Below are 103,816 nucleotides of genomic sequence, written 5' to 3'. Positions count from 1 at the left end.
CACATGGTGCTCGCGGTCGAGGGCCCGGTGGTGGCCCCCACCCCCGCGGACCCGCCCCCGAACTTGGCCGGACGGCGGGCCGCCCGCCGGCGGGGCCCCCCCACGACCTGCACGAAGAACTCATCGATCTGCCTGATCGCGGCGATGAACTGATCGAGATCCACCGGCTTGGTGACGTAGGCGTTCGCGTGCAGTTTGTAGCTGCGCAGAATGTCTTCCTCGGCCGCCGATGTGGTGAGCACGACCACGGGGATGTGGGACAGCTCCGGATCGGCCTTGATCTTCTCCAGCACCTGCCTGCCGTCGTACTTGGGCAGATTCAGATCCAGCAGGATCAGATCCGGCCGTGGCGCGTCGACGTGCGCGCCGGTGCGATAGATGAAGTCCAGCGCCTCCTGGCCGTCCCTGACCACGTGCAGAGTGTTGCCGATCTTGTTGTCCTCGAAGGCTTCCCGCGTCATCAGTTCGTCGCCGGGGTCGTCTTCGACGAGCAGGATGTCGACCGGCTGGCCGGGATCGGTCATGCGAATACCTCGTTCTCGATGGAGACAGCGGCGGTCGCGGGCGCGGCCGCCCGCAGGGTGAAGCACAGGCGGGTGCCGTCACGATAGTCGGTGTCGAGCCAGATCCGGCCGCCGTGGAATTCCACGATCTTCTTGCACACGGCCAGTCCGATCCCGGTGCCGCCGTAGGCATCTCGCGGATGCAGGCGCTGGAAGATGACGAAGACCTTCTCCGCGAATTCGGCCTCGACGCCGATTCCGTTGTCCGACACCGAGAACTCCCACTCCTGCGCGTCCTCGGTATCGGGCGCGCACGCCACCCGGACCACCGGGGTCAGGCCGGGCGTGCGGAATTTGATCGCGTTGCCGATGAGGTTCTGCCACAGCATGATCAGCAGCGTCGGTTCCCCGACGAGCTCCGGCAACGCCGCCGGGCGCTCGATCACGGCCCCGGATTCCTCGATGGTCGCCGACAAGGCGGCCACCGCCTCGTCCAGGGTCTGATCGAGACCCACCGGCTCGGTGCCCTCCGACATCCGGCCGACGCGGGAGAAGGTGAGCAGGTCGTTGATCAGCACCTGCATGCGTTTGGCGCCGTCGACGGCGAAATCGATGTACTGCTTGCCGCGATCGTCGAGTTGGTCGCCGTAGCGCTTCTCGAGCAGCTGACAGAACGAGGCCACCTTGCGCAGCGGCTCCTGCAGATCGTGGGACGCGACGTAGGCGAACTGCTCCAATTCGGTGTTGGATCGGCGCAGTTCCTCGGCCTGGATGTCGAGATCCTGTTTCTGCCGCAGCAGTGCCGCCTCCTGGACGCGCGCGGAGTCGAGCTCGGCGACGATGTGGTGGCGCATGTTCTCCACCGCTTCGCAGACCAACGCGATATCGGAAGGACCGACAGCATCGATATGCGCGTCGAACTCCCCCGCGGCCACCCGCCGTGACGACTCGGTGAGATAGCCCAGCGGCCGAACCACCAGTCGCCGCACCAGAACCGTGAGCAGCACCCCGGTCAGCAGGAAGACGGCGACGATGCCCGTCAGCACGACGTTGCGCGTGGTGCGTGCGCTCGCCAGCTCATCGGAATCGCTGTCGACGACCGCGAGGAGATGGTCGTTCTGCACCGCGAAGGTATCGCGGACGGCGTCGAAGAGCGCCTTTCTGCGCACCGCTCCGGTGGCGGCGTCGATACCGATGCCCGCGCGAGACGACACCGACCCGGTCGCCGGATCGGTGAAGTCGGCCTGCCACCGCTGCGCGGCGAGGTCGACCGCGGCGAGGTCGGCGAGCAAACCCGGATGGCCGACGAGCAGCTCCCGCAAGCGGTCCGCGGCGCGGGTCTGCTCCTGCCGCCCTCGGTCGTAGGGCTCGAGGAACTGCGGGTCGCCGGTGATGGCGTAGCCGCGGATGCCGGTCTCCTGATTCAGCAGCGCACCCTGCAGCCGATGGGCTTCGGTGGCGGCGGGCAGGGTTTCGGTGAGCAGACGATCGGTGACCCGGCTGGTGTGGGCGATCACCTGCGCGCCCGCCGCCGCACCGACGACCACCACCAGGATCATCAGCACGAACACGAGCTGGAACCAACCCTGGGCTGTCATTCTGCGGATCGGCCCCAACCGGGTCGATGTACTGCTCGTCACGTCGTCCGCCTCATCGCATCACTCCACCGCAAATACAGGATGGCCACGTCGTCATCCAATCCGCCCGACGCCGCCGACAGTTCCGCGACCTGCCCGATCAGCGCGTCGACGAAGGACTGGGGCTGCTCGGTGGGCAGTGTCTGTGCCAGTTCGAACAATCCGTCCTCGCCGAGCCGGGTGCTGCCGTCGCCGACGCGCCCTTCGAACAGTCCATCGGTGAACAGCATCAGTCCCGCGTCGTCTGCCAGCGCCACCTCGTGCGCGGGCCACTGCGCGTAGCCCGGGACGAAACCGAGGGCCGGTCCGCCCGGCACCTCGACCCAACTCGGTCCGGCACCGGTGCACCGCAGCATGCCGGGATGACCCGCACGGCGTACCGACACCTGTCGGGTCGCCGGGTCGAGTACCAGGCTGGTCGCGGTGGCGAAGGTTTGCTGGTCGGCGCGTTCGGCGAGCAGCACTTCCTCGAGCAGGTTCAGTTGTCTGGCGCCGGTGACACCGCTGAGCACCAGCGTGCGCCACGCCAGCCGTAACGCGACCCCGGTCGCCGCGGCATCGGGACCGTGGCCGGAGACGTCACCGATGATGGCGTGCACGATGCCGGTCGGGTCCTGGACCACGTCGTAGAAGTCGCCGCCGAGCAGTGAATGGTCACGACCGGGGCGATATCGCGACACCACCTCGACCATCGGGTCGGTACCCAACAGTGGGGTCGGCAGCAATCCGCGTTCCAGTCGGGAGTTCTCCTGTGCCCGCATCTGACTGGCCTGCAGGGCCGCGCTGGTGAGTTCGGCCTGTTTGCGCTGAATCGCGTAACGCACTGCGCGCCCGAACAATTCCGCGTCCACCCGGCCCTTGACCAGGTAGTCCTGCGCGCCGGAGGCCAACGCGAACAGCCCGGTGCGCTCTTGGTCGAGCCCGGTCATCACCACGACCGGGACCTGGTCGTTGCGATCGCGGATCCCGGCCAGCGCCTCGAGTCCGTCCGCATCAGGGAGATGCAGATCGAGCAGCACACAATCGGGTACACCGGTGCGCAAGCGCTCGCCGGCCTCGGTCAGGGTGCGAACCCAGTCCAGGTGCGGGCGCGGAGACAGGTCGGCGACCATCTCCTCCACCAGCAAGGCGTCGCCGGGGTCGTCCTCGACCAGCAGTATGTGGAGTTGACGTCGCGAACCGGGCCCGGCCGCGTAGAGATCGGCGCTCAACGCGTCACTGCGCACCACGACCACCGCCGGCGCGGCCGAGAGTTGTCCGCTCGCACCGCAGCAGACCTACCCCTCCCCACCTGGACAGCACAAAACCCAGGGTGTGCACGAAAGCCTCCGATCACAGGCGCCCACTGCGCGAACTGACTCCGCCGGCCGGTTGCTGGACCGAAAGGTAGTACCGAGGATGCTATCCGATTGCGCCGACACCCATGCCCACGCGAGATTTCCGCGACCGGGTGGGCGTGAGTGAGTTCATAGAGCACGCGCCACATTCGCCAGTAGGTTCTTGACTATGGAGAAGGACGGACCCAGCAGGACAGCGCTCATCACCGCGTACGCCCGCGCCTGTCACCAGATCGCTGACCGACCGCAGATCTTCAGCGATCCCTTGGCCGCACGTCTGCTCGGCGTCACCGCGGAGGAACTGGCCGATCCGGGCACGCTCACCACCGATCACCTCGGTGACGTGGCCGGTGATCGGCCCCGCCGCCTGTTCTTCGCCGCCCGCGCCCGCTTCGCCGAGGACGCCGTGGCCGCGGCCGTCACCGCTGGTGTGCGGCAGGTCGTGATCCTCGGCGCGGGCCTGGACACCTTCGCCTACCGCAATACGTGCCCGGACTCGCGTATCTTCGAGGTCGACCACCCCGCCACCCAAGCGTGGAAACGCGAACGCCTCGCGACCGCCGGAATCGACTGCCCCGAGACGTTGACCTTCGTGCCGGTCGATTTCGAAACCCAGACGCTGGCAGCGGGATTGGAGTCCGCCGGATTCACACGGACGGACCCGGCCGTCTTCGTGTGGCTCGGCGTCGTCTTCTATCTGACTCCGAACGCCGCCCATGCCACCCTCGAATACATTGCCGCTCAGGCCCAGCCGGTCGAGGTGGTCTTCGACTACCTCCAGCCCGCGAACACCGAGGAGGAGCGTGCGCACCACCGAGTACGCGCCGATCGGCTGGCCGGCGTCGGCGAACCGGTGTTCAGCTACTTCACGCCCGACGACATCGCCGCACAGCTGCGCGCCCTCGGCTTCACCGCCATCGAAGACCATTCCGCCCCCGACCTCGTCGCCGGATACCTCGACGGATCCGAAGAATTCAGGGGCGAATCACCCCACGCACTGCGCGCGATCCGCATCCTGCGCGCGAGCCGCTGAGGATGATCCGTGATTTCGGGTTCCGGGGAGATGCGACGCAGCACCGACGAAAGCGACGCCGACAACTGATTCAGGACGCGAGCAGATAGGCGCCGGCCGCGAGCGCCGCTCCCACGATGGAGCCGACGACGACCTGTCCGCGCGTGTGATCACCCAGCCACACTCGCGACCATCCGTTGACGACAGTCAGTGGCAGCGCGGCAAGAAACCACGGCGAGGCGATCAACGCCAGCAGGACCGTCGTTCCCGCACTCACGGCGGTATGGACACTCACCTTCCATTTGCCGATCACGGTCACGATTCCGATGCCGAACAGGACTACCAGCCCTGCCACCGTCCACGCGATCAGAGCGCGCGGAGCGCCCTGCACGATCTCGACGATCAGGCCGACACCCACGATGCCCAGGATCGCCGGAATCACCCAGCGCCGACCGTCGATATCGGTCACATGGTGATCGCTGGCGATACCGCGCCGGACGCCGGCCAGGATGATGATCATCGGGATCCCGCCCGTGATCGCGGCGACGAAAAGCCCCCCATTCTGGAGCACCCACAGCGAACCCGGCGATCGCCCCGGTCACGATATTGATCACCCAGGGCGCCCCGAGCTCAGTGATCACCCGAGCCGCCCGCGCTTGCGGCACCATCGTTTCCGTCACGCCGAAACCTCTCGCTCTTCATCCTGATACTTCGTGCCGAAGTCGACGCCCACGTGCGGTCGAATTCTGCCTCGAGGACGAATTTCACTGTGCAAGAGCATGTTCCCTGGGCTACCGCCCCGAATTGTGGGGATGACGGAACAGTAGCGACTCAGCTGTGTACCAGCGGACTCAGGGCCTTACCTGCCAGTTCGAGGATGCCCGGCTCGTGACCGTTGGCGACCATGTTCACGATGATGCCGTCCACCCCGTGATCCAGGATGCGGCGCTGGACCTGCTCCGCCACATCGTCGGGGGTGCCGGCGAACACACTGTCCTCCGAGATCACCACCACGACATCGCGCTGCATGAACTCCTGGGCCAGCTTGCGCGCCCGGTCGCCGTCCTCGTCGACGACGACGACGGCGCGGAAGCTGGTCTCCAGGGTCTGTGGGTCGCGCCCGGCCTCCTCGCAGCGCTGCCGCAAGGTGGTCAATTTCTGCGGCAGTTCGGTGGTGTGGCAGAGGATGTTCAGGTGGTCGGCGTACCGCGCGGCCAGGCCGAAGGTCTTCTTCTCACCGCCGCCACCGAGCAGGATCGGCAGGTCGTCGCGCACCTGCGGCTCGTTGATCGCGTTCTCGGCGCGGTACCACTTGCCCTGGAAGGTCGGCCGCTGCCCGCGCAGCATCGGCGAGATGATCTGCAGGGCCTCGTCCAGCCGCTCGAACCGCTCGGTGAAGCTGCCGTATTCGTAGCCGTAGCCGATGTGCTCCTGCTCGAACCAGCCCGCGCCGATGCCGAGGGCCGCGCGGCCGCCGCTGATCACGTCCAGTGTCGTGACGATCTTGGCCAGCAGCGCCGGATTGCGGTAGGTGTTGCAGGTCATCAGGGTGGCCAGCTGGATTCGCTCGGTGACGGTGGCCAGCCCGGCCAGGGCCGTGTAGGCCTCCAGCATCCAGTCGTCGGGCTGCCCATAGACCTGATAGAAGTGGTCCATGAAGAGCACGGCATCGAATCCGGCCGCCTCCGCCTCCCGCGCCTGCGCAATGACCTGAGGGAACAGTTCGCGCGGCGAGGCCGCGTAGCCGAAGTAGGGCATCTGGTATCCGAGACGAATGCTCATGCTCACCGACGCTACGGTCGTTTCCCGCGTCGACACGGAGCGATAGTTCATGGCAATCAACCGGACGTCACACGGCAATGACCCGGCAGCTCACCACACGCTCCTCCGCCGCTACTGAACTCGAGACTTGTCGACACGGAAGACGAAGTCGTTCATGTAGAAGGGATCCCAGCGGCGGCCGACCTGAACTAGGCCGAGTTGTCCAGACCACCGTCTGATCTCGCGCGGAGTGTGGAACGACGCACGTGGCGTCCAGAATTGGTCAGCGAGAACGTTGACCAACTGCCGGTCGTCCAAGCGTTGCCTGATCTGGAACGTGACGAACGCTCTGGTCAGCGCCATGACCCAGCGCGGTGCGTTGTGGAGACGCTCACCCGGTACGCGTGCCCGCAGTCGACCGGTCGCCAGGTACACGAAGTGGTAGGGAGTCCACTTGCTGTACAGGCCGATGATGATCGTCCCGGTGTCCCGTGTCACGCGAACCATCTCGGCCAGCCCGGCGCGGCAATCCGGCGTGTGATGCAGAACGCCCAGTGCCAGTGAATGATCGAATGCGTCATCACGAAACGGCAAGGCCAGGGCGTCGCATTGGACCGAACGAACATCGCCTGACGCCTGGGCCCGCTGCACTGCCAGCCGGGTGAGATCGACCGCTACTACGCTGGCGCCTCGCTCTGCCAGGGACCGGGCGACATCGCCGGACCCACATCCGACATCGAGCACCTTCGAATACCGAATCGCGGAGTTGGGCAATACCGTGCCCAACCGCCGGTGCCAGAGGGCTACTCGCTCGTCGCCGCCCGCGATGAACGGAAATTGCTCGTAGTGGGCCTTGGTCAACGAGCGGAGTTCGTTCTGGTCAACGCCGGCGGAAGCCGTAGTCGGCGCCTTCGCGCGAACCAGTGAGCCAGCACGGACAAGGAAATGCTCCAAGCGTACGTTGCGACGCATATACCGAAAATCTCCCAACGGGGGCAGAGTGAGACCGCTGTCGCCAGGGTGGCGACATTCATCGGAAACAGGACACGGCGGACGAACCGCCGGAGGGTGACCGTTTCGCTACGCAGACTGATGTACAGCTCCGCGGTGGCCGCGAGGGTGAATCCTGCCGCAACCGCGGCCAGGACGATGCGCACAGTGAACTGTTGTGGATGGCTCACCGCCGCAATCCCGGCACATATCAGCAAGACCGCCGCCGCGGCGAACACGAGCGCACAGTAGTGCCTGAAGGCTCTGGTGAGGAGGATTTCTCCGTTGGGCCCGATCGGCTCGACGCCCAGCGACAATGCAGCCGTATGGGCCTTCACCGTTCGGTCGTGCTGGAGATCCTTCAGATTTCCACGCATCATGTTCAGCGTCGGCCCCTGCGCAACCAGGCTCGCGACGAGCAGGAGAACCGAAACAGTTGGCCGACCACCGCAGATCAGGATCCCGAGCCATACCGGTGCGCCGATGAAGATTCCGAACAGCCAGTCCACGAAAAATGGATGTAGGCCACCGAACTTCTTCTGACAGGCGTTCCCGTACACGCCGATGGCGAGCAACGCCAGCAAAGGAACGATGGCACCGACCATCTCCCGCGAAAGCCATACCGCCACGACTCCGGCGCATGCCGTGGCGGCGCAGGTGAATGCGAGGGCCTCACGACGATCGCAGTCACCGTTGACCAACGGCGCGCCCGAACGCAACGGATCGAGTCCATCTGTGCGCGAGTCGACGATGTCGTTCACGGCGCACCCGACACAGTGCGTCAGGATCCCGAATACGTAGAAGCACACCACTTGTCCGACGGGCGCGTTCGGCACCATCAGAGCTCCCATACCGTAGGGAAAGGCTCCCACGGGTGCCACGTTGATCCGGCCCAGCGCGTAGAACGCGCGCACCAATCGCATCGTCTTGTCCAACTGTCGCTCAGTCGCCGCGTCGAACCGATGCACTCCGGTACCGGCGGATACCGAACAGCAACTCCCAGGACAGGAGCACCACCATGGAGTACAGGAATGTCGACAGGTCGGCGTTGAGCGCGATGACGATGGTCATGAGGATGAAACCGGCCGCGAAGTAGCCTTCCCGACCGCGACGGGAAGGCCGCCGCGAGCCGACCAGGAGCGTATACAGGTCCCTGCTGCCCACCACGCTCACCGTGACGCAGATCGCCACCACGACGAAGTCGGTCCAGGCGAAACCCCGCAACGAGACAGCGACACCCGACAATCCGACGGCGACGGTGATTCCGTGCAACGCCACGCAATACCGTCGGTAGCGAGGCCCCGGTTCCAGATGACCGTCTGGCGTCGTCTTGGCCCCGAGCATGACCGCGACTGTACGAAATCCCGTAACCAAGTCCGAGGAAAGGTCTTTGAGGTTGCCCGCGATGCTGTTGAGTTCCAGCGCGAGGAGAAACATGAAGACTGTCGCGATCCAGACAACCGCTGGTATGCGGTCGGTGTAGGCCACCGCGGCGACAGGGATCGGCGCGGCCATCGTGACGGCGAACAGCGAGTCCATGAGAATCGGTCTGTCGGTGGCCTTCTGATACACGTTCACGACCGCGCCGAGTATCAGAAAGAACGCGAACGCGACTACCGCGGTGGGCGGCCAACCGACAGCGACAATCACCGCCACAGCGATCAGCGGAAACGAAATCGACAAGATCAGGGCTATCGCGGGGGAGATTTTGCCGGAAACCAGTGGACTCGCGGCCCGCGCGGGATTGTTCCGGTCCCGCGGCAGATCGATGAAATCGTTCAGTGCGAAGATGTACCCGTTGATCAATATCCCTAGCAGCCAGAACAGGCTCAGCTCGATGATCGACAGTTCGACCCCGGTCAGCAGCGGTCCGATGGCGAACGAGAACCCTTCGAATCCCACGGCTTGAATACGGATCAGCCGAGCGAAGTCGCCGACCCCTGGCCGAATCGGCCTGTCGCCCGGCCCCACCCAGTCGGCCGCTACTTCTGTGGTTGCCATGGGACGCCCTTTCCCGCCGAGCCTCTCCGATGATCACCGGTCGTCCGAACTATCACATCGGTGGCGAACTGTCCGAGTGCGCGAACGGTTCGATTGGGGCGCAACGCTTTCAAGAAGGCGGCGCGCTGATCTTCGTCCCATTCGCCGATGGCCGCCGCATCCACCGACGCGCACGGTCGACGCCGTCTGCGGATCACTCGCCCTCGGCGGACTGTCACCCCGGGGATACCCGCGATCCGGCGCAGTCGGGCACCCGAGGCCCACAGTGGATGCAGCAACAGCACGCCGGTCGGCCGCAACACCCTGGCGATCTCTCGCACGCACACATCGACATCGTCGACATGCAGCAGCACCCACACGGCCACTACCATGTCGAAGGTCTCGTCAGGGAAGGGAAGCGCGGCGCAATCACCCGCCACCGCGATCTGATCGTTGACGGGTCGAACGCGCGCATAGTCCCGATCCAGTGTCACGGTGCGCCAACCGAGTTGCTGTAGGTCGTGAGCGAGTGAAGAGTCCCCGGCTCCCAGATCCAACAGCAGGCTCCCCGGTCGCTCCCAGTCCGGGCCGAAGACGAACCGAGCGAAGGCGCGATCTGTCCGACCGGTCCGGAGCACGTTCCGCCGGGGAGTGATTCGACTCGCCGGTTGTGGGAGCCGCCTCATCTCGACGGTCATGACCGAACTCTTCTTCTGCCGAACCGGCGCCACTTCGACACGAACGAAACCATGTCGGGCATACGCGCGTTCAAGCCTTTGGTCATCGGTCCGGGCCGCCGTGAGCAGGGTGATCCGGTGAGCATCGGCGACAGAGAGCAACAGGCGCGACAGGGCGACCGCGGTACCCGCTCCCCCTCGACCACCGCCCGGATCGGCGGCGAAGTTGATGACGCGCCACTCCGGGCAAACCGGCAGGACTCCCCGTGGAAACCGCGTCCTGTCGAACGGGCGACCTTGCCCGAACAGCGGCCACATCACCGCCCACCAGAACCGGACGAGTTTGCGCTCCGGTACCAACCCGATGACGGCGGTCGATCCGATCGCCAAGTGCGGAGTGAGGACAAGTTTCACCGAGTAACGCCATCGCGCGAGGCGGTCGGTCCGTCCGAACTGCGTGACCAGAAGCTGTGACAGCGCGCGACTGTCACCTATCCCGACCCACCGATGCGGCAAAGTAGACATCCCGGCGATCAGACCGATTCGTCGATGAGCTCGATACGCCGCACCGCCCGAACGGTCCACGCATCACACAGCTCGGCGAGCGGTGTGGCTTCCACCCGGTCGGCGAACTCTTTCGCGACCGAGAACATACGAAGTGCCATCTGGCAGGACACCAGGCTGACGCCGGACATTTCGGCAGCGAACAAGATATCGTCGGCATCGGCAGAACGATGTTCCAATCCCGCATCCTTCAAGTGCAGCAACGTATGTGAGAGCGCCATCGTCATATTGCCGTCGGCATGATCCACGGCAAGGTCGCTCAGATCATCCATGAGCTGCAGTCCTGCGCAGAAATACTTCACCGCCTCGAGGAGGTCGGGGACGGACTCCTGCCTCCCGGATCGCGCGGCAACGACTTCGAATGGCGTATTACAGGGGGCAGCTTTCCATCCCAGGTTGGCTATCTCCAGTGAGGTGTAGCGATTCAGAACACTTCGATGGCGCAAATCGTTGGCGATGGCCGCCGAATACAAAAGGTAGTTTCGTCGATGCGATTCGATCGCATGGGCCGATCCGACCGCAGGCGAAGCGCTGGGCCATCCGATCGCGGCGATTCTCGGCAAATATTCGAACAGGGCATCGTGCGCGATCACGCAGAGTTCGGGAGACGCGGCGCCGCCGTCGACGATGGAGTCCTGAAAGGCAAAGAACACGTGACCAACAGCCAATGCCACCAAGAAGTCTTCTATCGGAACAGGTGCGGCCCACTCCAACGCCAGAGCGGCGGGTAGATAGAAGAATCCGCTGTTCAGACCGAAGACCGACAGTGGGAGGTTGTCGATCTCGGACCGGAACGCCGGCGCCGCCGTGGAGAGAACGGACTTCGCCGATCTCTCCACGCTGAGCCACGGATAACTCTCCTGCACCAACAAAATGCTTTCCGGCAGAACAAGTTTGTCAGCGGAACAAAAGGGGATTTCTACCATCCGTCGCCGGCGTCGTTCGCCTTCGGCTGGCGCTCGACGAATTTCCTACGGGTGTCCGGACTATCGAACGCTTCCGCGAGACCACTCGCTGAAGTGCTTGCCATCAGCACATCGATATCGCGGTCCAGTTCAGCAAGCGAACCGACTTGTGTTGCCATGCGTTTTCCTTTCTAGAGCCGACTGCGAGCATACACCGACCTATGGGCGCGCGCATTCCCAATCACCAAGCAGCACAGCTTGTTTCGAGAAGGTCGTTTGCGTGTCGACTCTTGGCGCGTCCGCTGGAAAATGCTATGCAATAGCCAAATAGAACTGGTCGTTTGATTATTAATCCACAAAGCACCGCAGAGGTCCCCGAATCGATGAACCTGGAAAGCATCGCGAAGGCAGCACACAGGCCGTTCGGTCCGTTCACCGTGGAAGTGGGCACAACCAAGCCGTTGGAGGCTACGGGCCTACCGACCTGCCGGGCCGCCCACCGGCGGGAGAACCAAGTGGTGGGTGGCCCGGTCCAGGCGCGATCAGGGGGCGAGCACGATGGTCTTGCCGGTCAGGCGGCCGGCGCCCGCGTCCGCATGCACCTCGGCCAGTTCGGCTACCGGGCGACGGTCGGCGATGTGGATGTGGAGCTTGCCGGCGTCCACCTTGGTGACCAACTCGCTCAACTGGGCTCCGTCGCTGCGGACCCACAGGCTCTCGCTGCGGACGCCGCGGGCAGCGTCCTCGGGAATCGGGCCTACCGAGCTGACAGCGATCCCGCCGTCGGCGACATAGTTCGTCAACTGTGCGAGTTCCTCGGGGGAAACGCGCACATGGTTCACCACGACCTGGAACGGGCCGCTTACCGCGTCCGGACCGTCGGCAAGATCGAGGGGGCCTTCGACCCGGACCGCGCCGTAGCCACTGAGTCGGTCTGCGTGCTCCGGCGCGTCCACCGCGGTCACCTGCGCTCCGGCATCGACAGCGAGCTGTACCACCAGGCTGCCCACCGCACCCGCAGCTCCGTTGACCAGGACCGTCTGGCCCGGCTTCAGCTCGGCGAGCTCGAACGCCAACTGCCAGGCAGCGAGGCCGGTCAGCGGCAGCGCCGCGGCGTCGGCCAACTCGATCGTCCGCGGTGCCGCGGCGAGGGACTCGGCGGGGACCAGCGCGAATTCGGCTGCGCCGCCTGCGGAGTCGAGGGGCAGCATCGCCACGACCCGGTCGCCGATCGCCAGGTCTGTCACGTCCGCGCCGAGCTCGATGACGATGCCGGCCAGGTCGATGCCCGGCACATACGGCAGCACGATCGGGAGCATCTGCGCCAGATGGCCGGCGCGGATGTGATCGTCGACCGGGTTGAACGAGGTGGCGACGACCTGCACGAGCACCTGCCCGGGCGCGGGGACCGGGCGGTCGATGTCTTCGTAGCGCAGGACTTCACTGGCACCGAACTCGTGAAAACGGATTGCCTTCATGGAATTGTCCTCCAAGGTGTTTCGATGTCGTCGCCACGGGACGAGGCGATCGAGCGGGAAGGGAAAGTCGAACCGGCTCAGGTCAGTTGGACCGAGCGGATGGAGTTGCCCATGACCAGGCGGTCGATGGCGCTCACCGCGCTGGCGGGGTCCGTAGCCGCACCGACGGTGAGCAGCAGCGGGACGAAATGTTCGGCCGTCGGGTGCGCGACCGCGGCGCCGGGCGCCTTCGCGCGGTAGTCGGTGAGCGCATCGACGTCGCCGCGGGCGAGAGCATCGACTGCCCATTCATCGAAAGCTGTTGTCTCGCCGGCGAGCTCCGGGCGACCGAAGACGGCGAAGCTGTGTGTCATGAAGCCCGAGCCGAGCACGAGGATGCCTTCTTCGCGCAGTGGCCGCAGGCGTGCGCCGAGTTCGAGGAGCGCGCGGGGGTCGAGGGTGGGCATCGACAGCTGCACGACCGGGACATCGGCGGCGGGGTACATGGCCATGAGCGGGATGAAGGCACCGTGGTCCAGGCCCCGGTCGGCGAACTCGTGCACGGGCGCGGGGCCCAGCAGCCCGGTGAGTCGGCGAGCGAGGTCGGTGGCGCCCGGGGTCGCGTAGGGAAGGGTCTTGTAGTGGGGGTCGAAGCCGCTGAAATCGTAGTACAACGGAGTGCCTGCCACGGCCGCGGTGACCGCGGCCGGTGCTTGTTCCCAGTGAGCCGAAACAACAACGATGGCACGGGGTTTGGGCATCGACTGAGCCCAGGCGAAGAGGTCGCCGAGCCACTGCGGATCGTCGAGGGTGAACGGGGCGCCGTGGCTGACGAACAGGCTCGGCAGCGGCCCGTCGGCCGGACTCCACAGAAGTTGTTCGCGCGCCTGTGGCAGAACGCGGGCAAGGAGATCCGCATAGGCGGCAGCAGGCTTGCCCGAAGCTCGGCCGTTCACGGAGGGGCGGCGGCTGGTTGTCATCAATATCAGCTCCTTAAGTTGCCCTGGAAAGTATTTTCACTTGCCTGGGCAAGTAACAACGTAGCGCACAATGACTTGCCCAGGCAAGTGCATGTTTCCTGGGCAAGTACGATGGGCGCATGAACACCCCGTCACCCTGGCTCGATGAGGACCAACAGGAGCTGTGGCAGGCGCTCCTCACGGTCGTCACCGCCCTCCCCGCAGCCCTCGACCGTCAGCTACAACGCGACGCGGGCATCTCCAACTTCGAGTACGGGGTGCTGGCCAGGCTGTCGATGGCCGACGACGACACCATGCGGCTGAGCGAGCTCGCCCGGGTCTGCGACAGCACCCAGCCCCGCCTGTCGAAAGCGATGGACCGCTTCGAATCCCGCGACTGGGTCACCCGCCGACCCGACCCCAGCGACGGCCGATACACCTTCGCCACCCTCACCGACGACGGCCGCCGCAAGCTCGCCGACAGTGCCCCGGAACACGTGGCACAGGTGAAGCGGCTCGTGTTCGATCCACTGACCGCCGCTCAACGCCGCAATCTCGGGACCGCGCTCACCCGCATCGCCGCCACCGTGCGCGAGGAACTCGAACAGGGCTGAACCGGGTGCTGTCCGCGATCTTCGTGAACACTCGATGCCATGGAATCCCTCGTGCCCGATGCGACCGACACCGAACCGATGCTGGTGACCACTCTCGATGCGTGGCGGTCGGGAGGTGATCAGCTGCCCGTCGACGACGACCGGACCGCCTGGGCCGCCGACGACGAATCCGCGCTTCTGGTTGCCGATGCACTGCCCACGACCGCACAGGTCCTCGTCGTCACCCCGCGCGAGGCATCGCCGACCGCGGGGCACCTGCCCGTCGGGAAGGTGCGGTGGGCCCGGCGCGGTCCCGCGGGCCGCCATGTCGAACTGTTGGACCGGCCATCGACCGCGGAGACCCTCGATCTCCTGCCGCATCCCGAAGGCGGCTGGTTTCGCGAAACTTGGCGCAGTCCGCATACTTTCGCACCCACGGACTATCCGGGTCAGCGCGCCGCCGCCACGGGGATCCTGTTCCTGCTTCCCGAGCACGAACAGTCGATCTGGCACGCGGTGCGCTCCGACGAACTCTGGATGTGGCACCGGGGCGGACCACTGGAACTCACGCTGGGCGGCGACGGCGACACACCCACCACCACCGAGACCGTGATCCTCGGCCCAGCCATCGAGTCGGGGCACCGTGTGCAGCAACTCGTCCCGGCGGGCAATTGGCAGGCGGCCCGGCCCTGCGGGGGTGAGGAGGTCTTGGTGAGCTGTGTAGTCGCGCCGGGCTTCGACTTCGAGGATTTCCGGAGCTGAACCCACACTCGATGTCCTGAGATGGCAAGCTCGCGGCGCGCCGTTCCACTGTTACCGGGTTGCTGATTGATTCCTCGGCGTGCAGGGAGCAGAGTTGCGTTACACAGTGCGGCATCACCCCTCCTGAGCACACGCTGATCGGAGAATCATGGGACACCGGACGAGTTTCGCAGTGTTTGTCGCGACCGCGAGTTTGTTCATTGCCACGGGCTGCGGGACGTCGTCGGATTCCGGCGGCGATGCCACCAGCACGTCGGCCGACTCGCAGGCCGAGCCCGCCTACGCCGCCACCCTCAGGCCGGTGATCACCCAGCTCATGAAAGACAATGTCATTCCCGGTGCGGTCGTGGTCGTCAGATCGCCGAAGGAGGGCGATTGGACCGAGACGTTCGGCACCCGCGTCATCGGTGCCGACGACCCCATGTCGGTGGACGACTACTTCCGCATCGCCAGCAACACCAAAACCATGACGTCGACGGTCATTCTGCAGTTGGTGCAGGAGGGCAAACTCGCACTCGAGGACCCGATCGCCAAATATTGGCCGGATGTGCCGAACGGGGATGAGATCACCATCGCCCAGCTCTCCGAAATGCGAAGCGGGCTTTACAGTTACACGTTCGACCCACAATTCAACGCCATGCTGGACAGTGACCCGAACAAGGTATGGACGCCGGAGGAGTTGCTCGCTATCGCCTTCTCCCACCCGGTCAATTTCGCACCGGGGGAGAAATTCGATTACAGCAATACCAACATCATCCTGCTCGGCCTCGTCATCGAGAAGGTCACGAAGATGTCGGCCGCCGAGAATTTCCAGCAGCGGATCTTCGAACCGCTCGGCTTGAAGCACACCTCGTTGCCCGCGGCGGCGGACCACTCGATCCCCGATCCGCACCCGCAGGGGTACGCGTTCGGCACCAATGTCTCCACGATCGACACGTTCGCCCTGCCGCCCGAAGAACAGGCCGCGGCTCTCGCGGGCACACTGCAACCCAGCAACGCGACCGACGAGAGCCCGTCGTGGACGTGGACCGCGGGTGCCGCGATATCGACGGTCGGTGATGTGGCCACGTACGTGCGGGCACTCGTCGAGGGCGACCTGCTGGACGAGAAGATGCAGCGAGTGCGGATGGACAGCATCCAGCCGATCGATCCGGCCGCCCCCGATGTCGCCGGATACGGTCTCGGCATCGTCCGATTCGGGTTGCATCTGTTCGGGCACGACGGTCAGATACCGGGGTACATGACCTTCATGGGCCATGACCCGGAGTCCGACCTCACGATCGTGGTCGCCACGAACCTCGCGACGGTGCCGTCGGGCGAGGGGTCGGCACTGGTGCTGGTCAAGGGCATGCTGCCGGTCTTCTACGGTAACGAGGCGGTGCCGGGCAGCCCGGCCGCGCCGAACACCGGCGCGACGACCGCGCCCACCAGCCCTGCCCCACCGACCACCACCACCGGCCGGTAACGAAGCCTCGGGCCGACCACCCGAACGGATATCCGCTGCACACGATGACGCCCCGCTGATCCGATGTTCGTATGTGGTGAGGTGATCCTTGCTTTACTGCTCGAAGGAGATATCGGAGTCTACGGAGGTGTCATCGACGGTGCCCGCTCGACGATTCGCCCGACAATGGGCCGCAGATCTGGCGGCGGTGACCACCCCGGAACGCGGAGAAGACGAGCTCGTCGACGTCCTCGAAGACCTTCTGGCCCGGGTGCTGATCTCGCTGGCCAACCCCGCATGGGATCCGGCCGTCGGCGAGAACCTCGGGATCGCCGTCGCCGATCTCGGTTTCCGCTCCCCCGCTGTCATCGACGCCTCGCTACCGACCCTGCGTGAGGTCTGCCGACACGCCGGAACGACGCCCGAGGTGATGACGAGCCTGGCCGCACGATTCGGCCTCGGCGTCGGGCGCAGTCTCACCTCAGAGTCGGTGACACCACACGCCGCCGACGGCTTCGAGATCGCGTTCCGCCACGCGTCGGTGGCCATGTCCATCGGTGACGCCCGAGGCCGCATCATCGACGCCAATCCAGCCTTCGAACGTCTGATGGGGTACCCGCTCGACCAGCTCCGGGGACTCGACGGCTTCGACCTGGCCGGTGACACCGCCGACATCGAGCGTCAGCGCATCTTCGCCGAACTCGCCGGCAACGATTCGGGCGCCGTGCGGTTCGAAAGCGAACAGCCTCGCCCCGACGGGACCACGAGGTGGGTCGGCTGGACGATCACCCAGTGCGTCTCGGCCGACGGCGAACGGGCGTACATGCTCGGCTTCGGCCAGGACCTCACCGAACAGCACACGGCCGCGCAACGGCTGCACTGGCAGGCTCACCACGACCCGCTCACCGGCCTGACCAACCGGCGTGGCCTGCACACCGAGCTGCACTCGCTCGTCGGCGACGCCCACCCCGGGCAGTGTGCGGCGGTGTGCGCACTCGACGTCGACGGGTTCAAAGCGGTCAACGACACCTACGGACATGCCGTGGGCGATCAGATCCTCGTCGAGCTCGCCGAACGCCTGCGGCGATGCTTGAGCACCGATCAGGAGTTGATCGCTCGCCTCGGCGGGGACGAGTTCATCGTGGTACTCCCTCCGTGCGCGGTCGACCGAGCGCGCAAGACCATCGATCTGCTCCACGCCGCGGTCGTCGATCCGTTCGCCCTGCCCGACGGACCGATATCGATATCGGTCAGTATCGGCGCGGTGGTGACGCCCCTGACCGGCAGACGCGTTCCCGAACTGCTCGCCGAGGCCGACGACTGCCTCTACCAGGCCAAAGCGCTGGGCAAGAACCGGTGGATCCTGCGCACCGACGCGCAATCCGGGACCGACTCGACCGATTCGTGGGGCAGGCCCGAGATACCTCGCTGAGATTTCATCAGCCCCCGCGCGGCTCGGTGAGTCAGAGGGCGATTCCGTCGAACATCAGCCGCTGTATCGCGCCGCTGAGCTGTCGTTGCTGTTCGGGCGGCCCGCTCCCGTCCGTGATGGCCCGGTCCGCGGCATCCCTGGCGCAGGCGATGACCCCGGCCAGGAGCATGCCCATCACAGCCTGCGCCGTGTGGTCGACGTCGAGATCGGCGCGCAGGTACCCGCGTTCGATCCCGTGTTCGAGATAACCGGCCGTGAGCGCGTTGGCGGAGTCGAGCACGCTGAACATTCGTTTGTTCAGTTCGGCGTCGACACCGACCGTCCCGGTGAACAGGAATCGGGGAATGCGCGGGTCGGAGTACAGGATGTCGGTCAGTCCGTCGGCGATGCGGCCGACCTGGGCACGGTAGTCGTCGAGGGTTTCCGCGGCGGCGGGGGCGTTGTCGGTCGACAAGGCTTCCAGCACGCGACCGAACAGGTCGTCCACGACGTGGTCGATGATGTCGCGCTTGTTCTGGAAGTACCGGTAGAAGGTGCCGTGGCCGATACCCAGTCGCGCGGCGATATCGGCGATCGAGGTGTCGTGGTAGCCGCTCGTCGCGAAGCAATCGAAGGCGGCGTCGATGATGTCGCGGCGTGTTTCCTCGCGCATGCGTTCCGCTCGCTGAGCGCGTCTGTCTCCGAGTGCCTCTGGTCCGACCACGCCTGTGATGATAGCCTCCGTCAAAGTTGAGTGACACTTCATTCCGTAAGTAGAATGATGTGTCAGTCCAGGCATGTGGAGAGAACAAGGGAGTTCGTCATGCGTGACCCGAAGATCGTCATCATCGGCGCCGGCGTCGCCGGAATCACCGCCGGTGTGATCTTCAAGCAGGCCGGCTTCGAGAACTTCGTGATCGTGGAGAAGGGCGCCGATGTCGGCGGAGTCTGCCTCACCCCCGACATCCCGGGAATCGGTCGGTTCACCGGTGCGGTCGTGCACACCGCCCGCTGGGACGACGCGATCGAGACCGCCGGCAAGCGCATCGCGGTGATCGGCAGCGGGTCCACCGGCGTACAGGTGGTCTCCGCACTGCAACCGCACGCCGCGACGTTGACCCAGTTCGCCCGCACCCCCCAATGGGTGCTCTGGGCTCCGATGGGTCTGCCCCAGCCACGACTGTTGGCCAAGGTGCTCGCCGCCGCGCCCGCCGCGCACCAGCGCCTCTACTCCGCGCTGCTGTGGAGCTCGGGCATCCTCGCCGATATCGCGCTGAAACCGACATGGCGACGCCGAGCCGCGCAACAGCTCGCCCGGTGGTCGCTGACCACCCAGGTGCGCGATCGACAGCTGCGCGCCGCCCTGACTCCCGACTACGAACCCTTCTGCAAACGGCAGGTCCTCTCCGGCACCTATCACCGCGCGATCGGCGCCGGCAACGCGGCGTTGGTGACCGAAGCGATCAGCGAGATCACCGAAACCGGGATCCGCACCGCGGACGGCACCCACCACGACCTCGACGTGATCGTCTTCGCCACCGGCTTCCACCCGCACAACTACATGCGCCCGATGAACCTGCGCGGCCGCGACGGACTGAGCATCGACGAAGCCTGGGCGAAGGGGCCACGCGCCTACCGGATGACCGCGATCCCCGGTTTCCCGAACTTGTTCACCGTGCTCGGCCCGAACTCACCCACCGGGTCGATCTCGCTGCAGTATTCCGCCGAGCTGACTGCCCGCTACATCACGCAGTGGCTGCAACGCTTCCGCGACGACGAGTTCGACACCGTGGAGGTGACCGAGGAGGCAACCGTCCGGTTCAACGACTCCGTCGCCGACGCCATGGGCCCGACCGTGTGGAACACCGGTTGCAACTCCTGGTACTTCACCGAGGAAAACACCATCGACCTGTGGCCGTTCGACCGCAAGACGATGACCACCCTGCTCACCGAACCCGACGACCGCGACTACCTGATCTCTCACCAGGATGGAACTCTGTCATGACGACACGACACGTCGACGTACTGATCATCGGCGCGGGCCTCTCCGGCATCGGTACTGCCTGCCAGCTCGTTCGCGAGCAGACCGGCCGCAGCTTCGCGATCATCGAACGCCGCGACAACGTCGGCGGCACCTGGGATCTGTTCAAGTATCCGGGCATCCGGTCCGACTCGGACATGCTGACCTTCGGTTTCGGATTCCGCCCGTGGATCGGCACGAAAATCCTGGCCGACGGGCCGAGCATCCGGAACTACATCGAAGACACCGCCCGCGAATACGGCATCCTGGAACACATCCACTTCGGCCGCCGGGGAATTCGCGCCTCCTTCGACAGCACCACCGGGCTGTGGACGGGCGAAGTCCTGCACGAGCGCACCGGCGAGGTCGAGACCTGGTCGGCGAATTTCCTGGTCGGCGCCACCGGCTACTACGACTACGACAAGGGCTATCAGCCGACATTCCCCGGCGCCGCGGACTTCACCGGCCAGATCGTGCACCCACAGCATTGGCCAGAGGACCTCGACTACCGGGGCAAGAAGGTCGTGGTCATCGGTTCCGGTGCCACCGCGATCACCCTGATCCCCGCGATGGCCGACGACGTCGAGCACATCACGATGCTGCAGCGCTCACCCACCTACATCCAGACGCTGCCCTCGAACGACCCGGCCGCGATCACGATGCGCAAGGCTCGCGTGCCCGAAAAGATCGCTTATCGGATCGGCCGTGCCCGCAATATCGCCTTGCAGCGCGCCAGCTTCCAGCTCTCGCGCACCAATCCGGAGCTGGCCAAGAAGGTGTTCTTGAACCAGGTCAAACTACAACTGGGCAACAAGATCGATATGCGGCACTTCACGCCCGCCTACAACCCGTGGGATCAGCGCTTGTGCGTGGTGCCCAACGGTGACCTGTTCAAGGTGCTCAAGAGCGGCAAGGCCGACATCGTCACCGACCGCATCGCGAAGTTCACCGAGAAGGGCATCCTGACCGAGTCGGGCCAGGAGCTCGAGGCCGACCTCATCGTCACCGCCACCGGCCTGAACGTACAGATCGTCGGCGGCGCCGAACTCGTCGTGGACGGCGTACCGGTGGACCCCCGCGGTTCGGTGCTCTACAAGGGCGTCCTCATCTCCGGGGTCCCCAACGCCATGATCATCCTCGGCTACACCAACGCGTCATGGACGCTCAAGGCCGACCTCGCCGCCCACTATTTCTGCCGGATCCTCAACGCGATGCGCGACAGCGGATACTCACAATTCTCGGTGCACGCGGGCGCCGACGACATCGCCGAAGAGTCCGTGATGGGTGATGACCTGACCTCCGGATACATCAAGCGCGGTGACGGTGTCATGCCACGACAGGGGCGGCGCACTCCCTGGAAGGTGGTCAACAACTATTACCGCGATCGCGCCTTGCTCGGCACAGGCGAACTTCTCGACGGCGTACTGACGTTCGACCCGGATCGCCACGCCCACGTCGCGGCGTTGATCTGACATCCCGACTTCGATCCCGAAAGGCGACACTGATGTCGCGCCAGCGAACAAAGTTCTATCAACCCCTCCCGGAATCGACCGTCAGCAGCGCGGCCGCCGGGGAAATCCTGCGAATCAGATCGATGACCGCACGGATCGCCCCAGGAATCACGGTGCGGGCCGACGCATATCGCGTGTTGTACCGTTCGACCGATCTTGCCGGAAAGCCGATCACGGTCTCGGGAGCGATTCTGATTCCCCACGAGATCTCGGGACCACTGCCGCTGGTCGGGTTCGCTCCGGGCACTCAGGGCATGGCACGTTCGGCATCGGTGTCGCGGCTACTCGAACGAGGAATGGAATATGAAGGCGTGTTCATCGCCTCCGCGTTGGCCCGCGGCTGGGCGGTGGCGGTCACGGACTACCCCGGGCTGGGAACCGCGGGAACCCACCCCTATGTCATCGGTCCGGCCAACAGCCGCGCATTGCTCGATGTCATGCGTGCCGCGCGGCACCTGCTCACCACCCGATCCGAGCAGATCAGCCAGTACGGGATCTATGGCTACTCCGAGGGCGGGAACACCGCCGCCTGGGCCGCGCAGATCCAGTCCTTCTACGCTCCCGATCTGCCGTTGGCCGGTGTCGCCGTCGGCGCGCCACCGGCCGACCTCGCCGAAATGGGTACGAGCCTCGATCGCACCGCGGGCTTGTTCTTGCTGATGTACTCGGCGATGGGGCTCGAAGCCAGTTTCGATAATCTGGATCTGCGCCGAAATCTCAACGCCGCGGGCAAGTTCACGATGCCGATGATTCGCCGACTGCATCCGCTGGCGCTCGCCGCGGTCGGGTTCGTCATACCGAAGTCACGCTCCTTCTATCTCAGCACCGACCCGTTCGAGGATCCGGTGTGGATCGAGCGGATGCGTGAGGTCAGCCTCGGCTACCTGCCCCCGACAGCGCCGGTGCTCGTCGGGCACGGCCCCCGCGACCGGGTGGTCCCCTACCGACAGACCGAACTGCTCACACAGCGTTGGCGCGAACTCGGCGTCGAGGTCAGTGAACATCGGATCCGATTCGGTGGCCACTTCATCTCGGCACCGCTATTCGCCCGGGCTGGATTCGCTTTCCTCGCCGACTGCTTCGCCGAACAGGACCGGAGAGTGACCCCGACCGCCTCCTGAGCGGTTCCGCTCGCGAAGCATCGTCCTAAGGGAAGGTTAGGAACCGCCCGTGTCGCTTCCTTTCGGCATGTGAGCGCCGACACAGTGGTCTCCGACGGCGCACTGCCGCGCCGATAGAGGAGGGTCCAAGGTGACAACGACACAGGCCGGTGGTGAACGGCGAGTCGTGGCGAACGTGCTGCGCGGCTCGATCGGCAACCTCGTCGAGTGGTACGACTGGTACGTCTACGCCGCGTTCAGCGTGTATTTCGCGAAGGCGTTCTTCCCGGACGGCGACCCCACGGCGCAACTGTTGTCGACGGCGGCAGTGTTCGCGGTCGGGTTCATCATGCGCCCGATCGGTGGCTGGGCGCTCGGGCGCTACGCCGACCGGTTCGGCCGCCGCGCGGCCCTCACGCTCTCGGTGACGGTGATGGCCGCGGGTTCGCTGATGATCGCGGTGACGCCCGGATTCCAGACCATCGGAATCGCGGCGCCGGTGTTGCTACTCATGGCGCGGCTGCTGCAGGGACTGTCGGTCGGCGGCGAATACGCCACCAGCGCTACGTATCTGTCCGAGGTCGCGTCCCCGGGACGACGCGGGTTCTACTCGAGCTTCCAGTACGTGACGCTGGTCGCGGGCCAGCTCGTCGCGCTGGGCGTGCAGATCATCCTGCAGCAGATGCTCACGTCGGAGCAGATGTACAGCTGGGGCTGGCGCATCCCGTTCCTGATCGGTTCCGGTGGCGCGATCGTGGTGATGCTGCTGCGACGCGGCATGGACGAGTCGGACTCGTTCAAGGCCATGGAGAAGACGTCCGAGACCGGTGAGGCGGCCGCGAGCAGCTCACGCGGTTCGCTGCGGGTCCTGCTGCAGTACCCCCGGGAATGCCTGCTGGTGGTCGGCCTGACGCTGGGCGGCACCGTGGCGTTCTACACCTACACGACCTATATGCAGAAGTTCATGATCAATACCTCGGGCATCTCCAAGGACACCGTGGCCTGGATCAACTTCGTCGCGCTGCTGGTCTTCGTGGTGCTCCAGCCGATCGCGGGCGGTCTGTCGGACCGGATCGGCCGCCGCAAACTGCTCATCTTCTTCGGTGTCGCCGGCACGGTGCTGACGGTGCCGATCATGACGGCGCTCGCGCACACTTCCAATGCGCTCGCGGCGTTCGGCCTGATGATGACCGCGCTGGTGATCGTCACCGGTTACACCTCGATCAACTCGATCGTGAAGGCCGAGCTGTTTCCCACCAAGATCCGCGCGCTCGGTGTCGGCCTGCCGTACGCGCTGACGGTCGCCATCTTCGGTGGTACCGCCGAGATGATCGCCCTGGCGCTGAAGAAGGCCGGGCTCGAGTCGCTCTACTTCTTCTATGTCGCCGGATGTATCGCGATCTCGCTGATCACCTACTACTTCATGCGGGAGACGTCGGCCGAGTCGACCATCGACGCCGACGACGTCGTCGATGCCGATGCGGTCGAGCCGGAACGGGCGATGGCCGCCGTGCGTGGCTGACCGTCCGGAACACGCGCCGGTCCTGCCGCTATGGGAGGATCGGCGCGTGCGGCTTGCGGTGGTCGAGGACGACGACGGAGTGGGCGACGCCCTGGTAGAGGCGCTCACCGCGCGCGGCTACCGGGCCGAGCGCATGCGCCGTGGCGCCGATCTGCTCATCGCCCACCGCGACTTCGACGCCGTGCTCCTCGACCTCGGTCTGCCCGATGCGGACGGGTTGCAGGTCCTACGTCAGCTGCGTGAGGTCAGCACGATCCCGGTGTTGATCCTGACCGCCCGCAGCGACGAACGCTCCATCGTGCGTGGCTTGCGTGGCGGAGCGGACGACTATGTGGTCAAGCCGCCGCGGATCGCCGAGCTGATGGCGCGGCTCGAGACCGTGCTGCGCCGGGCCGCGGCCGTCGCCACGCAGGCCAGGACCGAAGTCGTCACCGGTGATGTCCGGGTGGATCTGCGGGCCAGGATCGTCGAGGTGGCCGGTGCTCCGATCGCGCTCACCCAGAAGGAATTCGAGCTCGTCGAGGTCCTGGTGGAACGGCCGGGCGCCGCGGTGAGCAGGCAGCAGCTGATGGACCGTATCTGGGGCGATGCGTTCGTCGCGGTCTCGCGCTCGCTCGATGTCCACATGACCGGGCTGCGCGCCAAACTGAACCGGCCCGGACTGATCACCACCATTCGCGGCTACGGGTATCGGTGGGGCGAGTGAGTGCGCGAGGACCGGCATGCGTCGCAGACTGCTGATCGCGCTCACCGTCTTCGCGGCGCTCGCGGTGCTGGCCTTCGCGATTCCGCTGTCGCTGACCGCCGCCACCAGCCGCACCCAGGAGTTGGTACTCGGCCGGTCCGGTGACGCCGATCGCTTCGCGACCCTCGCCGACGCGGCGGGGTCGGCGGGCGGGGTGCAGGCACTCGCCGACGAGGTCGGGCGCTATCACGAGCTGTACGGCGAGAACGTCCTGGTCGTGGATGCTCGCGGGGCGCCGATCGTCAACGCCGGGGTCGAGGTGAGCGATCCGCGCATCCGGGCCGCGGTGGCCGCGGCTCGCCGCAACCAGCGCCCGCAGCAGGTGGATCGGCTGACGCCGTGGAGCGCTCCGGTGATGCTCATCGCGCGCCCGGTCGGCACCGGCGTGCAGGTCAACGGCGCCGTCGTGATCGAGTCGTCGACCGCCGCGGCGCGCGCGACGATCGCCCGGGTGTGGGCGGTGATCGCGGTGGGCGCGCTCGGCGCGATGGTGGTCTTCGTGCTGTTGGCACTGGTCCTGAGCCGATGGGTGCTGCGCCCGCTGGCCGCGATGTCGGACGCGGTCGCCGAACTCACCGCGACACTGCCGAAACCGCGTGGCCGCGCCCCGATCACCAGAAATTACGGTGGCCCACCGGAGGTCCGCGACCTCGCCGAATCCGTCGACGCCATGGCCACCGCCGTCGCCGACTCCGCCGACGCGCAGCACCAGCTCGTCGCCGATACCGCGCATGCGATGCGAAACCCACTCGCCGCCTTGATGATTCGTCTCGACTCGCTGGAATACGCGGTCCCCGGCCAGGCGTCGGCGACCTTCCGCGGTGCGACCGCGGAAGTGGAACGGCTGACCGCGCTCCTCGACGATCTGCTGGAGCTGGCGGTGGCGCAAACGCCCGCCTCCTTCGGCACCGCGGCATCCGCCGAGGAGCGGTGTGACCCGGCGCAGGTCGTGGCCGACCGAATCGACGCGTGGGCGTCGGCGTTCGACGACGCGGGGATCCGGTTGACCACGGCACGCCGTCCCGATGGGTCCGTCTCGGCGACGCCGGTCAGCGCTGCGCCGCCGGACAGCGGTGAGGGCTCCGGCAACCACAGCTCGGCGGCGATCAGCTCGGCGGCGCTCGCCCAGATTCTCGATGTGGCACTGAGCAATTCGTGCCGATATGCGGGATCCGGCGCGCACACGATGGTCGGGGTGAGCGACGAACCGGGCTGGGTGACGGTCCGGGTAGCCGACGACGGGACGGGCGTCGCGCCGGACGAACTCGACAAACTCACGGCGCGGTTCTTCCGCGGTTCCGCCGCGGCCGCGGGCGGAACGGGGCTGGGTCTGTCGATCGCGCAGGCACTGGCCAAGGCATGGGGCGCGACATTGACGGTCGAGGCGGTGCGCCCGCACGGACTCGCCGTGACAGTTCGGCTACCCGCGGTGGCGCGATGAGTGGCGGATCGCCGATGTCACGTCGCCGGATGCTGGCCTTGGCCGCACTCGTATCGGCGGGCATGGTCGGGTGCGGCACGAACGACCGAACGACGGTGCGACTGGCCTCGGGTGAGGACGGGGGCTTCTACTACGCCTTCGCTCGACTGCTGGCTGCCGCAGCCGCTGACGACACCGACACTCTCCGCATCGAACCGGTGGAAACCGCTGGGTCGCAACAGAATCTGCGGATGGTCGCCGACGGCGATGTCGACACCGCACTGGCACTGGCGGATTCGGCGAGCGATTTCGGCGGGCGCGTGGTGGCGCTCGGTCGGGTCTACGAGAACTATCTCCAGTTGGCGGTGCGCACCGACGGTCCGATCAACGAGGTCGCCGACCTGCGCGGACGCCGCGTCAATCTCGGCGCCGCGGGCTCGGGCGCCGCGGTCACCGGCCAGCGACTGCTGACAACGGCCGGGCTGGATCCGGCCGTCGACGTCGTGGTCGAACATCGCCCGCTGCGCGAGGCCGCGCAACGGCTGACCGCCGGCGCCATCGACGCGTTGCTGTGGGCCGGTGGCGTGCCGACCGCCGCACTCACCGTGCCCGATCCCCTGCGACTGATCGACCTCGGCGCCCTCGCCGCACCGATGCGAGAGCGATACGGCCCCGCCTACGACCGAGTCGCCATTCCCGCCGACGCCTATCCGGGCAGCCCAGCGGTGCACACGATCGGCGTCGCCAACCTGCTCCTCGCCGCCGCGACCCTGCCCGACGAGACGGCGGCCGCCATCGTCGACCTGCTCGTCCGGCACGCGGACGCGCTCGTCCCCGCCGAGGCCGCGGGCACACAGTTCCTGGACGGCCGATTCCTGATCGGCACCGGAACCGTCCCGCTGCACCCTGGCGCTGCCGAGGTCTACCGCCGCTGGCACGGCTGAACTAGGTGCCATCAGTAAGGTTTGCCTTACCTTATTGGATGTGGTCTAGTGATCGCGGACCGATAGCCACGTGCGGAGGAGAACCGTGATCGCGAACCAGGATCGACAGGACCACACTCTCTCCCGACGCCGGTTCTTCGCGGTGGCGGGGGCAGTCGGGGTGAGTGCGAGTCTCGCGGCGTGCGGGGGCGGCACCGACGATAGCCGCGACGACACCGGGAGCTGGGAGTTTCCCGACGGTCGTGGCGGCACCGTGCGCACGGAGGGGACGCCGCGCCGGGTGGTCGCCTTCACCGGATCGGCGGGCGCGCTGGTCGATTACGGGGTACGCGAGCCCATCGTGGGCATTTTCGGCGAAGCGCATGCCCGCGACATGTTGGGCGACCTCGATCCGGACTCGGTGACCGTCGTCGGTGACGCCTGGGGTCAGTTCGACATCGAGAAGTACGCGACGCTCGAGCCGGACCTGCTCGTCACCGATTCCTATGTGCCGGGCCGACTCTGGTACGTCCCCGACGACAACCTGTCCAAGATCGAGTCGGCGAACCCGAATGTGATCGCCGTGCAGATCGCCGGTCAGCGACTCCCCGACATCATCGCGCGCTACCGCGCCCTGGCCGCGGCACTCGGCGCCGAGACCGCCACCCCGGCGGTCGCGGCCGCGGAGCAGCGCTTCGCCGCCGCGTCCCAGGCGGTGCGAGACGCCGTGGCGGCGCGTCCCGGCCTGCGCGTGCTCGCCGCCTCGGCAACCCCCGAACTCTTCTACGCCTCCGACCCGCGCGCCTCGGCCGATCTGAGCTACTTCACCGAACTCGGGGTCGAATTCGTCATTCCCGACAAGGTCGATCCGGGCGGCTACTTCCAATCACTGAGCTGGGAGACGGCCGACCGCTATCCGGCCGACCTGATCCTGCTCGATGACCGGACCTCCGGCCTGCAGCAGGCCGCGCTCGCCGACCGGCCGGTTTGGCGCAGCCTGCCCGCGGTCACGGCCGGGCAGGTCGCGCCCTGGTCGCCGATCTTCCGGTTCTCCCACGCCGCCACCGCTCCCCTGCTGGAACGGCTGGCGACCACGATCCGCGACGCGAAGAAGGTCCGCTGACCTCGACCCCTTGACGCTGCTATCACCGAGCCTGTCGCCTCGATATGCCATCATGAACTGTAACGAGTTCTAGAAATGCCCGAGGAGGCCCGCGTGGGATCTGTGCGATCGGTGCGGACGGGGCCGTTCGTCGTGCCCGCCGTGGACGAGATCCCCGGTGGGCGGATGCTCGAACTTCCCGGACGTGGACAGACCTATGTCGTCGACATCCCCGGACCACCCGGCGCGCCGGTGCTGATCCTGCTGCACGGCACCGCCTGCACGGCGGCACTGAACTGGTTTCCGGCGCTGGAGTCGCTGAGCGCCCGGTATCGCGTGGTGCTGTTCGATCAGCGCTGGCACGGGCGCGGAATCCAGTCGGCACGGTTCCGGCTCGACGACTGCGCCGACGACGTGGTCGCGGTCGCCGACGCGCTGGGCCTGGATCGCTTCGTCTGCGTTGGCTATTCGCTCGGCGGGATCGTGTCGCTGCTCACGGCCCACCGGTTCCCCGAGCGGGTCGCGGGACTGGTCCTGTGCGCGACTCCGTATCGCTTCCAGGAGAAGTGGCGCGAGCGGGCGTTCCATCGCGGTTTCGCGTCCGTCGCCGAGGCGCTGGGTGACTATCCGTATCGCCGCGCCCGGCGGTTGACGCGGACCCTGCCGGATCTGCCGCCCGCCCTGGTGCCGGGGCAGCTCCGCCGCTGGGCGGTGGGCGAATTCCGCAGTACGAGTGGATGGGCGCTGGCGCCGGTGCTCGCCGAGATCGGGACGTTCGACGCCACCGCGTGGCTCTCGGAGCTGCGGATGCCGACCGCGGTGGTCATCACGACCAGGGATCGGGCGATCCCGGTGTACCGGCAGATCGAACTCGCGGCCGCCGTGCCGGGGGCGAGTATTCATCCGCTCGCGGCGGGTCATGCGGCGTGCGCTGTCGCGCCGGACCGGTTCGTCGCGGCGCTGGCCGACGCGTGTCGAGCAGTGGCGGCGCGGCTGTAGGTGACGACCCTGTTCGACGCCGGTGGCGAACAGGGCGATCGGCCGGGGCGGGTGGTCAGCCCCTGGCCCGCGCCGCGGCGAGCAGGTCATCTACCACGGCGGGTACGGCGTCGGCCAGTGCTTCGACATCGGGAACCAGGTCGCGGCAGGCGATGAAGCCGAAATCCAGGTCGCCGCAGTTCGACAGCACAGTGACGGTGAGCCCGGCCCCGTGGAAGACCGGACCGAACGGAAACATCCCGTCCACCCGGACGCCGAGGAAGTACAGCGGCATCGGCGGACCCGGCACATTCGAGACCACCAGGTTGTGCACGACCGGATGCCGTTCGGCCAGCTTCAGTGACGAGTACACGCGCGAGGCGAGCCGAAACGTGTTGGGCGGGGCGTACTTCGACCAGTCCTGCAGGAAGTCGGCGCCGATCATGTCGTGCTCGGCCTTGGCTTCGCGGTTGGCGACGGCCAGCACCTCCAGCCGCTCGGCCGGATCGGCGACATCGGTGCCGAGGCGGCAGAACAGCGTCGAGACCTTGTTGATTCCCTCGGTGTGCCGGGTGGATTCGTGCACCGACACCGGCACCGAGGCGATCAGGGAGCGATCGGGCAGCTCGCCCCGGTCGGCCAGATAGCGGCGCAGCACTCCGCCGACGACGGCCAGCACCACATCGTTGACCTTCACCCCGAACGCGGCCTTGATCTCCTTGATCGCGCCGAGGTCGGTCTTGGTGAACGAGACCGACCGCGCCGCGGTGACGGCCTGATTGAACGGGGTGCGTGGTGCGGAGAACGGGAGTTCCATCCCCGCCTCATTGTTGCGCCGCCGCTGCGCGAAGCCCGCGACCATTCCGAGGGTCTTGGGCACCATGCCGAGCATCCCGACCCTGGCGGGCAAGCGGACCGCGGCTCGCGCGGCCAGTTCCAGATCGCCGGGCACCGGTTCCGGTTGCCACGGTTCGGGCTCGGGGCGACTGGTCCCCGGCTCCGGATCGCACAGGTGCATCATCATGTTCGTGCCGGTGATGCCGTCGACGGCCGAATGGTGGTACTTGCAGACGACGGCCACCTTGCCGTCGTCGAGCCCCTCCACCACCGACATCTCCCACAGCGGCCGACTCCGATCCATCGGGTGGCTGGCGATGGCACCGATCAGCGCGGCCAGACCGCCCGACTCCGGCAGGTCGACGCGCCGGATGTGGTTGTCGATGTCGAACTCGGCATCGTCGACCCACAGCGGATGATCGAGGTTGAACGGCACCGGGTGGATTCGGCGGCGCATGTGCGGGATGAGGGGCAACCGCTTGCGGAGCTCGTCGCGGAGGTTGTCGAAGGAGTAGTGGCCGTCGGCCGGGTCGAGGATCAGCAGTGCGCAGACGTGGAGATGCTGGGTGTCGGTCTCCAGATAGAGGAAACTGGCATCCAATCCGGTGAGTTGTTCCATAGCAGAAGCCTACTAGAACACGTTCTAGTTTTGCTGTAGCACGGACCGAACTTTGACGACGATCACAAGTGGTACGCCGGTGCCGTCCACGCCTTCGGCCGGGCCAAGTGCCCGGCCGAAGGCGTTGTCGCACAGATCAACTCAGCGCGGCGCCATCCGGATGGCGCCGTCGAGGCGAATGGTCTCGCCGTTGAGCATCGGGTTCTCCACGATGTGGCGGGCCAGCGCGGCGAACTCGGTGGGCCGGCCCAGACGCGAGGGATGGGGCACCTGCGCGCCGAGGGACTGCAGCGCCTCCTCGGGCAGCGTCTCGAACAGCGGCGTGCGGAACAGGCCGGGCGCGATCGTGACGACGCGGATCTTGAAGCTCGCCAGGTCACGCGCGATCGGCAGGGTCAGGCCGACGATCCCGCCCTTGGACGCGGCGTAGGCGGCCTGGCCGATCTGGCCGTCGTAGGCGGCGACGGAGGCGGTGTTGATGATGACGCCGCGCTCCTCGCCGACCGGGTCGGTACCCGACATGCGTTCGGCGGCCAGCCGGATCACGTTGAACGTGCCGACGAGGTTGACGTTGATCACCTTGGTGAAATCGGCGAGCGGGAACGCACCCTTCTTGCCGACCGTCTTGATCGCGTTGCCGATGCCGGCGCAGTTCACGGCGATCCGCAGCGGTGCCAGCGATTCGGCGACATCGAGGGCCGCGGCCACCGCCGATTCATCGGTCACGTCCGCGGCCGCGAAAGCCGCGCCCTCGCCCAGTTCCTTGGCGATGGCCGCACCGTTGGACGAGGGGAGGTCGATGATCACGACCTTGGCGCCCTTGGCGTGCAGCTCCTGCACGGTCGCCAAGCCGAGACCCGACGCACCGCCGGTGACGATCGCGGACGAGTTGACGAAATCCATACTGTTTCTCCTGTTTTCGGTGAGGTCTCACTGAATATTGACACACTTCGCCAAAACTGTTTGGCTTTCGCGGTGACCCAGCCAGCTCCCCGCCGCCCCGGCCGTCCCTCCGTGCTGGACACCCGGGCCGTGTCGGTCGGCGCGCTGCGCCTGTGGACCGACCGCGGCTTCGCCACCACCAGCTGGAACGATCTCGCCGAGGCGACGGGGATCAGCACGCGAACCCTGTTGCGGCACTACTCGTCCCGATCCGAGATCGCCTGGATCGGCGTCGCGCCCGCGACGGAGCGGCTACGAGACGCGCTCGCCGGCGCTGCCCCCGAGGAGCCGCCCGCGGTGGTCGTGCGGTCCGCGATCGTCGAATCGGTGTCGCGCGATCCGCAGATCCAGGAGCTGGCGCCGGACTGGCTGCGGCTGATCTCCTCCGAACCCGAACTGGCCGCGACCGCTCCCCGGATCTACCGCCCGTGGATCGACACGCTGTCGGGCTACCTCGCCGGTCGACTGCACGGCTCCCCCGCTCCCATCTGCCGGGCCATCGCCACCGCCTACCAGTCCGCCACCTTCGCCGCGCTGATCGAGTGGGCCGAGTCCGGCGCGCAGGGCGACTGCGCGGATTCGGTCGACCGGATGCTGCGCTGGATGGATCCGCACCTGCCGGGCTCCGTGCCGGACTGAGCCCGACTCGCACGTGGCTACGCTCGCACGCGCCGCCGCGATCGGGCCTCGCCGATCTCCGGCGCGAACGAGGTGAGGCCGACCTCCCGGTATCGCCCGACCAGGCGTTCGTACTTGCGCCGATTGCGGGCCATCGGGGAGTCGGTGACCGCGGCCGGGAGCCGGGTGTAGGCGACGCGCAGGGCGGCCGTGAGAACTCGGAAGTGCCGGTCGTGGCGTGCGGTCCAGGTGATCGGCATCTTGGCGCGCACCTCGGGGTGCATGATGCCGCAGCCGAGAACCATCGCGACATAGCCGAAACCGGGCGCGCTCACCCACCAGAGCGGGGCGGCGAGGGCGGGCAGGAAGTCCGGGCGTGGTGCGCGGCGGACCGTCGTGGTGGCCGCTTCCAGCGCCGGGGTCGCGCGCAGTTCGGTGATCATCTGGTCGTAGTGGACGGCCAGGTCCGCGTAGTTCGCGATCGGCTGCGAGTTGCCCGGGAGGTGCAGGCCGCGCGTCTTGGTGCGGTAGTGGTCCCAGATGGCCTGGTCGGCGGCCGGCGACGGGGTGTCGCCGGTCAGTGCCAGGTAGGCGCCGCGCTGGACGAAGAAGGTCGAGTAGAGGATCCAGTTCCAGGCGTGCGGATTGAGCGCCGAATAGCGTTCGCCGTCCGGGCCGACGCCTTTGACGTCGCGATGCAGGAGCATGAGCCGCTGGGACTCGGCGTCCCGGTCGGCGTCTTCGCCGTGGTAGATCAGCTGGTCGGCCGCCGCGGTGCGCACCGCCCGCGCCCACGGCTGGTTTCGCGAACGTCCGGTGGCCTCGAGCGCGGCCGACACGGGAGGCAGCATCGGCTGGTCGAACAGGCCGACCCCGAACAAACCGAACAGGACCGATCCGCCGACACGTTCGAATCGTGCGACGGCGCTGTGGGATTCGCGCGAGGACGCCGGGGCGACGTCGACCGAGCGGGTTTCCTGATGTGGCACAGGACAGGTCATCGGTGAACTCCTTTGTTCCGCCGACAGTTCTGGTGCAGGACGGCACCACAAACTAGTCTGGTGTCAGAGTGCACCAGAATTGAGAGAGGGTCAAGAGTTCCGGGTGGACTATTCTGGCGCCCTGGGACGAGGAAGGGCGGCCATGCGCAACGACTCCGACGACGCGACGACGACGACGCGCGTCTACGGCGGTGTGGCCGCGGACGATCGCCGATCCCGCCGTCGTGGCGCGCTGTTCGACGCCGCGCTCGACCTGCTCGCCGAGGGCGGAGCGCCCGCGGTCACCAAACGGGCGGTCTGTGTCCGAGCCCGGCTCAACGATCGCTACTTCTACGAGCAGTTCACCGACCGCGACGCCTTGCTCACCGCGCTGGTCGAGGAGCACACCGCCCTCGGCATCGCCGCGGTGGTCACCGCCACCCACGACGCCGAGCCCGACGTCCACAGCCAGGTGCGCGCGGCGGCGGACGCCGCACTGGGCTTTCTGCTCGCCGACCCGCGCCGATCGACCCTGCTGCTCAACACGCAGAGCACCGAGGCACTGCAGGCCGCGCGGCTGACCACCCAGCACGCGATCGCCCGCGCGATGTCGGCGGTGGGCCGCGAGATCCTCGCCCAACCCGCCGATCCGCTCGACGCCGATATGACCGCCTACAGCGTGGTCAGCGGTGCGCTGGAGCTGGTCGCGGCCTGGATGCGCGGCGAATTCGACACCACCCGAGAACATCTCACCGACCTCATCGCCCGGCTGCTGCTGAGCTCCGACAGCGCGCACCACGTCACCGCGACGAAGTCGGCGAAATAGCGCGAGCGCCACGAACCTTCCCACTCCCCGGTCATCCAGTGGTGTCACCGGAGGTCGGCGTGGGACTCTCGGAGATCGAGAACTGTCGATCGAGGAGGCCACCGCCAGATGCGGGGAATCAACCACATCGTTCTGTTCGTCGCGGATCTGCCGCGCAGCATCGCGTTCTACGAGGACGTGCTCGGATTCGAGCGGCTCGCCGAAGGCTTCCCCGGCGGCGCGTTCCTGCGCTACCCCGGCTCGGCCAACGATCACGACCTCGGGCTCTTCCAGGCCAGGACACCCGCGGCAGGCCCGGCGGGCTCGGTCGGGCTCTATCACGTCGCCTGGGAAGTGGACACCTTGTCCGAGCTCGTCGCCGTCCGCGACCGCTTGACGGCGGCTCGCGCACTGACCGGGGCAAGCGATCACGGGTCGACCAAGGCGCTCTACGCCCGCGACCCCGACGGCATCGAGTTCGAGGTGTGCTGGCTGGTACCCGATGAGCACGTGGAGGACGCGCTCGCTCCCGGTACCTCGCTGACCGCGCCACTCGACATCGACGCCCAGATCCAGCGGTACGGCGCGACCACCGCGGGCGGCCCACGCACCGATCCACAGGTATGGGCGCGCGTGGCGGCACGTCGGGCGGCGACTTCCTGACCGTCACCGGTGTCCGGTGGCGAATTACCAGCTGATGTCGGCCGTCGACTCCAGCGGGCTGCGCTGGTCCACCGACTCCTGGGTCACGAAAGTGTCGGCGATATGGAGCGCGGCCGGGAATCGGCAGTGCGCTCGCTGTTCGATCTCGGCCACGGCGACCTGGAATACGCGGAACTCGTCGAGGGCGAGCGCTTCGAGTTCGTCGAGGTGCTGGGTCAGCAGGAACGCCTTGCACCGCAGTCGGTTTCCCTCGACGAAGCAGATCACCTTCCAGTACTCCCGCGGCAGGGCCACGCCGCGATGCACTTGATCGTCAGCACGGAAGGCGGGCCCGCCGAGCACGCTCACCTTCAGGTTGTCGACGTCGACGTCGGCGAACACCGCGTCTTCGAGTTGGCCCCACACCCCGGCGCGGCTGCTCTGGTTGAAGTCGTCCATCTGCGGGGTGATGTTCGTGTAGAAGAACGAGTCGACATTGGCCTGCTCGGCTTCGGCCTCACTGCCCCACAGCAGATCCGCCCGCCGCGCCAGGTGCCCGCGATCGAGCCGATTCCGTCGGTAGAGTTCGTTTCCCACCTGCGCCTCGGCGGGGACGCGTGGGTCTTTGACGAAGTCGATGCCGGTGCGGGGAAGTTTGCGCATCGCGGCGCCGTCGATGTTCCAGGCCACCCAGAACGCGAATCGCCGTGGCCTGCTCAGCGCCAACGAGAAGTGGGTGTAGCTGATGACGTCGGAGCCGTCGAGGCGAACCGCATCGCCGCGCACGTCCGCGTCCAGTTCCGGAACCTCGACCCTGGACCCGAGAAAATCCGGGTCGTACCCGGTCCGCGGCGCGTCGCTCTCGATACCGGTTATCGACGGAGAATCCACGTGGACGGTCATCGCAGGCCCCTTCCCGAAGGGTAGACAAGGTGTGTCGGCGGTTGCGTACACACGATCGTCGTCGCCACCGGAGACATCCTCACGAGTAGTCGACTACTTGTCCGCGCCTGCGGGCCGCAGGAGAAGTCCGCGCCTCTATCGGGGGTCCGGTGTCCCGTCGCCGGTCACGGCGAAGGTAGCCCACGCGCGCACGACGACGGTGCCCGCGGCATCGGCGCCGCACAGGCTGACATCGACACGGGATTCGCCGTCCTGCACATAGCTCTGCGTGACACGCCCCGAGCACGACATGACATCGCCGGGCGGCAGGGGTCGCACCGACCTGGTGCGGAAGCGGCGGATCGCCTCGGCCCCGAGCCAGTCGGTGGCGTAGGTCGCCAGCAGCGCCGCCGCCTGCGGCGACGCCTGCTCGCCCGCGAAGGCTTCCGCCGCTGCCCACGACTCGGCGACGAGACCGCCCGTGCGGTCGAAGTATCGGGTGAGCGACTCGGCGGCGCCGACGGCGGGCTGGCCGGGGGAACCCGCGCGGATCGCGGTCAGCTGGTCACCCGCGCGCGGGGGCGGACCGAAGAACCGGTGATCGGTCTCGACCCGCTCCCCCGCCACTGATCCGTCGGCGGGCAGGAAGGTCGGCGGCACCACCGGTCGATCGGCGAGCTGGTAGGCCGGATTGTCCGAGCGCGCCGCTTGTGCGAACAGCCGGATGGCATCGGTGTCCAGTACCACCGCGACGTTACCCATGATTCACTCCTGCTCGTCGAAACCGATGCCGTCACGGTAGGGCGGTCCGCCGGCTGTGATCGGTTCCTCTCCCGGTCATCGGGACAGCGGCCGATCGGGACGAAAACATGTCCGCTGACCGGGAACACCACGACCCGCCGACCCTCGCGCGGCGCGACCATCGGCGCAGCTCATCCCACTCCGTCCGAACATGGAGGTTTCGATGCCGGAGAACTCGCCGAACGGCCGATCGCAGGACACCACCGCCGACTACCGGCAGATCGAGGCCGCCGCGGCGCCGACTCGGTTCGCCCGCGGCTGGCACTGCCTCGGCCTGCTCTCGTCGTTCCGCGACGGCAACCCGCACGAGGTGAAGGCCTTCGGCACCATGCTCGTGGTGTTCCAGTCCGAATCCGACGGCGCGCTGCACGTGCTCGACGGCTACTGCCGCCACATGGGCGGCAACCTCGCGCGCGGCACCATCAAGGGCGACTCGATCGCCTGCCCGTTCCACGACTGGCGCTGGGGCGGTAACGGCAAGTGCACGGCCATTCCGTACGCGCGCAGGGTGCCGCCGCTGGCCAAGACCCGCACCTGGCCGACGCTGGAGCGCAACGGCCAGCTCTACGTCTGGCACGACCCGCAGGGCAGCAAGCCCACCGATGACGTGACCATTCCCGAGATCGAGGGTTACGGCACGCCGGAGTGGACCGACCTGACCTGGAATTCGATTCTGATCGAGGGCTCGCACTGTCGCGAGATCGTCGACAACGTCGTCGACATGGCGCACTTCTTCTACGTGCACTACTCGTTCCCGCGCTACTTCAAGAACGTCTTCGAGGGCCACGTCGCCACCCAGTACATGCGCTCGACCCCGCGCCACGACGTCACCGTCGGCACCAGCTACGACGACCCGGATTCCGCATTGCGTTCGGACGCCTCGTATTTCGGTCCGTCGTACATGCTCGATTGGCTGTGGAGCGAATCGAACGGGATGACAATCGAGACGGTGCTCGTCAACTGCCACTACCCGGTCGACGAGAACTCGTTCGTGCTGCAGTACGGCGCGATGGTCAAGAAGCCGGAGGGCATGTCCGACGAGGACGCCAACGCGATGGCGGCGCAGTTCGCGCAGGGCGTCGAGTACGGATTCGAGCAGGACGTCGAGATCTGGAAGAACAAGGCGCCCATCGACAATCCGCTGCTGTCGGAGGAAGACGGCCCGGTGTATCAGCTGCGCCGTTGGTACAAACAGTTCTACGTCGACGTCGACGACGTCACCGAGGACATGACCAAGCGGTTCGAGTTCGAGATCGATACCGATCGCGCGGTGACGAGCTGGGAAGCCGAGGTGGCCGACAACATCGCCCGCGGCGCCGTCATCGACACCATGTCCTGATCCCTCACCCCACCACGAACAGAAAGCATCATCGGAGATGACCAGAGTTCTCGACAATATCGCCGCCATCGCGGACCAACTGCGCGAGCAGGCACCGGAGGCGGAGCGTCTCGGGCAGCTGCCCGATGCCACGGCCCAGCTGCTGAAGACGGCGGGGCCGATCCGCCTGCTGCAGCCCAAGAAGTACAGCGGCTACGAGGCGCATCCACGCGAGTTCGCCGAGACGGTGATGGCCACCGCCGCGCTCGACCCGGCCAGCGGCTGGATCGCCGGCATCGTCGGCGTGCACCCGTGGCAGCTGGCCTTCGCCGATCCGAAGGTGCAGGACGAGGTGTGGGCCGACGACCACGACACCTGGATGGCCTCGCCCTACGCGCCGACCGGCATCGCCCGTCCGGTCGACGGCGGCTACATCTTCAACGGCCGCTGGCAGTTCAGCTCCGGCACCGACCACTGTGACTGGATCTTCCTGGGCGCCATGCTCGGTGACGCCGAGGGCAAGATGGCGCTGCCGCCGACGATGCTGCACATGATCCTGCCGCGTCAGGACTACCAGATCGTCGAGGACTCCTGGAATGTGGTGGGCCTCAAGGGCACCGGGTCCAAGGACATCATCGTCAAGGACGCGTTCGTGCCCGACTACCGGGTGATGAACGGCGACCACGTCATCGACGGCACCGCGCAGAAGGAGTACGGGGTCACCGAGACGCTGTACAAGATGCCCTGGTCGACGATGTTCCCGCTGGGCATCAGCTCCGCGGTGGTCGGCATCGCCGAGGGCGCGCTGGCCGCGCACCTGGACTACCAGCGCGACCGGGTCGGCGCCCAGGGCACCGCGGTCAAGGACGATCCGTACGTGCTGTTCGCCATCGGCGAGGCCGCCGCCGACATCAACGCCGCGCGCCAGGAACTGCTCGCCAACGCCGACAAGATCTTCGACGCGGTCGACGCGGGCAAGGAGATCGGCTTCGCCGAGCGGGCCGCGGTCCGGCGCACCCAGGTCCGCGCGGCCTGGCGCGCGGTCACCGCCGTGGACCAGATCTTCGCCCGCTCCGGCGGCAACGCCATGCGGATCGACAAGCCGCTGCAGCGCTACTGGCGCGACGCGCACGTCGGCCTCGCCCACGCCATCCACGTGCCGAGCACGGTGTACCACGCCTCGGCCGTCAGCTCCCTCGGTCTCGAGCCCGCGGACAACCTGCGCTCGATGATCTGACCCGAACACCACGAAGGACAACGGAAATGACAGACATCAAAGGCCTCGGCTACGTCAAGATCCAGACCGCCGACATGGACCGGTGGCGCAAGTTCGCGTTCGAGGTGCTCGGCTTCGCCCAGGGCAGCGGGCCCGACGAGAACGCCCTGTACCTGCGGATGGACGAGCGCGCGGCACGGATCACGATCGTGCCGGGTGACAGCGACGCCATCGTCACGATCGGCTGGGAAGTCCGCGACCACGCGGCACTGCTCCGCGTGCAGGAAGCCGTGACGGCGGCGGGGATCGCGGTGAAACCGCTGTCGGTCGAAGAGGCCGACGCGCGCCGGGTCGAGGAGGTCATCACCTTCCAGGACCCCACCGGCGCCACCCTCGAGATCTTCCACGGCGCGGTGCTCGATCACAGCCCGGTGATCACCCCGTTCGGCGCGAAGTTCGTCACCGGCGCACAGGGTCTGGGCCATGTCGTGCTGCCGACCATGGACCCCAACGGCGCGTTCGGCTTCTACACCGATGTACTCGGGTTCCTGCCGCGCGGTGCGTTCCGGATCCCGGCGCCGCCGGAGTACGGCCCGATGCGGGTGCGGTTCCTCGGTGTCAACGAACGCCATCACAGCCTGGCGCTGTGCCCGGCTCCGCACGGTGGCGCGCCGGGCCTGGTGCACATCATGGTGGAGGTCGACTCCCTCGACGCGGTCGGCCAGGCTCTCGATCGGGTGACCAAGGACGGCTTCTCGGTGTCCTCGACGCTGGGCAGGCACACCAACGACAAGATGGTGTCGTTCTACGTCCGCGCGCCCGGCGGCTGGGATATCGAGTTCGGCACCGAAGGCATGCGGGTCGACGAGACGTACTACAGCGCCGAGGAGATCACCGCGGACAGCTACTGGGGCCACGACTGGTCCGGTAGCGAGCCGCTCGCGGCGATGTAATTCCGCAGGTAGCCCACGACGGCCCCTGGCCCGAGCTTCTCGCTCGGGCCAGGGGCCGTCGTTTTTCATATTGGCCCGCCGATTCATGTGACAACGACCACAACGGATGGTATGAATAGGTATATGCCTAATCGAAATATGCGAGTGGGCATCAGCTCGTAGATCCGAATGGAGAGCTCATGGTCATCCAGGCCGAGGCCACCACCCCGAGCGCGATCCTCGATCGCGCGTCCCTGCTGCTCGACGCCTTCGACGGCCCGGGCAGGCTCACGCTCGCCCAGATCGTCCGGCGCACCGGCCTACCCCGGTCCTCGGCGCATCGCATGCTCGATCGGCTGGTGCAGTTGCGCTGGCTACGTCGTGAGGGGCGCGACTACGAACTCGGCATCCGGCTGATGGAGCTCGGCTCGCTGGCGGTGCACCAGGACCGGCTGCACCGTGCGGCGATGCCGTTCCTGCACGAACTGCACCGGGTCACCGGGTTCGTGGTGCACCTGGCGGTGCTGGACGGTCCCGACGTCGTGTACCTCGACAAAGTCGGTGGCGAGCTGTCGGCCGTGGTGCCCACCCGCGTCGGCGGCAGACGGCCCGCTGCCTGTACCGCGGTCGGCAAGGCGATCCTGGCCTACTCCGACGAGCGCCGCGTCGCCGACGCCCTCGCAGGCCAGGCCGGCGCGCGCACCCGCTACTCGATCACCACCAAGGCCCAGCTCGACACCGAGCTGGACAAGGTGCGCGCGCACGGGATCGCCGTCGAGCGCGAGGAGTCGCTGCCCGGCTTCGGCTGTATCGCGGCGCCCATCGGCGATCTCGGCGAGGCCGCCGTGGCGGCGGTGTCGGTGTGCGGACCGGTGGATCGGATGCTGTTCGATCACCGGCTCAGCGCGCCGGTGCGCACGACCGCGCTCAATATCTGGCGCCACGTCGACGACGGCCGGGTCCGGGTACACCCGACCTTGCAGCAGCATCCTCGTCCGCTGGGCGTCGGCCGTTCGTATGCCGACCACCGCGGGCCGCGTACGGCCTGATCCCGCGTCGCGCCGTATGCCGCCAGCCCGAACGCGGGCGGCGCACGGCGCGACTGATCAGACCCGGTCGTTCACGCAGCATCAGGTCAGATCCGGTCGCGGACGATGACTTCCGTCAGAGCGCGCGGTTCACGCAAAAGCTGTGGCAGATCCGGTCGCGGACGATCATGTCCGGATATTCGGGGTCGAACCAGCGGTCGACGTGCGCCCAGTGGACCGGATGCATCAGATAGGGGCCTGCGAGAGCGTCGAGGTCGGCGAACTCCTGCTCCCAGACATGCGTCCATGCCGAGAGTCCGGTGCCACGGGTGACCCGGCTCAACTGCCAGGACCGGATGCCCGGCAGGTAGCGGGGCATCCGCAGCAGGTCTGCCTCGAAGCGCTCGACCGTCGCGCACGGGGTGTCCTGCTCGACTCGCAGCAGCAATACCCGGTATACCGACCCGGTGGCGTCCGGCTCGGCGATACCCGCTGTGCCGCCTTGATATTCAGCGCCGTCGACGTGGGCGACCGGACGCTCGCTCAGCAGGGTATCCACCTCAGTGGTGGTCCCTGTCCAGTCTGCGGACTCGTCGAAGCGCAAGTGCACCAGGACATCACCACCGTTGCGCACTCCCGGCAACGTGGGCTCGACCAGCACGCGGCGTGCGGTCGGGGCGGCGATGTCACGCACCCGGGTCATCAGCCGGTCGCGCACCCCGGCATCGGCGCCGGGCGAGAGATGCACCAGCCGAGTCACTTCAAACATTGCCGAGCCTGTCGATGTCGGTGGCGAGCGCGCCGGTCGAGCGGGTCCGTTCGACGATCAGCTCCTGCGCCGAGGCCCACCACTGCCGCACCGACTCGTCCGCACGCCCCTTCCAGGTCATCTCCCACCAGCCCTGGGCGCCGTCGAGGAACCAGCTCGCGATGATCGTGTTCGACTCGTCGGGGAACCACACGGGCGGACTCACCACGATCCTTTCCAGCACCATCCCGCGTTCCCGCGCGCCCGGCGCGTAGTCGCGGAGATAGGCGTCGACGAATTCCCTTGCCCGTCCAGGCTTGGTCACTACGGTGTCGATCACATAGACCTTCGTGGCTTCCATCCGCCGACAGTAGGCAGCGGCCGACGGGCATCGACCTGGTGTTTCCGCCCAGCGGGAGAACACGGGCCCTGGTCGAGTCGCTCGAAACCAACGCTCACGGGAACGTGATCGCGGCCCACCGAATGACATCAACAGCCATCTTGACAGTCACTCTCATATCGGGTGATACTTTCACCACGGACGTGGTGGGTCATCCGCCGGACAGTTCTCGAAGGTGGTGGTGGGCAATGTCATTGCGCGATCGGCAGCGTCGTCGGGTTCGCGACGACATTCAGCGGGCGGCTTACGGGTTGTTCGCACGGTCCGGATTCGAGGCGGTGACAACCGAACAGATCGCGGCGGAGGCGGGGGTTTCGCCGAGTACCTATTTCCGGCATGTGCGCAGCAAGGAGGACCTGCTGCTGGAGCCGGTGCGAGAGGGAGGGACCGGCGTCGCCGGCCTTCTGGAGACTCGCCCCGGAGACGAGCCGGCCGACATCGCGTTGGCGGGGGCGATCCTGGCACGCTCGACGTCGTTGCCGGTCGAGGAGCTCGAGCAGTGGCGGGCGGCGTTCATGACCGCACCGCATCTGCTGGAGCGGGTCACCTTCATCCCGCCCGATCACCGAGTCCGGTTGGTCGAACTCGTGGCCCACCGGATGTCACGCGATCCCGAGGCCGATCCCACGCCGGGGCTGTTGGTGCATCTGATGCTCGCGGCCGCGGAGTTCGGTCTCCTGCAATGGCTGCGCGATGCACGGAACCCGGCGACCTCGCTGCCGGTCTGTATGGAAGCCGCCCTGGCCGCGGTCCAGGACCCCCGCTGGCGTCAGGTCAGGGCCTGAGCTCCCTGACGACACGGCTCTCTTTCACAGATAGGAATCTGCACCAGCCATGCAACCAGAACACAGTGATACCGACTCCGTCGACGTGCTGGTAGTCGGGTCCGGCGCCGCCGGGATGACCGCCGCGATCACCGCTGCCCACCACGGGCTTTCGGTGCTCGTCATCGAAAAGGCCACCCATTGGGGCGGATCGACAGCCAGATCCGGAGGGGGAATATGGATTCCGGGCAACGCCGTGCTGCGCCGAGAAGCACCCGCCGACGATGTCGAGGCCGCGCGCACCTACCTGACCACCATCATCGGCCCCGCGGTCGACAAGGACATGATCGACACCTACATCGACCATGGGCCGCCGGTGTTCGACTTCCTCACTGCCCACAGCCCGCTGCGGATGCACTGGGTCCCCGGATACAGCGACTACTACCCCGAGGCCGCGGGTGGGCGCGGCCACGGCCGCTCGGTCGAACCCGCCCCCTTCGACGGGCGAGTGCTCGGCGCGGAGTTGGCCACCCTCGAACCCGACTATTCCAAGGCCCCCCGCAACTTCGTGCTCACCCAAGCCGACTTCCGTCAGATTCACCTCGGATTGCGCAACCTCCGGGCGCCCTGGCGTGCGATCCGAATCGCCACGCGCTGGCTGACCGCCCGAATCCGGGGCCGCCATCTGCTCGCTCGTGGCCAGGCGTTGAGCGCCATGTTGCGCAAAGGGATGCTCGACGCCGGGATCCCGCTGCTGCTCGACTCCCCGCTTCTCGAGCTGATCCGCACCGGCGACCGGGTCACCGGCGCCATCGTGCGCCGCGGCGACGGCGAACACCGCATCACCGCGCGAGCCGGGGTCATCCTGGCGTGCGGCGGCTTCGAACGCAATCCCGCCCTACGACAACTGCATCAGCGCGCACCCATCGGCGCGGACTGGACGGTCGGCGCCGCCGCCAATACCGGCGACGGCATCACGACCGGTGCGGCCGTGGGCGCGGCGACCGGTTTCATGGACGACGCCTGGTGGGGGCCATCCATCCCACTACCTCGTCAACCGTGGTTCTGTCTGGCGGAACGCAACCTGCCCGGCAGTCTCATCGTCAACGACCGCGGGCTTCGGTTCATGAACGAATCCTTGCCCTACGTCGAAGCCGTGCACCGCATGTACGGCGGCGAGTACGGCCAGGGCGACGGCCCCGCGGAAAACCTGCCTGCCTGGCTGATCTTCGACCAGCGCTACCGTAACCGCTACCTGTTCGCCGGACTTCCCCCACGTCAACCCCTGCCCCGACGCTGGTTCGACACCGGCGTGCTCACCCGCGCCGCCACCATCGGTGAACTCGCCGACAAGATCGGCGTGCCCGCCGAGCGCCTCACCGGCACGGTGAACCGGTTCAACACCTTCGCCCGCACCGGCGTCGACGAGGACTTCGGTCGTGGTGAGAGCGCCTACGACCGCTATTACGGCGACCCCCGTCAACGCCCCAATCCCAACCTCGGAGCCTTGGCAACCGGCCCCTATTACGCGGCCCGCTTGGTGCCCGGCGACCTCGGTACCAAAGGCGGCCTGGTCACCGACACACACAGCCGAGTCCTGCGCGCCGACGACACCGTCATCGAAGGTCTCTACGCCGCGGGCAACACCGCGACACCTGTCATGGGCCACACCTATGCCGGGCCCGGCGCCACCATCGGACCGGCGATCGTCTTCGCCTACCTGGCCGCCCACCACATCGCCACCACAGATCAGAACAACTTGTGACCATCCGCCGCAGGCGACAACCGGTCGACCAACCCAGCTGATCGACGACCTGGTGTTTCCGCCCAGTGGGAGAACACGGTTCGGATCGCCCCGGGCCGGTCCTACGGTGAGGCCGGCGACGTGCTCGACCGCCGATTCCGTCGCCGAAACCAGGAGGACCAGTGACTGTGCGAACTTTCCCGACCACCGGGCCCGGTGCGGTTCCCGATCCGGAAGTCGCGGCAGTGCTCGCCACGCTCGACGCCGGATTCCCCGATGTCGCCACGATGGCCGCGACCGAGGCGCGTGCCGCGATCCGCGCCAGACGCGCACCGCTGCAACGACTTCCCGATATGCGCGAGGCACGTGACCTCACGATCGACGGACCCGGCGGCCCGCTGCCGCTGCGGGTGTTCCGGCCCCATCACGACCGCGCACCGCTGCCGGTGATCGTGTTCGCGCACGGCGGCGGCTTCGTGTTCTGCGATCTCGACAGTCACGACGAGTTCTGCCGCTCGATGGCGGCGGGTGTCGGTGCGGTGGTGGTCTCGGTCGACTACCGGCTCGCGCCCGAGCACGCCGGCCCCGCGGCCCATGACGACATGTTCGCGGCGCTGCGGTGGGCCGCCGCGAATGCCGGCGCCCACGGCGGCGACCCGTCGAGGATCGCGGTGGCCGGTGACAGCGCGGGCGGCAATCTCGCCGCCACCGTGGCCATCGCGGCCAGAGACGGCGGTGGGCCGCAGATCGCGGCCCAGATTCTGATCTATCCGGTGATCGACGACGATTTCGAGACCGAGTCCTACCGCCGATTCGGCACGGGCCACTACAACACGACCAGCGCCATGCGGTGGTACTGGGCGAACTACGCACCGCACGGCACCGACGACGTGCGGCTCGTGCCGACCAGGGCGGACTCGCTGGCCGGTCTACCGCCCGCGGTGGTGATCACCGCCGAACTGGACCCGCCGTGTTCGGCCGGGGACGCCTACGCCCAGCGCCTGGCAGCCGACGGTGTCGCGATCCGCTATCGGCGCTACACCGGGCTGTTCCACGGATTCCTCAGCATCCCGTCCCTCGCCGCCACCGTCGCCGCGCGCACCGAGATCTGGGCTATGGTGCGCGAGATGCTCGACCTCCCTCGGGACCCGCGGTGATCGGCACCGGTAGCGCCCCTCCCGAGATCTTTCCTGCCCGCGTTCCGAGTAGGCGGTTCAGGTTCAGACCGCGGTGAAGTACTCGATCTTCGGCGCGGCCGCCAGCAAGGGAGCCATCAACTTGCCTGCCGCGCGGAAATGATCCGACCGGCCGTGGGCTTCGACCGCGGCGTCGTCGGAATACAGTTCGAAGAACCGGTAGTGATCGGCATCGGTCCTCGAACGCACCAGCTGGTAGGTCAGATTGCCCGGCTCATTGGCCTTGATCTGTTCGACGAGATCGGCGACGACGGATTCGAACTCCGCACCCGCACCGGCTTTGACGGTCACCTCGGCGATGACTGCGATCATGATTTCTCTCCTTTTCCGTGCGACAGTACCGGCGATCGGTAGCGGGCTGGGCCGCATCGACCCCCAGATCCGCGAACCGCGGGAATCATCACCAGCGCGGGCCTTCCGTTGCGAGCCTTCGCGGGACGCTGCAAGATCTGAACCAGCACAGTGGCTTCACCCACTGTAGAAGAACAGGGCCTAGTCTGTTGCCGGGCCGTGTTGCTCGAGCTCCTCTGCGCGCACGCGCTGCTCGATCTCGCGCCAGCGACCCGGCGTCGGATGGGGGTAGTCGGCGCGTTCGTCGTGTTCGGCGCCCGACAGGACAGTGGCCGCGTTGTCGATGTCATCGATCAACTGCTGCGCGAGGTCGCGTTCGGTCGCGTAGTGGCGCTGCGCCCATTGCAGCACGAGCTGCGAATAGGCCCAGCCCGGTTCGGATTTCGCGGCTTCGGCGTCGATCGCGGCGCGTTGGGCGAGTTTGTCGACGTCGGCGATGTGGTCGTGCAGGATCTGCTTGAGCCGATCCGGGGACCCGAGATGGCCGAACATGACGCGCAGCAGCACGTGGTGTTTGAGCACCGACGGGTCGACCGGCGCCTTGTTCCACCACGTGGTCACCGCGGCCCGGCCCTCCGCGGTGATCTGGTACAGCCGCCTGGCGCGCATGGTGTTGTCGGGATCGAGTCGCGAACTCGCGAAGCCGTGCTGTTCGAGCTTCTTCAGTTCGGCGTAGATCTGGCTGTAGGACGGGGTCCAGTAGACGTAGCGCAGACTCCAGTCCGCCCACTTCTTCAGGTCGTAGCCGGAGATCTCCTCCTCGTACGAAAGCATGGCGAGCACCGCCCAGCTGGTCGGCGGCAGGTTGGGCACGCCGGAGTCGGGGTCAGGGGTAGCCATGGCTGAATGCTAGCAACCGGTCTTCTCGGAATTCACCCATCAGCAACCGCTGACCGGGAGGGCGTCTTGAGCCGCCGCCCGATCTTCCCGGATTCTGAGAAGTATCGAATTCCGTTCGGAAGGACCTCTATGAATGCGGACAACGTCGTCGTCGACGCAGGTATCCCGGCCCCCGCTGACCTGCGCAGAGTGCTCGGTCACTTCGCGACGGGCGTCGCGGTGATCGCCGCCCACGACGGGACGCGACCGCTCGGCTTCACCTGTCAGTCGGTGGTCTCGGTGTCGCTGGACCCGCCGTATGTGTCGTTCTGCCCGGCCAAGAGTTCCACCAGCTGGCCGCTGCTGCGTGCGGCGGGCGCGCTGTGCATCAACATCCTGGCGCAGGAGCAGAGCGCGCTGTGCCGCCAGTTCGCGGTGAGCGGGGCCGACAAGTTCGCCGGCGTCGAGTGGGACAGGGCGGGCAACGGCGCGCCCGCGCTGGCCGGGGCGCTGGCCCAGATCGAGGTGACGGTGGAGCTCGAGCACGATGCGGGCGACCACACCGTGGTGCTCGCCCGCATCGGCGACCTGCGGGCTACCGAGGGCGGCGAGCCGCTGCTGTTCTACAAGGGTGGGTTCGGCGGCTTCACGGCCTGACACGACGACGGGGTGGTCCGATGCGGACCACCCCGTCGTCGCCGTTCACGCCTCGATGACGTCGAAGCCCTTGTAGCCGGCGGCCGCGACCTCGGCGATGATCGCGCCGTAGACGCCGAAACCGCCGACGAAGGGCATGAACACCCGTGGCCTGCCTTCGATGTTCGCGCCCAGGTACCACGAATTCGCCTGTGTCATCAGCGTTCCCGCGGCCCGGTTCACGCATTCGAGCACCCACTCCGACACCGCGTCCTGGCGTGCCTCCAGCGCCACGGCCCCCCTGTCATCGAGGAAGCCGATCGCCTCGGCCACCCAGTCGACGTGCAGTTCCGAATGCAGCACCATGTTGGCCAGCACCGACGGACTGCCGGGACCGGTGAGGTTGAACAGGTTCGGAAACCCTGCCATCCCCAGTCCCAGATAGGTTTTCGGCCCTTCGCGCCAGGCGTGGTTGAGCGTCTCGCCGCCCCGGCCGACGATGTTCATCCGCGACACCGAGCCGGTCATCGCGTCGAAGCCGGTCGCGAGCACGAGGGTGTCGAGGGGGTAGTGCGTGTCGGTGGTGTGCACGCCCGCGGCGTCGATCCGGGTGATCGGTGTCGCCTTGAGGTCGACCAGCTCGACATTGGCACGGTTGAAGGTCTGGTAGTAGTTCGTGTCGGTGCAGATCCGCTTGGTGCCGATGGGGTGGTCGTGCGGGACGAGCAGATCGGCGACGCGCGGGTCCTCGATCACGGCCCGCACCTTCTCCTCCCAGAATTCGCGGGCGGTGTCGTTGGCGGCGAGGGTGGTGAGCTGGTCGGGGAAGGTCTTGCTGAACAGCACACCGCCCAGCGCCCAGCGCTTCTCGTAGGCCTCGCGCCGCTCCCGCGCGCTCACCGCGACCGCGGATTCCGGGTGCGCCTGGTGCGGCGAACCGCCGCCGCTGGCCATCGACAGCCGCCTGCGCTCGGGATAGTCCGCCTTCTGCGCGGCCCGGTCCTGTTCGGTCAGCGGCGTATTACCGGCGGGCACACTGTAATTGGCGGTGCGCTGGAACACGTGCAACCGCTCGGCCTGCTCGGCCACGCACGGGATCGTCTGGATACCGGAGGAGCCGGTGCCGATCACGCCGACCCGGCGGCCGGTGAGATCGACTCCTTCGTGCGGCCAGTGCGAGGTGTGCAAAATCTGCCCGGCGAAGGTGTCGAGTCCGTCGATGGCCGGGGTGTTGGCATTGGACAGCGGGCCGGTGGCCAGCACGACGAACCGCGCCGAGACCGCACGGCCGGTGTCGGTGTCGACCTGCCAGCGCAGGGTCTGTTCGTCGAGCACGATATCGGTGACGCGCGTGGCGAATTCGATGTCGCGGCGCAGGTCGTAGCGGTCGGCGACGTGCTCGAGGTAGGCCAGGATCTCGGGCTGGGTGGCGTACTTCTCGCTCCAGTTCCACTCCTGCTGCAACGCGTCGTCGAAGGAGTACGAGTAGTCGACGCTCTCGACATCGCAGCGCGCGCCCGGGTAGCGGTTCCAGTACCAGACGCCGCCCACGCCGTCGCCGGCTTCGAACACCCGCACAGTGAGGCCACTGCCGCGGAAGCGGTGCAGCGCGTAGAGGCCGGCGATGCCCGCACCGACGACGACCACGTCGACGTCGGCCGGGCCTTTCGCTGGTGCCGATGGGGTCTCGGGGTTCACAGTGCCTACCTTTCGATGGAGACCGGTTTCTCTGCGGGCGACGCTAAGGACGCGCACCGCGTTCGAGCAGGTCCCCTTCCCGCTGACCGGCACATTCGCGCATCGATGCTCTCCCGGTGATCGGGAGAGTCGCCCCACGACCACCGGCGCCGGGCCTACCGTCGAGCGCAATTCGAGGTGGTACCAGGAGGAAACAGTGGTGGACTGGAACGACGAGGTGGATGTGCTGGTCGCGGGGTCGGGCGGTGGCCTGGCCGGCGCTTACACCGCCGCCCGCGAGGGACTCAGCGTCGCGGTGGTCGAGGCGACCGACAAGTTCGGCGGCACGACGGCGTATTCGGGCGGCGGCGGGGTGTGGTTCCCCTGCAACCCGGTGCTGGAGCGGGCGGGCACCGACGACACCATCGACGACGCATTGACCTATTACCGCGCCGTGGTCGGTGACCGCACCCCCGACGAGCTGCAGCAGACCTACGTGCGCCGGGGCCGCGATCTCATCGAATACCTCGAAGCCGACGACCATTTCGCGTTCATGGTGCTGCCGTGGCCGGACTACTTCGGGAAGGCGCCCAAGGCCCGGCTCGACGGTCAGCGCCACATCATGCCGACGCCGCTGCCTGCCGCGGAGATGGGTCCGCTGCGCGAATCGTTGCGTGGCACGCTCGACACCGACCGGCTCGGCGCTCCCCCGCAGGACCTGCTGATCGGCGGTCAGGCGCTGATCGGGCGGATGCTGCGCGCGATCTCCAGTTACCCGCACGCACAGCTGCATCTGAATTCGCCGCTGGTGGAACTGGTGGTCGAGGACGGTGTGGTGACCGGCGCGATCGTCGAACGCGACGGCGCCCGGGTCGCGATCCGCGCGCGCCGCGGCGTGATCCTCGCGGCAGGCGGTTTCGAGCAGAACACCGAGCTGCGCAAGCACTACGGTGTGCCCGGCGAGGCGCGAGACACCATGGGGCCCTGGGGAAATCAGGGTTGGGCGCATCAGGCGGGCATCGCGGCGGGCGCCGACACCGATCTGATGGATCAGGCGTGGTGGTCGCCCGGACTGACCCATCCGGACGGCCGCTCGGCGTTCGCGCTGTGGTTCACCGGCGGCATCTTCGTCGATCAGGACGGCAAGCGGTTCGTCAACGAATCGGCGCCCTACGACCGGCTCGGCCGCGAGGTGATCCGCCAGATGAACGACCGCGGGCTCACCCTGCCGTTCTGGATGATCTACGACGACAAAGAGGGCGAGGTGCCGCCGATCAAGGCCACCAATGTCGCCATGGTCGAGACCGAGAAGTACGTCGAGGCCGGTCTGTGGCACACCGCCGACACCCTCGCCGAGCTGGCCGCGAAGATCGGCGTGCCCGCGGCGAACCTGGAGGCCACCGTCGAGCGGTTCAACGCGACGGTCGCCACCGGTGTCGACCCCGATTTCGGGCGCGGCGACGAGGCCTACGACCGGGCCTTCTCCAACGGCGAACCGCCGCTGGTGACCATCGACAAGGGGCCGTACCACGCGGCGGCGTTCGGCATCTCCGATCTGGGCACCAAGGGCGGGCTGCGCACCGACAGCGCGGCACGGGTTCTCGGCCGCGACGGCGAGCCGATCCAGGGCCTCTACGCCGCGGGCAACACCATGGCTGCGGTGAGCGGCGAGGTCTACCCCGGCGGCGGCAATCCGATCGGCGCGTCGATGCTGTTCAGCCACCTCGCCGTCCGCCACATCCTCGGCGAATGACCCACCCCCGGTCTTTCCCGCTGGCCGGGAGAGACCGGGGCACCCGAGCCACCGGATGTGGTTCGGTTCACATACTCATCCCTTTCGACATTTCAGGAGCGACACGATGGCTTCAGCGGACGACATTCGCGCAACGGTGCGCAAATATGTGGAGGCCGTCGGCAGCGGTACGGCCGCCGACGTCGTCGCCCTCTACCGTGAGGACGCGACGGTCGAGGACCCGGTCGGCACCGAACCGCATGTCGGGCACGCGGCGATCACGAAGTTCTACGAGAACATCGAGCCGCTGGAGCGTTCGACCGAACTGTTCTCCGTCCGCGTCGCGGGTAACAGCGCCGCGTTCAGCTTCCGGGTGGTCACCAAGTTCGGCGAGCAGACCTTCACCCTCGATCCGATCGATGTCATGACCTTCGACGAGGACGCCCGCATCGTGAGCATGCGCGCGTTCTGGTCCCAGGACGACATGGTCGTCGGCTGAGCGAGGCGGAGATGACTGCGACCGAACAACACTGGGATCACGAGGTCGGCTTTCTCGTCGTCGGCAGCGGCGCGGGCGGACTCACCGCCGCGCTCGCCGCCGCCGATCGCGGCCTGGACACCCTGGTCATCGAGAAGGCCTCGGTCTACGGCGGCAGCACCGCGCTCTCGGGCGGCGGCATCTGGGTGCCCAACAACCCGACGCTGCTGCGCGAGGGCCTCGGCGATTCCCGCGCCGACGTGCGCGCCTACCTCGACGCCGTGGTCGGCGATCGGGTGCCCTCGACCAACCTCGACGCGTTCATCGACGAGGGCCCGCGCATGCTGGCCTTCCTCGAGACCAGCCCGCACCTGCGTTTCCAGTGGTGCGCCGGCTATTCCGACTATCACCCCGAAGCACCGGGCGGACGGCCCGCGGGCCGCTCCATCGAGCCGCTGCCGGTCGATCTCAAACAGCTCGGCGCCGACGAGGATCTGCTGCGTCCCGCCGCGCTCGCGACACCGCCGGGGCTGTTCATCACCTCCAAGGACTTCGTCCAGCTCAACATGGTGACCCGCACCTGGAAGGCACGCTGGACCGCGCTGCTGACCGGCCTGCGGGCGATCAAGGCGATTGTGTTGCGCAGGCACATGGACACCCTCGGCCGGGCACTGATCGCCCGGCTGCGCCTGGCCGTGCGCGATGCGGGAGTGCCGCTGTGGCTCGACACTCCGTTGTGCTCGCTGATCACCGACGACGCGGGCGCGGTGCTCGGCGTGCTCGCCGAGCGCGACGGCCGCGAGATCCGGATCAGGGCGCGTGACGGTGTGCTGCTGGCCACCGGCGGGTTCGAATACAACCAGGCCATGCGCAAGGACCACCTGCCCGAGGGCGGGCGCGACAACTTCAGCGCGGCGTCAGCGGACAACACCGGCGACGGCATCATCGCGGGCGAAAAGATCGGCGCGGCAGTCGATCTCATGGACGACGCGTGGTGGATGCCGTCGTTCCAGCGCCCGGACGGCATCAACCAGGTGCTGGTGTCGGAGCGCTCGATCCCGCGCTCGATCATCGTCGACAGCACGGGCAAGCGGTTCACCAACGAGGCATCGCCGTATGTGACGTTCGTGCACGCCCAGCTGAAGGGCAGCCACGATCCGGCCTGGCTGGTCTTCGACGCGAAAGCCAAGAGCCGCTACCCGATCGGCGGCATCCTGCCCGGCCAGAAGTTCCCGGCCTCGTGGTCGGGGACCGGCCTGATCCAGTCCGCGCCCGACATCGAAGGGCTGGCCGCCGCGATCGGCGTGCCCGCCGATGCGTTGCGCGACACCGTCGGACGTTTCAACGGTTTCGCTCGCGACGGGCACGACGCGGACTTCGGCCGCGGTGTCAGCGCCTACGACAACTACTACGGTGATCCGACGCTGGCCACGCCCGCCCTCGATGTGCTGGACAAGGGACCGTTCTACGCGCTGCGGGTGCGGATCGGCGACCTCGGCACCAAGGGCGGCCTGGTCTACAACGCCGACGCCCAGGTGCTGCGCGCCGACGGGTCCCCTGTCCCCGGCCTCTACGCCGTGGGCAACACCTCCGCCGCGGTGATGGGCAACGACTACGCGGGTGCGGGCGCGACGATCGGTCCGGCGATGGTGTTCGGCTACATCGGCGCGCGCCATGCCGCCGGCGAGCGATGAGGCGGGCGAGAATGCAACCCGTCGAATGCGCTTCCTGCGGCAACAAGGTGCTGGCGGAGAAATTCAGTCCGAGCCACACCAGCATCCAGTGGCTCGACGACGCCGAGTCCGCGTGCCCCGAGTTCGCTCGGCGCGCGGCACTCGGTGAGCACAGCAGTTGGATCCCCACCTGCCCCGCCCTGCGCGATTCCATCGAGGACGCCGTCCGCGCAGGCGCGTTGGCGACCGATCAGCTCCGCCACGAACCGGTTCCCGGCCGACTCGGCTGACACCCAAGACCAGGAGAGAACCCCATGAACAGACTCGACAACCACCGGACGCTGGTCACCGGCGCCGCCTCGGGCATCGGCCAGGCCACCGCGCTCCGGCTGCTCGACGAGGGCGCCACGGTGGTCGCCGCCGATGTCTCGGCCGACGGCCTCGCCGCGACCAGCGCCCAGGCCGCCGAGCGCGGCACCGCCGACCGGCTCACCACCCTGACCCTCGACATCGGCGACGAACAGTCGGTGATCGCGGGCGTCCGGTCCTCGATCGAGACCCTCGGCGGCCTGGACTCGCTGGTGAACGCGGCGGGCATCCTGCGCGCCTCGCACACCGAGCAGACCTCCCTCGACCTGTGGGACCTCATCATCCGGGTGAACCTCACCGGCACGTTCCTGGTGGTGCGCGAGGCGCTGCCCGCGCTGCTGGCCAACCCGCGCGCGACCGTGGTGAACTTCAGCTCGACGTCGGCGGCGTTCGCGCACCCGTACATGGCGGCCTACGCGGCGAGCAAGGGTGGCATCCAGTCCTTCACCCACGCCATCGCCCTCGAGTACGGCGGCAAGGGCCTGCGCGCGGTCTGCGTCGCGCCCGGCAGCATCAAGTCCGGAATCACCGACGCCACACCGGGATACGTGCCCGCCGACTCCGACTGGGCACTGTTCTCCAAGCTGTCTCCCGTACTGCCGACCGACCGTGAATCCGGCGGCGCGGGCATGGGTGACCCGACCGCGGTGGCGGGTGTGATCGCGATGCTCGTCTCCGAGGACGGCGCCTTCATCACCGGCACCGAGATCCGCATCGACGGCGGTACCCACGCATGACCGACCTGAGCTACGAGGGCACGCTGCGCGAGGTCACCACCGACGCGGGTGTGTTGCGCTACCACGAAGCGGGCGAGGGACCGCCGCTGCTACTGCTGCACGGATCAGGTCCCGGCGTCACCGGGTGGCGCAACTTCCGCGGCAATCTCGCGGTCTTCGCACAACGCTTCCGTTGTCTCGTCCTGGAATTCCCCGGCTTCGGGGTGAGCGACGATTTCGGCGGACACCCGATGGTCACCGCACTCGACGCGGTGGTCCGTTTCGTCGACGCGCTCGGCCTGGACAGCGTCGACATCATCGGCAACTCGATGGGTGGCGGCGTGGCCCTCAACTACGCCATCGCCCACCCGGAGCGGGTCGGCAAGCTGGTGACGATCGGCGGCATCGGCCGCAACCTGTTCAGCCCCGGCCCCGGCGAGGGCATCAAACTGCTGCAGGAGTTCACCGAGGAACCCACCCGCGAGCGGTTGATCCAGTGGCTGCATTCGATGGTCTACGACCCGGCGATGGTCACCGAGGAACTGATCGAGGAGCGCTGGACCCAGGCCACCGATCCCGCGACGCTGGACAGCGCTCGCCGGATGTACAGCAAGGCCGCGTTCGCGATGATGGTGCGGGCCATGGAGGCCTCCGACGCACCGCCACCGTGGGCAATGTTGCACAAGGTGGCCGCACCCACGCTGATCACCTGGGGCCGCGACGACCGGGTGAGCCCCCTCGATATGGCACTGATCCCGATGCGCACGATCCCGCGCGCCGAACTGCACGTGTTCCCCCACTGTGGGCACTGGGCGATGATCGAACGCAAGGACGAATTCGAGTCGGCCGTACTGGCTTTCCTCACCCGCAAGGACACCGCACACTGAACCAGCACAGTGCGCGGGCTGCCATGGGGCAGCCCGCGCATTTCAGTTCTCGCGGCTGACCCCGTGCTGGCAGGATGAACTGCTATGCGCTTCACCGTGCCGACCATCGTGTCGATGATGGCGGCAGTCCTGCTCACCGGATGTTCGCTCTTTCCGCAAGGGCCCGATCAGGCCGAGCGTAACCGCTGGTCGCGGGTGATCGAGACGGCCATCGAGGCCCTTCCCGGAGTGGTCGACGCGTCACATGCGTTCCAGTACCACCCGTACGGCCCCAACTCCTACTACACATCCCGACTCGAGGTGCAGCTCGAGGACGGCGTCACACCCGCCGAGACCGCGTCGGTCGTGCGTGTCATGGGCGCTCAGCAGCTGCCGCCGCACTATCGAGGCGACTCGACCTCGGTCAAGATCCGCCGGATGACGGACTCCTATTCCGGGAGCTGGAGGTTCGGGCGAGACGTGGACGCGGAAGCGAACGCGGCAGACACCTGGACCCGAGTGTCATCGGCCGATACCGGTGCGGAGATACACTGGGCCAGCCACGGCGTCAAGACCACCGGAGACCCGGACGGACACGCCGAATCCATCAGTGTCCGAGCCGGCTCCGAGGCCGAACCCCAGCGTGCCACCGCGGCGATGCGCCGAATCATCCAGGACTTCCCGGACCTGGCATCCAACGACTGGACAGTGTCGCCCGTGCACGGGGAGGGCATGTCCGAGCAGTACTCGAGACTGGAACCCAGTCTGACCCACTCGGACCGCCGCCCCCGTTTCCCCTCCGACGGCGAACTCGAATTGTGGGAGTGGTTCCTGACCGATCAACCCACTCCGTTCCTCGCCGAGGTGTCGGTGCTCGACCCGCCCGACGCAGCGGGCCGCACCCTGGACGTCACGGTATTCCCGCCCGTCGGAGAGAAATTGAGCACCGCGCAAGCGACGCAACTCGCCGACCGGCACCTTCGTTACCTGGCCCGGCCGGGTGCTGTCGTCGACTACACGATCGTGACGCGCGACGGCCCCAGGGTCGCGGTCCTTGTCGGTGGCTGCCCCGCATCCGAGCGCGAGGTCGCACCGGAGTGGGAGTCCTTCGCGCGTCGGTACGAACGTTGCTAGCGCACTAGCGCTGGGTGCTGCCCGCGTCGATGGGCAATGTCACCGCGGTGATGTAGCGGCCTTCGTCCGAGGCGAGGAACAGGGCGGCATTGGCGATGTCGACCGGGTCGACCCACGGGATGGGCAGCATGTTCATCGTCACGGCCGCCTCGGCGAATTCCTCGCGGGTGGGGTTGTCCCGGTCGGGCCGGAACACCTTGCGCACCATGTCGTTCTGGATCATCGGGGTGTCGACATTGGTCGGATGCACCGAATTCACCCGGACATGGTGTGGGGCCAGCTCTTTCGCCAGCGACCGCATCAGCCCCACCACCCCGTGTTTGGCGGCGGTGTAGTGCGCGACGCCGACCAGGCCGCGTAGTCCGGCGATCGAGCTGGTCAGGATCATCGCACCGCCGCCGCGCGCGATCAGGTGCGGGGTGGCGGCCTTGCACGTCTGCCACACGCCGGTCAGGTTGACGTCGATCATCGTCTGCCACTGCTGCTCGGTCAGTTCCAGTGCGCCGCCGCTGGAACTGATTCCGGCGGTGGCGCAGACGATGTCGAGGCCGCCCAGCTGCTCGACCGCGGCGTCGACCGCGGCCCGCAGCGCCGCGCCGTCGCGGACGTCGACGGTCGCGGCGACGATCCGCGCGCCGGTCGCCTCGACCGCGCGCACGGTCTCGGCGAGGTCGTCGTGGGTCGCTCCCGGCGACACCACGGTCTCGACCGGCCCGCAGATGTCGACGGCGACGATGTCGGCGCCCTCCTCGGCCAGCCGGATCGCCTGTGCGCGGCCGATACCGCGCGCGGCGCCGGTGATCAGCGCGATCTTGCCCGAAACCCGTCCCATGTCACACCTTCTGAGTAAGTCCGGCATCGACCACGAGTTGGATTCCCGTCACGTAACGGGACTCGTCGGATGCGAGGAAGAGCACGGCATTGCTGATGTCGACCGGATCCACCCACGGAACGGGCAGAATCGTGCGCCGGGCCAGCGCCTGCGCGGCGTCCTGCTGCGTCGGATTCGGCAGGTCGGGGCGCAGTTTGGCGTACACCGCGTCGTTGAGGATCATCGGCGTGGCGACCGAGCCGGGATGCACCGTGTTCACCCGGATCCCCCGCGGGCCGAGCTCGTTGGCCAAGGTGCGGGCGAGCCCGACCACGGCGTGCTTGCTCGCCGAGTAATGCGCGGCGGCGGCCGCGCCGACGATGCCGTTGGTGGAGCTCACGATCACGACCGAGCCGCCGTCGGACAGAGCGGGAACGGCCGCGCGCACGGTGTGCCACATGCCGGTGAGATTGATGTCGATGGTGCGCTGCCAGGCCTGGTCCGACAGTTCCCAGGACAGGCCGAGGTCGGTGTAGATGCCGGCGTTGGCCACGATCACGTCGAGGCGGCCCAGTGCGGCGACGCCGTCGGCGACCGCCACGTCCAGGGATGCCTGATCGCGCACGTCGGCGATACCGGTGACGCACTGGCGACCCGTTGCCTCGACTTCTCGTGCCGTCTCGGCCAGATCGGGCGCGGCGGCCTCGATGTCGAGTGCGATGATGTCGGCGCCTTCCTCGGCCAGCCGACGGCAATGGGCGCGGCCCATTCCCCCGGCCGCGCCGGTCACCAGCGCGACGGTGTGCTGCATGCGGTTCATCGGGTGCCCCCGGAGAATCTGGTGTCCACGAGCCCGACGCTAGGGTCGCCGCCCACCGCATCCGCCCTGGTCTTCCCGGTGAGCGGGCAGTGCACCGCGATCTCCCGGCCACCGGGAGCCACGGGCTCCGCAATGCCGGCGAGCCTGCGACGGTTGCTCCGCAAGACCGGTTCCGAGATCGAGGAGAACACCAGTGACGAGGGCGACTGTCGACGTTCCACGTAGCTCGCGGGTGGTGACGCTGCGCGTATCGGCGGTGATCGAGGAAACCGCGGACGCGCGAACGCTGGTGTTCGAGGTGCCCGAAGCGGTCGCCGACCGCTTCGCCTTCCGGCCGGGCCAGTTCCTCACGCTGCGCATCCCGAGCGAGCGGCCCGAACCGGTGGCGCGCTGCTATTCGCTGGCGAGTTCGCCGTTCACGGGCGATCCGCCGCAGGTCACCGTCAAGCGCACGCCCGGCGGCTACGGCTCGAACTGGTTGTGCGACAACATCGCGGTCGGCGACACCCTCGACGTGCTGCCGCCGCAGGGCGCCTTCACTCCGGCCTCGCTCGACACCGATCTGCTGTTGTGGGCGGCCGGCAGCGGCATCACACCGGTGATGTCGATCCTGCGTTCGGCCCTGGCCCGCGGCACGGGCCGGGTGGTGCTGTTCTACGCCAATCGCGAGCAGGAATCGGTGATCTTCGCCGACGCCCTGCGCGATCTCGTGGCGCGGTACCCGGGCCGGATCACCGTGGCGCACTGGCTCGAATCGCTGCAGGGCCTACCCACCGCGGCCCAGCTGGCCGAATTCGCCGCGCCGTATCCGTCCTTCGCGTCGTTCGTGTGCGGGCCCGGCCCGTTCATGTCGGCGGTGACCGAGGCACTCTCGGGCGCCGGATGGCCGCGCGAACGCATCACCACCGAGGTGTTCGTCTCGCTGTCGGGTGATCCGTTCGCCGAGCCCGAGCCGCTCGACCCCGTCGACGACGCGGATGCCGCGCGCGTGGAGGTGGAGCTCGACGGGACGGTGCACGCGCTGAGCTGGCCGCGCTCGCGCACCCTCGTCGACGTCATGCTCGCCGACGGGCTCGATGTCCCCTACTCCTGCCGCGAGGGCGAGTGCGGTTCGTGTGCGTGCACCGTCGTCGACGGCGAGGTCACCATGACCAACTCGGCGATTCTCGATCAGGACGACATCGACGCCGGGTACACCCTGGCCTGCCAGGCCCGCCCGCGCACCGACCGAGTCCGTATCCGCTTCTGAGCGAGAGGTGTTCTGTGGCAACCGATACCGCGCGGCCCGATGTCGGATTCGGCTCGGACCGTGGGCCGGTCCTCGCGTCGCTGATGCTGGCCACCGGACTCGTCGCGCTCGATTCGACGATCCTGGCGACCGCGGTGCTGTCGATCACCGACAGCCTCGGCGATTTCACGCTGTTCCCGTGGCTGTTCACGAGCTATCTGCTCGCCCAGGCCGTCACCGTGCCGATCTACGGCGCGCTCGCCGACACCTTCGGGCGCAAGCCGGTGATGCTGTTCGGCATCGTGGTGTTCGCGCTGGGCTCGCTGCTGTGTGGGCTGGCGAGCAGCATGCTCGCCCTGATCGTGTTCCGCGCCGTCCAGGGCATCGGCGCCGGCGCTGTCCAACCGACGACCATGGTCATCGCGGGTGATCTGTACACGTTGGCCGAACGTGCCACCGTCCAGGGCTATCTGGCCGGGGTGTGGGCGGTGGCGTCGGTGACGGGCCCGCTGCTCGGTGGCATCTGCGCCGACTATCTCGGGTGGCGGTGGATCTTCCTGGTCAACCTGCCGCTGGCCGCGCTCGCCGCCTGGATCCTGATCCGTAACTTCCACGAGGCCGTACCGCGGCGTCGGCGCAGCATCGACTACGCCGGGGCGGTGCTGTTGACGCTCGGTGCGGGGGCACTGGTGCTCGGACTGCTCGAGGGCGGTCACGCGTGGGCGTGGGGATCGCCGGTCGGTATCGCGGTCTTCGGGTGCGCCGGACTGTCGCTCACGCTGTTCGTCGTCGTCGAAGCGCGTGCCACGCAACCGATTCTGCCGCTGTGGGTGTTCACCCGGCGGGTGGTGATCGCCGGCAGTGTCGCCGCCATGCTGGGCGGGGCGCTGCTGTTCGGGTTCACCACGTATGTGCCGATGTTCAATCAAGGTGTGCTCGGGTCGAGCGCCTTGGTCGCGGGGCTCGTCACCGGAGCGCTCACCCTCGGCTGGCCGTTGGCCGCGGCCAGAGCCGGAAAGGTGTATCTGCGCTTCGGGTTTCGCACGTGCGCGGTGCTCGGCAGTACCGTCGCGGCGCTCGGCGTGGTGACGACCCTGCTGCTCGACGAGGATTCGGCGCTGTGGCAGGTCGCCGCGTCGTGTTTCGTGGTGGGCGCGGGCATGGGCTTGGTGGCCACACCCACGCTCATCGCGGCGCAGACGAGCGCGCGGTGGGCCGAGCGCGGGGTCGTCACCTCTGCCACCATGTTCGCGCGGTCGCTGGGCAGCGCGGTGGGAGTCGCGGTCTTCGGTGCGATCGTCAACGCGCGCCTCGCTGGGGCCGGTGCACCGACCCCACAATCACTGTCCGCCGCAATACATCTCGTGTTCGTGTCCATCGCGGTCATGACCGTTGTGCTGGTGGCCGCGTGCGCGGCGATCCCTCGCCGGGCCCCGGAATTTCCTGTCCATCCAGCGGGAGAGCCCGGCCCGGTGAGCCGTCTCGACCACGAGCATGGGGTGGCATCACCAGACGAGAAGAGGGAGCCAGGATGCTGACAACCGGCATGCGCACCGAGCTCGCCGCCGAACTGGCGCGGGCGGAGCTGGATCGGGTGGCCGTGTCCCCCATCGTCGACCGGTATCCGGGCATCGATGTGGTGGACGCGTACGAGGTCCAGCTGCTCAATATCCGGCGCAGGCTGGGCGACGGCGGGAAGGTCGTCGGGCACAAGGTGGGGCTGTCGTCGAAGGCGATGCAGCAGATGATGGGGGTCGACGAGCCCGATTACGGTCATCTGCTCGCCGACATGGAGGTCTTCGAGGACGTCCCCGTCGACACCACCAAGTTCCTGCTGCCCCGGGTGGAGGTCGAGGTCGGGTTCGTGCTCGGCGCCGATCTGCCCGGCGAGGACTGCACCGAAGCCGATGTCCTCGCCGCGACTGTCGCCTACGCCCCGTCGATCGAGTTGATCGACTCGCGGATCACCGATTGGAAGATCGGGCTGGCCGACACGATTTCCGACAATGCGTCCTCGGCCGGGTTCGTCCTCGGCAAGGAGCGAGTCGCCCCGGGCGATATCGACATCACCGCCATCGACGCCGTACTCACCCGCAACGGTGAGATCGTCGCCGAAGGCCGCAGCGACGCGGTCCTCGGCGATCCGACGATCGCGGTCGCCTGGCTGGCCCGCAAGGTCGCGACCTTCGGGGTGCGGCTCACAGCGGGCGACATCGTGTTGCCCGGCTCCTGCACCCGCGCCATCGACGCCCGACCCGGCGACGATTTCCGCGCCGACTTCACCGGACTCGGCTCCGTCCGCTTGTCGTTCACCTGAGCCGATCCCACCCGCGGCCTGTCCGGGCCGCCATTCCTCGAGGAGGCCAACCGTGTCCCACGGTTCCGTCACCGCCGCGATCGTCGGATCCGGCAACATCAGCACCGACCTGCTCTACAAACTGCTGCGCTCGCAATCCATCGAGCCCCGCTGGATGATCGGCATCGACCCCGACAGTGAGGGGCTCAAACGCGCCCGCGGGCTCGGCCTGGAAACCTCCGCCGAAGGCGTGGACTGGCTGCTCGCCCAGGACGAGAAGCCCGACATCGTCTTCGAAGCGACCTCCGCGTATGTGCACCGCGCCGCCGCGCCGCATTACGCGGCCCACGGTATCCGTGCGATCGATCTGACTCCGGCTGCCGTCGGGCCCGCGGTGGTGCCGCCGGTGAACCTCGAGGTGAACCTGCACGCGCCGAATGTCAACATGATCACCTGCGGTGGTCAGGCCACCATTCCCATCGTCGCCGCGGTTTCGCGCGTCGTGCCGGTCCCCTATGCCGAGATCGTCGCATCGGTCTCGTCCAATTCGGCGGGCCCGGGTACTCGCGCGAATATCGACGAGTTCACCAAGACCACCAGCCGTGGCGTCGAAACCATCGGCGGCGCTCAGCGCGGCAAGGCGATCATCATCTTGAACCCCGCCGAACCGCCGATGATCATGCGCGACACCATCTTCTGCGCCATCCCCGAAGACGCCGACCACGACGCGATCACCGCCTCCATCCACCAGATGGTCGCCGACATCCAGCAATACGTGCCCGGCTACCGTCTGCTCAACGAACCCCAGTTCGACGAACCGTCCGTCGTTTCCGGTGGGCTGGCGAAGGTCTCGGTGTTCGTCGAGGTCGAAGGCGCCGGCGATTTCCTGCCCCCGTACGCGGGCAACCTCGACATCATGACCGCCGCGGCGACCCGTGTCGGTGAGGTCATGGCCGATCAGATCCTGTCGACGCGGGTGTGATCATGACCGATTCATCAGCCCTCGACACCATCACCCCCGAGGCCCTGCGTCCGCCGCAGCCGAGCCGGGCGTAAGGAGACTCGACCATGCCATTCTCCGCAGAACTCGACATTCGGATCACCGACACCTCCCTGCGTGACGGCTCCCACCACAAACGCCACCAATTCACCGCCACCGAAGTCCGCGACATCGTCGCCGCCCTCGACGGCGCCGGTGTACCCGTCATCGAAGTCACCCACGGCGACGGCCTCGGCGGCTCCTCCTTCAACTACGGATTCTCCAAAACCCCCGAACAAGAACTCATCACCATCGCCGCCCAAACAGCCAAGAACGCCAAAATCGCGTTCCTCATGCTGCCCGGCGTCGGTGTCAAAGAAGACATCAAGATCTCCCAGGACAACGGCGCCTCCATCTGCCGCATCGCCACCCACTGCACCGAAGCCGACGTCTCCATCCAACACTTCGGCTACGCCCGCGACCTCGGCCTGGAAACCGTCGGCTTCCTCATGATGTCGCACACCCAACCCCCCGAAGCCCTCGCCGAACAAGCCCGCATCATGGCCGACGCCGGCTGCCAATGCGTCTACATCGTCGACTCCGCCGGCGCGCTGGTCCTCGAACAAGTCTCCGACCGCGTCGCCGCCGTCGTCGCCGAACTCGGCACCGACGCCCAAGTCGGCTTCCACGGCCACGAGAACCTCGGCCTGGCCGTCGCGAACTCCGTCTACGCCGTCCGCGCCGGAGCCACCCAGATCGACGGCTCCACCCGCCGCTTCGGCGCCGGCGCGGGCAACACCCCCGTCGAAGCCTTCGTCGGCGTCTCCGACAAACTCGGCATCACAACCGGCGTCGATTTCTTCGCCATCGCCGACGCCGCCGAAGACGTCGTCCGCCCCGCCATGCCCCAGGAATGCCTACTCGACCGGCAATCGCTGATGATGGGCTACGCGGGCGTGTACTCCAGCTTCCTCAAGCACGCCGAACGCCAAGCCGAACGCTACGGCGTCTCCGCCGCCGAAATGCTCGTCCGCGCGGGCAAACGCAAACTCGTCGGCGGCCAGGAAGACCAGCTCATCGACATCGCCCTGGAACTCCAGCGCGAAGCCTCCGTCACGGTCTGAAGCACCCGATTCGGTCACCATCGCCCCACGTGGACCGCGCGTGGGGCGATGGTGACTTTCCACGAAGAACACGGTGCGGAAATGGTCTCGCTGGCGAAATCGACTGTCCGAATGGACATTTCGAGTGCGTCGGCTATCGTCTGTCGCACGCCGTTCGGGACCGGTCGACGTGCGACCACCGCACGCCGGGTCCCGATGAAGTGGGGGATCATGGCCCAGCGGAGTCATCGCAGGCAGACCGGTCAGCTGATCACGCCTGACGGCGCGCCCGGCGACGGCGTGGACCAGGTGCACGTCAGCGGTGCGATCTCCCTGCCCGTCCCCCCGGATGTGCTGTGGGACCTGCTGTCCGAGCCGGACAGTATCGCCGCGTGGATGTCCGAACTCCACGCCTGGACCGGATCTGCGCCGGATCGAATCGGTGCCGATCTCGAACTCGCCGCACAGGTCCAGATGTTCGACATGCTCCACGACGTGCGGCTGGTCGTCACCGAATACAGCCCGACCCGGAGCTGGACGATGACGTGCTGCGCGGTAACCGGTATCGCGGTCACCTTCGCGGTCGAACTCGATCACCCGCGCGAGCTCTCGCGCGCCACTCTTCGAACCGGCCTGCACGGCCAGGTGCTACGAGACGCCGACGCGGTCGTGCTTCGTCAGGCCCTGCAACTCGGCCTGGACTCGAGCCTTCGGCAGCTGACCGACATCGCGGCCCCCGACGGAATCACTGTCCCGCCCCCGGTAGCCGTCGTGCACCACCCGGGATAGGGCCGCCGGGTTCACCGGACGTTCAGGCGACCCGCGCGTGTTCCTCGACCGCCGCGGGCTCCTGCGCCGGCTGCGCCGGTCGGCGTCCGGTGACGAGGAACAACACAACCAGCCCGACCGCCAGCCACACATACGTGTCGCCGATGATGTGCTGATCCCACGTCCATGAGGTCTCGCGGTGTTCGCCGTCGGGCAGGAAACTGTGCGGCGCGATCACGAAGACCGCGGCGACGACGACGGTCGTGGCATACCAGCCGCGAGCGCTGCTGACCGGCAGGGTGCGGGCGTGGCAGACCATCGCCAGCAACGCGGGCGCGATCCAGACCCAGTGGTGCGACCAGGAGATCGGCGACAGCAGCAGCGTGAAGACCGCGTTGAGCGACAGGGCGATCGCGGGGGCGTCGGCGGCCTTGCGCATCGCGGCGACGACCAGCACCAGCAGCAGGGCGCCCAGCACGAGCCACAGCGCGTCGAACGGGAGGCCGGTGATGTGCAGGCGGGCCATGACGGCCTGGATCGACTGATTGGTGTGGAAGGCCGAGCCGCTCAGGCCCGAGACGTTGCCGAGGCCGCCGAACCAGTAGCGGGTGGATTCGGTGGGCAGGAACGCGAAGGACGCGATGGTGGCGATCGCACCGGTGCCCGCGGCGGTCGCGGCGGCCTTGTAGTCCTTGCGGACCAGGAAGTAGAGAACGAAAGCAGCGGGCGTGAGTTTGATGGCGGCGGCCAGGCCGATCAGCATGCCGCGCGGGTAGCGGGTCTTCGGCAGCAGGCAGTCGGTGGCGACCAGCACCATCAGCAGGAGATTGACCTGACCGAAGTCGATGGTCGAACGAACCGGTTCCAGCAGCATCGCCAGCGGGACCGCGCAGGCGGTGACGAGCAGCGCGACCTGCTTGCGGTCGGGGTGGTAGCGGCGGGCCACCAGATACAGCGTCCAGGCGACCGCGGCGATCGACACCACGACGTAGAGGATCTTCGCCGTGCCCCACGGCAGCAGCGCGAACGGCGCGAGTGCGATGGCCGCGAACGGCGGGTAGATGAAGGGCAGACCGATGCCGATCGTGGTCTTGGGCAGCTGACCGTACATATCGGCGCCGTCGCGCATCGCCTCGATGCCGAGGCGGTAGACCTGGAGATCGATGAACCCGTCGGAATAGCGTTCGAAGGGCCAGATCGGCGTCCTGACACAGACCACCGACACAATGGTGAGCAACACCGGCACCAGCCACCATGCTCGATTGATCGGGCGTGGGGAACGCTCTTGCTCGGGGTGGGTGGTGTCACTACTCATCCGCGGCGACTATACCGACTCGCGCGCGCTGCCGGGGCACCGCCCATCGGCGGGGGTGACTCGCGCAATAGCCAGGCGGATGCCCGCCCACGGACCGAACGCGCTGAATACGGGGCTGGTCAGTCGCCGCGGTTGTAGCGGGTCAGGTAACCGGCCATGGCCGCGACATCCGCGTCCGTCCAGTCGGCGAAACGCGCCTGAAAAGCCTCCCGGCGCCGGCGTTCGGCCTCTCCGGCGACGGCTCGGCCCTCGGGGGTGGCGTGCAGGACGTGATTGCGCCGATTGCCGGGGTCGACCGCGCGTTCGAGGTAGCCGAGCTTCTCGAGCGCGCCGACCTGCCTGCTGACGGTCGATTTGTCGAGCCGGAACTGTTCGGCCAGGTCGGTGGCCAGGCAACCGCCACGTTCGAGGATCAGGTCGAGAATGCTGTAGGCGACCAGGCTCAGCTCGGGGTGCAGTTCGGCGGCCCGGCCGCGGGCACGGCGGGCGAAGGCGGTGAGTTCCCGCTGGATGGTGTCGACAGCCTGGGTTCTTGTGCTCCGCGCGTCCATAGTTGTATCATACAACCATATATAGTTGCATTTACCAACTGTTTGGAGATCTTCCCCGATGACTCGCACCCAGTTCCGGCACCTCGCCGGACATCTGCTGACGCCGCTGCTGATGTGCCTCGGCATGGCCTTCGCCTACCTCGGCGCGTTCCATCAGCCCGAGCCGAACAATCTCGCGCTCGCCGTCGTCGGCGACTCCCCGCAGACGATGGTGCTGGCGCAGACGATGAAGGACAAGGGCGGCGCCGGGCTCGACATGGTCACCGTGCCCGATCGCGACGCGGCCATCGACGCGCTGCGCAACCGCGAACTCGTCGGCGCCTATGTGCCCGACGGCACCAGGCCGGAGCTGCTGGTCGCCACCGCGAGCTCCGATACCGGCGCGATGGCCGCGGAGGTGGCGTTCCGGTCGGTGGCCGATCATCAGGGCGTGCCGCTGGTGGTCACCGATGTGACGACCAAGGCAGGCGGTGACCCGACGGGGCAGGGCATCTTCTTCCTGCTGGTCGCGTTGAGCGTGGGCGCCTACGGCAGCGTCGCGGTGATCGGCGCGGCGGGCGCGCTGCTGCGGATGCGGGTGCGCGCCGCGGTCGGCGTGGTGACCGCGCTCATCGTGAGCCTCATCGGCGTGCTGGTGGCGGGTCCGGTGTTCGGCGTGATCGACAGCGACGTCGCGAGCGTGTTCGCCATCGCCTGGGTCTACACCTCGGGCATCATCCTGATCGGCATCGGTCTGCACACGTTCTTGAAGCGCTGGACCACCCTCGCCCTGATCACCCTGTTCGTGATGCTGAACTTCACCACCTCCGGCGGCGTCTACGGGCCCGAACTCCAGAACGGGTTCTTCGGTGCGCTGCACTCGTTCTGGAACGGTGCCGACTTCGTCGAAGGGCTGCGCAGTCTGCTCTACTTCGACGGTGGCGCCGGGTTCGGCTCCCGCCTGTTCGGGTTGTTCGCCTGGCTGGTCGCGGGTGTGGTGCTGGTCGGGGTGGCCGGCCGGTACGAGGCACGCCACGCGCCCCAGCCGGTCGCGCCTGCCGCGGTCGAAGAGGAGATCGGCGAATCGGTCGCCGTCTGAACCGTCGACGCCGCGCCCGATCAGTCAGGTCAGGCCCCCGGTGAATCCCGTTGCCCGACATCCGGACACACTGTTACGGACCAGGTCGGCCCGGGTCGCCGGAGCCCCGTCGATTTCAGCGGCCGTCTTGTCATGAATCGACCACGACTCCACGTAGACACGAGTACGGTGTAGCGCGCAACCGCGGACAGTCTGGCGCCGCGAGGGGGTGTAACAGCGGAAAGGGCGGGTGCCACCGATGAATGATCCCGACGCGCAACGCCCTGGCGACCCACTCCCCCTCGATCAGCGCTACGACGGCGCCGATCCGATCGAATGGTGCGGTGCGGCGGTCTATCCGATGTACACCGAGGCGCTGCCCGCCGGAACGACGGCGGTGCATCTGCGCGCGCTGTCGGTGATGGCACCCGAGGATGTGACGGGCCTGGGCCTCGGGCTCTCCGTCCACGACGGGCACGTGAACCTGAACGGGAAATCGCTGGCGGGCGTCGACATCTGGTACGAAGCCCTCGCCGACGGCATCGACATCTCGGTGACCGCGGACGCACCCGACGCGCTGTTCACCCTCACACCCGTCTGGGTGGCCGAATCGGGCACACACCAATCCTGGACCGGCAACTACGGCATGGTCGTCGACCTGCTCCCCGACGGTGCCTCGACCCTGTGGTGCAGCACCGGCCCCGGCACACCCGATTTCAACGAACTGGTCGTCGAACTCAGCACCGGTCCAGCCGAACCGGTTCGCCCCGCACCACCCCTCGATACGGTCGACCCGGCGACGACACCGCTCGGCCCGGCCCCTTCGACTCCCCCCGTCGAACCGAGTCCCCCAGCCGCTTCCACCGAACCGACACCATCGGCTCCCCTACCGAAAATCTCGATCGCACCGGCCGACCCACCCGAGCCCCCACGAACCAGCCAGGGTGTCGGCGGCGCCCTCCACGAACTGGGAACCGCCATGCACGAACGCGGAGAACACGACTCGGCCCGCGCCCTCTGGACCCAAGCCGCACAGGCAGGCCACAGCGGCGCCGCCTACGACCTGGGCACCCTGCTGCTCCAACAAGGCGAACGCGACGCCGCCGAACAATGGTGGAAGGCCGCCGCCCACGACGACCCACGAGCAGCGGCCTCCCTTTCCGCCCTGTCCGAACTGCCCTAGGACGGAGAAAGCCGCCACCCGCGATGATCCGCGGGCGGCGGCTTCGTGTCCGACCTGCCTAGGGCGCCTGATCCGCCAGGACCGCACCGGCTTCCGTGACCTCACGCAAGGGCGTGAAATCGCGGGCGGCGATGTATTGCGGGCGGCGCTGGGGAGCCGCGAAGGGCTCCACCAGGGCGTTTTCCACGCTGTTGAACACCATGAAGATGTTCGAGCGCGGGAACGGGGTGATGTTGTTCGACGAGCCGTGCATCATGTTGGAGTCGAACAACAGCGCCGAACCGGCCCGCCCGGTGAACTGGGTGATGCCGTAGCGGGCGGCCAGGAACGTGACGTCGTCCGTCGTCGGGACCCCGATTCGCTGCTCGCGCAACGACTCCCGATAGTGACCGCTCGGCGTTTCGCCCAGGCACGGTACGAAGGTGCGGTGCGAACCGGGCATCAGCATCAGGCTGCCGTTGAACGGGTAGTTGTCGGTCAACGCGATCGACAGACTCACCGCGCGGGGGGCAGGCATGCCGTCCTCGGCGTGCCAGGTCTCGAAATCGGAATGCCAGCCGAAACCGCTACCACCGAAACCGGGCATGTAGTTCACCCGGGTCTGATGCAGGTACACCGGCGAACCGAGGATCTGCTCGGCGAGGCCGGCGATCCGCGTTTGCGCGACCAGCTCCGCGATCGGTTTGCTGAGCTGATGTACCTGGAACACCGAACGGACCTGCCCCGCAACGGGTTCCACGATCACCCGTTCATCGCCGTAGAGCACGGGGTCGGCCGCGAGGTGGCCGACCTCGGCACCGAAGGCGGCCACCTCGTCGGGGGTGAGCAGGTCGGGGATCGTCGCGAAACCGTTCGCGTCGAATCCGATCAGCTCCGGCGAGGTGACCTGGCCCCACACCGCGGGATCGGTGCGTTCGATATGCGGGGCCGGCTCGGACAACCGGGTCGGGTAGCGGTCGAGCTGATCAGACACTGGCGCCATCCTCCTCGATAATCAGCGGATACACCCCGTTCTCATCGTGTACCTCGCGGCCGGTGACCGGCGGATTGAAAACGCACAACATCCGCAGCTGGGTGCGGGCGGTGACCTGATGACGTTCGTGGCCGTTGAGCAAGTACATCGAACCCGGGCCCAGCTCGTACGTGGTCTGGTTGTCGAGATCGAGCAGGTTGCCCTCGCCCTCGACCAGCCACACCGCCTCGACGTGGTTCTGGTAGTGGAACTCGTGGACGGTGCCTGCCTCGATTGTAGTCTCGTGGAAGGAGAAGCCGACCTTGTCGCCGCCGAGCACGATGCGCTTGCTGCGCCAACCCGGCCCTGCCACATCGCGTTCGGTGCCGGTGATCTCTTCGGTGGTGCGCACGATCATGCGGCACCGCCACAGACGGTGTCGATCGAGGAGACCAGCACCGACAGGCCCTGATCGAGTTCGTCGCTGCCGAGCGTCAACGGCGGCAGCAGTTTCACGACCTCGTCCATCGACCCCGAGGTCTCCACCAGCAGACCCTGTTCGAACGCGGTGCGGCACACCTTGCCCGCCTGCGACGGGTCGTCGAAGACGATGCCGTGCACCATGCCGCGACCACGGGTGGACACTCCGGCATGCCGCTGCGCGACCGCCTCGAGCGTGCGGCCCACGTAGGCGCCGTTCTCGGCGGTGCGCTGGGCGAGCTTGTCATCGGACCAGTACTCGCGCAGGGCCGCGGTCGCGGTGACGAAGGCGGGGTTGTTGCCGCGGAAGGTGCCGTTGTGCTCACCGGGCGCCCACTGGTCGTGCTCGGGCTTGAGCAGCACCAGCGCCATCGGCAGACCGTAGCCACCGATCGACTTGGACAGCGTCACGATGTCGGGGGTGATGCCGGCGATCTCGAAGGAGAAGAACGGACCGGTGCGCCCGCAACCCATCTGCACGTCGTCGACGATGAGCAGGATGTCCCGCGCGGCGCACAGTCCGGCCAGGTGACGCAGCCATTCGGCGCGGGCCAGGTTGACGCCGCCCTCACCCTGCACGGTCTCCACGATCACCGCGGCGGGGCGATCGAAACCCGAGGAGCTGTCGTCGAGGACGCGCTGCATCCAGCCGAAGTCCTCGATGGTGTTGTCGAAGTAGCCGTCGTAGGGCATCGGGGTGGAGTGCTCGAGCGGCACCCCGGCGCCGGCCCGCTTGGCGGCGTTGCCGGTCACCGACAGCGCGCCCAGGGTCATGCCGTGGAAGGCGTTGGTGAAGCTCAGGATGGTCTTGCGCCCGGTGACCTTGCGGGCCAGCTTGAGCGCGGCTTCGACGGCGTTCGCGCCGGTCGGACCAGGGAACTGGACCTTGTAGTCGAGGCCACGCGGCGCGAGCAGATTGTCGCGGATGGTCTCGAGTAGTTCACGTTTGGCCACGGTCGACATGTCCAGACCGTGGGTGATGCCGTTGCTGCCGATGTATTCCAGCAGCGCCTTCTTCAGAATCGGGTTGTTGTGTCCGTAGTTCAACGCGCCGGCGCCTGCGAAGAAGTCGAGATATTCGCGGCCCTGCTCGTCGCGCAACCATGCGCCTTCGGCGGTGCTGAAGATGGCCGGCCAGTCACGGCAGTATCCGCGCACGTTCGATTCCATAGCCTCGAAAATGCTGGTGTCGGTGGTCGTGATCATCGTCGTTCCTCCTGGCGCTGAGCCGGTGAAATCACATACAGCAGCTCTGCCTCGTGTGAATCGGGGAAATCGTTTTCTTCGAACAGGTCCTCGGTGCGCAAATCGGCACCGCGTTCCCGGGCCACCGCGGAGAACAGCGCATGTGAGGCGGTGTTTCCGGGTGAGATCGTGGTTTCCAAGGTGGTGATGCCCGCATCGGCTACCGAATCGAGCAGCGCGTGCAGGATGGCGGCGGCCAGGCCGCGGCCACGAGCTTGCGCGTCGACGGCGATCTGCCAGACGAACAGCGTGTCCGGAGCTTCCGGACGCACATATCCGATGACGAATCCGACGGGCTGACCGTCACTTTCGGCAACCAACGAGGTTGCGGCGAAATCGCGACACCACAGCAGGTACGCATAGCTGGAATTGACGTCGAGTACCTGCGAATCGCGGGCGATCCGCCACAGCTGGGCACCGTCGCCCAGCCGCGGATGACGCAATCTCGGTTCCGAACCAGGGGCCGCCGCGTTGGCGGCCGGCTCGATGGACATGGTGGACGTTGTCATATATCTAACGTGCCCAGCCGACTTTGCGGTCTTTGTGTCGAGCTCTTTGCGGTTGTATGACGAATCGTTTACTACGACTGCACGTCGAGGCGATACCCGAGACCGCGGACGGTAACCACGATGCGCGGGTCGGACGGGTCGCGTTCGATCTTGGTGCGCAGGCGTCGCACGTGGACGTCGACAATGCGCTCGTCACCGAAAAAGCCCTGATCCCATACTCTTTCGAGCAGCACGGATCGACTCAGCACGCGGCCGGGGGTCTCCGCCAGTTCACACAGCAACCGGAATTCGGTGACCGTGAGGTGGATCTCCTCGGCGCCGCGTCGCACCGCGCCGGCGTCGGCCGCCAGCACCAGTGGCGCGTGCGGATCGGCGTCGAGCACGGCCTCGGGGGTCGTGTCGCGATCGGCGGTGATGCGGGCGCGGCGGCGGAGCGCGCGCATCCTGGCGGTGATCTCCTTGATTTCGAACGGCTTGCTCACGAAGTCGTCGGCCCCCGCCTCCAGGGCCGCGACCACGTCGTGGGTGTCGTAACGGGTGCTGATCACGATGATCGGCACGTCGTGGTCACGACGGATCTCCCTGATGCAGTCGAAGCCGTCGGCTTCGCCGCGCATCAGGTCGACGATCATCAGATCGGGTGGCCCGTCGTTCCGCAGCCGATCGAGGGCGTCGGAAGGGACGCCTGCCTCGGCTACGGCATACCCTTCGTCTTCCATCGCGCGACGCAGGTCGCCGCGCATCTGGACGTCGTCGTCCACGATCATCAGGTTCGCGCTCATGTGCACATCCTTTGCTGACACGCCGGGCGTGTGCCGGTGCACTGGGGGGTTTCGCGTCCCCAGACCGACACGACATCCCGCCTTCGAGCTTGTTACCGATCTGTTATGTACCCAGACTGGTGCGGGCGTAAACCCGTCGTAACAATTCGCCCGCTCAACAGGCGCTTCGACGGGGACGTGGCCGGTGGCATAGTCGAGGGGTGACCCCGACTTTCGCTGATATCGAAGCCGCCGCTGCGCGCATCGACGGGCTGGTTCGCCCGATCACTGTCGCACCGGCCGGACCAGGGCCGGACCCGCTATGGTTCGCACTGGAGTTCTTGCAGTTCACCGGCACTTTCAAGGCGCGTGGTGCGCAGAATTTCGTGCGCGCGCACGCGGCTGCGGAAACGTTGCCGGACGCGGGTGTGACGATCGCCTCGGGCGGCAATGCCGGGTTGGCGTGCGCATGGGCGGCACGGGAGGCGGGGGTGCCCGCGACGGTGTTTCTGCCCGAGACCGCGCCTGCGGTCAAAATCGGTCGACTTCGTGACTACGGCGCGCAGGTGCGACTGATCGGTCCGGAATACAAGCAGGCGTTGGCCGCTTGCCGGGAATTCGCCGAGACCAGTGGTGCGCTGGCCGCCCATGCGTATGACGATACGCTCGTCGCCGCGGGCGCAGGCACGCTGATGCGCGAGATCCAGGCGCGCATCCCCGACCTCGACACGGTGCTCGTCGCCGTCGGCGGCGGTGGTTTGTTCACCGGAACGGCCGTCGCCGCACAGCATTTCGGGATCCGCACGGTGGCCGTCGAACCCCGGGGTTGTCGATCGCTGAACGCCGCGCTCGAAGCCGGTCACCCGGTGGATGTCACCGTCGACTCGATCGCCGCGGATTCCCTCGGCGCCCCGAATGTGTCGGCGATGGCTCTGGCCGCCGCCCAGCATCCGAGTGTGCGGTCATTGCTGGTGCCCGACGAGGCGATCCGCGCGGCCAGGCAGCAACTGTGGGACTCCCATCGCATCGCCGTGGAGAACGGCGCGGCCACCGCGATGGCGGCACTGCTCGACACCGGTTCGGGCCCGGCCTATCGGCCCGAACCCGGCGAGCGGGTGTGCGTGATCTTGTGTGGGGCCAATACCGACCCCAGCGACCTCGTCTAACGGACCAGGGCGTTCTTGTCCACATAGTTGGTCATCGCGGAGTTCAGGCCGCGCATGGCCAAGGTGTAGCCGTAGGGGAAGTAGCGCTGACCCCAGTGGGCGAGCTGGATGTCGCGGGAGGTGTAGACCCAGTAGCGGTTGCGCTCGACACCCTTGATCACCGACGTGGCCGCCTGCTCGGGGGTGACGGCGTGGCGCATGAACAGGCCGATCGCCTTGTTCAGCGCCGCGTTGTCGCGGTCGACGCCCGCGATGTCGACGCTGTCGACCATCGGGGTGGCCATCGCGCCGGGGCAGACCAGGCTGACGCCGATCTTGTGGCGGCGCAGGTCGAAACGCAGCACCTCCGAGACCCCGCGCAGACCGAATTTGGTGGCGCTGTAGGGCGCGTGCCACGGTAGACCGAAGATGCCCGCCGCCGAGGACACGTTCACCAGGTGACCGCCGCGACCGGCGGAGATCATCGGGCGCACGAACTCCTCGATGATGTGGATCGGGCCCATCAGATTGATGTCGACGGTGCGGCGCCACTGCTGGGGCGTGAGCTTGTCGACGGTGCCCCAGGTGGCGATGCCCGCCACGTTCATGACGATGTCCACGTGGCTCACGGCCTCGAAGGTGTGGGCGGCCAGACCGACGACCGCGGAATGGTCGCTGACGTCGGCCGCGTGCGCGAGATGCACCGTCGCACCGGTCGCGCGCAGTTCCTCGGCGGTGGTGGCGAGCGCGTCGGCGGTGATGTCGGTGAGGACGAGCGAGGCCCCTTTGGCGGCGGCCGCGAACGCGGTGGCGCGGCCGAGGCCGCTGGCGGCGCCGGTGATCAGGCAGGTCTTCCCGTCGAACTTCGTCATGGTCCCGACCCTACGTTTGGTGAACAGATGCGTCTACGGTTCCGCGGTGATCGCGATGGTGGTCCAGCCGCCGACATGGATCCGGCTGCCTTCGCGCAGTGCGACCGCCTGCTGCGGAGCGATCGGTGTTTCGGCGCCGTCCAGACTGGTTCCATTGGTGGAACCGAGGTCGGTGATGGTGAGCACGCCGTCCCGATCGACCTGGATCATCGCATGCGCGCGGGAGACGCCGATATCCGCCGGGGCGATGCCGAGGTCGATCTCGGGCACGATCCCTTGCGAGGCCGATCGTTTTCCGATCAGGAACTGGCTGCCATGCAAGATGATTCGGCGTTCGGGGTAGAAGTCCGGGAATTCGACACGCTCGGCATCGGGACCCTTGCGGGCCTGGACGCGCGCGTAGAACTCACGGTCGGCGAAGATCCGCGCGACCCACACCCGGGATCGGCCGCTGTCGGGCGGCGCGCCGGTGGCGATCACGGTGGGGTCGAACCCGCCCCGATGATCGGGATGTGCACCCGCACGTGACGATTCGGGCCGCCGCCCGGCCGAGGGGTCGCCGAAGTCGGCCCCGGCGCGGTCGGCCGATTCCGGTCGGTCGCCGGAACGCGGCGACGTCGCGGTCGGTGGCGGCAGGGCGGAATCGTGGCCGCATCCTTCGCAGAAGCGTCCGCTGGTCGGCGCGTGGCAGTTCGGGCACAGGCGCAGAGCCGCCGGGTCGGGCGCGGGGGCCGCGCCCAGAGCCGATCCGCACACATCGCAGTAGTCCGTCGACCGCGACTGGTGTCCGTCCGCGCACATCGGCATGTCAGCCGCCCTCCGGCCGCACCCGGGCGGTCTTGGTGGAGCGGATGTCGAGGGCGAGTTCGTCGGCCGCGGCGACCTGGCCGCGCAGCTTCACGGTGCCGTCGTGCTCGACCTCGACCACACCGCGCAGCAGTTTGGCGGTGGACTCGTGGCCGGAGGCGGCGGCCAGCTCCACCGCGCGCCGCAGCTTCGCGGTCGCGGTGGTGACATCGCCGTTGCGGCGCGCCGCCAGACCTTCCTGAACGGCCTGGGCCAGTTCGACCTGGCCGGTGTAGTGGGCGACACGGGTACTGATGCGGGTCGACAGAGTCGAATCGGTGGTCCAGACCGCGCGTACCAAGCCCTGGCCCAGGACCTCGTCCCCGGCAAGCACACTCAACCGCGCGGCCAGCTTCTCCCGGCCCGGCGCGGCCGGTTCCAGTTCGATCTGCACGTGGTACTCACGTTCCTCGGCGGCCCACGACGACAGCGGATACTCCCCCACCTGCGCGCCCACGTCGATCCGGCGCCCGGTCAGATCCTCGAGCACCGGCGAGACCTGCTTGACCATCCGCACCCGCGCGCCGGCCGGAGTCCATACCTTCAACGTCAGTTCCGGGATCACGCGCGCGGCCGAGGAACGCATCATCGCGGCGAAATCTCGGGCCAGGTCCTTCGGATCCGCGACGATGTTCGCGTCACCGGACAGTTTCGAGGCGATCTTGCGCAGTTCCTCGGCAACCCAGTCGTCGCCGACACCGCGGCAGTCACAGACGAAAAGCCCTTCGGCACGGTCGAGTTCGGTCGCGAGCTCCTGCGGGGTCTCGTGTTCGTTCTTGCCGTCGGTGAGCAGAATCGCGTGCGCCTGCGCGCCGCGGTGCGCGGCGGCGACCTCGCGGGCCAGCGCCAGCCACGAACCCATCGCGGTGCCGCCGTCGGGCCGCAACCGATCCAGGGCCCGTCGAGCCGAGCTGCGGTGCGCGCGGTCGGCAGGGGCGGACAGGGTTTTGTCGCTCGGGTAGATCATCCGCGCCGACTCGGTGCCCTCGATGATGGCGAACGCGGTGCCGTCGGGGATCTCGTCCAGCGCGGTGCGGGTGGCGTTGCGCGCGTTCTCGAACTTGCGCTTGTTGCCCATCGAACCGGAGCAGTCGATGATCAGGATCTCGAGCCGCGGCGGTGGTGTCGCGACGGCGGCGAGTTCGGGGCCGGTGGTCACCGTCAGCACCGCGTCCACCACGCTCGCGCCTTCGGCGAGGAATTCGTTCTGGTCGACGGCGATCGAGATACCGGCTGTCTCAGGGGAACTCATGACACTCCTGGTTCGTGCGATACGGCAACGGGCACCGGAGCCAGGGCGACCGTGATGTTGTCACTGCCGCCGCTGTTCAAGGCGAAGTCGGCGAGCGCGCGAGCGGCGGCCTGCGGCGAGGTCTCGACGGTGAACCCGGCGAGCGCGACCGCCTCGGGCAGGTAGTTCCACAGACCGTCGCTGCACAGCAGCAGCGTGCCCGGCTCGGTGGCGAGCATGCGTTGCAGGCAGTTCGCCGACCACGGCGCTTCGCCACCGTCGGCGCCGAGCCAGCGCAGCAGGGTGTGGGCGCGCGGGTCGTTCATCGCCGCGGTCTCGTCGAGAGCGCCCGCGTCGACGAGGGCCTGGGCCCAGGAATCGTCGACGCTGAGCCGGCGCGAGGCGGCCGGATCGCCCGCGGCGAGCCAGAACGCCCTGCTGTCACCGACATTGGCGACGGTGATGTCGGTGCCCAGGCTCGTCTCACGCACGATCGCGGAGACGTAGGTGCACGACGGCGCGTACTCGGGAGTGCGTGACATGCCGCGCACCGCCGCGGTCGCCGCCGCCAGGCCCGCCATCGCGGCGTCGGAGTCGGCCCTGCCCTCGGCCAGGGCGGCCAGGGCGGCATCGACACCGGTGCGGGCGGCATTGCCGGAGGCCGCTTGCGGATCCTGGGAGGTGGAGACGCCGTCGCTGACCACGATCACCCGGATGCCGTCGCCCTCGCGCACCGCGGCCGCGACCGCGTCCTCGTTGCGGGAGTGGCTGATTCCGCGGTCGGTGAGCACGTACACCGCGCCGAGGTCTTCCTCGAAACGGTCCGGGACCGGCTTGGGGCTGCCGCATTTCACGCAGTAGCCGCCCTCGTAACGGCGTTCACCACACGTCGAGCACTGCGGCACCGCGACCGGATCATGCACGGGCAGTGCGACTTTGCGCACGCCGAGTTCGCGACCGCAGCCTTCGCAGAAGCGGTGCCCCGCCCGCGCCGAGCCCGCGCAGTCGGCACAGCCCGGCGCGGTCACAGGGTGGTCCTGGGGCGCACCGAGTTCGCCTGGTCCACCAGGACGAATCGGGTCCACATGTCGTCTGCCTCGCGCGCCAGTGTCCGCAAGCATCGTTCCAATCCCGTCCGCACGCCCTGCTCGGTGAATTCCACGTCCAACAGCTTGCCTGGTGTACTCGGCCGCTGTCCCGACCGGATCCAGTTCAGTGCCGCCTCGAGGACGAACATCCGCACCTGCGCGGTGCGTTTGCGCGAGTCCAGGCGCAAGTGGTCGACCCGCTCGCCGGTCCGGCGGAGCAGGTCTTCGTCGAGGTCGGCCGGATCACGGTGCGTCAGTAGCGTTTCGACGGCGGAGACCCGGGCCTCGGTGAACATCGAGGAGGTGCGGTCGACCTGATCGAGGACGGCCACCGCGCCCGTGCGGTCGCCGCTGGTGCGGCGCAGTCGCGCCGCGCCGAACGCAGCGGACAGGTAGGTGTGGTCGGTACGCCAGACCACCTCGTAGAGCGCCAGCGCGCGGCGAAGCTCGACGTCCGGCTGATCGCCGCGGGCGGCGGCACCGAGTTCCAGTGCGGCCGCCAGCGCGAGCTTGGGAGCGGGTTCACCGGGCAGTGCCGCGTAGACGGACTCGAAATCCGCGGCAGCGGCCGCATAGTCACCGGTGAGCAGGGCGGCCTGGGCTCGATACCAGACGGGGCGCCAGTCGAATTCGAGCTCGGCGTCCAAGGCGGCCAGCCGGGTCAGCGCCGCTGTCGCGTCACCCGCTTCGAGCTCGGCGCGCACCAGTCGCAGCGGGATCTCGACCGACTCGCCCGAGCCGGTCACCACCGCGCGCAGTCCGGCGGTGAGTGCCTGCTCGAGTTCGGCCGGGGTCGCGGCATCGGTGGTCGCCAGCAGGGCGGCGCCGCTGTCACCGGGGTCCACCAGCGGGGCAGGCAGGCCGGTGACGAGAGCGGCCGGTTCGGGCGTGACGCTGTCGATGCCGAAGACGGCACGGGCGGGACCGAACTGGCTCGACATGCCGGGACGCGGAATGCCGTCGCCGGTCGCCAGCACCTCCCGCAGCACACCGGTGAGCTGGTCGGCCATTTCGCTCGTCGAGGCGAAACGCGCCAGCGGGTCGGGGTCGGTGGACCGCTGCAGGAATCGGTACAGCGAATCATGCTCGGCCAGTAGCGGTTCGGTCTCGGGACCGGGGATGGGGCCGAGCTTGCCGTCGACGGAGGGCACTCGCATCATCAGCACGGCCAGTGTGCGGCCCGCGGTGTAGATCTCGGTGGCCACCGTCGGCCCGGTGTCGGCGATCTCGGGTGCCTGGTAGCCGAGGGTGCCGTAGATGGGACTGGTGCGGTCGTCCATCGCGATGACCGCGCCGAGGTCGATCAGCTCGAGGCGTTCCTCGGTCTGCATCACATTGTCGGGCTTGAAATCGCAGTAGGCCCAGCCACGAGCGTGCAGATAGCCGAGCGCGGGCAACATTTCCAGCACATAGGCGATCGCCTGCGCGGGCGGCAGATAGCGCTGGGTTTCGGCGCGGTGGGCGCGCAGGATCTGCTTGAGCGAGGTGCCGCCGACATAGGCCATGACGATGTAGCCGACGGGTTCGCCGTCGGCGTCGGCGTGTTCGGTGAAGTTGTGGATCTTGACGATGTTGGGGTGGTCGACCTCGGCGAGAAAGCGCCGTTCGGCCAAGGCGGCGGCCAAGGCGTCGGCGTCGCCGGTGTCGATGAGGCCTTTGAGGACCACCCAGCGTTTGTTGACGGCGCGGTCGGTGGCCAGATAGATCCAGCCGAGACCACCGTGGGCCAGCGCCCCCGCCACTTCGTACTGGCCGCCGACGAGATCGCCTGCCCGCAGCCGGGGCACGAACGAGTAGCGGGTCCCACAGTGCGGGCAGAACCCGGAGGTGCGGCCGGGAACGCCGGCCTGGCCGCGACCGACAGGCTTGTCACACTTGCCGCAGAAGCGGTCGGATTCGGGCACCTGGGGGTCGGTGAGCACTGCCGTGGCCGGGTCCACACGCGGGACCGGCGGCACTTCGACGAGCCCGGCGCCGAGCCTGCCGCGCGCGGCCGAACGCGCCGAGCCCGACCGGGTTCGGACCGAGCGACTCGAGGTGCGCCCGCTCGCGCTGACCGTCGACGCGGACGGGCTGTGCATCGGTCCCGTCACCGTGGCGGGCGCGGTACCGCAGGTGTCGCAGTAACCGTCGACGATCGTGCCGTCGCACTCGGGTTCACCACAGGCGCCGGGAACAGGCACGGGTATCGGCGGCGGCTGCGGGTTCGCGCTGCGCGGCTGCGCTGTCGTGCGTCCCGATCGGCCGTTGCCCGCGGGGCGGGCCTGCGGTACCGGTGGCGCGCTCGCGACGGGCGCGGTACCGCACAGTGCGCAGTAGCCGTCCTCGATCGTGCCGCCGCACCCCGGTTCACTACACCTCATGCTGTCCGCCCCGCTTTCTCCCCGATGATCGAACGATAGTCCGCGACGGCCCGGGTGACCGCGGCCAGATCGCACGGTGTGCGGGTGAGCAGTCCGGCCGCGATCCGGTCGGCGGCGAGCACATCCCGGTCCTCGCTCACCCCGAGCCGCGAGGCCTTGGCGCGGTAGGCGGTGAGCCTGCCGCGCAGTTCGGCACGCCGATCGAGCAGACCGCGGGCCAATTCGTCGCGCCGCGTGGCCCTTTCGGCAGCGTCAGCTGCCCGCACACGCAGCGCGAGCAGATGTTCCACGGTCGGCCGGTCGGGTGTATCGCCGAGAGCGTCGAGTTCGGCGCGCAGTCGCGGAGCCGGTTCGCCGCCATCGGGCAGCTCGCCCGTCGCGACCTTGTGCTGAGCCTGGGTGACGGTGTCGTCGGCGCGATCTTGCCGTTCGCCGAGATCGGCCAACTGGGCGCGCAGGGCGGCGACCGCGCCGGGCAGGTCGGCGGCAACGGCGAGATGGTCGCTGTGGCGGGCGGATTCGGTGTCGATCAGCGCCGTGAGCGAGGCGAGGGCGGTGTCGATCTCGCCCGGTCCGAAACCGAGCGGATCGGTGCCGGCGCGGCGCAAGAGCGTGGTCAGTGGTTCGGTGGCCGCGTCCAACGCGCCACGAGCTTGCTCGACGCGCTGTTGCAGCGGGGCGAGTGCACCGAGCACCTGCTCGTCGACCGCCGCGACCTCGTCGGCGAACGGGGCGACGAAGGCGAACGCGGCGCGCATCCGGTCCAGGCAATCGGCGATGCCGACCGTCACGACGGTCTCGCTGGGACCGGTCAGGCCGCGCTGCGCCAGGGGGATCGGGATCCTCGCCACCTCGTGCGGGCGACCGCGCAGCAGCTCGGTGAGCCGCCCCCGCGACCGGTCGTCGACCCTGCCGCGACCGGCACGCACCGTCTGCGCCTCGCCGAGGATGGCGCGCACCCGCCCCAGGTCCTCCCAGAGTTCGCCCAGCGCCTTCTCCACCGGCGCCCAGCGACGCGCGGTCTCCCCCGTCGGCGGATAGCGGCGCACCAGGGCCAGGCCGGGGTGGCGGTCCAGTTCCAGCAGGGTCGTGGTCACCTTCGCCAGTTCCGCTGTGCGCCCCGCCAGTTCACGATCGATCTCGAGCACGCCGAGCATCGGCCAGGTCATCCGACGTACCGGGGCACCGGCGGGCCCTGCGAGGAGCCGAGAGTCGACAGGTGCTGGGCGTAGATCCGCTGCCAGGTGCCGTCGGTGCGGGCGCGGTCGAGCACGCCGTTGACGAAACGCACCAGCTCGTCGCTGCCGCGCGGCACCCCCACCGCGTACGCGCCCGCGCCGATCGGGTCGCCGACGACCTCGAGATTGTGGTCCTGGGCGACCAAGCCCGCCAGGATCGGCTCGTCCCCGCTGATCGCGTCGACGGTGCCCTGCTGCAGGGCCACCAGGCAGTCGGTCCAGTTGGTCACGCCGAGCACGGTGGGTGGCGTCGGCAGGGTGAACAACGGCGCGGCGGCGGTCGTGCCCTTCGCGACGCAGACCCGCTTGCCCGCGAGCCCGGCCCCGTTGGTGATGCCCGCGCCGTGGGGGGCCGCGATGCGTTGCGCCGCACGGTAGTACACGCTGGAGAAGTCGACTTCGCGGCGGCGTTCGCAGGTCGCCGAGAAGGTGCGCACGATCATGTCCACCTTCTTCTCCTGCAACAGCGGGATCCGGTCGGCCGCGGTGACCGAGCGCAGTTCGATCTTGTCCGGGTCACCGAACAGATCGCGCGCGATCTCCCTGGCGAGGTCGATGTCGAAGCCTTCGAGCCTGCCGGTCGAGGGATTGCGGAACCCGAACATGTAGGTGTTCTGATCGACACCCACCCGCAGCCTGCCGTTGGCGATGATGGCGGCCATCGCCGACCCCGCGGGCATCGCACCCGGTCGCGGCTGGGTCGTCGGCGCCAATGTCGCTTCGGTATCGCAGGTTCCGGTGCCCTCGGCCGCCGGCGCCGAGGTGATCGCCTCGGCGCCGGGCAGCGGCGGGGCGACGGCGGTGGCGGCGATGATCGACGGTTCGGGCGCGTCACCGCAGCCCGCGACCAGCGTGACGGCCGCGGCGAGCGCGACCAGCAGTGGACGCCTCACAAGAACTCCTTGAGTCGTGGCCAGAGTCCGGAGATCACCGCGCCGGCCGCGGCCAGCAGCAGGAGCAGGGTGCCGAAGGGGCTGAGGGTCAACGACGTTCCGGCGGCGGCGACGCCGTCGCGCAGGTCGTCGCGGGCCCGGGCGAGGTCGTCGCGCAGTTCCTGGTCGAGGCGGGCGAAGCTGGTGGCCGAGCTGTCGGGGCCGGTGCCGATCGCCTGGGTGACCGCGCCGGGATAGTCGGCCTTCTCGTATGCGGTGCGCTGGGCATTGTGCCCCGCGTTCCAATTCGTCAGCGCGCGTTCGGCATCGGAGTCACCGCCGCCGGCCGCGGTGAGGCGCCCGCGCAGGTCGCCGCTGTGGGTTTGGAAGGCCTTCTCCGTGGCGGTGATGTCACCGCGGGTGATCAGGGCCAGGGTTTCGTCGGTGCGGGCCTGCTGGGCCAGGATGCGGGCCCCTGCCAGGTTCTCCACGCGCGCTCCGGCGCCGGAACTTCCGTCCTCGAGCAATTGCGCGGCGGTCAGAGTGGCGCCCGCGGTCCACAGCAGCGCCACCAGGGCGGCCAGCGCGGCCAGCGCCATCCCGGTGTTCACCAGGCGATTGGTCCGGCGCAGCAACACGATCGACCCGACCAGACACACCACGAGGACCAGCAGCAGGAGCACGATGCTCGTCCACGGCAGCGCGCCGATGCGCTGTTGGTCCTCACGCACCGCGGCGAAGCGGGCCTTGCTGAGTTGTTCGGCATTGGGCAGCAGCGAGGTCTGCATCAGATCCGAGGCCTGGCGCAGATACGCCGAACCCACCGGGAAGCCCTGACGGTTGTTGGCGCGCGCGGTCTCCACCAAGCCCGTGTAGGTCGGCAGGTCGGCGGCGATGCGGGCGACGATCGCCCTGGTCTGCGCGTCGGTGGCACCGGCGGTCGCCTCCGCCAGCGCGGCGGCGGCCTCGGCGAGCGCCTGCTCGTAGGTGTCTCGCACCTGCGGTGATTCGATGCCGCCGGACAGGAAGGCCGTCGCGGCACCCGCGTCGGCGGCGGAGAGCGACACATACAGACTCTGCGCGGCGAAGGCCAGCGGCTCGGTCCGATCCAGCACCTGTTCGGTGCGCACGATCTTGGCGTCGAGCTGTTGGCCCGCCGTCGATCCGGCAACCAGACAGGCCACCGTGGTCACGACGAGGACCACCCCGATCGCACCTGGTGTCGTCGAGGCGAATCGCCGCAGCCACGTCCCCGCGTCACGGATGGTCGCCGGTAGGCGAGATCCCACACCGTCCTCCTTCATCTCCCCGGGCGGTGTCTTCGACCGCGATAGTACGGGAGCCGCTGAAAGTTCGCCCGGGTGAAGGAAATCGGCCGAAACGAGACAGCGAGAAGGGCCGCCACGCGGCCCAACGGCCACGGTGTGGACACGCAAGAATCCGAGGCGGCCGATTCCTGACCGCGACAGATCCCGAATTCGTTGAACAAAATCGTCGCCAGTGACCGTTAACGGGTAGGACTACACTCTTTTCCTACGGTGACCCTCGGGTAGATCGGAGTTGACATGTCGAAGTTGCTGAACTCCTTGTCCGAAGATGAGTACGTCCTGATCCGCGGCACAAAGAAAGCGCAGATGGCCGACCTCGACGAAGAGGCGCTGATCCGGCTGCATACCCGTGTGCGGCGGGCGCGCAACAAATTCGTCAAGTTATATCGCCGATCCGGAGCGGCCAAGGTAGAGGCCAAGGGCGCGCGCGGCGCCGGAAAATCGGCGAACACCCACAGCGCAGGCAAAGCCGAAGTCTTCGAAAGCGCGCTCAGCAGGGTGAGCCGCCAGTTGGCCACGGCTTCGAAGCGCAATGCCCGCAAGTTGAAAGCCGAGAGGCTCGCCCGCGCCCGCAAGGACGCGCCATCGTTCAGCGATATCGGCACCAGTGGCGGGAAGGTGCGCTCCGCGGGGAAAGCGCGCACCGATGCCACCCGCGAGTCCGCCGGTCGAAAGAAGTTCGAGGCCTCCAGCATCGCCGCGGGGGCACGGCGCCAAGCCGAGAAGGACGAGCGCCATCGTCAGTAGCGCACCTAGGCGCCGATGCTCTCCTCGCCCGGCTGCACGGTGGTGCCGGTCTTGCTGAACTGCAGCACGCCGTCCTCGATCGGGGCCTTGTGCATCAGGGTGCGGTCCCGGTAGTAGTTGTTGACCAGTTTCCAGGCACCGCGCGCGCCCTGGCGGGGCATGGCGTCGTTGCCGCGCTGGATGTAGCCCGAGGTGAGGGCGCCACCCATGAGCGACTCGTCGGCGATGTCGCCGGGGTTCGCGTGCACCTCGAAGGTGGTGTAGCCGCGGTCGCGCATGATGTTGAGCACGCGGCACAGGTACGCGGCGGCGAGGTCGGCCTTCAGGGTCCAGGAGGCGTTGGTGTAGCCGATGATCATCAGGAAGTTCGGGATATCGGAGTACAGGACGCTCTTGTAGGCGACCGTCTCGTTGAACTTCACCGGGGTGCCGTCGATGGTGAGCGTGATGCCGCCGAGCATCTGCACGTTCAGGCCGGTGGCGGTGACGATGATGTCGGCCTCGAGCTCCTGACCCGACTCGGTCAGGATGCCCTTCTCGGTGAACTTCGCGATGCGGTCGGTGACGATGTCGGCCTTGCCGCTCTTGAGCACCTTGAACAGGTCACCGTTGGGCACCACGCACAGGCGCTGATCCCACGGGTTGTAGCTGGGGGTGAAGTGGCTCAGGTCCACCTTCTTGCCGAGCTGCAGGCGCACCTGGGCCAGCATCAGCTTCTTGGCCAGCTCGGGGTTGGTGCGCGAGAGCTGGAAGCTGGCGCGCTGCAGGGCGATGTTGCGGGCGCGACCGATCTTGTAGGCGATGGAGTCGGGCACGCGGGACTTCTTGAAACCGATCGCGACCGGGTCGTCCGAGGGCAGTGCCTGGATCCAGGTGGGCGAACGCTGCAGCATGGTGACGTGCGCGGCGGTGTCGGCCATCGACGGGATCAGCGTGATCGCGGTGGCACCGGAACCGATGACGACGACCTTCTTGCCCGCGTAATCCAGATCCTCGGGCCAGTGCTGCGGGTGCACGATCTGACCCTTGAAGTCGTCCTGACCGGGGAATTCGGGCTGGTAGCCCTTGTCGTAGTTGTAATAGCCGCTGGCGCCGACTACGAAGTTCGCGGTCCAGGTCTCGGTCTCGCCGGTCGCCTCGATCACGGCCTGCACGGTCCACAGCGCGGTGCCACGATCGAAATCGGCGGTGACGACCTTGCGGCCGAACGTGATGTGGTCGGTGACGCCGTATTCCTTGGCGGTGTCCTCGACGTACTGCCGGATGCTGGCGCCGTCGGCGAGCACCTTGGTGCCGATCCAGGGGCGGAAGCCGAAGCCGAAGGTGAGCATGTCCGAGTCCGAGCGGATACCGGGGTACTTGAACAGGTCCCAGGTACCACCGATGTTCTCGCGGCGCTCGAGGATCGCGTAGGTGCGTCCGGTCTGCTCGCGAGTCAGGTGACAGGCCGTGCCGATTCCGGAGAGGCCAGCGCCGATGATCAGTACGTCGACATGCCGCGTCATTGAGGAAACTCGTTTCGTAGGGTCGCCGGCCCGAGCACCGTCGCCCGAGCTTTCCACGAGGTTACGTGTTTCGCATAGTTACGTCTAGTTCGGCATGGCTGCGCCTCGGCGTGTCGGGGATTGCGCGCACGGTGATCGGAATCCGTGACGAGGGCGGGCACACCGGTCAGCATCGAGGGATGACCGATCACCGACTGTCGTTTCACTGGTTCCTGCCCACCTACGGCGACTCACGCGGCCTGATGGCGGGCGGACACGGCAGCTTCATGTCCGGTGATCGTCCCGCGACGCTGCGCTATCTCAATCAGCTCACCGCCGCCGCCGAGGACAACGGCTTCGAGGGCGTGCTGACCCCGACCGGCGCCTGGTGCGAGGACGCGTGGCTGACCACCGCCATGCTCGTGCAGACCAGCGAGACGCTGAAGTTCCTGGTCGCGCTGCGCCCCGGTCTGACCAGCCCCACCCTGGCCGCCCAGATGGCGGCCACCTTCCAGCGGCATTCCGCCGGGCGTCTGCTGCTCAATGTCGTCACCGGTGGCGAGCAGCGCGAGCAGGAGGCCTACGGCGACTTCCTGGACAAGACCGAGCGCTACGCGCGCACCGGCGAGTTCCTGCACATTGTGCGCGAGCTGTGGTCGTCGACCGAGCCCTTCAGCTTCACCGGCGAGCATCTGCGGGTGAAGGACGCGATCCTCAGCGCCCGTCCCGATCCGGTTCCGCCGGTGTTCTTCGGCGGTTCGTCGGGGCCGGCCGGGCCGATCGCCGCCCGCTACGCCGACACCTACCTCACCTGGGGCGAACCGGTGGACGCGGTCGCGAAGAAACTTGACTGGATCCGCGGGCTGGCCGCGATCGAGGGCCGCACCGTCGACTTCGGCCTGCGCATCCACGTGATCAGCCGCGACACCGCCGCCGAGGCGTGGACCGAGGCCGAACGGCTCCTCGACGGCATCTCACCCGGTGAGATCGAACGGGTGCAGGCGAACCTGGCCAAGAGCGACTCCGAGGGCCAGCGCCGGATGGCGCGACTGCACAACGGGCGCACCGACGGGCTCGAGATCGCCCCGAATCTGTGGGCGGGCGTCGGCCTGGTGCGCGGTGGCGCGGGCACGGCGCTGGTCGGGTCGCACGCCGAGGTGGCCGATCGTCTGCTCGAGTACGCCGCCATCGGGATCGACCACTTCATCCTGTCCGGGTATCCGCACCTGGAGGAGGCGTACTGGTTCGGCGAGGGTGTGCTGCCGATCCTGGAGCGCAAGGGCGTGTGGACCCATCCCTCGCGGCCGGTGTCGGTGCCGACCGTCGCGCCGTTCACCGCGGCCGCCAGTAGCTGACGCCTCGGGGCGCGACCCGGTTCGGGGTCGCGCCGGTGGTTCGAAACTCTGGAATGGCAGTCGCTGCACCCTTGCCCTTGCTGCCGTGTGCCGGGTGGCACGCCGGCCCAACGTCTTTCGATGAGGGTGTGACCTGCGGGTTGTCCGGTTACCAATCGGTAGGACTCAAATGCCGTGACGCACACCATGCTTGGCTGCACCGCACTCCCCCAACCGTTTTCGGCATCGAGTGCAGCCGGGGTTCCACGTGAATCAGTGCAGTTCGGGGCCGGTCCGGACAGCGATCGACAGGACCGGCGGCCCGCGGCGATAGGCTCGCGAACGTGACCCTCACCGTCGGCTTCGACCTGGATATGACTCTCATCGACTCACGTCCGGGCGTCGCCCTGGCGATCGACACCCTCGCGCGCGAGTTCGATCTCCCGATGGACGGCTCGCATTTCGCCGAGCACCTCGGCCCGCCACTGGCCACGCTGCTCGGCGACGCGGGCGCGCCCGACGATCTGATCCCCCACCTGGTCACCCGCTACCGCGAGCTGTACCCGGACGTCATCGGTCACATCGCCGCTCTCCCCGGCGCCGACGACGCCCTGGCCGCCGTGCGGGCGGGCGGTGGGCGAACGTTGGTCGTCACCGGGAAGTTCGAGCCGCACGCGCGGCTGCACGTCGACCATCTCGGCTGGCAGGTCGATCGCCTCGCCGGTGACCTGTGGGCGACCGGAAAGGCCGACGTGTTGCGCGAGGAATCGGCCCACATCTTCGTCGGCGACCACGCGGGCGATATGCGCGGCGCCAAGGCGGCGGGCGTGGTGGCGGTCGGCGTCACGACCGGACCCTATGACGCCGAGGGATTGTGGACCGCGGGCGCCGATGTGGTGCTCGACGATCTCACCCGGTTCGCCGCATGGCTGGCCGATCACGCATCCGGGCGATAGTCGTCGAAAGAGCTTGTGACGCACACCAGTTCCGGAACCCATCCGCGGCCCGGCACGTTCACCGGTCATGCCGACCGACCCCTACTGGAACCACAACACGCACTACCACCCCTGGGTACTCGATCAGGTGCCCGACACTGCCCGCACGGCATTGGATATCGGCTGCGGTGACGGGTTACTCGCCCGCAAATTAGCGACCCGCTGTGACGCGGTGCTCGGCGTCGACATCGACGACCGGGTCATCGCCAACGCGCCCGCCGCGCCCAACGTCCACCTCGAACACGCCGACTTCCGCGACCTCGATCAAGCCTTCGACGTGGTCACCGCGGTCGCCACCTTGCACCATGTCCCGGTGCGCGAGGGCATCACCGCCCTGCGCCATCTCGTCGCCCCCGGCGGCACCCTCGCGGTGGTCGGCCTCTGGAAGATGCACCCGGTCAGCGACTTCCACTACCTCCCCCTACTCCCGGCGATCTGGGGCCTGGATCGGTGGCGGCGCCGGTCGCTCGGCGGGCCCGATGTCGCACTGGCCGATCCACGCGAAACCCTCGCCGAAATCCGTTCCGCCGCCGCCGAACACCTGCCCGGTGCCGAGATCCATCGCCGCCTGATGTGGCGCTACACGCTGCGCTGGCAGCGCCCACGCTGAGCTGTCACCGCGGGTACGCGGCGACGAGTCCGCCGTCGACGATGATGTCCTGGCCGTTGATATAGGACGCCTCGGCGGATCCGAGAAAGGCGACAAGGGCGGCGATCTCGTCGGTGTTGCCGAATCGTCCGCTCACGACGCGGGCGGCGGCCATGGTGGCGAACTCCTCGGTCATCGCCCCGGCAGACATGGGGGTGTCGATATAGCCGGGGCTGATGGAGTTGACCCGGATGCCGCGGGGACCGAGTTCGGTGGCGAGGGTGCGGGCGAGATTGTGGACCGCGGCCTTGGTGGCGGCGTAGAGGGTCAGGGCGCTGTCGGCGCGATGCAGGGTCCACGACGCGTTGAGGACCACGGCCGCGCCGGGGGTCAGCAGCGGCAATGTCTTCTGGACGGTGAAGAACACGCCCTTGAGGTTGACGTCGACGGTGTGGTCGAAGTCGGCCTCGGTGATGTCGGAGAACGCGGCGAAGGCGCCGGTGCCCGCGTTGGCGAAGACCAGATCGAGCCGGCCGAATCGCGCCGTGACGGTGGCGACCATCGTGTCGATGGCGCTCAGGTCCGCGGTGTCGGCGGCGATGCCGGTGGCGCGCGGGCCGAGTTGCGCGGCGGCGGCCCGGACGCGTTCGTCGGTGCGGCCGGTGATCACGACATGTGCGCCTTCGCCGATCAACCGCCGTGCGGTGGCCAGGCCCATTCCGCTGGTGCCGCCGGTGACGAGCGCGATCTTGTCGGTGTAGCGGTTCATGAGATTCCTTCGGTGAGGTGGTCGGCGACGGCAGGCAGCCAGGCCGACTGGTTGTTGCCGACGAGGTGGTCGCCGCCGGGGATACGCAGGTAGTGGGCTCGGGGTGCGGTGCGTGCCAGCGACGCACCGTCGGTGACTCCGGGGATGACGTCGTCCGCGCCGTCGACGACCAGCAGCGGGCAGCGCAGGGCCGGGGCGAGGGTTGTCAGATCGACTGTCGAGGCGAACGCCTCAGCAGCCTCGCGGGACCCGGCGCGGCGGGTGATGAGGTCACCGACAGGGTCGGGCAGTGTCGGCCAGTCGAGTCGGAACGGCCCACTCACCGTGGCGGCCACGGTGATTCGCGGGTCGAGTGCCGCAGCGGCCGCCGCGTAGTACCCGCCGAGGCTGAGCCCGACGACGCCCACGTCGGCGGCACCGAGCGCGTCGATCGCCGCGCCGATCACGGCGGGATAGTCGGTGGTCATGGTCGAGGTGGCGGCGAGCGTGCCCTGACCGGGTCCGTCCATGGCGAACACGGCCGCGCCACGACGGACGAGCGCGTCGGCGAGCACATGGAACTCGTCCTTGCTCGAGTCGAGTCCCGGCACCACGATCACGGTGCGCGCCGCGTCCGCGGGTCCGCGCAGGATGCCGGTGAATTCGCGACCGGTGATCCGCCGCGAACCCGGTTCCAGGAGCGAAAACCCTTCTTCGGCAGCGGAGTCGGCCGCCGCCGCGTGTACGTGGTGGTCGCTGTCGGGGATGAGCGTGGCCAGATGCGCCCATCGCGCCGCCATCAGGAGATTCTCGCCTCGGGTGACCGACGACGGCGGCGCTGTTCGACACCGCGCGGCCGCCGCCCGGAACCGCTCGGCCGCCGCCGCGCACGCGGGCGCCCAGTCGGCGGGCGTCGCGATCGCGGCGCAGGCCCGGCGATAGTCGTGTGGGTCGATTCCCGCGCCGGTGGCGCGACTGAACATCGACTCGACCGGTTCGGCGTTCATCGCGCCGCACCCGTGGTCAGGACGGCCTTGCCACGAATGCGCCGATCCCGCAGGTCTACCAGTACTTCAGCGGTCTCGGACCAGTCGGCGACCCGGTCGATCTCCGGGTGCAGCCTGTCCTCGGCGACGAGTCGCACGAGCGTGGCGAGGTCGCGATCGTAGGGCGCGCCCGCGTAGTGGAAGTGCCGCAGCGTCGCGTTCTCCGGGCCGGTGAAGAAGTCGAAGAAATCGAGTGTCGCCGGTGTTCGGCTCGCCTGCCCGAACCAGACCGCCGTGCCACCGGGAACGAGCTTCGCCAGGCACAGTGCCAGTGCGGGGCCGCCGGTCGACTCGAGGACCAGGTCGAAAGGCCCGGAGGCCGCGTCGAGGTCGTGCACCACCCGGGTTGCGCCGAGGGCCGAGAGCCGCTGTCCGCGTTCGGGCGTCGCTGTGACGGCGGTGACCGAGGCGCCGGCCGCGGCCGCCAGTTCGGTCACGTAGTGCCCGACGCCGCCCGATGCTCCGGTGAGCAGGATTCGAGTCCCCGCCATCGGCCCCGCCGCACGCAACAACCGCAGGGCGGTGATGCCCGCCAGCGGAAGGGCGGCCGCACGGACCGCGTCCACCCCGTCGGGCAGGGAAACCAGCGAATCCGTCGGCACCGCCACGTATTCCGCCCAGCCACCCAGCGGCGGATGACCGACGACCCGTGTCCCGACCGATGGGCCGGATCCGTCGGCCGCGGCCTGCACGACCAGCCCGGCGATGTCTTTGCCCGGCAACAGATCCGGGCGCGGATCCGCCAGCAGGAAGGTCTCGCCACGGTTGGGCGCGAAGGCCTCGACGCGGACGAGTGCCTCGTCGGCGCGGGGCACGGGTTCGGCCGCTTCGGCCATGGTGACCGGCCGCTTCGGGTCGCCGGTCGGAATCAAACGTCGCATGCCGTGATGTAACCGCCGCACCGTCCACCCGGGCCAACAACGGGGCCGCGATGGTGACAACGCACGGTTGTCGCCGCTGCGTGTCCTATCTGTACGCCGAGCGGGAACGCTATGGTGCGGACGTGGACCTGGACCTGGCAACCGTGCGCGCGTTCGTGCGCGCGGCGCACGAACGGCATTTCGGCCGTGCCGCCGCGAACCTCGGGATCACTCAGCAGGCGCTGTCCAAGCGAGTGGCCCGACTGGAATCGAGCCTCGGTGTCCGCCTACTCGACCGCGACCAGCACGGTGTGCGGCTCACCGACGCAGGCGCGCGGTTTCTGCCGGGCGCCGAGGAGACCCTGCGCGCAAGCGATCGGGCCGTCGCCACCCTCGTCGGCGAGCACGGTCCCCTGCACATCGACGTGTGGGGGCACCTCTTCGCTCCGTTGCGCACCGTCGCCCAGGTCACGAACGTGCCGGGAGCGCCACCGCTGCGACCGGGTCACGGACGCGACCTGCCCACTGTCGCCGCGGCCGTCGTCCGTGGTGAGATCGACGCCGGATTCGGCCGGGTTCATCCACCGCTGCCCGACGGGTTGACCCATCGCCTCGTCCGCCTCGAGCCGGTCGATGTGGTCCTGAGTGCCGATCATCGGCTCGCTGGGGCCACCTCGCTGCGCCCCGACCAGCTGCGCGGCAGCGTCCTGCACGCACCTGCCGATCTCGACCGCCTGGACTTTCTTGCCCGTTTCGCCGAACGTTTCGGTATCAACGAGCACCTCACCATCCCGAATCTCGGTCTCGCACCGATGCTTTCGACGCTGGCCACCGACCCGCGCGGCTTCGCGCTGTTGCCCGCCGACGTCGAGTTCCCCGAGGCGCCAGGGGTCACCGCGATACCGCTGGTGGACCCGACTCCCCTCTACGCCTGGTCGTTGATCTGGCGTAGCGGCGCCGAACCGCCGCTGCTCGAATCACTGGTCACCGTCCTGGTCCGGACGGCAGGCGAGAACCGGTGGCTCGAGTACGACCCGGCCCGCGACTGGCTACCGACGCAGCAACCCACCATCGACTGATCACGGGCCGCAGCGACTCCGCCGGTCGGTATTATCCGAATCGGATGCGGGAGGTCCGCCCACCCGGGTGCCACGTTGATGCGTCCGGTGATCCTGGATCCGCGACGCCGAGAACGGCGTTGACCTCAGACCTGGCCCGAGCAGGCCAGATGCGTACCGACTACGACGAGCCCGAGGACGGCGACCGCCGCCGACAACGCCGGGGCCGGTTCGCGAACCAACCGGGTCGCGCCGCGCCGCACTGCGACCCCTGCCCGCTTCAGCCGGCTCCCGAGGGCCGGACGCCCGGTGGTCTCGTTGTCCGCGCGCCCGCGGACTTTCCGGCGGACGACGCCGAGCAGAGTGAGGACGAGCGCGGTGATCAACATCGTCTTTCCTTCCCGCTCAACGGGTTCCGACAGCAGCGCGCGGCGACTTCGCGGGCCGTCCGGGAGCGGTGACGATGCCGAACGCGATCAGGCTGTCGGCGGTGTCGCGCACGGTGTCCTCGATCGGACGCATGGTCCAGCCCAGCTCACGGCGGGCCTTGTCGGCGCTGACGTGTTCGGTCCGGCCCAGGACCGGCACGGTCAACCGCACACCTTTGTCGAAGACGGCGACGAGGCGGATCACCCAGTTCGGCAGGACCCGGGTGGGGACACGGAAGCCCTCGGCGGCGTAGTCGCGGGCCAGCAGGCCGGCCAGCTCCCCCATCCAGAGCGGATCGGTCGCACAGATGTATCGATTGCCCGCGGCCTCGGGGACTTCCATCGCCAGCCGGTGCGCGACGGCGAGGTCGCGCACGTCGACGGGGGTCCAGCCGGTTTTCACCGAACCGGGGACGTCGCGGGCCAACAGGCGGCGGACCGGCTCGTGGGAGGTACTGGTCCTGGCTTCGAGCAGCGGGCCCAGGATCATGCCGGGATTGACCACCACCAGTTCGAGATCCGATGCGGCGGGCAGGGATTCGACGAAGTCCCAGGCCGCTCGCTCGGCGAGGGTCTTGCTCTTCTGATACGCGGGGATGCGGTCGACCACCGACCAGTCGTTCTCGGTGCGTACCTCGTCGGTGTCGTGGCCGTAGGCGACGGCGGCGACCGAGGAGGTCAGCACGACGCGGCGGACACCGGCGGCCGCGGCGGCGCGGAGTACCCGCAGGGTGCCCTGCACCGCGGGCTCGATGAGGTCCTGCTCGTTGCCGGGCGGTGTCGCGGGGAACGGCGACGCGACGTGCAGCACCGTGTCGCAGCCGGTGACCGCGGCGGCCCAGCCCGTGTCGTCGTCGAGGGAGGCGGCGACGAATTCCAGCTCGCCCCCGGTGCGGCGGGCGAGTTCGGTCAGGTGGGCGCGGCTGGCGTGCGCGGCGAGGTCGCGCACGGTGGCGCGGACGGCGTAGCCGTGGTCGAGGAGTTCGGCGATGCAGTGGCCGGCGACGAAACCTGTCGCGCCGGTGACGAGTACCCGGGTGGTCATGGGGGTCATCCATTCCGTCGATTCGGTGGAGCACGCATCTAAGCGATGCTCAATTAATCTAAACACTGCATAGATTTCCTGTCCAGTGCCAATTCCGGCGCGGGTCTCGCATACGCTCGGAGGGTGAAGCGCACCAGTTACCACCACGGCGACCTGCGCGCCACGCTGATGGATGCCTGCCTGCGCCTGATCGAGAGCGAGGGCCTGGCCGCGGTGAGCTTGCGCCGGGTCGCCAGGGAGGCCGGGGTCAGCAGCGGCGCGCCCTATCACCATTTCGCCGACCGCGCCGCGCTGCTCTCCGCGCTGTCGATCGACGGCTTCCAGCAGCTGGCCACCTACATGACCGCGGCCAGGGCGACGACATCGGACCCTTTGGCGGCCCTCACCGAACTCGGCGATGCCTACGTGCGGTTCTCCCGCGACCACCCCGCCCAGTTCCGGCTCATGTTCCGGCCCGAACTGTCCCAGCCGGAAAAGCACCCCGACGCCCACGCCGCCGGCGACGCCGCCTTCGACGTCCTGGTCCGGACGGTCGCCGACTGTGTCGCCGTCGGGGCGCTGCCCGCCGATCGCGCCGAAACCCTCGCCGTCGCCTGGTGGGGCCTGGCACACGGGCTGGCATCGCTGTGGCTCGACGGACATCTCGAAAAGCGCAGCGAACAGATGGGCACGCACGCGCCCGAACTCGTCGACACGATCATGCGCACCTTCACCGCGCTCATCGCGCCGGGCTCGGCCACCGCCTGACGCGCCGCCGATATTCCGGCGTCCCGGTGCGCGCACTCACCTAGAGTGGGGAGGACCGTCTTTGTCCTCGCGTACCCGTTTCGAGCAGGAGGCCCGATGTCCGGCACCGCGAAACTCGATCCCGTGGTCGAAGCGTTCGTCGACGCGCTCAATGCGCAGGACACCGACCAGTTCTACGGTGTGCTCACCGAGGACGCGACGATGTCCGATGATGGTGTCGAACGCAATGTCGCACAGTGGACCGAGGCCGAGATCTTCAGCAGCAACGGACATCTGGTCGTGGACACGGTCGACTCCGACGACGGCCTCGCACTCACCGCCGACTACACCAACAGCCGGTGGGGTTCGATGCGAACCACCTGGCAGTTCGTCCTGCGCGACGGGCTGATCAGCCGATTCGAAACAGGACAGGCGTGAGCGACGATCTTCTGCTGACCCCGCGTTACGGCACGGCCGCACTCTCCGATCTCCTCCCGTCGGTACTCACCTGCCTCGGCGTCCCCGGCGACACCGACCGGCTCGGCCTCGATCTCGATGTCGACCGGGTCTGCGTACTGCTCGTCGACGGACTCGGCGCGCACGGCCTAGCCGCCGAATCCGCTGCCGCGCCGTTCTTGACGAGCCTGCCCGAGGCCACCCTCGATGCCGGTTTTCCGAGCACCACGGCAACGAGTCTGACCACCCTCGGCACCGGGCTGCCCTCGGGCCGGCACGGCATCGTCGGCTACAGCATGCGGCTGCCCGGCGAGGAGCGCCTGTTCAATTCGTTGCGCTGGCAACTCATCGGCGACGGCCCCAAGGTGGACGCGCGCACCGCGTTCCCGCCCGATCGGGTTCAGCCGCACCGCACCGTCTTCGAGCGCGCTACCGACGCGGGCATCGCCGCCGTGCAAGTAGCACCGAGCTATCAGGACGGGTCCGGCCTGACGCTGGCAGGCTGGCGCGGCGGCGGATTCCGCACGGCCTACTCGGTGGGCGACCTCGTCGACGGGGTGCTGACCGCCCTGGCCTCCGCACCGAAAACGCTTGTCTACACCTATCATTCGGAACTCGACACCACCGGCCACGCGCGCGGGCCCGCCAGCCGGGCATGGCGGTTCGAACTCGCCAATGTCGACCGGATCGCCGCCGAGATCGCCGCGCGCCTGCCCGCGCGCTCGGCGCTGATCGTCACCGCCGATCACGGCATGATCGAACTGCGCGAGCGCGTCGACTTCGACACCCACCCGCACCTGTCGGACAACGTCGCGGCACTCGGCGGTGAACCACGCGCCCGCCACGTCTACACCGACGACCCCGCCGCGGTCGCCGACACCTGGCGCGGCGTTCTCGGGAGCGGATTCCTGGTGCGTACCCGAGACGAGGCGATCGATGCGGGCTGGTTCGGCCCGGTCGTCACCCGCGACGCCGCCGCGCGCATCGGCGATCTCGTCGTGATCGCGAGCGGCGACGGTGGTGTCGTGCGGTCGGGCGCCGAACCGCTGCAATCGATGATGATCGGCCACCACGGCTCGCTCACTGCCGCCGAGCTGCGGGTTCCCCTGCGAATCCACCGCGCCTGAGCACCACCGCATAAGCTGGCGTCGACGCGCAACCGCGCGCAGCGAACCATTCCAGGAGGAATCATGCACGCCAACACCCGAACCGGCGCCGTCGCGGTGGGCGTCGCGGTGCTGGCGGCACTGGCCACCGGGTGCACCGAGGTCGAGCGGGTGCTCAACCAGGGCGGTGACACGAGCTGTCGCGACTACGTCAACCAGGACGCGAACACCAAGCGGATCACCATCACCAAGGCGATCAAGCAGCAGACCGGCAACGACAACGAACCGGCGGGCACCGTGGTCGACTCGATGATCGTGCAGGTCGACCTGCTGTGCGCGACCCAGCGCAATGTCGACACCCCGATCAAGAACGCCGACATCGCCGGGATCTTCCTGAACAAGTAGTCACCGACGTCAAGGCGACGTGACAGCCCGGCGACCGGTGACCGGTCGTCCTCGGCACAAACGTTCCCGCGGCGGTGGCACAGCTGATAGACAGTAAGCGCCACACCCGTTCTCGTCGCTGGAACGGTGCGTCACCGACGAGCAGGGAGCGAACGTGGGCGAGAAACTGGGAAGGGCACCAGGCGCCCACAACGACCCGATCGCCGGACCGCACCGGCCCGAACGACTCTCGGACTACCGGGTCGAACTCGAGAAGCAGTGGAACCGCCTCGCCGCACCCTCACGCCCCCTGACCCTGCCCCGTGACACCGGCGCCGTGCGCAACGATGTCGCCAAATCCTGGCAGCGCTCGCTGCACACCGTCGACCCCGCCACCGAAGTCGCTCCCGGATTCAACGACATCAGCGACCGCTGGTCGGAATCCCCGCTGCGCAGACCGGTCACCGAACTCGCCGGTCAGCTGCGCGGAATGGCCGAGGAATCGGGCTATCTCGCAGTCGTCAGTGACGAATCGGGCACCATCCTGTGGACCGCGGGCGATCGCACGCTGCGCCGCCAGGGAGAGGCGGTGAACTTCGCGCCGGGCGGAGTCTGGGACGAAAGCCACATGGGCACCAACGGGTTATCGCTGGCCCTGCACGACGACAGGGCCGTCACCGTGTTCTCCGCCGAGCATCTCGTCGCCGCGCTGCACGGCTGGGTCTGTTACTCCGCACCCATCCACGGCCCGGACGGACGCACGGTGGGTGTGCTCGATCTGTCCTCGACGTGGGAACGCTCGCATCCGATGGTGATGACCTCGGTCCGCGCGCTGGTCACTGCCGTGGAGACGATGCTGCGCGCCGAGGCACCGACCCCCGCACCCGGCGTTCGACTCGAATGTCTCGGCGCCGCACGGCTTTTGCGGGACGGTAGACCGGTGCCGCTGCCGCCACGTCAGCTCGAGATCCTGGCGCTGCTGGCGCTCGAGCCCGACGGCTACACCCCCGAACAGCTGCACGCCGCGGTCTACGGTGAGCGGTCGGTGTCGCTGAACACGCTCAAAGCCGATGTGTCGCACCTGCGCCGCGCCACCCGCGGCGAGATCACCAACCGGCGCTACATGCTCACCGGCGAGGTGTCCTGCGACGCGGTGGACCTGCTGGCCGCCATCGAGGGCGGCGACCTCACCTCGGCGCTGTGGCTGTATCGCGGTCCGCTGCTGCCTGGTTCGGATCTGCCCGGTGTCGAACAGTGGCGCGCCCACCTCGATGTCGGCATCCGCAACGCTGTGCTGGGCAGCGACCGGCCCGAGCACGCGGTCGCGTTCGGACAGCGCTGCCCCGGCGATGTCGCCGTGCACGAGCACGCGCTGCGGCTACTGCCTCGCGACGATGTGCGCCGCGCCGTCGTGACGGCCCGGCTTTTCACCGCGCGCCAGGGCTGACCTGCGCAGACACCGTCACCAACCTCGTACCAACCTTCGCCGACCATAGTGTGGGGCACCACGCAGAGGTCGCGAGGAGCGAGGCGAATGATCTACGGCAAACCCGGATCGGATACCGGCATAGTCAGCTATGCCGCCCGATACGACAACTTCATCGGAGGCGATTGGTCGCCCCCTGTCGAAGGCCGCTATTTCGACAACACCTCACCGGTCGACGGTGAGACCTTCTGCGCGGTGGCCCGTTCCACCGCCGCCGACATCGACATGGCGCTCGAGGCGGCGCACCGCGCCACCGAGCGCTGGGCCGCGACCTCGGTCACCGAGCGGGCCGACATCCTGCTCAAGATCGCCGACCGGATCGAGAACAGTCTCGAACCGCTGGCCGTGGCCGAGACCTGGGACAACGGCAAACCGGTACGCGAAACCCTGGCGGCCGACCTCCCGCTGGCCATCGATCACTTCCGGTACTTCGCGGGTGTGCTTCGCGCCCAAGAGGGATCGCTGTCCCAGATCGACGCCGATACGGTCGCCTATCACTTCCACGAACCGCTCGGCGTGGTCGGGCAGATCATTCCGTGGAACTTCCCGATCCTGATGGCCGCCTGGAAGCTCGCGCCCGCGCTGGCGGCGGGCAACTGCGTGGTCATCAAACCGGCCGAACAGACACCGGCGTCACTGCTGCTCGTCGTCGAACTCATCGCGGATCTGCTGCCCGACGGAGTTCTCAACGTGGTCAACGGTTTCGGTGTCGAGGCGGGAAAACCGCTGGCGCAGAGCCCGCGGGTGGCCAAGATCGCCTTCACCGGCGAGACCACCACCGGGCGGCTGATCATGCAGTACGCCAGCGAGAACATCATTCCGGTCACCCTCGAACTCGGCGGCAAGAGTCCCAACATCTTCCTGCCCGATGTGCTGGCCGCCGACGACGACTACCTCGACAAGGCCGTCGAGGGGTTCGTCATGTTCGCCCTGAACCAGGGTGAGGTGTGCACGTGCCCGTCGCGGGCGCTGATCCATTCGTCGATCTACGACGAGTTCCTCGCCCGCGCCATCGCCCGCACCGAGGCCATCGTGTCCGGTCATCCACTCGATACCGAGACGATGATCGGCGCACAGGCCGGCAACGACCAGTACGAGAAGATTCTGTCCTATTTCGACATCGGCAGAGCCGAAGGCGCTCGCGTGCTCACTGGAGGGGAAGCACGCAAGGTCGACGGTCTACCGGGTGGGTATTTCATCGAACCCACGGTCTTCTCCGGTGACAATACGATGCGGATCTTCCAGGAGGAGATCTTCGGCCCGGTCGTCGCGGTCACCCGCTTCGATACCGTCGACGAAGCGATCCGCATCGCCAACGACACCCTCTACGGTCTCGGTGCGGGCGTGTGGACCCGCGACATGAACACCGCCCACCGACTCGGCCGCGGCATCAAGGCAGGCCGGGTCTGGACCAACTGCTACCACGCCTATCCCGCCCACGCCGCGTTCGGCGGCTACAAGAGGTCGGGGTTCGGCCGGGAGAACCACGCGATGATGCTCGGGCACTACCAGCAGACCAAGAACCTGCTGGTCAGTTATTCGACGACGAAACTCGGGATGTTCTGATGCAGAATCGAATCCACCGTGTGGAGATCACCGAGCGCGCTCAGTCCCTGCTCCGCCGCCTCATCGAGGACAACGGCCCGGTACTGTTCCGCCAGGCGGGCGACGGCTGCGACGACGACGCCGCACCGGTGTGCCTGTCGGCCAAGCAGTTCCCGATCGAGAAGGCCGACATCCTGCTCGGGCGGCTCAGCTGGCACACCGAATTCTGGATCAGCGCGGCACAGTTCGAATGCTGGAAAGATACCCACCTCACCGTCGACGTGACGCGCGGTGAGGCTGCCGAGGATTCGCTCGAGGCAGGCCAGGGCATGCGCTTCGTGTTGCGCGCCAGGCTGCTGACCGAGGCGGAGCACGCGGCGCTGGCGGCCGGGCCGCCACCACGAACGGGCGCCGACCGCACACTGTAGCGACGCCCGCCGAAAACCTGACCTGGCAGCATCTTTCCCGGCGCTGCCAGGTCGCGGCGAGCCCCCGCCGACTGGGCCATCGCGGCTCAGCCGGCGGGGTGAGCTCGCCGTTTTTTCGTATTCACCCCATATAGCAAATGTGTTCCCGCGCAAACCAAATCGCGTCTCGCTCAGCGAGACACACGCGACAACAGTGCAACGATTCCGTTACGTTATGGCGATGTTCTTAGCGAGACTCGGTGTGCGCACCCGGATTCTGGCGATTGCTCTCATCCCGAGTTTGACTCTGGTGGTGGTCGGCGTCGGTACGGCGGGCTACCTGGTCGAGCAGAGCAACAAGGCCAAGTCGTGGGCCTCGCAGCTCCAGGATGCCGCCGTACCGGCCCGTGAGCTGATCGAGGCGGTCCAATCCGAGCGCCACCTCACCCTGGCCCACATCGCGGGCGACGAGACCGCCGCCCTCGGGCTCGCCGCCGCGCGCACGCGCATGGACGGCGCCTTTCGCGGCCTGATCGCCGCCGGTGATAACTTGCGCGCGATCGATGACTCCAACATCGGCAACGACAAGGCCGGCTTCGCCACGCTCGGCACACATCTGGACGGCGTGCGCAAGGGCGCCGATGCCCGGATGCTGCCGATCGCGGATGCCTACCTGTTCTACAACTCGCTGCTCAACGTGATCATCCAGGGCACCAAAGTCGCCGAGCGCGCGGCGCCCGACGCGATCGTGGCGACCGGTGTATCCGAGGGATTGCGCCTGCTCGGTGCCGCCGAGGCGATGTCACGCAGCAACGCGGTCGCCACCGCGATGGTGGCTTCGGACGGCGCCTCGACCATCCCGCTCGACGAGTTCACCAACCAGAGCGGCCTCTACCACGGCGAAATCGCCAACCTGGCCGCCGGACTCGACGAACCCGAACGCAGTGCCGTCGTCGCTTTGACGGCCACCGGGCACTGGCAGCAGCTCAGCGCGATGGAATCCGCTCTCGTGCAGCGTTTCGCGGTGTCGGCGGCCACCCAGCCGAGCACCTCGACCAGCAAGGCCCCCACCCCCGCCGCACTGCCGATGCCGATACCCGAATGGCAGAACGCCGCGGCCGAGGTCAACCGGAGCCTGCTCGACTCCTACACCAGCTACAACGACCATGTGCAAAAGCTTGCCGAGGACTCGTCGCGCAAGGCCGAGACCAACGCCGCGCTGGCGGGCGGCGGCGTGCTCGCGCTCAGTGTGCTCGTCTTCCTCATCGCGGTGGTCCTGGCCAACCGGATCATCCGCCGGCTGCGCCGCCTGCGCACCGCGACACTGCAACTCGCCGACGAGCAACTGCCCGCCACCATGCGCACCCTGCGCGACGGTGGCGAGGTCGACCCGGCCGAGACCGCGCCCACCCTGGACTTCGGGCACGACGAGATCGGTCAGGTCGCCAAAGCCTTCGAACACGCCGCCGCGGCGGCGATCGGTGCCGCGGTCGACGAGGCCCGAACCCGCGAGGGCGTGCGCGCGGTGTTCCTCAACATCGCCCACCGCAGCCAGATCGTGGTGCACCGCCAGCTCGAGATCCTCGACGAAGCCGAACGCCGCCAAGAGGATCCGGCACTGCTCGAGACGCTGTTCCGGCTCGATCACCTGGCCACCCGCGAACGCCGCAACGCCGAGAACCTGATCATCCTCGGCGGCGGCCGCCCGGGACGGCAGTGGCGTCAGCCCGTGCCCGTGATGGACGTGGTGCGCAGCGCCATCGGCGAAACGCTCGACTACGCGCGCGTGCGGGTCACCAAGCTGCCCGAGGTCAGCGTCGTCGGCACCGTCGTGGCCGACCTCGTGCACCTGCTCGCCGAGCTCGTCGACAACGCCACCGCGTTCTCCCCGCCGCAGTCGCGGGTCGAGGCGAGCGGCAATGTCGTCGGCAAGGGCGTGGTCGTCGAGATCACCGATCAGGGCATGGGCATGAGCGCCGACGACCTGGTCCGCTACAACAACATGCTGGCCGATCCGCCGGACTTCGGTGTCGGCACGTTGTCCTCGGACTCGCGCCTCGGCCTGTTCGTGGTCGCCCGACTGGCCCTCGCGCACGGTGTGTCGGTGCGGCTGAGCGAATCCGACTACGGCGGCATCCGCGCCATCGTGCTGATCCCCCAGCAGTTGCTGGCGGGCGAGGCCGATCTCGCGGGCACGCCGCCCACCATGACCGGCCCGCTGCGCCGTGGGCTGCCCGCCCCGCAGGAACCGGGACCGATCGCCGCCCTCGAATCCGCGCCCGCGCCGGTCGCGACCCTGGTCGCCGACCCGCCGACCCCGCGTCCGATGACACCGGTCCCCGAGGCTCCCGCCACGCAGACCCCGCGCTACGACACCGGCACCGACGAACGACCCGCGCTGCCGCGTCGCAGCAGGCAGACCAATCTGGCGCCCGAGCTCGCCGAGCCCGCCGCCGAGGCGCCACGCGCACCCGAACGCCCCCGCTCCGCGGAACAGGCGCGCGACATCATGTCCGCGATCGAGAACGGCACCCGCCAGGGTCGCAAACAACAGACCACATCGAATCAGGACGAACAGGAAGGCTGAGGTGAACTCTTCCCCCGGTGATCTCAACTGGCTACTCGACGATCTCGTCGACCGGCTGGCAGGGGTCCGCTACGCGGTCGTGCTGTCCACCGACGGACTGCTGCTCGGACGCTCCTCGCAGATGAAGCGTGAAGACGCCGAACACTTCGCCGCCATGTCCTCGACCCTCTACGGTCTCGCGCGCAGCGCAGGCAGCCGATTCGACGGCGGCGGCGTGCGCCAAGCGGTGATCGAGCTCGATCGGGCCGTGCTCTTCGTGACCTCGGCCGGTGACAACGCTTGCCTGGCACTGCAAGCCAACGAGTCGGCCAATCTCGGCATGGTCGCCTACGAAATGAATCTCACCGTGCAGCGGGTCGGCAGCTATCTGTCGACGGAGCCGCGGCACGGGCATGCGCAGCTATAGAAAGTTTCGACAATGACTCGACTCGGCGATCCGTGGTTCGACGACGCGGCCGGACCCCTGGTCCGGCCGTACGCGGTGACCCGCGGCCGCACCATGGGCGCGGCGCACGACCTGGACATGCTCACGGTGGTGGTAGCGGTACATCCCGCCCCCACCCTGCGCAAACCAGAACCCGAGTACGCGACGATCGCGCAGATGTGCAAACGTCCGCAGTCGGTGGCCGAGGTCTCGGCCGTGCTGAAACTGCCTCTGGCGGTGACCAAGATCCTCGTCGGTGATCTCATCGCCGAGGGCCACCTCATCTTCCGGGCTCCGGTAGCGGCCGAGGCCGGTACCGGTGACCTCAACATATTGCGAGCGGTTCTGGATGGCATCCGAAAACTTTGACCCGACGTCCGCAGGCGACCAGCACATGGCCGCCTCGGTCAAAATCCTCATCGCCGGCGGCTTCGGCGTCGGCAAGACCACCATGGTCGGCGCGATCAGCGAGATCGCGCCGCTGCGGACCGAAGAGCTGATCACCGAGGTCAGCACCGGCGTCGACGACCTGTCGGGGGTTGAGCAGAAGCACACGACCACTGTCGCGCTGGACTTCGGGCGCATCACCATCGACCGGGATCTGGTGCTGTACCTGTTCGGCACGCCCGGACAGGACCGCTTCTGGTTCCTGTGGGACGAGCTGTGCCGTGGCGCCCTCGGCGCGATCGTACTGGCCGACACCCGGCGGTTGAGCAATTCGTTCGCGGCGGTGGACTTCTTCGAGCGGCGCGGCTTGCCGTTCCTGATCGCGGTGAACTGCTTCGACGGCGCGCCGCGCTACACGGTCGAGGAGGTGCGTGACGCGCTGGACCTGGATCCGAACACGCCGGTGATCCTGTGCGACGCGCGCGATCGACCCTCGGCCAAGGCGGTGCTGACGCACCTGGTCGAGTACCTGATCGATCGCGCCGCACGGACTCCCGTCACCACCTGAGCGGCTAGGCCGAGCCCGGCGCGGGGATTGCCCGCTCCGCGGCTCGGCTGGTCTGCTCCCAGTCCGACCAGGTGGCCATCTTGGCGCGCGCGAGGTCGAAGGCCAAGTCGTACACCATGTTTCCGAGCA

The 103,816-nt window shown here is 68.0% G+C and carries 104 protein-coding genes and 1 pseudogene (1 of these 105 cut by a window edge); 57 read left to right on the top strand and 48 right to left on the bottom strand.

What is annotated here, in order from left to right:
- Window positions 1–86 precede the first annotated feature (86 nt).
- From ACFVJ5_RS03885 to ACFVJ5_RS03875, 3 genes and pseudogenes are all read right to left on the bottom strand, one after another.
- A pseudogene (locus tag ACFVJ5_RS03885) lies at window positions 87–524 on the bottom strand (response regulator); the annotation flags it as partial.
- The gene (locus tag ACFVJ5_RS03880) at window positions 521–2,101 is read right to left on the bottom strand and encodes a CHASE3 domain-containing protein (RefSeq protein ID WP_379219760.1); all 1,581 of its coding nucleotides are present in this window, start codon (window positions 2,099–2,101) and stop codon (window positions 521–523) included. The pseudogene ACFVJ5_RS03885 and the gene ACFVJ5_RS03880, both read right to left, overlap by 4 nt.
- Before the next feature lie 38 nt (window positions 2,102–2,139).
- Window positions 2,140–3,366 carry a PP2C family protein-serine/threonine phosphatase gene (locus tag ACFVJ5_RS03875; protein ID WP_379218372.1) on the bottom strand — a complete coding sequence of 409 codons (1,227 nt, stop codon included), beginning with the start codon at window positions 3,364–3,366 and terminating at the stop codon, window positions 2,140–2,142.
- 280 nt (window positions 3,367–3,646) lie between these two features.
- Between ACFVJ5_RS03875 and ACFVJ5_RS03870 the strand changes: the two genes are divergently transcribed.
- Window positions 3,647–4,510: a class I SAM-dependent methyltransferase gene (locus ACFVJ5_RS03870; protein ID WP_379218371.1), complete on the top strand. Its 864-nt coding sequence runs from the start codon at window positions 3,647–3,649 to the stop codon at window positions 4,508–4,510.
- 70 nt (window positions 4,511–4,580) lie between these two features.
- On the opposite strand, the gene ACFVJ5_RS03865 is transcribed toward ACFVJ5_RS03870, so the two are convergent.
- The 10 genes from ACFVJ5_RS03865 to ACFVJ5_RS03820 all read right to left on the bottom strand — a co-directional run bounded on the left by ACFVJ5_RS03865 (window position 4,581) and on the right by ACFVJ5_RS03820 (window position 13,803).
- Window positions 4,581–5,060: a phosphatase PAP2 family protein gene (locus ACFVJ5_RS03865; protein ID WP_379218370.1), complete on the bottom strand. Its 480-nt coding sequence runs from the start codon at window positions 5,058–5,060 to the stop codon at window positions 4,581–4,583.
- Window positions 5,061–5,320: 260 nt separating this feature from the next.
- Window positions 5,321–6,271 (bottom strand): LLM class F420-dependent oxidoreductase, encoded by a 951-nt coding sequence (locus ACFVJ5_RS03860; protein WP_379218369.1) that lies wholly within the window; start codon window positions 6,269–6,271, stop codon window positions 5,321–5,323.
- 111 nt (window positions 6,272–6,382) lie between these two features.
- A complete protein-coding gene (locus ACFVJ5_RS03855) occupies window positions 6,383–7,222 on the bottom strand; it encodes a class I SAM-dependent methyltransferase (protein WP_379218368.1) in 840 nt (279 codons plus the stop codon).
- On the bottom strand, window positions 7,108–8,175 hold the full coding sequence (locus ACFVJ5_RS03850; protein ID WP_379218367.1) for a UbiA family prenyltransferase: 1,068 nt from the start codon (window positions 8,173–8,175) through the stop codon (window positions 7,108–7,110). The genes ACFVJ5_RS03855 and ACFVJ5_RS03850 overlap by 115 nt, the downstream gene beginning before the upstream one ends.
- A 7-nt stretch (window positions 8,176–8,182) precedes the next feature.
- Complete coding sequence (locus ACFVJ5_RS03845) at window positions 8,183–9,241, bottom strand: UbiA family prenyltransferase (protein WP_379218366.1); 1,059 nt, start codon at window positions 9,239–9,241, stop codon at window positions 8,183–8,185.
- The gene (locus ACFVJ5_RS03840; RefSeq protein WP_379219759.1) at window positions 9,223–9,906 is read right to left on the bottom strand and encodes a class I SAM-dependent methyltransferase; all 684 of its coding nucleotides are present in this window, start codon (window positions 9,904–9,906) and stop codon (window positions 9,223–9,225) included. Before ACFVJ5_RS03840 ends, ACFVJ5_RS03845 begins: the two co-directional genes overlap by 19 nt.
- Before the next feature lie 524 nt (window positions 9,907–10,430).
- Entirely contained in the window at window positions 10,431–11,387 is a 957-nt protein-coding gene (locus tag ACFVJ5_RS03835) for a hypothetical protein (protein ID WP_379218365.1), read from the bottom strand.
- Window positions 11,381–11,545, bottom strand: coding sequence for a hypothetical protein (locus ACFVJ5_RS03830; RefSeq protein WP_379218364.1), 165 nt, complete (start codon window positions 11,543–11,545; stop codon window positions 11,381–11,383). Before ACFVJ5_RS03830 ends, ACFVJ5_RS03835 begins: the two co-directional genes overlap by 7 nt.
- A gap of 363 nt (window positions 11,546–11,908) precedes the next feature.
- Window positions 11,909–12,844 carry an NADP-dependent oxidoreductase gene (locus ACFVJ5_RS03825; RefSeq protein ID WP_379218363.1) on the bottom strand — a complete coding sequence of 312 codons (936 nt, stop codon included), beginning with the start codon at window positions 12,842–12,844 and terminating at the stop codon, window positions 11,909–11,911.
- A gap of 77 nt (window positions 12,845–12,921) precedes the next feature.
- Window positions 12,922–13,803 (bottom strand): dioxygenase, encoded by an 882-nt coding sequence (locus tag ACFVJ5_RS03820; protein ID WP_379218362.1) that lies wholly within the window; start codon window positions 13,801–13,803, stop codon window positions 12,922–12,924.
- Between the two features lie 119 nt (window positions 13,804–13,922).
- On the opposite strand from ACFVJ5_RS03820, the gene ACFVJ5_RS03815 reads away from it, so the two are divergent.
- From ACFVJ5_RS03815 to ACFVJ5_RS03800, 4 genes are all read left to right on the top strand, one after another.
- Window positions 13,923–14,396: a MarR family winged helix-turn-helix transcriptional regulator gene (locus ACFVJ5_RS03815; RefSeq protein WP_379218361.1), complete on the top strand. Its 474-nt coding sequence runs from the start codon at window positions 13,923–13,925 to the stop codon at window positions 14,394–14,396.
- Between the two features lie 312 nt (window positions 14,397–14,708).
- A complete protein-coding gene (locus ACFVJ5_RS03810; RefSeq protein ID WP_379219758.1) occupies window positions 14,709–15,137 on the top strand; it encodes a cupin domain-containing protein in 429 nt (142 codons plus the stop codon).
- 172 nt (window positions 15,138–15,309) lie between these two features.
- Window positions 15,310–16,602: a serine hydrolase domain-containing protein gene (locus ACFVJ5_RS03805; protein ID WP_379218360.1), complete on the top strand. Its 1,293-nt coding sequence runs from the start codon at window positions 15,310–15,312 to the stop codon at window positions 16,600–16,602.
- A 139-nt stretch (window positions 16,603–16,741) separates the two neighbouring features.
- Window positions 16,742–18,013 carry a diguanylate cyclase domain-containing protein gene (locus ACFVJ5_RS03800; RefSeq protein WP_379218359.1) on the top strand — a complete coding sequence of 424 codons (1,272 nt, stop codon included), beginning with the start codon at window positions 16,742–16,744 and terminating at the stop codon, window positions 18,011–18,013.
- Between the two features lie 31 nt (window positions 18,014–18,044).
- Here the strand turns inward: ACFVJ5_RS03800 and ACFVJ5_RS03795 are convergent, their stop codons facing one another.
- Window positions 18,045–18,665 carry a TetR/AcrR family transcriptional regulator gene (locus ACFVJ5_RS03795; RefSeq protein WP_379218358.1) on the bottom strand — a complete coding sequence of 207 codons (621 nt, stop codon included), beginning with the start codon at window positions 18,663–18,665 and terminating at the stop codon, window positions 18,045–18,047.
- A gap of 150 nt (window positions 18,666–18,815) precedes the next feature.
- Between ACFVJ5_RS03795 and ACFVJ5_RS03790 the strand changes: the two genes are divergently transcribed.
- The 9 genes from ACFVJ5_RS03790 to ACFVJ5_RS03750 all read left to right on the top strand — a co-directional run bounded on the left by ACFVJ5_RS03790 (window position 18,816) and on the right by ACFVJ5_RS03750 (window position 29,334).
- Entirely contained in the window at window positions 18,816–19,997 is a 1,182-nt protein-coding gene (locus ACFVJ5_RS03790; protein ID WP_379218357.1) for a flavin-containing monooxygenase, read from the top strand.
- A complete protein-coding gene (locus ACFVJ5_RS03785; RefSeq protein WP_379218356.1) occupies window positions 19,994–21,484 on the top strand; it encodes a flavin-containing monooxygenase in 1,491 nt (496 codons plus the stop codon). Before ACFVJ5_RS03790 ends, ACFVJ5_RS03785 begins: the two co-directional genes overlap by 4 nt.
- Before the next feature lie 122 nt (window positions 21,485–21,606).
- Window positions 21,607–22,644, top strand: coding sequence for a lipase family protein (locus ACFVJ5_RS03780; protein ID WP_379218355.1), 1,038 nt, complete (start codon window positions 21,607–21,609; stop codon window positions 22,642–22,644).
- A gap of 130 nt (window positions 22,645–22,774) precedes the next feature.
- Window positions 22,775–24,145: an MFS transporter gene (locus tag ACFVJ5_RS03775; RefSeq protein WP_379218354.1), complete on the top strand. Its 1,371-nt coding sequence runs from the start codon at window positions 22,775–22,777 to the stop codon at window positions 24,143–24,145.
- A 46-nt stretch (window positions 24,146–24,191) separates the two neighbouring features.
- Window positions 24,192–24,851, top strand: a complete 660-nt coding sequence (locus ACFVJ5_RS03770; protein ID WP_358182784.1) for a response regulator transcription factor — start codon at window positions 24,192–24,194, stop codon at window positions 24,849–24,851.
- 16 nt (window positions 24,852–24,867) lie between these two features.
- Window positions 24,868–26,331: a sensor histidine kinase gene (locus tag ACFVJ5_RS03765; protein WP_379218353.1), complete on the top strand. Its 1,464-nt coding sequence runs from the start codon at window positions 24,868–24,870 to the stop codon at window positions 26,329–26,331.
- Entirely contained in the window at window positions 26,328–27,254 is a 927-nt protein-coding gene (locus ACFVJ5_RS03760; RefSeq protein WP_379218352.1) for a TAXI family TRAP transporter solute-binding subunit, read from the top strand. The genes ACFVJ5_RS03765 and ACFVJ5_RS03760 overlap by 4 nt, the downstream gene beginning before the upstream one ends.
- 85 nt (window positions 27,255–27,339) lie before the next feature.
- A complete protein-coding gene (locus ACFVJ5_RS03755; protein WP_379218351.1) occupies window positions 27,340–28,356 on the top strand; it encodes an ABC transporter substrate-binding protein in 1,017 nt (338 codons plus the stop codon).
- 93 nt (window positions 28,357–28,449) lie between these two features.
- Window positions 28,450–29,334, top strand: coding sequence for an alpha/beta fold hydrolase (locus tag ACFVJ5_RS03750; protein WP_379218350.1), 885 nt, complete (start codon window positions 28,450–28,452; stop codon window positions 29,332–29,334).
- Between the two features lie 55 nt (window positions 29,335–29,389).
- Here the strand turns inward: ACFVJ5_RS03750 and ACFVJ5_RS03745 are convergent, their stop codons facing one another.
- Entirely contained in the window at window positions 29,390–30,769 is a 1,380-nt protein-coding gene (locus ACFVJ5_RS03745) for a wax ester/triacylglycerol synthase family O-acyltransferase (protein ID WP_379218349.1), read from the bottom strand.
- A 141-nt stretch (window positions 30,770–30,910) separates the two neighbouring features.
- Window positions 30,911–31,672: a 3-hydroxyacyl-CoA dehydrogenase gene (locus ACFVJ5_RS03740; protein ID WP_379218348.1), complete on the bottom strand. Its 762-nt coding sequence runs from the start codon at window positions 31,670–31,672 to the stop codon at window positions 30,911–30,913.
- Window positions 31,673–31,744: 72 nt separating this feature from the next.
- Between ACFVJ5_RS03740 and ACFVJ5_RS03735 the strand changes: the two genes are divergently transcribed.
- A complete protein-coding gene (locus ACFVJ5_RS03735) occupies window positions 31,745–32,350 on the top strand; it encodes a TetR/AcrR family transcriptional regulator (RefSeq protein WP_379218347.1) in 606 nt (201 codons plus the stop codon).
- A 17-nt stretch (window positions 32,351–32,367) separates the two neighbouring features.
- Here ACFVJ5_RS03735 and ACFVJ5_RS03730 read toward each other — a convergent pair whose 3' ends face one another.
- Complete coding sequence (locus tag ACFVJ5_RS03730) at window positions 32,368–33,330, bottom strand: oxygenase MpaB family protein (RefSeq protein WP_379218346.1); 963 nt, start codon at window positions 33,328–33,330, stop codon at window positions 32,368–32,370.
- 142 nt (window positions 33,331–33,472) lie between these two features.
- Between ACFVJ5_RS03730 and ACFVJ5_RS03725 the strand changes: the two genes are divergently transcribed.
- Together ACFVJ5_RS03725 and ACFVJ5_RS03720 are read left to right on the top strand one after the other, a co-directional pair.
- Entirely contained in the window at window positions 33,473–34,135 is a 663-nt protein-coding gene (locus ACFVJ5_RS03725) for a TetR/AcrR family transcriptional regulator (RefSeq protein WP_379218345.1), read from the top strand.
- A gap of 108 nt (window positions 34,136–34,243) precedes the next feature.
- Window positions 34,244–34,777, top strand: a complete 534-nt coding sequence (locus tag ACFVJ5_RS03720; RefSeq protein WP_379218344.1) for a VOC family protein — start codon at window positions 34,244–34,246, stop codon at window positions 34,775–34,777.
- Window positions 34,778–34,801: 24 nt separating this feature from the next.
- Here the strand turns inward: ACFVJ5_RS03720 and ACFVJ5_RS03715 are convergent, their stop codons facing one another.
- Entirely contained in the window at window positions 34,802–35,659 is an 858-nt protein-coding gene (locus tag ACFVJ5_RS03715; protein WP_379218343.1) for a DNA/RNA non-specific endonuclease, read from the bottom strand.
- A 135-nt stretch (window positions 35,660–35,794) separates the two neighbouring features.
- Window positions 35,795–36,400: a hypothetical protein gene (locus tag ACFVJ5_RS03710; RefSeq protein WP_379218342.1), complete on the bottom strand. Its 606-nt coding sequence runs from the start codon at window positions 36,398–36,400 to the stop codon at window positions 35,795–35,797.
- 202 nt (window positions 36,401–36,602) lie between these two features.
- Here ACFVJ5_RS03710 and ACFVJ5_RS03705 point away from each other — a divergent pair, with 202 nt between their 5' ends.
- The 4 genes from ACFVJ5_RS03705 (at window position 36,603) to ACFVJ5_RS03690 (ending at window position 40,954) form a co-directional block, all read left to right on the top strand.
- Complete coding sequence (locus ACFVJ5_RS03705; RefSeq protein ID WP_378627736.1) at window positions 36,603–37,778, top strand: Rieske 2Fe-2S domain-containing protein; 1,176 nt, start codon at window positions 36,603–36,605, stop codon at window positions 37,776–37,778.
- A 37-nt stretch (window positions 37,779–37,815) separates the two neighbouring features.
- A complete protein-coding gene (locus ACFVJ5_RS03700; RefSeq protein WP_378987669.1) occupies window positions 37,816–38,994 on the top strand; it encodes an acyl-CoA dehydrogenase family protein in 1,179 nt (392 codons plus the stop codon).
- Window positions 38,995–39,020: 26 nt separating this feature from the next.
- Window positions 39,021–39,926: a biphenyl-2,3-diol 1,2-dioxygenase gene (gene bphC / locus ACFVJ5_RS03695; RefSeq protein WP_379218341.1), complete on the top strand. Its 906-nt coding sequence runs from the start codon at window positions 39,021–39,023 to the stop codon at window positions 39,924–39,926.
- Window positions 39,927–40,105: 179 nt separating this feature from the next.
- Window positions 40,106–40,954: an IclR family transcriptional regulator gene (locus ACFVJ5_RS03690; protein WP_358059021.1), complete on the top strand. Its 849-nt coding sequence runs from the start codon at window positions 40,106–40,108 to the stop codon at window positions 40,952–40,954.
- A 115-nt stretch (window positions 40,955–41,069) separates the two neighbouring features.
- On the opposite strand, the gene ACFVJ5_RS03685 is transcribed toward ACFVJ5_RS03690, so the two are convergent.
- Both ACFVJ5_RS03685 and ACFVJ5_RS03680 read right to left on the bottom strand, forming a co-directional pair.
- Complete coding sequence (locus ACFVJ5_RS03685; RefSeq protein WP_379218340.1) at window positions 41,070–41,702, bottom strand: Dabb family protein; 633 nt, start codon at window positions 41,700–41,702, stop codon at window positions 41,070–41,072.
- Window positions 41,695–42,042, bottom strand: a complete 348-nt coding sequence (locus tag ACFVJ5_RS03680; protein WP_379218339.1) for a hypothetical protein — start codon at window positions 42,040–42,042, stop codon at window positions 41,695–41,697. Before ACFVJ5_RS03680 ends, ACFVJ5_RS03685 begins: the two co-directional genes overlap by 8 nt.
- Before the next feature lie 227 nt (window positions 42,043–42,269).
- Here ACFVJ5_RS03680 and ACFVJ5_RS03675 point away from each other — a divergent pair, with 227 nt between their 5' ends.
- The 3 genes from ACFVJ5_RS03675 to ACFVJ5_RS03665 all read left to right on the top strand — a co-directional run bounded on the left by ACFVJ5_RS03675 (window position 42,270) and on the right by ACFVJ5_RS03665 (window position 45,746).
- Window positions 42,270–42,866 (top strand): TetR/AcrR family transcriptional regulator, encoded by a 597-nt coding sequence (locus tag ACFVJ5_RS03675; RefSeq protein WP_379218338.1) that lies wholly within the window; start codon window positions 42,270–42,272, stop codon window positions 42,864–42,866.
- 49 nt (window positions 42,867–42,915) lie between these two features.
- The gene (kstD, locus tag ACFVJ5_RS03670) at window positions 42,916–44,610 is read left to right on the top strand and encodes a 3-oxosteroid 1-dehydrogenase (RefSeq protein ID WP_379218337.1); all 1,695 of its coding nucleotides are present in this window, start codon (window positions 42,916–42,918) and stop codon (window positions 44,608–44,610) included.
- 161 nt (window positions 44,611–44,771) lie between these two features.
- The gene (locus ACFVJ5_RS03665; RefSeq protein WP_379218336.1) at window positions 44,772–45,746 is read left to right on the top strand and encodes an alpha/beta hydrolase; all 975 of its coding nucleotides are present in this window, start codon (window positions 44,772–44,774) and stop codon (window positions 45,744–45,746) included.
- 63 nt (window positions 45,747–45,809) lie between these two features.
- Here the strand turns inward: ACFVJ5_RS03665 and ACFVJ5_RS03660 are convergent, their stop codons facing one another.
- Both ACFVJ5_RS03660 and ACFVJ5_RS03655 read right to left on the bottom strand, forming a co-directional pair.
- Window positions 45,810–46,097 carry a putative quinol monooxygenase gene (locus ACFVJ5_RS03660; RefSeq protein WP_379218335.1) on the bottom strand — a complete coding sequence of 96 codons (288 nt, stop codon included), beginning with the start codon at window positions 46,095–46,097 and terminating at the stop codon, window positions 45,810–45,812.
- A 180-nt stretch (window positions 46,098–46,277) separates the two neighbouring features.
- The gene (locus ACFVJ5_RS03655) at window positions 46,278–46,976 is read right to left on the bottom strand and encodes a PadR family transcriptional regulator (RefSeq protein WP_379218334.1); all 699 of its coding nucleotides are present in this window, start codon (window positions 46,974–46,976) and stop codon (window positions 46,278–46,280) included.
- 129 nt (window positions 46,977–47,105) lie between these two features.
- Between ACFVJ5_RS03655 and ACFVJ5_RS03650 the strand changes: the two genes are divergently transcribed.
- On the top strand, window positions 47,106–47,612 hold the full coding sequence (locus tag ACFVJ5_RS03650) for a flavin reductase family protein (protein ID WP_379218333.1): 507 nt from the start codon (window positions 47,106–47,108) through the stop codon (window positions 47,610–47,612).
- A gap of 45 nt (window positions 47,613–47,657) precedes the next feature.
- Here the strand turns inward: ACFVJ5_RS03650 and ACFVJ5_RS03645 are convergent, their stop codons facing one another.
- Entirely contained in the window at window positions 47,658–49,289 is a 1,632-nt protein-coding gene (locus ACFVJ5_RS03645; protein WP_379218332.1) for a flavin-containing monooxygenase, read from the bottom strand.
- A 196-nt stretch (window positions 49,290–49,485) separates the two neighbouring features.
- On the opposite strand from ACFVJ5_RS03645, the gene ACFVJ5_RS03640 reads away from it, so the two are divergent.
- From ACFVJ5_RS03640 to ACFVJ5_RS03610, 7 genes are all read left to right on the top strand, one after another.
- Window positions 49,486–51,021 carry an FAD-binding protein gene (locus tag ACFVJ5_RS03640; RefSeq protein WP_379218331.1) on the top strand — a complete coding sequence of 512 codons (1,536 nt, stop codon included), beginning with the start codon at window positions 49,486–49,488 and terminating at the stop codon, window positions 51,019–51,021.
- A 106-nt stretch (window positions 51,022–51,127) separates the two neighbouring features.
- Window positions 51,128–51,499: a nuclear transport factor 2 family protein gene (locus ACFVJ5_RS03635; protein ID WP_378987699.1), complete on the top strand. Its 372-nt coding sequence runs from the start codon at window positions 51,128–51,130 to the stop codon at window positions 51,497–51,499.
- Window positions 51,500–51,510: 11 nt separating this feature from the next.
- Window positions 51,511–53,172, top strand: coding sequence for an FAD-binding protein (locus ACFVJ5_RS03630; RefSeq protein WP_379218330.1), 1,662 nt, complete (start codon window positions 51,511–51,513; stop codon window positions 53,170–53,172).
- An 11-nt stretch (window positions 53,173–53,183) separates the two neighbouring features.
- On the top strand, window positions 53,184–53,441 hold the full coding sequence (locus tag ACFVJ5_RS03625) for a hypothetical protein (protein WP_062989633.1): 258 nt from the start codon (window positions 53,184–53,186) through the stop codon (window positions 53,439–53,441).
- 24 nt (window positions 53,442–53,465) lie between these two features.
- The gene (locus tag ACFVJ5_RS03620) at window positions 53,466–54,257 is read left to right on the top strand and encodes an SDR family NAD(P)-dependent oxidoreductase (RefSeq protein WP_379218329.1); all 792 of its coding nucleotides are present in this window, start codon (window positions 53,466–53,468) and stop codon (window positions 54,255–54,257) included.
- Entirely contained in the window at window positions 54,254–55,123 is an 870-nt protein-coding gene (locus ACFVJ5_RS03615) for an alpha/beta fold hydrolase (protein ID WP_379218328.1), read from the top strand. Before ACFVJ5_RS03620 ends, ACFVJ5_RS03615 begins: the two co-directional genes overlap by 4 nt.
- Window positions 55,124–55,207: 84 nt before the next feature.
- Entirely contained in the window at window positions 55,208–56,236 is a 1,029-nt protein-coding gene (locus ACFVJ5_RS03610) for a hypothetical protein (protein WP_379218327.1), read from the top strand.
- 4 nt (window positions 56,237–56,240) lie between these two features.
- Here ACFVJ5_RS03610 and ACFVJ5_RS03605 read toward each other — a convergent pair whose 3' ends face one another.
- Together ACFVJ5_RS03605 and ACFVJ5_RS03600 are read right to left on the bottom strand one after the other, a co-directional pair.
- Window positions 56,241–57,068 carry a mycofactocin-coupled SDR family oxidoreductase gene (locus ACFVJ5_RS03605; RefSeq protein WP_379218326.1) on the bottom strand — a complete coding sequence of 276 codons (828 nt, stop codon included), beginning with the start codon at window positions 57,066–57,068 and terminating at the stop codon, window positions 56,241–56,243.
- A 1-nt stretch (window position 57,069) separates the two neighbouring features.
- On the bottom strand, window positions 57,070–57,867 hold the full coding sequence (locus ACFVJ5_RS03600; protein WP_379218325.1) for a mycofactocin-coupled SDR family oxidoreductase: 798 nt from the start codon (window positions 57,865–57,867) through the stop codon (window positions 57,070–57,072).
- A gap of 193 nt (window positions 57,868–58,060) precedes the next feature.
- Between ACFVJ5_RS03600 and ACFVJ5_RS03595 the strand changes: the two genes are divergently transcribed.
- From ACFVJ5_RS03595 to ACFVJ5_RS03570, 6 genes are all read left to right on the top strand, one after another.
- Entirely contained in the window at window positions 58,061–59,116 is a 1,056-nt protein-coding gene (locus ACFVJ5_RS03595; RefSeq protein WP_379218324.1) for a 2Fe-2S iron-sulfur cluster-binding protein, read from the top strand.
- Between the two features lie 14 nt (window positions 59,117–59,130).
- Complete coding sequence (locus ACFVJ5_RS03590; protein WP_379218323.1) at window positions 59,131–60,633, top strand: MDR family MFS transporter; 1,503 nt, start codon at window positions 59,131–59,133, stop codon at window positions 60,631–60,633.
- Window positions 60,627–61,412, top strand: coding sequence for a 2-keto-4-pentenoate hydratase (locus tag ACFVJ5_RS03585; protein WP_379218322.1), 786 nt, complete (start codon window positions 60,627–60,629; stop codon window positions 61,410–61,412). The genes ACFVJ5_RS03590 and ACFVJ5_RS03585 overlap by 7 nt, the downstream gene beginning before the upstream one ends.
- 52 nt (window positions 61,413–61,464) lie before the next feature.
- Entirely contained in the window at window positions 61,465–62,373 is a 909-nt protein-coding gene (locus ACFVJ5_RS03580; protein ID WP_379218321.1) for an acetaldehyde dehydrogenase (acetylating), read from the top strand.
- A gap of 86 nt (window positions 62,374–62,459) precedes the next feature.
- On the top strand, window positions 62,460–63,494 hold the full coding sequence (gene dmpG / locus ACFVJ5_RS03575) for a 4-hydroxy-2-oxovalerate aldolase (RefSeq protein ID WP_379218320.1): 1,035 nt from the start codon (window positions 62,460–62,462) through the stop codon (window positions 63,492–63,494).
- Window positions 63,495–63,704: 210 nt separating this feature from the next.
- Window positions 63,705–64,262 (top strand): SRPBCC family protein, encoded by a 558-nt coding sequence (locus ACFVJ5_RS03570; RefSeq protein ID WP_379218319.1) that lies wholly within the window; start codon window positions 63,705–63,707, stop codon window positions 64,260–64,262.
- 22 nt (window positions 64,263–64,284) lie between these two features.
- Here the strand turns inward: ACFVJ5_RS03570 and ACFVJ5_RS03565 are convergent, their stop codons facing one another.
- Both ACFVJ5_RS03565 and ACFVJ5_RS03560 read right to left on the bottom strand, forming a co-directional pair.
- Window positions 64,285–65,556, bottom strand: coding sequence for a glycosyltransferase 87 family protein (locus ACFVJ5_RS03565; protein WP_379218318.1), 1,272 nt, complete (start codon window positions 65,554–65,556; stop codon window positions 64,285–64,287).
- A 119-nt stretch (window positions 65,557–65,675) separates the two neighbouring features.
- Window positions 65,676–66,107, bottom strand: a complete 432-nt coding sequence (locus ACFVJ5_RS03560) for a MarR family winged helix-turn-helix transcriptional regulator (RefSeq protein WP_379218317.1) — start codon at window positions 66,105–66,107, stop codon at window positions 65,676–65,678.
- A 58-nt stretch (window positions 66,108–66,165) separates the two neighbouring features.
- Here ACFVJ5_RS03560 and ACFVJ5_RS03555 point away from each other — a divergent pair, with 58 nt between their 5' ends.
- Window positions 66,166–67,185 carry a hypothetical protein gene (locus ACFVJ5_RS03555; protein ID WP_379218316.1) on the top strand — a complete coding sequence of 340 codons (1,020 nt, stop codon included), beginning with the start codon at window positions 66,166–66,168 and terminating at the stop codon, window positions 67,183–67,185.
- 238 nt (window positions 67,186–67,423) lie between these two features.
- Window positions 67,424–68,347 carry a hypothetical protein gene (locus ACFVJ5_RS03550; protein ID WP_379218315.1) on the top strand — a complete coding sequence of 308 codons (924 nt, stop codon included), beginning with the start codon at window positions 67,424–67,426 and terminating at the stop codon, window positions 68,345–68,347.
- Between the two features lie 58 nt (window positions 68,348–68,405).
- Here ACFVJ5_RS03550 and thpD read toward each other — a convergent pair whose 3' ends face one another.
- From thpD to ACFVJ5_RS03525, 5 genes are all read right to left on the bottom strand, one after another.
- A complete protein-coding gene (gene thpD, locus ACFVJ5_RS03545) occupies window positions 68,406–69,329 on the bottom strand; it encodes an ectoine hydroxylase (RefSeq protein ID WP_379218314.1) in 924 nt (307 codons plus the stop codon).
- Entirely contained in the window at window positions 69,313–69,717 is a 405-nt protein-coding gene (locus tag ACFVJ5_RS03540; RefSeq protein ID WP_379218313.1) for an ectoine synthase, read from the bottom strand. Before ACFVJ5_RS03540 ends, thpD begins: the two co-directional genes overlap by 17 nt.
- A complete protein-coding gene (gene ectB, locus ACFVJ5_RS03535) occupies window positions 69,714–70,985 on the bottom strand; it encodes a diaminobutyrate--2-oxoglutarate transaminase (RefSeq protein ID WP_379218312.1) in 1,272 nt (423 codons plus the stop codon). Before ectB ends, ACFVJ5_RS03540 begins: the two co-directional genes overlap by 4 nt.
- Window positions 70,982–71,533 carry a diaminobutyrate acetyltransferase gene (gene ectA, locus ACFVJ5_RS03530; RefSeq protein ID WP_379218311.1) on the bottom strand — a complete coding sequence of 184 codons (552 nt, stop codon included), beginning with the start codon at window positions 71,531–71,533 and terminating at the stop codon, window positions 70,982–70,984. The genes ectB and ectA overlap by 4 nt, the downstream gene beginning before the upstream one ends.
- Window positions 71,534–71,604: 71 nt before the next feature.
- Complete coding sequence (locus ACFVJ5_RS03525) at window positions 71,605–72,315, bottom strand: response regulator transcription factor (RefSeq protein ID WP_357369059.1); 711 nt, start codon at window positions 72,313–72,315, stop codon at window positions 71,605–71,607.
- A 200-nt stretch (window positions 72,316–72,515) separates the two neighbouring features.
- Between ACFVJ5_RS03525 and ACFVJ5_RS03520 the strand changes: the two genes are divergently transcribed.
- The gene (locus ACFVJ5_RS03520) at window positions 72,516–73,460 is read left to right on the top strand and encodes a threonine/serine dehydratase (protein WP_379218310.1); all 945 of its coding nucleotides are present in this window, start codon (window positions 72,516–72,518) and stop codon (window positions 73,458–73,460) included.
- On the opposite strand, the gene ACFVJ5_RS03515 is transcribed toward ACFVJ5_RS03520, so the two are convergent.
- From ACFVJ5_RS03515 to ACFVJ5_RS03480, 8 genes are read right to left on the bottom strand one after another with little or no spacing between them, the layout of a single operon-like run.
- Window positions 73,457–74,311 (bottom strand): SDR family oxidoreductase, encoded by an 855-nt coding sequence (locus ACFVJ5_RS03515; protein ID WP_379218309.1) that lies wholly within the window; start codon window positions 74,309–74,311, stop codon window positions 73,457–73,459. The two genes, ACFVJ5_RS03520 and ACFVJ5_RS03515, sit on opposite strands and share 4 nt — an antisense overlap.
- Window positions 74,312–74,344: 33 nt before the next feature.
- On the bottom strand, window positions 74,345–75,118 hold the full coding sequence (locus tag ACFVJ5_RS03510) for an FHA domain-containing protein (RefSeq protein WP_379218308.1): 774 nt from the start codon (window positions 75,116–75,118) through the stop codon (window positions 74,345–74,347).
- A gap of 1 nt (window position 75,119) precedes the next feature.
- Window positions 75,120–76,409, bottom strand: coding sequence for a VWA domain-containing protein (locus ACFVJ5_RS03505; protein ID WP_379218307.1), 1,290 nt, complete (start codon window positions 76,407–76,409; stop codon window positions 75,120–75,122).
- Window positions 76,406–77,416 (bottom strand): PP2C family protein-serine/threonine phosphatase, encoded by a 1,011-nt coding sequence (locus tag ACFVJ5_RS03500; RefSeq protein ID WP_379218306.1) that lies wholly within the window; start codon window positions 77,414–77,416, stop codon window positions 76,406–76,408. Before ACFVJ5_RS03500 ends, ACFVJ5_RS03505 begins: the two co-directional genes overlap by 4 nt.
- A complete protein-coding gene (locus tag ACFVJ5_RS03495) occupies window positions 77,413–79,839 on the bottom strand; it encodes a tetratricopeptide repeat protein (protein WP_379218305.1) in 2,427 nt (808 codons plus the stop codon). Before ACFVJ5_RS03495 ends, ACFVJ5_RS03500 begins: the two co-directional genes overlap by 4 nt.
- Window positions 79,836–81,008 carry a hypothetical protein gene (locus ACFVJ5_RS03490; protein ID WP_379218304.1) on the bottom strand — a complete coding sequence of 391 codons (1,173 nt, stop codon included), beginning with the start codon at window positions 81,006–81,008 and terminating at the stop codon, window positions 79,836–79,838. Before ACFVJ5_RS03490 ends, ACFVJ5_RS03495 begins: the two co-directional genes overlap by 4 nt.
- Window positions 81,005–81,970, bottom strand: coding sequence for a glutamate ABC transporter substrate-binding protein (locus ACFVJ5_RS03485; RefSeq protein WP_379218303.1), 966 nt, complete (start codon window positions 81,968–81,970; stop codon window positions 81,005–81,007). Before ACFVJ5_RS03485 ends, ACFVJ5_RS03490 begins: the two co-directional genes overlap by 4 nt.
- Window positions 81,967–83,238, bottom strand: coding sequence for a hypothetical protein (locus ACFVJ5_RS03480; RefSeq protein WP_379218302.1), 1,272 nt, complete (start codon window positions 83,236–83,238; stop codon window positions 81,967–81,969). Before ACFVJ5_RS03480 ends, ACFVJ5_RS03485 begins: the two co-directional genes overlap by 4 nt.
- Window positions 83,239–83,514: 276 nt before the next feature.
- Here ACFVJ5_RS03480 and ACFVJ5_RS03475 point away from each other — a divergent pair, with 276 nt between their 5' ends.
- Entirely contained in the window at window positions 83,515–84,024 is a 510-nt protein-coding gene (locus ACFVJ5_RS03475; protein WP_379218301.1) for a hypothetical protein, read from the top strand.
- 5 nt (window positions 84,025–84,029) lie between these two features.
- On the opposite strand, the gene ACFVJ5_RS03470 is transcribed toward ACFVJ5_RS03475, so the two are convergent.
- Window positions 84,030–85,529: a flavin-containing monooxygenase gene (locus tag ACFVJ5_RS03470; RefSeq protein ID WP_379218300.1), complete on the bottom strand. Its 1,500-nt coding sequence runs from the start codon at window positions 85,527–85,529 to the stop codon at window positions 84,030–84,032.
- Window positions 85,530–85,708: 179 nt separating this feature from the next.
- Here ACFVJ5_RS03470 and ACFVJ5_RS03465 point away from each other — a divergent pair, with 179 nt between their 5' ends.
- The 3 genes from ACFVJ5_RS03465 (at window position 85,709) to ACFVJ5_RS03455 (ending at window position 88,447) form a co-directional block, all read left to right on the top strand.
- A complete protein-coding gene (locus tag ACFVJ5_RS03465; RefSeq protein ID WP_379218299.1) occupies window positions 85,709–86,863 on the top strand; it encodes an LLM class flavin-dependent oxidoreductase in 1,155 nt (384 codons plus the stop codon).
- A gap of 323 nt (window positions 86,864–87,186) precedes the next feature.
- The gene (locus tag ACFVJ5_RS03460) at window positions 87,187–87,798 is read left to right on the top strand and encodes an HAD family hydrolase (protein WP_379218298.1); all 612 of its coding nucleotides are present in this window, start codon (window positions 87,187–87,189) and stop codon (window positions 87,796–87,798) included.
- 67 nt (window positions 87,799–87,865) lie between these two features.
- Window positions 87,866–88,447 carry a class I SAM-dependent methyltransferase gene (locus ACFVJ5_RS03455; protein ID WP_379218297.1) on the top strand — a complete coding sequence of 194 codons (582 nt, stop codon included), beginning with the start codon at window positions 87,866–87,868 and terminating at the stop codon, window positions 88,445–88,447.
- 4 nt (window positions 88,448–88,451) lie between these two features.
- Here the strand turns inward: ACFVJ5_RS03455 and ACFVJ5_RS03450 are convergent, their stop codons facing one another.
- The 3 genes from ACFVJ5_RS03450 to ACFVJ5_RS03440 are packed head-to-tail and all read right to left on the bottom strand — an operon-like array spanning window position 88,452 to window position 91,101.
- Complete coding sequence (locus tag ACFVJ5_RS03450) at window positions 88,452–89,195, bottom strand: SDR family NAD(P)-dependent oxidoreductase (RefSeq protein ID WP_379218296.1); 744 nt, start codon at window positions 89,193–89,195, stop codon at window positions 88,452–88,454.
- Complete coding sequence (locus ACFVJ5_RS03445; RefSeq protein ID WP_379218295.1) at window positions 89,192–90,181, bottom strand: alpha/beta hydrolase family protein; 990 nt, start codon at window positions 90,179–90,181, stop codon at window positions 89,192–89,194. Before ACFVJ5_RS03445 ends, ACFVJ5_RS03450 begins: the two co-directional genes overlap by 4 nt.
- The gene (locus tag ACFVJ5_RS03440; protein ID WP_379218294.1) at window positions 90,178–91,101 is read right to left on the bottom strand and encodes a zinc-binding dehydrogenase; all 924 of its coding nucleotides are present in this window, start codon (window positions 91,099–91,101) and stop codon (window positions 90,178–90,180) included. The genes ACFVJ5_RS03445 and ACFVJ5_RS03440 overlap by 4 nt, the downstream gene beginning before the upstream one ends.
- Before the next feature lie 50 nt (window positions 91,102–91,151).
- Here ACFVJ5_RS03440 and ACFVJ5_RS03435 point away from each other — a divergent pair, with 50 nt between their 5' ends.
- Window positions 91,152–92,159 carry a LysR family transcriptional regulator gene (locus tag ACFVJ5_RS03435; RefSeq protein ID WP_379218293.1) on the top strand — a complete coding sequence of 336 codons (1,008 nt, stop codon included), beginning with the start codon at window positions 91,152–91,154 and terminating at the stop codon, window positions 92,157–92,159.
- 125 nt (window positions 92,160–92,284) lie between these two features.
- Here the strand turns inward: ACFVJ5_RS03435 and ACFVJ5_RS03430 are convergent, their stop codons facing one another.
- Both ACFVJ5_RS03430 and ACFVJ5_RS03425 read right to left on the bottom strand, forming a co-directional pair.
- Window positions 92,285–92,527: a hypothetical protein gene (locus tag ACFVJ5_RS03430; RefSeq protein ID WP_379218292.1), complete on the bottom strand. Its 243-nt coding sequence runs from the start codon at window positions 92,525–92,527 to the stop codon at window positions 92,285–92,287.
- A 16-nt stretch (window positions 92,528–92,543) separates the two neighbouring features.
- Window positions 92,544–93,611, bottom strand: coding sequence for an NAD-dependent epimerase/dehydratase family protein (locus ACFVJ5_RS03425; RefSeq protein WP_379218291.1), 1,068 nt, complete (start codon window positions 93,609–93,611; stop codon window positions 92,544–92,546).
- Between the two features lie 123 nt (window positions 93,612–93,734).
- Here ACFVJ5_RS03425 and ACFVJ5_RS03420 point away from each other — a divergent pair, with 123 nt between their 5' ends.
- The 11 genes from ACFVJ5_RS03420 to ACFVJ5_RS03370 all read left to right on the top strand — a co-directional run bounded on the left by ACFVJ5_RS03420 (window position 93,735) and on the right by ACFVJ5_RS03370 (window position 103,687).
- A complete protein-coding gene (locus tag ACFVJ5_RS03420) occupies window positions 93,735–94,358 on the top strand; it encodes a TetR/AcrR family transcriptional regulator (RefSeq protein ID WP_379218290.1) in 624 nt (207 codons plus the stop codon).
- Window positions 94,359–94,454: 96 nt separating this feature from the next.
- On the top strand, window positions 94,455–94,775 hold the full coding sequence (locus ACFVJ5_RS03415; RefSeq protein ID WP_379218289.1) for a nuclear transport factor 2 family protein: 321 nt from the start codon (window positions 94,455–94,457) through the stop codon (window positions 94,773–94,775).
- A complete protein-coding gene (locus tag ACFVJ5_RS03410) occupies window positions 94,772–95,920 on the top strand; it encodes an alkaline phosphatase family protein (protein ID WP_379218288.1) in 1,149 nt (382 codons plus the stop codon). Before ACFVJ5_RS03415 ends, ACFVJ5_RS03410 begins: the two co-directional genes overlap by 4 nt.
- 63 nt (window positions 95,921–95,983) lie before the next feature.
- Window positions 95,984–96,304: a hypothetical protein gene (locus ACFVJ5_RS03405; RefSeq protein ID WP_378987829.1), complete on the top strand. Its 321-nt coding sequence runs from the start codon at window positions 95,984–95,986 to the stop codon at window positions 96,302–96,304.
- Window positions 96,305–96,458: 154 nt separating this feature from the next.
- The gene (locus ACFVJ5_RS03400) at window positions 96,459–97,730 is read left to right on the top strand and encodes a transcriptional regulator (RefSeq protein WP_379218287.1); all 1,272 of its coding nucleotides are present in this window, start codon (window positions 96,459–96,461) and stop codon (window positions 97,728–97,730) included.
- A gap of 87 nt (window positions 97,731–97,817) precedes the next feature.
- Entirely contained in the window at window positions 97,818–99,335 is a 1,518-nt protein-coding gene (locus tag ACFVJ5_RS03395; protein WP_379218286.1) for an aldehyde dehydrogenase family protein, read from the top strand.
- Window positions 99,335–99,742 (top strand): DUF779 domain-containing protein, encoded by a 408-nt coding sequence (locus ACFVJ5_RS03390; RefSeq protein ID WP_379218285.1) that lies wholly within the window; start codon window positions 99,335–99,337, stop codon window positions 99,740–99,742. The genes ACFVJ5_RS03395 and ACFVJ5_RS03390 overlap by 1 nt, the downstream gene beginning before the upstream one ends.
- Window positions 99,743–99,962: 220 nt before the next feature.
- Window positions 99,963–102,308 carry a nitrate- and nitrite sensing domain-containing protein gene (locus ACFVJ5_RS03385; protein ID WP_379218284.1) on the top strand — a complete coding sequence of 782 codons (2,346 nt, stop codon included), beginning with the start codon at window positions 99,963–99,965 and terminating at the stop codon, window positions 102,306–102,308.
- 1 nt (window position 102,309) lies between these two features.
- A complete protein-coding gene (locus ACFVJ5_RS03380) occupies window positions 102,310–102,714 on the top strand; it encodes a roadblock/LC7 domain-containing protein (RefSeq protein WP_067453425.1) in 405 nt (134 codons plus the stop codon).
- Between the two features lie 12 nt (window positions 102,715–102,726).
- Window positions 102,727–103,101, top strand: a complete 375-nt coding sequence (locus tag ACFVJ5_RS03375; RefSeq protein WP_379218283.1) for a DUF742 domain-containing protein — start codon at window positions 102,727–102,729, stop codon at window positions 103,099–103,101.
- Complete coding sequence (locus ACFVJ5_RS03370; RefSeq protein WP_328663378.1) at window positions 103,082–103,687, top strand: ATP/GTP-binding protein; 606 nt, start codon at window positions 103,082–103,084, stop codon at window positions 103,685–103,687. The genes ACFVJ5_RS03375 and ACFVJ5_RS03370 overlap by 20 nt, the downstream gene beginning before the upstream one ends.
- A gap of 4 nt (window positions 103,688–103,691) precedes the next feature.
- On the opposite strand, the gene ACFVJ5_RS03365 is transcribed toward ACFVJ5_RS03370, so the two are convergent.
- Window positions 103,692–103,816: the 3' end of an SDR family NAD(P)-dependent oxidoreductase gene (locus tag ACFVJ5_RS03365; protein ID WP_379218282.1), read on the bottom strand. Its footprint extends 736 nt past the window's final position; the window shows 125 of its 861 coding nt (coding positions 737–861); the start codon falls outside the window, past its right edge; the stop codon is at window positions 103,692–103,694.

The organism is Nocardia sp. NPDC127606 (assembly GCF_042671725.1).
Lineage (GTDB): Bacteria > Actinomycetota > Actinomycetes > Mycobacteriales > Mycobacteriaceae > Nocardia.
Note: the sequence above shows the minus strand (reverse complement) of the source record. Positions and strands in the feature narration are given on the sequence as shown.

Excerpts from the sequence above, each read along its gene's own strand:
- ACFVJ5_RS03880 (WP_379219760.1), bottom strand. The coding sequence starts at position 2,101 with ATGACAGCCCAGGGTTGGTTCCAGCTCGTGTTCGTGCTGATGATCCTG.
- ACFVJ5_RS03870 (WP_379218371.1), top strand. The coding sequence starts at position 3,647 with ATGGAGAAGGACGGACCCAGCAGGACAGCGCTCATCACCGCGTACGCC.
- ACFVJ5_RS03860 (WP_379218369.1), bottom strand. The coding sequence starts at position 6,271 with ATGAGCATTCGTCTCGGATACCAGATGCCCTACTTCGGCTACGCGGCC.
- ACFVJ5_RS03855 (WP_379218368.1), bottom strand. The coding sequence starts at position 7,222 with ATGCGTCGCAACGTACGCTTGGAGCATTTCCTTGTCCGTGCTGGCTCA.
- ACFVJ5_RS03845 (WP_379218366.1), bottom strand. The coding sequence starts at position 9,241 with ATGGCAACCACAGAAGTAGCGGCCGACTGGGTGGGGCCGGGCGACAGG.
- ACFVJ5_RS03840 (WP_379219759.1), bottom strand. The coding sequence starts at position 9,906 with ATGAGGCGGCTCCCACAACCGGCGAGTCGAATCACTCCCCGGCGGAAC.
- ACFVJ5_RS03835 (WP_379218365.1), bottom strand. The coding sequence starts at position 11,387 with ATGGTAGAAATCCCCTTTTGTTCCGCTGACAAACTTGTTCTGCCGGAA.
- ACFVJ5_RS03830 (WP_379218364.1), bottom strand. The coding sequence starts at position 11,545 with ATGGCAACACAAGTCGGTTCGCTTGCTGAACTGGACCGCGATATCGAT.
- ACFVJ5_RS03825 (WP_379218363.1), bottom strand. The coding sequence starts at position 12,844 with ATGAAGGCAATCCGTTTTCACGAGTTCGGTGCCAGTGAAGTCCTGCGC.
- ACFVJ5_RS03820 (WP_379218362.1), bottom strand. The coding sequence starts at position 13,803 with ATGACAACCAGCCGCCGCCCCTCCGTGAACGGCCGAGCTTCGGGCAAG.
- ACFVJ5_RS03815 (WP_379218361.1), top strand. The coding sequence starts at position 13,923 with ATGAACACCCCGTCACCCTGGCTCGATGAGGACCAACAGGAGCTGTGG.
- ACFVJ5_RS03795 (WP_379218358.1), bottom strand. The coding sequence starts at position 18,665 with ATGCGCGAGGAAACACGCCGCGACATCATCGACGCCGCCTTCGATTGC.
- ACFVJ5_RS03790 (WP_379218357.1), top strand. The coding sequence starts at position 18,816 with ATGCGTGACCCGAAGATCGTCATCATCGGCGCCGGCGTCGCCGGAATC.
- ACFVJ5_RS03785 (WP_379218356.1), top strand. The coding sequence starts at position 19,994 with ATGACGACACGACACGTCGACGTACTGATCATCGGCGCGGGCCTCTCC.
- ACFVJ5_RS03780 (WP_379218355.1), top strand. The coding sequence starts at position 21,607 with ATGACCGCACGGATCGCCCCAGGAATCACGGTGCGGGCCGACGCATAT.
- ACFVJ5_RS03765 (WP_379218353.1), top strand. The coding sequence starts at position 24,868 with ATGCGTCGCAGACTGCTGATCGCGCTCACCGTCTTCGCGGCGCTCGCG.
- ACFVJ5_RS03760 (WP_379218352.1), top strand. The coding sequence starts at position 26,328 with ATGAGTGGCGGATCGCCGATGTCACGTCGCCGGATGCTGGCCTTGGCC.
- ACFVJ5_RS03745 (WP_379218349.1), bottom strand. The coding sequence starts at position 30,769 with ATGGAACAACTCACCGGATTGGATGCCAGTTTCCTCTATCTGGAGACC.
- ACFVJ5_RS03740 (WP_379218348.1), bottom strand. The coding sequence starts at position 31,672 with ATGGATTTCGTCAACTCGTCCGCGATCGTCACCGGCGGTGCGTCGGGT.
- ACFVJ5_RS03730 (WP_379218346.1), bottom strand. The coding sequence starts at position 33,330 with ATGACCTGTCCTGTGCCACATCAGGAAACCCGCTCGGTCGACGTCGCC.
- ACFVJ5_RS03725 (WP_379218345.1), top strand. The coding sequence starts at position 33,473 with ATGCGCAACGACTCCGACGACGCGACGACGACGACGCGCGTCTACGGC.
- ACFVJ5_RS03720 (WP_379218344.1), top strand. The coding sequence starts at position 34,244 with ATGCGGGGAATCAACCACATCGTTCTGTTCGTCGCGGATCTGCCGCGC.
- ACFVJ5_RS03715 (WP_379218343.1), bottom strand. The coding sequence starts at position 35,659 with ATGACCGTCCACGTGGATTCTCCGTCGATAACCGGTATCGAGAGCGAC.
- ACFVJ5_RS03710 (WP_379218342.1), bottom strand. The coding sequence starts at position 36,400 with ATGGGTAACGTCGCGGTGGTACTGGACACCGATGCCATCCGGCTGTTC.
- ACFVJ5_RS03705 (WP_378627736.1), top strand. The coding sequence starts at position 36,603 with ATGCCGGAGAACTCGCCGAACGGCCGATCGCAGGACACCACCGCCGAC.
- ACFVJ5_RS03700 (WP_378987669.1), top strand. The coding sequence starts at position 37,816 with ATGACCAGAGTTCTCGACAATATCGCCGCCATCGCGGACCAACTGCGC.
- bphC (WP_379218341.1), top strand. The coding sequence starts at position 39,021 with ATGACAGACATCAAAGGCCTCGGCTACGTCAAGATCCAGACCGCCGAC.
- ACFVJ5_RS03690 (WP_358059021.1), top strand. The coding sequence starts at position 40,106 with ATGGTCATCCAGGCCGAGGCCACCACCCCGAGCGCGATCCTCGATCGC.
- ACFVJ5_RS03685 (WP_379218340.1), bottom strand. The coding sequence starts at position 41,702 with ATGTTTGAAGTGACTCGGCTGGTGCATCTCTCGCCCGGCGCCGATGCC.
- ACFVJ5_RS03680 (WP_379218339.1), bottom strand. The coding sequence starts at position 42,042 with ATGGAAGCCACGAAGGTCTATGTGATCGACACCGTAGTGACCAAGCCT.
- ACFVJ5_RS03675 (WP_379218338.1), top strand. The coding sequence starts at position 42,270 with ATGTCATTGCGCGATCGGCAGCGTCGTCGGGTTCGCGACGACATTCAG.
- kstD (WP_379218337.1), top strand. The coding sequence starts at position 42,916 with ATGCAACCAGAACACAGTGATACCGACTCCGTCGACGTGCTGGTAGTC.
- ACFVJ5_RS03660 (WP_379218335.1), bottom strand. The coding sequence starts at position 46,097 with ATGATCGCAGTCATCGCCGAGGTGACCGTCAAAGCCGGTGCGGGTGCG.
- ACFVJ5_RS03655 (WP_379218334.1), bottom strand. The coding sequence starts at position 46,976 with ATGGCTACCCCTGACCCCGACTCCGGCGTGCCCAACCTGCCGCCGACC.
- ACFVJ5_RS03650 (WP_379218333.1), top strand. The coding sequence starts at position 47,106 with ATGAATGCGGACAACGTCGTCGTCGACGCAGGTATCCCGGCCCCCGCT.
- ACFVJ5_RS03635 (WP_378987699.1), top strand. The coding sequence starts at position 51,128 with ATGGCTTCAGCGGACGACATTCGCGCAACGGTGCGCAAATATGTGGAG.
- ACFVJ5_RS03630 (WP_379218330.1), top strand. The coding sequence starts at position 51,511 with ATGACTGCGACCGAACAACACTGGGATCACGAGGTCGGCTTTCTCGTC.
- ACFVJ5_RS03625 (WP_062989633.1), top strand. The coding sequence starts at position 53,184 with ATGCAACCCGTCGAATGCGCTTCCTGCGGCAACAAGGTGCTGGCGGAG.
- ACFVJ5_RS03620 (WP_379218329.1), top strand. The coding sequence starts at position 53,466 with ATGAACAGACTCGACAACCACCGGACGCTGGTCACCGGCGCCGCCTCG.
- ACFVJ5_RS03615 (WP_379218328.1), top strand. The coding sequence starts at position 54,254 with ATGACCGACCTGAGCTACGAGGGCACGCTGCGCGAGGTCACCACCGAC.
- ACFVJ5_RS03610 (WP_379218327.1), top strand. The coding sequence starts at position 55,208 with ATGCGCTTCACCGTGCCGACCATCGTGTCGATGATGGCGGCAGTCCTG.
- ACFVJ5_RS03605 (WP_379218326.1), bottom strand. The coding sequence starts at position 57,068 with ATGGGACGGGTTTCGGGCAAGATCGCGCTGATCACCGGCGCCGCGCGC.
- ACFVJ5_RS03600 (WP_379218325.1), bottom strand. The coding sequence starts at position 57,867 with ATGAACCGCATGCAGCACACCGTCGCGCTGGTGACCGGCGCGGCCGGG.
- ACFVJ5_RS03585 (WP_379218322.1), top strand. The coding sequence starts at position 60,627 with ATGCTGACAACCGGCATGCGCACCGAGCTCGCCGCCGAACTGGCGCGG.
- dmpG (WP_379218320.1), top strand. The coding sequence starts at position 62,460 with ATGCCATTCTCCGCAGAACTCGACATTCGGATCACCGACACCTCCCTG.
- ACFVJ5_RS03570 (WP_379218319.1), top strand. The coding sequence starts at position 63,705 with ATGGCCCAGCGGAGTCATCGCAGGCAGACCGGTCAGCTGATCACGCCT.
- ACFVJ5_RS03565 (WP_379218318.1), bottom strand. The coding sequence starts at position 65,556 with ATGAGTAGTGACACCACCCACCCCGAGCAAGAGCGTTCCCCACGCCCG.
- ACFVJ5_RS03560 (WP_379218317.1), bottom strand. The coding sequence starts at position 66,107 with ATGGACGCGCGGAGCACAAGAACCCAGGCTGTCGACACCATCCAGCGG.
- ACFVJ5_RS03555 (WP_379218316.1), top strand. The coding sequence starts at position 66,166 with ATGACTCGCACCCAGTTCCGGCACCTCGCCGGACATCTGCTGACGCCG.
- ACFVJ5_RS03550 (WP_379218315.1), top strand. The coding sequence starts at position 67,424 with ATGAATGATCCCGACGCGCAACGCCCTGGCGACCCACTCCCCCTCGAT.
- thpD (WP_379218314.1), bottom strand. The coding sequence starts at position 69,329 with ATGGCGCCAGTGTCTGATCAGCTCGACCGCTACCCGACCCGGTTGTCC.
- ACFVJ5_RS03540 (WP_379218313.1), bottom strand. The coding sequence starts at position 69,717 with ATGATCGTGCGCACCACCGAAGAGATCACCGGCACCGAACGCGATGTG.
- ectB (WP_379218312.1), bottom strand. The coding sequence starts at position 70,985 with ATGATCACGACCACCGACACCAGCATTTTCGAGGCTATGGAATCGAAC.
- ectA (WP_379218311.1), bottom strand. The coding sequence starts at position 71,533 with ATGACAACGTCCACCATGTCCATCGAGCCGGCCGCCAACGCGGCGGCC.
- ACFVJ5_RS03525 (WP_357369059.1), bottom strand. The coding sequence starts at position 72,315 with ATGAGCGCGAACCTGATGATCGTGGACGACGACGTCCAGATGCGCGGC.
- ACFVJ5_RS03515 (WP_379218309.1), bottom strand. The coding sequence starts at position 74,311 with ATGACGAAGTTCGACGGGAAGACCTGCCTGATCACCGGCGCCGCCAGC.
- ACFVJ5_RS03510 (WP_379218308.1), bottom strand. The coding sequence starts at position 75,118 with ATGCCGATGTGCGCGGACGGACACCAGTCGCGGTCGACGGACTACTGC.
- ACFVJ5_RS03505 (WP_379218307.1), bottom strand. The coding sequence starts at position 76,409 with ATGAGTTCCCCTGAGACAGCCGGTATCTCGATCGCCGTCGACCAGAAC.
- ACFVJ5_RS03495 (WP_379218305.1), bottom strand. The coding sequence starts at position 79,839 with ATGAGGTGTAGTGAACCGGGGTGCGGCGGCACGATCGAGGACGGCTAC.
- ACFVJ5_RS03490 (WP_379218304.1), bottom strand. The coding sequence starts at position 81,008 with ATGACCTGGCCGATGCTCGGCGTGCTCGAGATCGATCGTGAACTGGCG.
- ACFVJ5_RS03475 (WP_379218301.1), top strand. The coding sequence starts at position 83,515 with ATGTCGAAGTTGCTGAACTCCTTGTCCGAAGATGAGTACGTCCTGATC.
- ACFVJ5_RS03470 (WP_379218300.1), bottom strand. The coding sequence starts at position 85,529 with ATGACGCGGCATGTCGACGTACTGATCATCGGCGCTGGCCTCTCCGGA.
- ACFVJ5_RS03465 (WP_379218299.1), top strand. The coding sequence starts at position 85,709 with ATGACCGATCACCGACTGTCGTTTCACTGGTTCCTGCCCACCTACGGC.
- ACFVJ5_RS03455 (WP_379218297.1), top strand. The coding sequence starts at position 87,866 with ATGCCGACCGACCCCTACTGGAACCACAACACGCACTACCACCCCTGG.
- ACFVJ5_RS03450 (WP_379218296.1), bottom strand. The coding sequence starts at position 89,195 with ATGAACCGCTACACCGACAAGATCGCGCTCGTCACCGGCGGCACCAGC.
- ACFVJ5_RS03445 (WP_379218295.1), bottom strand. The coding sequence starts at position 90,181 with ATGAACGCCGAACCGGTCGAGTCGATGTTCAGTCGCGCCACCGGCGCG.
- ACFVJ5_RS03440 (WP_379218294.1), bottom strand. The coding sequence starts at position 91,101 with ATGCGACGTTTGATTCCGACCGGCGACCCGAAGCGGCCGGTCACCATG.
- ACFVJ5_RS03435 (WP_379218293.1), top strand. The coding sequence starts at position 91,152 with ATGGTGACAACGCACGGTTGTCGCCGCTGCGTGTCCTATCTGTACGCC.
- ACFVJ5_RS03430 (WP_379218292.1), bottom strand. The coding sequence starts at position 92,527 with ATGTTGATCACCGCGCTCGTCCTCACTCTGCTCGGCGTCGTCCGCCGG.
- ACFVJ5_RS03425 (WP_379218291.1), bottom strand. The coding sequence starts at position 93,611 with ATGACCACCCGGGTACTCGTCACCGGCGCGACAGGTTTCGTCGCCGGC.
- ACFVJ5_RS03415 (WP_379218289.1), top strand. The coding sequence starts at position 94,455 with ATGTCCGGCACCGCGAAACTCGATCCCGTGGTCGAAGCGTTCGTCGAC.
- ACFVJ5_RS03405 (WP_378987829.1), top strand. The coding sequence starts at position 95,984 with ATGCACGCCAACACCCGAACCGGCGCCGTCGCGGTGGGCGTCGCGGTG.
- ACFVJ5_RS03395 (WP_379218286.1), top strand. The coding sequence starts at position 97,818 with ATGATCTACGGCAAACCCGGATCGGATACCGGCATAGTCAGCTATGCC.
- ACFVJ5_RS03390 (WP_379218285.1), top strand. The coding sequence starts at position 99,335 with ATGCAGAATCGAATCCACCGTGTGGAGATCACCGAGCGCGCTCAGTCC.
- ACFVJ5_RS03385 (WP_379218284.1), top strand. The coding sequence starts at position 99,963 with ATGTTCTTAGCGAGACTCGGTGTGCGCACCCGGATTCTGGCGATTGCT.
- ACFVJ5_RS03375 (WP_379218283.1), top strand. The coding sequence starts at position 102,727 with ATGACTCGACTCGGCGATCCGTGGTTCGACGACGCGGCCGGACCCCTG.
- ACFVJ5_RS03370 (WP_328663378.1), top strand. The coding sequence starts at position 103,082 with ATGGCATCCGAAAACTTTGACCCGACGTCCGCAGGCGACCAGCACATG.